General features: G+C 53.3%; 132 protein-coding genes (1 of these 132 running past the window's edge). 56 read left to right on the top strand and 76 right to left on the bottom strand.

Annotated features, from left to right (window positions below; all coding sequences use genetic code 11):
* Positions 1-343, bottom strand: partial view of a diacylglycerol kinase catalytic domain-containing protein gene (locus tag RBH33_RS12235; RefSeq protein ID WP_306732486.1) — the 5' end (the start) only. The gene continues 584 nt to the left of window position 1, outside the view; the window shows 343 of its 927 coding nt (coding positions 1-343); the start codon lies at positions 341-343; its stop codon lies off the left edge, out of view.
* Positions 343-1,362, bottom strand: a complete 1,020-nt coding sequence (locus tag RBH33_RS12230; RefSeq protein WP_306732485.1) for an SPFH domain-containing protein — start codon at positions 1,360-1,362, stop codon at positions 343-345. Before RBH33_RS12230 ends, RBH33_RS12235 begins: the two co-directional genes overlap by 1 nt.
* A gap of 162 nt (positions 1,363-1,524) precedes the next feature.
* Here RBH33_RS12230 and RBH33_RS12225 point away from each other — a divergent pair, with 162 nt between their 5' ends.
* The 4 genes from RBH33_RS12225 (at position 1,525) to RBH33_RS12210 (ending at position 3,671) form a co-directional block, all read left to right on the top strand.
* On the top strand, positions 1,525-1,740 hold the full coding sequence (locus tag RBH33_RS12225) for a hypothetical protein (protein WP_306732484.1): 216 nt from the start codon (positions 1,525-1,527) through the stop codon (positions 1,738-1,740).
* A gap of 230 nt (positions 1,741-1,970) precedes the next feature.
* Positions 1,971-2,660: a hypothetical protein gene (locus RBH33_RS12220; RefSeq protein WP_306732483.1), complete on the top strand. Its 690-nt coding sequence runs from the start codon at positions 1,971-1,973 to the stop codon at positions 2,658-2,660.
* Positions 2,661-2,664: 4 nt separating this feature from the next.
* A complete protein-coding gene (locus RBH33_RS12215) occupies positions 2,665-2,916 on the top strand; it encodes a hypothetical protein (RefSeq protein ID WP_306732482.1) in 252 nt (83 codons plus the stop codon).
* Positions 2,917-3,461: 545 nt separating this feature from the next.
* Positions 3,462-3,671 (top strand): hypothetical protein, encoded by a 210-nt coding sequence (locus tag RBH33_RS12210; RefSeq protein ID WP_306732481.1) that lies wholly within the window; start codon positions 3,462-3,464, stop codon positions 3,669-3,671.
* Positions 3,672-3,686: 15 nt separating this feature from the next.
* On the opposite strand, the gene RBH33_RS12205 is transcribed toward RBH33_RS12210, so the two are convergent.
* The 12 genes from RBH33_RS12205 to RBH33_RS12150 form a co-directional block, all read right to left on the bottom strand.
* Positions 3,687-4,106: a hypothetical protein gene (locus tag RBH33_RS12205; RefSeq protein ID WP_306732480.1), complete on the bottom strand. Its 420-nt coding sequence runs from the start codon at positions 4,104-4,106 to the stop codon at positions 3,687-3,689.
* Between the two features lie 2 nt (positions 4,107-4,108).
* On the bottom strand, positions 4,109-6,802 hold the full coding sequence (locus tag RBH33_RS12200) for a hypothetical protein (RefSeq protein ID WP_306732479.1): 2,694 nt from the start codon (positions 6,800-6,802) through the stop codon (positions 4,109-4,111).
* Positions 6,795-8,513, bottom strand: coding sequence for a hypothetical protein (locus RBH33_RS12195; protein ID WP_306732478.1), 1,719 nt, complete (start codon positions 8,511-8,513; stop codon positions 6,795-6,797). The genes RBH33_RS12200 and RBH33_RS12195 overlap by 8 nt, the downstream gene beginning before the upstream one ends.
* Positions 8,503-9,726 (bottom strand): site-specific integrase, encoded by a 1,224-nt coding sequence (locus tag RBH33_RS12190; RefSeq protein ID WP_306732477.1) that lies wholly within the window; start codon positions 9,724-9,726, stop codon positions 8,503-8,505. Before RBH33_RS12190 ends, RBH33_RS12195 begins: the two co-directional genes overlap by 11 nt.
* Positions 9,727-9,964: 238 nt before the next feature.
* Entirely contained in the window at positions 9,965-11,212 is a 1,248-nt protein-coding gene (locus tag RBH33_RS12185; RefSeq protein ID WP_306732476.1) for a ribonucleotide-diphosphate reductase subunit beta, read from the bottom strand.
* Positions 11,213-11,521: 309 nt separating this feature from the next.
* A complete protein-coding gene (locus RBH33_RS12180) occupies positions 11,522-11,767 on the bottom strand; it encodes a hypothetical protein (RefSeq protein ID WP_306732475.1) in 246 nt (81 codons plus the stop codon).
* 56 nt (positions 11,768-11,823) lie between these two features.
* Positions 11,824-12,021: a hypothetical protein gene (locus tag RBH33_RS12175; RefSeq protein WP_306732474.1), complete on the bottom strand. Its 198-nt coding sequence runs from the start codon at positions 12,019-12,021 to the stop codon at positions 11,824-11,826.
* 53 nt (positions 12,022-12,074) lie between these two features.
* On the bottom strand, positions 12,075-12,845 hold the full coding sequence (locus RBH33_RS12170; RefSeq protein WP_306732473.1) for a hypothetical protein: 771 nt from the start codon (positions 12,843-12,845) through the stop codon (positions 12,075-12,077).
* Positions 12,846-12,897: 52 nt separating this feature from the next.
* Positions 12,898-13,371: a hypothetical protein gene (locus RBH33_RS12165; protein WP_306732472.1), complete on the bottom strand. Its 474-nt coding sequence runs from the start codon at positions 13,369-13,371 to the stop codon at positions 12,898-12,900.
* A gap of 101 nt (positions 13,372-13,472) precedes the next feature.
* Entirely contained in the window at positions 13,473-13,709 is a 237-nt protein-coding gene (locus tag RBH33_RS12160) for a hypothetical protein (protein ID WP_306732471.1), read from the bottom strand.
* A gap of 175 nt (positions 13,710-13,884) precedes the next feature.
* Entirely contained in the window at positions 13,885-14,403 is a 519-nt protein-coding gene (locus tag RBH33_RS12155) for a hypothetical protein (protein WP_306732470.1), read from the bottom strand.
* 103 nt (positions 14,404-14,506) lie between these two features.
* Entirely contained in the window at positions 14,507-14,944 is a 438-nt protein-coding gene (locus tag RBH33_RS12150) for a restriction endonuclease (RefSeq protein ID WP_306732469.1), read from the bottom strand.
* 530 nt (positions 14,945-15,474) lie between these two features.
* Here RBH33_RS12150 and RBH33_RS12145 point away from each other — a divergent pair.
* Positions 15,475-15,951 carry a hypothetical protein gene (locus RBH33_RS12145; protein ID WP_306732468.1) on the top strand — a complete coding sequence of 159 codons (477 nt, stop codon included), beginning with the start codon at positions 15,475-15,477 and terminating at the stop codon, positions 15,949-15,951.
* A 180-nt stretch (positions 15,952-16,131) separates the two neighbouring features.
* Here the strand turns inward: RBH33_RS12145 and RBH33_RS12140 are convergent, their stop codons facing one another.
* The 22 genes from RBH33_RS12140 to RBH33_RS12035 form a co-directional block, all read right to left on the bottom strand.
* Positions 16,132-16,452, bottom strand: coding sequence for a hypothetical protein (locus RBH33_RS12140; RefSeq protein WP_306732467.1), 321 nt, complete (start codon positions 16,450-16,452; stop codon positions 16,132-16,134).
* Positions 16,453-16,465: 13 nt separating this feature from the next.
* Positions 16,466-16,837 (bottom strand): hypothetical protein, encoded by a 372-nt coding sequence (locus RBH33_RS12135; RefSeq protein ID WP_306732466.1) that lies wholly within the window; start codon positions 16,835-16,837, stop codon positions 16,466-16,468.
* 149 nt (positions 16,838-16,986) lie between these two features.
* Entirely contained in the window at positions 16,987-17,250 is a 264-nt protein-coding gene (locus RBH33_RS12130) for a hypothetical protein (protein WP_306732465.1), read from the bottom strand.
* Between the two features lie 49 nt (positions 17,251-17,299).
* Positions 17,300-17,494, bottom strand: coding sequence for a hypothetical protein (locus tag RBH33_RS12125; protein ID WP_306732464.1), 195 nt, complete (start codon positions 17,492-17,494; stop codon positions 17,300-17,302).
* A gap of 2 nt (positions 17,495-17,496) precedes the next feature.
* Positions 17,497-17,676, bottom strand: a complete 180-nt coding sequence (locus tag RBH33_RS12120; RefSeq protein ID WP_306732463.1) for a hypothetical protein — start codon at positions 17,674-17,676, stop codon at positions 17,497-17,499.
* Between the two features lie 136 nt (positions 17,677-17,812).
* Entirely contained in the window at positions 17,813-18,616 is an 804-nt protein-coding gene (locus tag RBH33_RS12115; protein ID WP_306732462.1) for a hypothetical protein, read from the bottom strand.
* Between the two features lie 112 nt (positions 18,617-18,728).
* The gene (locus RBH33_RS12110; RefSeq protein ID WP_306732461.1) at positions 18,729-20,066 is read right to left on the bottom strand and encodes a type II toxin-antitoxin system HipA family toxin; all 1,338 of its coding nucleotides are present in this window, start codon (positions 20,064-20,066) and stop codon (positions 18,729-18,731) included.
* Between the two features lie 16 nt (positions 20,067-20,082).
* Positions 20,083-20,367 (bottom strand): helix-turn-helix domain-containing protein, encoded by a 285-nt coding sequence (locus tag RBH33_RS12105; protein ID WP_306732460.1) that lies wholly within the window; start codon positions 20,365-20,367, stop codon positions 20,083-20,085.
* 161 nt (positions 20,368-20,528) lie between these two features.
* Positions 20,529-21,059 carry a hypothetical protein gene (locus RBH33_RS12100; RefSeq protein ID WP_306732459.1) on the bottom strand — a complete coding sequence of 177 codons (531 nt, stop codon included), beginning with the start codon at positions 21,057-21,059 and terminating at the stop codon, positions 20,529-20,531.
* A 185-nt stretch (positions 21,060-21,244) separates the two neighbouring features.
* A complete protein-coding gene (locus RBH33_RS12095) occupies positions 21,245-21,844 on the bottom strand; it encodes a hypothetical protein (RefSeq protein WP_306732458.1) in 600 nt (199 codons plus the stop codon).
* A gap of 86 nt (positions 21,845-21,930) precedes the next feature.
* The gene (locus RBH33_RS12090) at positions 21,931-22,263 is read right to left on the bottom strand and encodes a hypothetical protein (RefSeq protein WP_306732457.1); all 333 of its coding nucleotides are present in this window, start codon (positions 22,261-22,263) and stop codon (positions 21,931-21,933) included.
* 12 nt (positions 22,264-22,275) lie between these two features.
* Positions 22,276-22,671 carry a hypothetical protein gene (locus RBH33_RS12085; protein ID WP_306732456.1) on the bottom strand — a complete coding sequence of 132 codons (396 nt, stop codon included), beginning with the start codon at positions 22,669-22,671 and terminating at the stop codon, positions 22,276-22,278.
* Between the two features lie 78 nt (positions 22,672-22,749).
* Entirely contained in the window at positions 22,750-23,223 is a 474-nt protein-coding gene (locus RBH33_RS12080; RefSeq protein WP_306732455.1) for a DUF987 family protein, read from the bottom strand.
* Between the two features lie 84 nt (positions 23,224-23,307).
* Positions 23,308-23,718, bottom strand: a complete 411-nt coding sequence (locus RBH33_RS12075) for a hypothetical protein (RefSeq protein ID WP_306732454.1) — start codon at positions 23,716-23,718, stop codon at positions 23,308-23,310.
* Between the two features lie 117 nt (positions 23,719-23,835).
* Positions 23,836-24,249, bottom strand: coding sequence for a hypothetical protein (locus RBH33_RS12070; RefSeq protein WP_306732453.1), 414 nt, complete (start codon positions 24,247-24,249; stop codon positions 23,836-23,838).
* A gap of 244 nt (positions 24,250-24,493) precedes the next feature.
* Entirely contained in the window at positions 24,494-24,661 is a 168-nt protein-coding gene (locus RBH33_RS12065) for a hypothetical protein (RefSeq protein ID WP_306732452.1), read from the bottom strand.
* Positions 24,662-24,697: 36 nt separating this feature from the next.
* Positions 24,698-25,831 carry a hypothetical protein gene (locus RBH33_RS12060; RefSeq protein ID WP_306732451.1) on the bottom strand — a complete coding sequence of 378 codons (1,134 nt, stop codon included), beginning with the start codon at positions 25,829-25,831 and terminating at the stop codon, positions 24,698-24,700.
* A gap of 118 nt (positions 25,832-25,949) precedes the next feature.
* On the bottom strand, positions 25,950-26,204 hold the full coding sequence (locus RBH33_RS12055; RefSeq protein ID WP_306732450.1) for a hypothetical protein: 255 nt from the start codon (positions 26,202-26,204) through the stop codon (positions 25,950-25,952).
* 8 nt (positions 26,205-26,212) lie between these two features.
* A complete protein-coding gene (locus tag RBH33_RS12050) occupies positions 26,213-26,644 on the bottom strand; it encodes a hypothetical protein (protein ID WP_306732449.1) in 432 nt (143 codons plus the stop codon).
* A gap of 446 nt (positions 26,645-27,090) precedes the next feature.
* Positions 27,091-27,459: a hypothetical protein gene (locus tag RBH33_RS12045; protein WP_306732448.1), complete on the bottom strand. Its 369-nt coding sequence runs from the start codon at positions 27,457-27,459 to the stop codon at positions 27,091-27,093.
* 171 nt (positions 27,460-27,630) lie between these two features.
* Positions 27,631-28,113, bottom strand: coding sequence for a VRR-NUC domain-containing protein (locus tag RBH33_RS12040; protein WP_306732447.1), 483 nt, complete (start codon positions 28,111-28,113; stop codon positions 27,631-27,633).
* A gap of 61 nt (positions 28,114-28,174) precedes the next feature.
* Positions 28,175-29,572 carry a DNA cytosine methyltransferase gene (locus RBH33_RS12035; RefSeq protein WP_306732446.1) on the bottom strand — a complete coding sequence of 466 codons (1,398 nt, stop codon included), beginning with the start codon at positions 29,570-29,572 and terminating at the stop codon, positions 28,175-28,177.
* Between the two features lie 185 nt (positions 29,573-29,757).
* Here RBH33_RS12035 and RBH33_RS12030 point away from each other — a divergent pair, with 185 nt between their 5' ends.
* Complete coding sequence (locus RBH33_RS12030) at positions 29,758-30,072, top strand: type II toxin-antitoxin system HigB family toxin (RefSeq protein ID WP_306732445.1); 315 nt, start codon at positions 29,758-29,760, stop codon at positions 30,070-30,072.
* Positions 30,073-30,074: 2 nt separating this feature from the next.
* Complete coding sequence (locus RBH33_RS12025; RefSeq protein WP_306732444.1) at positions 30,075-30,500, top strand: helix-turn-helix domain-containing protein; 426 nt, start codon at positions 30,075-30,077, stop codon at positions 30,498-30,500.
* A 33-nt stretch (positions 30,501-30,533) separates the two neighbouring features.
* Here RBH33_RS12025 and RBH33_RS12020 read toward each other — a convergent pair whose 3' ends face one another.
* The 23 genes from RBH33_RS12020 to RBH33_RS11910 form a co-directional block, all read right to left on the bottom strand.
* Positions 30,534-31,001 (bottom strand): hypothetical protein, encoded by a 468-nt coding sequence (locus RBH33_RS12020; protein WP_306732443.1) that lies wholly within the window; start codon positions 30,999-31,001, stop codon positions 30,534-30,536.
* A 14-nt stretch (positions 31,002-31,015) separates the two neighbouring features.
* Complete coding sequence (locus RBH33_RS12015) at positions 31,016-31,402, bottom strand: hypothetical protein (RefSeq protein WP_306732442.1); 387 nt, start codon at positions 31,400-31,402, stop codon at positions 31,016-31,018.
* Positions 31,403-31,522: 120 nt separating this feature from the next.
* Positions 31,523-32,089 carry a hypothetical protein gene (locus RBH33_RS12010; protein WP_306732441.1) on the bottom strand — a complete coding sequence of 189 codons (567 nt, stop codon included), beginning with the start codon at positions 32,087-32,089 and terminating at the stop codon, positions 31,523-31,525.
* A 27-nt stretch (positions 32,090-32,116) separates the two neighbouring features.
* The gene (locus tag RBH33_RS12005) at positions 32,117-33,103 is read right to left on the bottom strand and encodes a HipA domain-containing protein (protein ID WP_306732440.1); all 987 of its coding nucleotides are present in this window, start codon (positions 33,101-33,103) and stop codon (positions 32,117-32,119) included.
* Complete coding sequence (locus RBH33_RS12000; RefSeq protein WP_306732439.1) at positions 33,096-33,437, bottom strand: HipA N-terminal domain-containing protein; 342 nt, start codon at positions 33,435-33,437, stop codon at positions 33,096-33,098. Before RBH33_RS12000 ends, RBH33_RS12005 begins: the two co-directional genes overlap by 8 nt.
* Complete coding sequence (locus RBH33_RS11995; RefSeq protein WP_306732438.1) at positions 33,434-33,733, bottom strand: helix-turn-helix domain-containing protein; 300 nt, start codon at positions 33,731-33,733, stop codon at positions 33,434-33,436. Before RBH33_RS11995 ends, RBH33_RS12000 begins: the two co-directional genes overlap by 4 nt.
* Positions 33,734-33,877: 144 nt before the next feature.
* On the bottom strand, positions 33,878-34,837 hold the full coding sequence (locus RBH33_RS11990) for an AcrVA2 family anti-CRISPR protein (protein ID WP_306732437.1): 960 nt from the start codon (positions 34,835-34,837) through the stop codon (positions 33,878-33,880).
* Positions 34,830-35,195: a hypothetical protein gene (locus RBH33_RS11985; RefSeq protein WP_306732436.1), complete on the bottom strand. Its 366-nt coding sequence runs from the start codon at positions 35,193-35,195 to the stop codon at positions 34,830-34,832. Before RBH33_RS11985 ends, RBH33_RS11990 begins: the two co-directional genes overlap by 8 nt.
* A 139-nt stretch (positions 35,196-35,334) precedes the next feature.
* Complete coding sequence (locus RBH33_RS11980; RefSeq protein ID WP_306732435.1) at positions 35,335-35,898, bottom strand: hypothetical protein; 564 nt, start codon at positions 35,896-35,898, stop codon at positions 35,335-35,337.
* A gap of 116 nt (positions 35,899-36,014) precedes the next feature.
* A complete protein-coding gene (locus RBH33_RS11975) occupies positions 36,015-36,299 on the bottom strand; it encodes a hypothetical protein (protein WP_306732434.1) in 285 nt (94 codons plus the stop codon).
* A 148-nt stretch (positions 36,300-36,447) separates the two neighbouring features.
* Complete coding sequence (locus RBH33_RS11970) at positions 36,448-37,452, bottom strand: hypothetical protein (protein WP_306732433.1); 1,005 nt, start codon at positions 37,450-37,452, stop codon at positions 36,448-36,450.
* Positions 37,453-37,566: 114 nt separating this feature from the next.
* Positions 37,567-37,917, bottom strand: a complete 351-nt coding sequence (locus RBH33_RS11965; RefSeq protein WP_306732432.1) for a hypothetical protein — start codon at positions 37,915-37,917, stop codon at positions 37,567-37,569.
* Positions 37,918-38,008: 91 nt separating this feature from the next.
* A complete protein-coding gene (locus RBH33_RS11960; RefSeq protein WP_306732431.1) occupies positions 38,009-38,746 on the bottom strand; it encodes a hypothetical protein in 738 nt (245 codons plus the stop codon).
* Positions 38,747-38,869: 123 nt separating this feature from the next.
* Entirely contained in the window at positions 38,870-39,577 is a 708-nt protein-coding gene (locus RBH33_RS11955) for a hypothetical protein (RefSeq protein ID WP_306732430.1), read from the bottom strand.
* Positions 39,567-40,007 carry a hypothetical protein gene (locus tag RBH33_RS11950; RefSeq protein ID WP_306732429.1) on the bottom strand — a complete coding sequence of 147 codons (441 nt, stop codon included), beginning with the start codon at positions 40,005-40,007 and terminating at the stop codon, positions 39,567-39,569. The genes RBH33_RS11955 and RBH33_RS11950 overlap by 11 nt, the downstream gene beginning before the upstream one ends.
* Positions 40,008-40,098: 91 nt before the next feature.
* The gene (locus RBH33_RS11945; RefSeq protein ID WP_306732428.1) at positions 40,099-40,308 is read right to left on the bottom strand and encodes a hypothetical protein; all 210 of its coding nucleotides are present in this window, start codon (positions 40,306-40,308) and stop codon (positions 40,099-40,101) included.
* Between the two features lie 103 nt (positions 40,309-40,411).
* Entirely contained in the window at positions 40,412-41,134 is a 723-nt protein-coding gene (locus RBH33_RS11940) for a hypothetical protein (RefSeq protein WP_306732427.1), read from the bottom strand.
* A gap of 193 nt (positions 41,135-41,327) precedes the next feature.
* Entirely contained in the window at positions 41,328-42,173 is an 846-nt protein-coding gene (locus RBH33_RS11935; RefSeq protein ID WP_306732426.1) for a winged helix-turn-helix transcriptional regulator, read from the bottom strand.
* A gap of 134 nt (positions 42,174-42,307) precedes the next feature.
* On the bottom strand, positions 42,308-42,652 hold the full coding sequence (locus RBH33_RS11930) for a hypothetical protein (protein ID WP_306732425.1): 345 nt from the start codon (positions 42,650-42,652) through the stop codon (positions 42,308-42,310).
* Between the two features lie 150 nt (positions 42,653-42,802).
* Positions 42,803-43,351, bottom strand: coding sequence for a thermonuclease family protein (locus tag RBH33_RS11925; protein WP_306732424.1), 549 nt, complete (start codon positions 43,349-43,351; stop codon positions 42,803-42,805).
* A 141-nt stretch (positions 43,352-43,492) separates the two neighbouring features.
* A complete protein-coding gene (locus tag RBH33_RS11920; protein ID WP_306732423.1) occupies positions 43,493-44,704 on the bottom strand; it encodes a hypothetical protein in 1,212 nt (403 codons plus the stop codon).
* A 992-nt stretch (positions 44,705-45,696) separates the two neighbouring features.
* Entirely contained in the window at positions 45,697-47,235 is a 1,539-nt protein-coding gene (locus RBH33_RS11915; RefSeq protein WP_306732422.1) for a replication initiator protein RctB domain-containing protein, read from the bottom strand.
* A gap of 76 nt (positions 47,236-47,311) precedes the next feature.
* Entirely contained in the window at positions 47,312-48,262 is a 951-nt protein-coding gene (locus tag RBH33_RS11910) for an endonuclease (RefSeq protein ID WP_306732421.1), read from the bottom strand.
* Between the two features lie 644 nt (positions 48,263-48,906).
* Between RBH33_RS11910 and RBH33_RS17765 the strand changes: the two genes are divergently transcribed.
* The 3 genes from RBH33_RS17765 to RBH33_RS11900 all read left to right on the top strand — a co-directional run bounded on the left by RBH33_RS17765 (position 48,907) and on the right by RBH33_RS11900 (position 52,406).
* Positions 48,907-49,260 (top strand): helix-turn-helix domain-containing protein, encoded by a 354-nt coding sequence (locus tag RBH33_RS17765; RefSeq protein ID WP_373568264.1) that lies wholly within the window; start codon positions 48,907-48,909, stop codon positions 49,258-49,260.
* Positions 49,250-50,617, top strand: coding sequence for a type II toxin-antitoxin system HipA family toxin (locus RBH33_RS11905; RefSeq protein WP_306732420.1), 1,368 nt, complete (start codon positions 49,250-49,252; stop codon positions 50,615-50,617). The genes RBH33_RS17765 and RBH33_RS11905 overlap by 11 nt, the downstream gene beginning before the upstream one ends.
* Before the next feature lie 754 nt (positions 50,618-51,371).
* On the top strand, positions 51,372-52,406 hold the full coding sequence (locus RBH33_RS11900) for a hypothetical protein (protein WP_306732419.1): 1,035 nt from the start codon (positions 51,372-51,374) through the stop codon (positions 52,404-52,406).
* Between the two features lie 376 nt (positions 52,407-52,782).
* On the opposite strand, the gene RBH33_RS11895 is transcribed toward RBH33_RS11900, so the two are convergent.
* Positions 52,783-53,223, bottom strand: a complete 441-nt coding sequence (locus RBH33_RS11895; RefSeq protein WP_306732418.1) for a hypothetical protein — start codon at positions 53,221-53,223, stop codon at positions 52,783-52,785.
* A gap of 113 nt (positions 53,224-53,336) precedes the next feature.
* Between RBH33_RS11895 and RBH33_RS11890 the strand changes: the two genes are divergently transcribed.
* Genes RBH33_RS11890 through RBH33_RS11880 form a run of 3 tightly spaced genes read left to right on the top strand, consistent with a single transcriptional unit; the run spans position 53,337 to position 55,868 of the window.
* The gene (locus tag RBH33_RS11890; protein ID WP_306732417.1) at positions 53,337-54,161 is read left to right on the top strand and encodes a ParA family protein; all 825 of its coding nucleotides are present in this window, start codon (positions 53,337-53,339) and stop codon (positions 54,159-54,161) included.
* 47 nt (positions 54,162-54,208) lie between these two features.
* Complete coding sequence (locus RBH33_RS11885; protein ID WP_306732416.1) at positions 54,209-55,456, top strand: hypothetical protein; 1,248 nt, start codon at positions 54,209-54,211, stop codon at positions 55,454-55,456.
* 1 nt (position 55,457) lies between these two features.
* Positions 55,458-55,868, top strand: a complete 411-nt coding sequence (locus RBH33_RS11880) for a hypothetical protein (protein WP_306732415.1) — start codon at positions 55,458-55,460, stop codon at positions 55,866-55,868.
* A gap of 71 nt (positions 55,869-55,939) precedes the next feature.
* Here the strand turns inward: RBH33_RS11880 and rdgC are convergent, their stop codons facing one another.
* Positions 55,940-56,881, bottom strand: a complete 942-nt coding sequence (gene rdgC / locus RBH33_RS11875; protein ID WP_306732414.1) for a recombination-associated protein RdgC — start codon at positions 56,879-56,881, stop codon at positions 55,940-55,942.
* Between the two features lie 74 nt (positions 56,882-56,955).
* Here rdgC and dnaG point away from each other — a divergent pair, with 74 nt between their 5' ends.
* Genes dnaG through RBH33_RS11855 form a run of 4 tightly spaced genes read left to right on the top strand, consistent with a single transcriptional unit; the run spans position 56,956 to position 60,411 of the window.
* Positions 56,956-58,935 carry a DNA primase gene (dnaG, locus tag RBH33_RS11870; protein WP_306732413.1) on the top strand — a complete coding sequence of 660 codons (1,980 nt, stop codon included), beginning with the start codon at positions 56,956-56,958 and terminating at the stop codon, positions 58,933-58,935.
* A complete protein-coding gene (locus RBH33_RS11865) occupies positions 58,932-59,672 on the top strand; it encodes an ADP-ribosyltransferase-containing protein (protein WP_306732412.1) in 741 nt (246 codons plus the stop codon). The genes dnaG and RBH33_RS11865 overlap by 4 nt, the downstream gene beginning before the upstream one ends.
* A 2-nt stretch (positions 59,673-59,674) precedes the next feature.
* Positions 59,675-60,025: a hypothetical protein gene (locus tag RBH33_RS11860; protein WP_306732411.1), complete on the top strand. Its 351-nt coding sequence runs from the start codon at positions 59,675-59,677 to the stop codon at positions 60,023-60,025.
* On the top strand, positions 60,022-60,411 hold the full coding sequence (locus RBH33_RS11855; RefSeq protein WP_306732410.1) for a hypothetical protein: 390 nt from the start codon (positions 60,022-60,024) through the stop codon (positions 60,409-60,411). The genes RBH33_RS11860 and RBH33_RS11855 overlap by 4 nt, the downstream gene beginning before the upstream one ends.
* 521 nt (positions 60,412-60,932) lie before the next feature.
* Here RBH33_RS11855 and RBH33_RS11850 read toward each other — a convergent pair.
* Positions 60,933-61,883 carry a hypothetical protein gene (locus RBH33_RS11850; protein WP_306732409.1) on the bottom strand — a complete coding sequence of 317 codons (951 nt, stop codon included), beginning with the start codon at positions 61,881-61,883 and terminating at the stop codon, positions 60,933-60,935.
* A 111-nt stretch (positions 61,884-61,994) separates the two neighbouring features.
* Here RBH33_RS11850 and RBH33_RS11845 point away from each other — a divergent pair, with 111 nt between their 5' ends.
* The 20 genes from RBH33_RS11845 (at position 61,995) to RBH33_RS11755 (ending at position 86,770) form a co-directional block, all read left to right on the top strand.
* Positions 61,995-62,732 carry a DotI/IcmL/TraM family protein gene (locus RBH33_RS11845; RefSeq protein WP_306732408.1) on the top strand — a complete coding sequence of 246 codons (738 nt, stop codon included), beginning with the start codon at positions 61,995-61,997 and terminating at the stop codon, positions 62,730-62,732.
* 2 nt (positions 62,733-62,734) lie between these two features.
* A complete protein-coding gene (locus RBH33_RS11840) occupies positions 62,735-63,724 on the top strand; it encodes a DotH/IcmK family type IV secretion protein (RefSeq protein WP_306732407.1) in 990 nt (329 codons plus the stop codon).
* Complete coding sequence (locus RBH33_RS11835) at positions 63,714-66,740, top strand: TraB/TrbI/VirB10 family type IV secretion system protein (RefSeq protein ID WP_306732406.1); 3,027 nt, start codon at positions 63,714-63,716, stop codon at positions 66,738-66,740. The genes RBH33_RS11840 and RBH33_RS11835 overlap by 11 nt, the downstream gene beginning before the upstream one ends.
* Positions 66,741-66,752: 12 nt before the next feature.
* Positions 66,753-69,752: a hypothetical protein gene (locus RBH33_RS11830; RefSeq protein ID WP_306732405.1), complete on the top strand. Its 3,000-nt coding sequence runs from the start codon at positions 66,753-66,755 to the stop codon at positions 69,750-69,752.
* Positions 69,753-69,762: 10 nt separating this feature from the next.
* Positions 69,763-70,350: a hypothetical protein gene (locus tag RBH33_RS11825; RefSeq protein ID WP_306732404.1), complete on the top strand. Its 588-nt coding sequence runs from the start codon at positions 69,763-69,765 to the stop codon at positions 70,348-70,350.
* A gap of 27 nt (positions 70,351-70,377) precedes the next feature.
* Positions 70,378-70,851 carry a hypothetical protein gene (locus RBH33_RS11820; protein ID WP_306732403.1) on the top strand — a complete coding sequence of 158 codons (474 nt, stop codon included), beginning with the start codon at positions 70,378-70,380 and terminating at the stop codon, positions 70,849-70,851.
* Positions 70,851-71,513 (top strand): HNH endonuclease signature motif containing protein, encoded by a 663-nt coding sequence (locus RBH33_RS11815; protein WP_306732402.1) that lies wholly within the window; start codon positions 70,851-70,853, stop codon positions 71,511-71,513. The genes RBH33_RS11820 and RBH33_RS11815 overlap by 1 nt, the downstream gene beginning before the upstream one ends.
* Entirely contained in the window at positions 71,510-72,607 is a 1,098-nt protein-coding gene (locus RBH33_RS11810) for a hypothetical protein (protein ID WP_306732401.1), read from the top strand. Before RBH33_RS11815 ends, RBH33_RS11810 begins: the two co-directional genes overlap by 4 nt.
* Entirely contained in the window at positions 72,607-75,693 is a 3,087-nt protein-coding gene (locus tag RBH33_RS11805; RefSeq protein ID WP_306732400.1) for a hypothetical protein, read from the top strand. Before RBH33_RS11810 ends, RBH33_RS11805 begins: the two co-directional genes overlap by 1 nt.
* A 14-nt stretch (positions 75,694-75,707) precedes the next feature.
* Positions 75,708-76,001, top strand: coding sequence for a hypothetical protein (locus tag RBH33_RS11800; protein WP_306732399.1), 294 nt, complete (start codon positions 75,708-75,710; stop codon positions 75,999-76,001).
* Positions 75,998-76,825, top strand: coding sequence for a hypothetical protein (locus RBH33_RS11795; protein WP_306732398.1), 828 nt, complete (start codon positions 75,998-76,000; stop codon positions 76,823-76,825). The genes RBH33_RS11800 and RBH33_RS11795 overlap by 4 nt, the downstream gene beginning before the upstream one ends.
* Positions 76,826-76,838: 13 nt before the next feature.
* A complete protein-coding gene (locus tag RBH33_RS11790; RefSeq protein ID WP_306732397.1) occupies positions 76,839-78,341 on the top strand; it encodes a type II secretion system protein GspD in 1,503 nt (500 codons plus the stop codon).
* A 2-nt stretch (positions 78,342-78,343) separates the two neighbouring features.
* Positions 78,344-79,690, top strand: coding sequence for a hypothetical protein (locus tag RBH33_RS11785; RefSeq protein WP_306732396.1), 1,347 nt, complete (start codon positions 78,344-78,346; stop codon positions 79,688-79,690).
* Between the two features lie 12 nt (positions 79,691-79,702).
* Positions 79,703-80,572, top strand: coding sequence for a hypothetical protein (locus tag RBH33_RS11780; RefSeq protein WP_306732395.1), 870 nt, complete (start codon positions 79,703-79,705; stop codon positions 80,570-80,572).
* A gap of 34 nt (positions 80,573-80,606) precedes the next feature.
* Positions 80,607-82,382 carry a GspE/PulE family protein gene (locus tag RBH33_RS11775; protein ID WP_306732394.1) on the top strand — a complete coding sequence of 592 codons (1,776 nt, stop codon included), beginning with the start codon at positions 80,607-80,609 and terminating at the stop codon, positions 82,380-82,382.
* 1 nt (position 82,383) lies between these two features.
* A complete protein-coding gene (locus tag RBH33_RS11770) occupies positions 82,384-83,469 on the top strand; it encodes a type II secretion system F family protein (protein ID WP_306732393.1) in 1,086 nt (361 codons plus the stop codon).
* Between the two features lie 62 nt (positions 83,470-83,531).
* Complete coding sequence (locus tag RBH33_RS11765) at positions 83,532-83,987, top strand: prepilin-type N-terminal cleavage/methylation domain-containing protein (RefSeq protein WP_306732392.1); 456 nt, start codon at positions 83,532-83,534, stop codon at positions 83,985-83,987.
* 5 nt (positions 83,988-83,992) lie between these two features.
* On the top strand, positions 83,993-84,526 hold the full coding sequence (locus tag RBH33_RS11760) for a type II secretion system protein (RefSeq protein WP_306732391.1): 534 nt from the start codon (positions 83,993-83,995) through the stop codon (positions 84,524-84,526).
* Positions 84,517-86,106: a prepilin-type N-terminal cleavage/methylation domain-containing protein gene (locus RBH33_RS17760; protein WP_373568263.1), complete on the top strand. Its 1,590-nt coding sequence runs from the start codon at positions 84,517-84,519 to the stop codon at positions 86,104-86,106. Before RBH33_RS11760 ends, RBH33_RS17760 begins: the two co-directional genes overlap by 10 nt.
* A gap of 34 nt (positions 86,107-86,140) precedes the next feature.
* The gene (locus tag RBH33_RS11755) at positions 86,141-86,770 is read left to right on the top strand and encodes an outer membrane beta-barrel protein (RefSeq protein WP_306732390.1); all 630 of its coding nucleotides are present in this window, start codon (positions 86,141-86,143) and stop codon (positions 86,768-86,770) included.
* Positions 86,771-86,847: 77 nt separating this feature from the next.
* Here the strand turns inward: RBH33_RS11755 and RBH33_RS11750 are convergent, their stop codons facing one another.
* Both RBH33_RS11750 and RBH33_RS11745 read right to left on the bottom strand, forming a co-directional pair.
* A complete protein-coding gene (locus RBH33_RS11750) occupies positions 86,848-87,678 on the bottom strand; it encodes a DNA-binding protein (RefSeq protein WP_306732389.1) in 831 nt (276 codons plus the stop codon).
* A gap of 26 nt (positions 87,679-87,704) precedes the next feature.
* Complete coding sequence (locus RBH33_RS11745) at positions 87,705-87,947, bottom strand: hypothetical protein (RefSeq protein ID WP_306732388.1); 243 nt, start codon at positions 87,945-87,947, stop codon at positions 87,705-87,707.
* A gap of 623 nt (positions 87,948-88,570) precedes the next feature.
* Between RBH33_RS11745 and RBH33_RS11740 the strand changes: the two genes are divergently transcribed.
* The 10 genes from RBH33_RS11740 to RBH33_RS11695 all read left to right on the top strand — a co-directional run bounded on the left by RBH33_RS11740 (position 88,571) and on the right by RBH33_RS11695 (position 94,729).
* Positions 88,571-89,122 (top strand): hypothetical protein, encoded by a 552-nt coding sequence (locus RBH33_RS11740; RefSeq protein ID WP_306732387.1) that lies wholly within the window; start codon positions 88,571-88,573, stop codon positions 89,120-89,122.
* 58 nt (positions 89,123-89,180) lie between these two features.
* Complete coding sequence (locus RBH33_RS11735; protein WP_306732386.1) at positions 89,181-90,116, top strand: hypothetical protein; 936 nt, start codon at positions 89,181-89,183, stop codon at positions 90,114-90,116.
* Positions 90,117-90,149: 33 nt separating this feature from the next.
* Positions 90,150-90,650, top strand: coding sequence for a hypothetical protein (locus RBH33_RS11730; RefSeq protein WP_306732385.1), 501 nt, complete (start codon positions 90,150-90,152; stop codon positions 90,648-90,650).
* Between the two features lie 54 nt (positions 90,651-90,704).
* Positions 90,705-91,178: a hypothetical protein gene (locus RBH33_RS11725; protein WP_306732384.1), complete on the top strand. Its 474-nt coding sequence runs from the start codon at positions 90,705-90,707 to the stop codon at positions 91,176-91,178.
* A gap of 57 nt (positions 91,179-91,235) precedes the next feature.
* Entirely contained in the window at positions 91,236-91,673 is a 438-nt protein-coding gene (locus tag RBH33_RS11720) for a hypothetical protein (RefSeq protein ID WP_306732383.1), read from the top strand.
* Positions 91,663-91,920: a hypothetical protein gene (locus RBH33_RS11715; protein WP_306732382.1), complete on the top strand. Its 258-nt coding sequence runs from the start codon at positions 91,663-91,665 to the stop codon at positions 91,918-91,920. Before RBH33_RS11720 ends, RBH33_RS11715 begins: the two co-directional genes overlap by 11 nt.
* Positions 91,921-92,009: 89 nt before the next feature.
* Entirely contained in the window at positions 92,010-92,264 is a 255-nt protein-coding gene (locus tag RBH33_RS11710) for a hypothetical protein (protein ID WP_306732381.1), read from the top strand.
* Positions 92,265-92,278: 14 nt separating this feature from the next.
* Positions 92,279-93,259 carry a tyrosine-type recombinase/integrase gene (locus tag RBH33_RS11705; protein WP_306732380.1) on the top strand — a complete coding sequence of 327 codons (981 nt, stop codon included), beginning with the start codon at positions 92,279-92,281 and terminating at the stop codon, positions 93,257-93,259.
* Positions 93,260-93,547: 288 nt separating this feature from the next.
* The gene (locus RBH33_RS11700) at positions 93,548-94,111 is read left to right on the top strand and encodes a hypothetical protein (protein WP_306732379.1); all 564 of its coding nucleotides are present in this window, start codon (positions 93,548-93,550) and stop codon (positions 94,109-94,111) included.
* Positions 94,112-94,165: 54 nt separating this feature from the next.
* Entirely contained in the window at positions 94,166-94,729 is a 564-nt protein-coding gene (locus RBH33_RS11695; RefSeq protein ID WP_306732378.1) for a hypothetical protein, read from the top strand.
* A 35-nt stretch (positions 94,730-94,764) separates the two neighbouring features.
* On the opposite strand, the gene RBH33_RS11690 is transcribed toward RBH33_RS11695, so the two are convergent.
* From RBH33_RS11690 to RBH33_RS11680, 3 genes are all read right to left on the bottom strand, one after another.
* Positions 94,765-95,115, bottom strand: a complete 351-nt coding sequence (locus RBH33_RS11690) for a hypothetical protein (RefSeq protein ID WP_306732377.1) — start codon at positions 95,113-95,115, stop codon at positions 94,765-94,767.
* 100 nt (positions 95,116-95,215) lie between these two features.
* Complete coding sequence (locus RBH33_RS11685; RefSeq protein ID WP_306732376.1) at positions 95,216-95,572, bottom strand: hypothetical protein; 357 nt, start codon at positions 95,570-95,572, stop codon at positions 95,216-95,218.
* Between the two features lie 26 nt (positions 95,573-95,598).
* Positions 95,599-96,306 carry a hypothetical protein gene (locus RBH33_RS11680; RefSeq protein ID WP_306732375.1) on the bottom strand — a complete coding sequence of 236 codons (708 nt, stop codon included), beginning with the start codon at positions 96,304-96,306 and terminating at the stop codon, positions 95,599-95,601.
* A 279-nt stretch (positions 96,307-96,585) separates the two neighbouring features.
* On the opposite strand from RBH33_RS11680, the gene RBH33_RS11675 reads away from it, so the two are divergent.
* On the top strand, positions 96,586-96,909 hold the full coding sequence (locus tag RBH33_RS11675; protein ID WP_306732374.1) for a hypothetical protein: 324 nt from the start codon (positions 96,586-96,588) through the stop codon (positions 96,907-96,909).
* 12 nt (positions 96,910-96,921) lie between these two features.
* Here RBH33_RS11675 and RBH33_RS11670 read toward each other — a convergent pair whose 3' ends face one another.
* Together RBH33_RS11670 and RBH33_RS11665 are read right to left on the bottom strand one after the other, a co-directional pair.
* Positions 96,922-98,223, bottom strand: a complete 1,302-nt coding sequence (locus tag RBH33_RS11670; RefSeq protein WP_306732373.1) for a type II toxin-antitoxin system HipA family toxin — start codon at positions 98,221-98,223, stop codon at positions 96,922-96,924.
* On the bottom strand, positions 98,217-98,582 hold the full coding sequence (locus RBH33_RS11665) for a helix-turn-helix transcriptional regulator (RefSeq protein WP_306732372.1): 366 nt from the start codon (positions 98,580-98,582) through the stop codon (positions 98,217-98,219). The genes RBH33_RS11670 and RBH33_RS11665 overlap by 7 nt, the downstream gene beginning before the upstream one ends.
* A gap of 268 nt (positions 98,583-98,850) precedes the next feature.
* On the opposite strand from RBH33_RS11665, the gene RBH33_RS11660 reads away from it, so the two are divergent.
* A complete protein-coding gene (locus RBH33_RS11660) occupies positions 98,851-99,525 on the top strand; it encodes a hypothetical protein (RefSeq protein ID WP_306732371.1) in 675 nt (224 codons plus the stop codon).
* 31 nt (positions 99,526-99,556) lie between these two features.
* Here RBH33_RS11660 and RBH33_RS11655 read toward each other — a convergent pair whose 3' ends face one another.
* The 6 genes from RBH33_RS11655 to parS form a co-directional block, all read right to left on the bottom strand.
* The gene (locus RBH33_RS11655; RefSeq protein ID WP_306732370.1) at positions 99,557-100,624 is read right to left on the bottom strand and encodes a hypothetical protein; all 1,068 of its coding nucleotides are present in this window, start codon (positions 100,622-100,624) and stop codon (positions 99,557-99,559) included.
* Between the two features lie 192 nt (positions 100,625-100,816).
* Complete coding sequence (locus RBH33_RS11650; RefSeq protein ID WP_306732369.1) at positions 100,817-104,299, bottom strand: class I SAM-dependent DNA methyltransferase; 3,483 nt, start codon at positions 104,297-104,299, stop codon at positions 100,817-100,819.
* Positions 104,300-105,562: 1,263 nt separating this feature from the next.
* On the bottom strand, positions 105,563-106,615 hold the full coding sequence (locus RBH33_RS11645; RefSeq protein ID WP_306732368.1) for a plasmid replication protein: 1,053 nt from the start codon (positions 106,613-106,615) through the stop codon (positions 105,563-105,565).
* 142 nt (positions 106,616-106,757) lie between these two features.
* Complete coding sequence (locus RBH33_RS11640) at positions 106,758-107,327, bottom strand: winged helix-turn-helix domain-containing protein (protein ID WP_306732367.1); 570 nt, start codon at positions 107,325-107,327, stop codon at positions 106,758-106,760.
* Between the two features lie 153 nt (positions 107,328-107,480).
* Positions 107,481-107,951: an RES family NAD+ phosphorylase gene (locus tag RBH33_RS11635; RefSeq protein WP_306732366.1), complete on the bottom strand. Its 471-nt coding sequence runs from the start codon at positions 107,949-107,951 to the stop codon at positions 107,481-107,483.
* Entirely contained in the window at positions 107,951-108,487 is a 537-nt protein-coding gene (parS, locus tag RBH33_RS11630) for a type II RES/Xre toxin-antitoxin system antitoxin (protein WP_306732365.1), read from the bottom strand. Before parS ends, RBH33_RS11635 begins: the two co-directional genes overlap by 1 nt.
* 189 nt (positions 108,488-108,676) lie before the next feature.
* Between parS and RBH33_RS11625 the strand changes: the two genes are divergently transcribed.
* The 6 genes from RBH33_RS11625 (at position 108,677) to RBH33_RS11600 (ending at position 111,625) form a co-directional block, all read left to right on the top strand.
* Positions 108,677-109,435, top strand: a complete 759-nt coding sequence (locus RBH33_RS11625) for a tyrosine-type recombinase/integrase (protein WP_306732364.1) — start codon at positions 108,677-108,679, stop codon at positions 109,433-109,435.
* Positions 109,432-109,767, top strand: a complete 336-nt coding sequence (locus RBH33_RS11620) for a type II toxin-antitoxin system RelE/ParE family toxin (RefSeq protein ID WP_306732363.1) — start codon at positions 109,432-109,434, stop codon at positions 109,765-109,767. Before RBH33_RS11625 ends, RBH33_RS11620 begins: the two co-directional genes overlap by 4 nt.
* 71 nt (positions 109,768-109,838) lie before the next feature.
* Positions 109,839-110,144, top strand: a complete 306-nt coding sequence (locus RBH33_RS11615; protein ID WP_306732362.1) for a helix-turn-helix domain-containing protein — start codon at positions 109,839-109,841, stop codon at positions 110,142-110,144.
* An 11-nt stretch (positions 110,145-110,155) separates the two neighbouring features.
* Positions 110,156-110,608 carry a hypothetical protein gene (locus tag RBH33_RS11610; protein WP_306732361.1) on the top strand — a complete coding sequence of 151 codons (453 nt, stop codon included), beginning with the start codon at positions 110,156-110,158 and terminating at the stop codon, positions 110,606-110,608.
* Positions 110,609-110,641: 33 nt separating this feature from the next.
* Positions 110,642-111,118, top strand: coding sequence for a hypothetical protein (locus RBH33_RS11605; protein WP_306732360.1), 477 nt, complete (start codon positions 110,642-110,644; stop codon positions 111,116-111,118).
* Between the two features lie 234 nt (positions 111,119-111,352).
* The gene (locus RBH33_RS11600) at positions 111,353-111,625 is read left to right on the top strand and encodes a hypothetical protein (RefSeq protein WP_306732359.1); all 273 of its coding nucleotides are present in this window, start codon (positions 111,353-111,355) and stop codon (positions 111,623-111,625) included.
* 10 nt (positions 111,626-111,635) lie between these two features.
* Here the strand turns inward: RBH33_RS11600 and RBH33_RS11595 are convergent, their stop codons facing one another.
* On the bottom strand, positions 111,636-111,833 hold the full coding sequence (locus tag RBH33_RS11595; RefSeq protein ID WP_306732358.1) for a hypothetical protein: 198 nt from the start codon (positions 111,831-111,833) through the stop codon (positions 111,636-111,638).
* 132 nt (positions 111,834-111,965) lie between these two features.
* Here RBH33_RS11595 and RBH33_RS11590 point away from each other — a divergent pair, with 132 nt between their 5' ends.
* Entirely contained in the window at positions 111,966-112,163 is a 198-nt protein-coding gene (locus tag RBH33_RS11590; RefSeq protein ID WP_306732357.1) for a hypothetical protein, read from the top strand.
* Positions 112,164-112,205 lie beyond the last annotated feature (42 nt).

The raw sequence follows: 112,205 nt of genomic DNA, 5'->3' as shown, positions 1-112,205 counted from the left end.
CCGGGTTAATGGCAATAACGCGCTGTCCCTTGAGGTATTTTAAGGTATTGGCCACCAGTCCATCCTGTCCAATCACCACAACGATGTCGTCGGGGCTGAACTGGTAGTTAGGCAACAAGCCTCTCTCTAGCCACTGGAAGCGCCCTCGTTCCTTTAGACACCGCTCAACCTCTGAAAGTCGCTGCTGGTAAACGTCGTGCTCGTCGAGATAGTCCTGCACGTCCACGTGATTGTGCTCCAGGTAGAACCTCGCCTGGGGCCAGGTGTTGAATCGCTGTACCAGCTCTTGCATACGCGACTTGCGGTGGACTACGACAAACCGTTGTTGGCTGCGCTGGCTCATTAGCGCACCGCCTTTTTCATCATGCTGGAAAACATTTCCGGGCCAATATTCAACTCACCGATTTTGCCCGCGTTTTGCGCCATTGTCTCTAAGGCCATCGCCATCATTTGCTCAGGCTGCATATTGGCCAAGGCCATTGCTTTGAGGTTCTCGACGGGCAATTCGCTGAATGCTTTCATCCGGGCCGCGATCGCGTAAGCCTCAGAGTCTGCTTCTTGTTTGTTGTTTTCTACATTGAGCAATACCAAGTCCTTCCGCTGATTCTCGGCTTCAATCTCGGTCTTGATCCGCTCTTGTTCGGTTTGGGCGTTACCCCGCATGATGGCTCGCTCGTTGTTAATGCGAGACTCGGCGATTTCTTGCTCCTTCTGCTGAATGGCCAGTTCAGTTTGAAGCTCGGCATCCTTGATGGTGCGCTCTTGTTCTACCGCCGATTTACGACGAGCGTAGATCGCATCATCCGCCTCTTTCAATATGGATTCCCGAGCCGGCGCTTCCAGAGCTTTGCTGGCCTCGGGGGAGGGCGTAATCGCTGCAACCGATGTATCCACCAAGGCTATACCCAGCTCCTCTAACACCGGCTGCGCGGCAAGTTCCGTTTTGATCAAATGAACCAGCGGTTGGCTCAATGCCAATGAATCCCTCAAGGTTACAGATTGCACCTTATTTTGCACTATGGACTGTGCGGCTCTGACCACGCGATCGGTCAACTTCAGAGGGTCTTCAGAGGCGTAAGATTGGCCATCCGCCTTTAGGTTAAAGTTCAAGACGTCGGCGATTTTCTCAGGGTCGACGATGCGAAAGCTGATTTGCCCCTGAATTCGGACCGCCTGGTAATCAGCCGTTTGTAGGTTAAAGATAAAGGGAGCCTCCTGAACGCTCACCGGGATGGCTGCAATAGAGCTGGTTGCCTGCATATAGAAAAAGCTCAGGCCTTTGCCCCTTTTGCGAGTCTTCCCGCCCGCCGTCTTGATCACATAAGTTGCCGAATCCGCTTTGTAGTATCGAAAACCGAACATACCATTTCCCCTTGCGATAGTGTCTTTAGGTCACTTACCTGCCGAATAATGTCCTAAGGACGCAAAGGTGTCAAGGCTATTTTGTGTCTTTAGGACAAAAAGTTTGTCTGAAGGCGGTTGTCGGCGTAGAATAAGGGTCAAATAGACACTAAGGGGGACGCTATGAACGAAAAAGAGTATTTGCTGTTTATGGCTTTTGGGCCGCCCCTGCTAAGCGTAGATACGGTCATATTCATCTTCCGCTGGGCTTATTCCGGGGGTCCGTTAAAGGTTAAAAAGACCGAGAGCAAAATCATTAGCCCGGATCTGATTGAAGCCAATAAGAAGGCCAGAAAGCGACTTTCCGGCTCCCCAGAAAAAGGCGTGATGTCCTGTTAGCAGATCAAGACGGAAAAATCGTAATCGAGTCCTCTGAAAGTGCTGCCTGTGGGGTCAAACTACCACTCTCGGAAGCAGACGTGCTCACCGGCATTGATGCCGGAGAGTCCATGCGGATGAACTTGCCCAGCCCGCATCGCCACGCCGGCACCATCCAGGTTGGCACCCTCAACCTCCGCTGGCCTATAATGGCGGCAGCGGATTTTTACTCAAACCAAAGGGATGTTCCAATGATGACTATTAAAAACGCTCTGCTCCTGCTATGTGTCGCCCTTATCGCCTCTGGCTGCGCGCACAAGAGGACGGCCAGCCCAGCTGACCCAGGCGGGTCTTGGGGTTTTCTCAGCAGAGACACCATGGAGCGCCTTAATGCTGGGGAAATTGAGCGATACCAAGCGTCAGCCGAATATCAGCAAGTAAACGCCCACTGCACCATTGAGTCTCAAAAAATCCCGGTCCCCTCTCCATCTTGCGTTCAGCCTCCCAGAAATGATTGCTCTCAGATGAGCGGCTTTGCCCTGGGCCTATGCCAAGGCTACACCCCCGCCCCCAGCTGCGACTATACGGCCACAAATGAGGCTCGGGCAGCCAAAGACCGAGTTTACGAAAGCTGTATGCAAGCGGCCGGATGGGAAATGTTTTGGGTGCCAGACGGACAGAATCTGCTAACGATAGCGCAGGCTTCGTGGGCTGAGCGAGAGCCCCGTGCCGAAACTCCCGGCGAGCCCACGCAAGCCGAAATGCAAAAGGTCATTGAATCAATCCCTGAGCTTTACGAGTGGCAACAAAACGATCCGGCCAGATGGGAACTGGCTGTGGCTATAGATGAGCATTTGGTGCAGCAGCCCGAGTATGCTGATATTCCGCCTCGGGCTCGCTTCCTGAAAGTTGTCGAGCGAGTCAAACTGGTGACCGAGTGATCGCATGCCCCTAATCTATCGCTGGAGAATTTGGCTTGAAAACACCTTCCCCTACTGGGCTGTTGGCCCGGTGGTCATTGCCGTGTCAGTCGCCTTCTTATGGCTGATATTTCCGGTATTTGATCGCCTGATGATGGTGGTGCATTGGCTGGATGACACGCTGGGCACCTTCTTCCCTTACGAGGCCGTTTTTTGGGCGGTCATACTGACCCAGGTCAATGAACGAAGTGGAGGGCGAACTGCCAGATCGCAATGACCCTTAACCCAGTAGTGAGCACTTTGTTTCGACATTATTGAGGCTTGCGCATGGTTCTATGGATGATAACCGGCTTAGTCTTCTCATTCTCGTCTGGAATCCGCCCAGATGCCAACGCGCGACCCGGCAGTGAACGCTTTGCGCACCGCCCCTCGGTCTAGAAAGTCACCGCTAAATTCCCTCAAACTTTATCTGGTCAGGACGAAAGGTCGAACTTGCACCCTAAAACCCAGTAGTGAACACTTTGTTATCCACGTAGTTGAGGTATGTGCACCCAAAAACCCGGTAGTGAGTACTTTGCTATCCACATTGTTGAGGTTCGTGCACACTAAAACCCAATAGTGGGGACTTCGTTACCTACGCTATTGAGGCTCGTGCACCCAGTGGCAGTAAGCGGTCAGAAAAAGTGTTGCTCGGAACACACGTTCAGAGCAATATCGTAACCCCGAGCGTTGCGCTCTGCTCAAGCTCACCTCCATAAGAATCTGCAAGGATCAGCTGGTGGGCCAGCGTGATCTAGTGGGTGCGGCCCGGCCGGTGGGGAAGTGCTGGAGCCCTTGAGCCGACAAACCCACTTGACCGCCAGTGCGGTGCAACGCCACTTGGAGGCCTGGCAGCAGGCTCGGGATCGGGGGCGAGAAGCCGATACCGACACGGCGCCTAGTACCGAAAACCGGATGCCTGCTTCTGCGGTACAAGCCTATGCCCGGGTTGGCCGCTCCACTGGCCAGAAGGTGACCCATGAGTCGGCTTGAAGAGAACCGAACAAATCAAGAGACAAACTTCATTGTAATAGCGGAACTCAGAGGCGTCTTGTCCAAAAACTCCAAAGGATCTATGTCTTTCTTGCGGGCGACCAGAGTCGCATAAACTAAACGTTCACGCTCTCGATTCAGTTGTTTCTCAAGATCATTGATCGTCTCGTTTAGTGTATCTATCTTGTGCTCTAGCTCACCCTTTTCGATACGCTCCTGGTTCAATCCGCGCGCTTCTTTCTTGTGCTTGGACACTATGGTTCTAACAAGCGCATAGGTTTCCCTGATGCTGTCATTTCGATAAAGGGTGGTGCGGTTAACGCCCACTTCGTTAGCGATATAGTTCCAGCCAAAATCCTTCGGTGGAAGGTCTTTTGTCTTAAAGCGGCGCAGGATTGTTAAAGCGAATTCTTTCTGGTCTTTTCTCATTGCCATAGTTACTCACCACACTCAAAAGGGCAGTCACTCGGGTCGCTTCCATCAATTCGGAAGGGACGGATCTCGGTTTCCAGCATTTCACTCTTTACTTTATGTGCCTGCAACACAATTTTGGCATTCTTAAGTGCTGGTACTTTAGCGTCTAAATGCATCTGTGCGCCTGCATAACCTTTTTCTCTTAAGCTCTCTAGGCGGGTTACTTCACGTTGCTCTTGATCAAGCCATGCTGTCAGACGCTCTACCTGACCAATATCTGCAAGATCAAACATGAAGTTCTTGCAGCCTTTTCCATCTTTTCCGTTTAAGCAGCGCATTGTGATGTCGCAAGGCTTAATGGCAAGTTCGCGTGTGCACATGCCAGTTGGACTGTGTTGAACAACATGAATCTCGGAATCTAGGTAGTCATCAATTAGATCTTCTTGCGCATCATGCTCTTCCAGTTGTCGCAACTTGGAAGCGATGTGACCTACAAATCGATGTGAGTCATTTTTCATTGCTTCTTTGATTTTCTTCGCTCTATCATGATCTGTGTTGTGATCATATTGCGATCCTTGAGAAGGGTCGCGGCCCATCCACAGATTAACTACTTCACCCGAAGCTCCTGATCGGAATAAGCTAGTTGTTTTCCAGTGACGACCTTTATGTGTCTGGAATTCTTTAGTTAGGGACACATCATTGGAAACGTCATAGCGCTGGAATAAACCATCTATATTTGATCTTCCTCCGCCCTTGAATGAGTAGTGGATGCTACTGTAAGAAATGATGCTAGGAATAAGTTTTTGCCCACCGTTATTGTTCTTTAGGCCTGCCAGCATTAAGTAATCAGAAACCTTCTGTTTGATACGAAAGCTTTCTGAGTCAATAACAACTGCAAGCTCAGCGTTGCGCGATTCATCAAGATCCAAAGGTTCCGAATGGATTTCTTGCTCGATATTAAGGTTAATTCTTTTGAAGCGAGCAAGGATAAAATTGTGAATGGATTCTTGTTCGATCAAATAACCTCTACATTTCATGTAGCGCCAGATTCCGGACCTGTCTTTGCTTGTTTTCGACCAGTAATCCACCTTTCGATCTGTAATAACCAAGCCTTCTGGAATTCGGCCTCTGTTGTTTGGCCCCGCCATGATGGCCAAAGATCCAGCTGTATAAAAATCGTCATCAAACATTCGAGCGAAGGTTGGGATGTCTATCCATTTAGATGTGTCAAATCCGCCGCCGCAAGTAAGTTCAATGATTTCGATGGCGCTTTTCTTTGTTAATGTTGCGCGATTACATCCCCTTTTATTAAAGTTGGTTGCCCCTCTCATTGTAAAGGTTCTGAAGCTCCCTCCTGAGGACCCCTTTATAAGCCGCTTAGAAAGTTCTGAATTTTCTTTTGACTCCCAGGTGAATTTGCGCTCGTGGATAATTTCTAACATCTCCAGGTCGATTAGGTTTGTTGATCGAAAGGCTATATGCTGAGTTATACAATCCTGAATTGCGGATCCTTTTATTCGGTATCTTGTCCATCGCGAGGTGTCGGTAGGGTCTTCTTGAAAGGTCAAACCGGCTGATTCAAAACAACGCTTTGCTAATCGGTTGGCGTAAGAATCCGACGTTACCTGGATAGGCATCAGGTCTCTTGTTTCGCTAACTGAATAGTATCGATCTGGATCGATTACGTCGCGCATGTTCGTTGACCAATCAACCTCCGCTTGTCGTCGCTTTTCAGTAAGGAGCTCTTCAAGTTTGGCCAATTTACGTTCTTTGTCCCTCTGCTTTTCATCATGAAAATCCTTGAGACGTTTCTCCACCTCAGATAATCGACCGAAATCCTCAAGTTCTTTTGCACGTTTTCGGTATGGTTCTGTAATGCGCTTAATCTCGCTGATCGTGTGTTCAAATACTTCACGCCACTCAGTGGGAACGTATCGTGCGAGAGGTGCGGTGCCCTTCTCGGTCCAGGCGACAAAGTACATCTTTCCGTCAGCGTATTTAATTGGATCGGAGGGTAGGCGTAACACCTCACCAATGCGCAATCCTAAACCGTATTGAAGCGACTGTGCCAACACGGAAATCATGTCGTACTCCCAAAACATGGAATCATTTTCCGTTTCTGCTACCTTCCATTTAGCATCTAGGATGGCTTGCACCAAGTCGCGTGAAGGCATTTTTTCCCTGATCGCAGGCAATTGTGATAGCGATGGTGGTCGTGCTAGATCTATAAGCGTTGTAAGTAGATCGCGCTCTTGAAGCCAGCGGATAACTGCGTTAGCACTTGTTATAGCTCCAGCCTGCGAGCGCGTTGCGATGTGATCCATGCTGCTCAAAAAGGCGTTGTATACATCCTGATTTAAGTCATTGAGTGTTTTAATTCCTGTTCGCTGAATTATTACCCTGAAACCATAAGCATGGTTTGATATTGTTGGTAGCGAGCCTTTAAGGCGACGATCAAAAATGTAGTAAGTGAGGTACGTTTTCAATGAACTGATCAATTCAGGGGCATCACGTTCCTTATCTGACTTGCATAGAGCGATACTTGCACCTCCGTTCGCTTGGTAGTACCAGCTTTCATCCTCCCATTCAGTATCGTTGCGAAATAACTTGAATTTCTTTAGTTCTTCAAACCGATCAATCGCATGATAGATGTACTCCTCAACTCTCGATCCTGCTGCGAGCTCTCGGGCTTTTGGGAATTGGATTAGCTCATTCATCAGAGTGCCCCAGCTCTAAGGTTGGAATAATTGAACCAATTTTTATGTCCTTAGGTTTACAGTCATAGATACCTACGACATCCCCTGCCTTTTCTACATGAATAATTGCTGCCTCTACGCCAACCAGTGCGTCATCAAAGATATGCTGAATCTCGCCTACTGATGATTGAGATTGTGAGCGTGAGCGCGCCTCTATAATCACGCTTTTAGCTCTTTTGTGACCTTCTAAGTTTTCATTTGGTTTGAACTCCGAGCAGCTATAACATGCAACAGCAGGCTCTAAATGACAGGCAGACCCCTTGTGGCACTTGCCGACTGAAGTGAATGTGGTTCGCTCTGTAATATCCACACTGTAGATATTTTTACCTTCCGGTTCTTTGGTCATAAATTTCGCCACGAAGTGACCTTGCTCCATCCGTGAGGTGGTGGCTTCCTGAATTACTTCCCACAGTTCTTCAGTGTTTTTGAAGTAGTGTTTGACTGTCGTCGTTCCTGAGTGATCGAGACGCTCTGCCACTTCCTCAGCAGTCATGCCTTGAGTCACAGACGCCGTTCCGAGCGTATAGCGGAAACGGTAGGCGGTAATGTTGAAGGGATTGCCTGTGCGAGGTGAAAGTGGAAGATACGCTTCTAGCTCATGCATTCGACGATTGACGGTGAACGTGTTGACATGAAAGCTAAAGCTGTCTTTTTCTGTACCGTATTTAGGTCGGTGTGGATTTAAAACATTTGTGTCATTTACCTTGATTAATCCATTGTCTTCGTTAAGGTAGCGGGAAAATCGACGTTGAAACAATGGCATGTCGTTTACGCCGTAATAAGTTTTAATCCAAGCGTTCCCGTCGATCATCTGTTGAATTAACTGCCCGAGACGATTGCTGAGTAGCCGCTTTTTAAACTGACTTCTTCGGTTTCGATGCTTCTGTTTGACTCGTGGTACATTCAACCAATAGATGTCGCTCTGAGGATTGTAATGAAAGTCGTCTTCCTTGAGTAAGCTGATTTGAATAGGTCGAAGGCCCCACTCAAAACACAACTGACTTATGACGCGACATTCTAGAGGCATGGCTAAATCATCGTCATCCAAGGCTGCTTGGATAACACCCATCTCCTCGCGGGTAAATGGACCGTAGGAATCATCCATTAAGAATAGTTTTGCGTAGTTGTTTTGAGGGTCCCCAACCCTAGCTCCGGCTAATTCTTGTGCGCGGTCAATTTCCAAGTTTGGGTGCTCATAAGCTACAAGGTAGCCGACAAGGTGCTTCATGACAGTGACCGAACGGCGGATAGTCAGTTGGTTCGCGTAATGGCCAGAGGCTGCCTTCGTAAGTACGTTTTCGATTGTCTTATCAACGCTTTCATCGGCATTGTTAAATTCTTTAACAAAGATATTCAGAGCCAACAAGTAGTCTTTTACAGTCGTTGGCAAATAGACAAATAAGGCTCGATTGATCATCGAGGTCAACACATAGTTTAGGTCCTCGTCTTTTGTGGCTAGATCAGCTAGCCCATGAATGTGTGTCGCTGACCCGTTGTCGTCAACAATAGTGATTCGATCTAGCCATTCGCCACGCTCATTTTTGACCTCGATCTTGTAGCCTAAGCGATTAATGATATAACGGTCGTGTTCGGGAGTAACGGGTGTTACTTGGCCACTTTCATTAACAATTAGCTCGTCATTTTGGTGGATGCCCGCTACGTTATTCTCCATTTTCTAGCTCACCTAACGCGTCCTTCTGTAAAGCAACAGTGCGATCCCATACCTTTCTCTCAATTGATCCTGCAGGGTATTGATCTGTCATCTTGCTGCCCGGTGACCAACCACCTGCATATTCTTGTAAGCGTTTCTTCATTGCTTGTTTCATCATGGGAGATAAATCGGCCTGCTCCGGTGAGTTATCCAATGAGTCATATAATAGATCATGGTAGGTATTACGCAATCTGTGAGGGGAGAGTGCGTCCTTAAACGCTGGATAAGCCTCTATGATCTTCTCAGTCATTCTGTTTACAGCTTGAAGGGATAAAGGCTTTCCTCCTCTGGTCGATAGAAACAGGAAGTCACTCTTGAGATGCCCTTTAAATTTCTTCCTCTCTTTCGTGATGTAGTGTCTGAATATGTCAGCTATATCTTCTGATAGGGCAACTTTTCGCCCCTTTGTTTTTACGGAAGGGTTAATTTTATGGCCAGTCTTCGCAGCAACTTTTTTTGGGTCTTTAACGACTTCAAAGAATTTCTCTCTGCCGGTAGTCTGAACGTCTTGGATGCGTAATAAGGTCGATTCTCCGCGACGGTTTCCACCTAATCCAAGCGTTATAAACACCACATAATTTCGCCACTTCGTAGGCTCATACTTAAAAGGATTTAGTGTGCTGTACGGGTTAATGATCTCCCAGAAGAGCGCGCGTAATTCTGGCTCTAAGCCAATGTGTGTCTTACTTGCTGAGTGCCAAGGCACATTCAACTCTAGTGCAAATGAATTTACCATGACCTCACGCTTATCTTTGGCGTGCCTTAATTTATTAGCGTCATTGGATGCTCTACTTTGGTAAGTATCCCACCAGTAAAAGATGAAGGCTTTGATGGCGATGATTCTGGCTTTGTATGTCTGCTCCTCGACGAGCTCACCAGTATCTTGTTTGGCTTTTAAGTATGCAGACAACGCTTCAATTTGACCGATTTTAAAGTTGGTCAGGCTCATCATCATTTTCGGAAAGTCGATTTTCTCTGCTTCGCAGAAACGGTAGAACATCACAATTCCAAATGCCTTCAGTCGAATCGTGCCAAGAGATAAGTTTTTATTGAGCAAACCTATCAAGTATGGCGCACTGATCATATCAACTTCATCGTTGATAACGATCAACGGGAAATTGTAGCTGTTCAGCCACGAAAACTCGGTCTCAACGACCCGAAATTTATCTGACATTACTGCAACACCAAGAAGTTATAGAGATAATATTATGCCTCTATACTAGATCTTTTGGGTAAAAGTGCAACACGAAATGTTCGGAAAGGAAATTATTAGACCTTCCATATTCTGCAACAAAACTGCTGCAGAATATGGAAGGTCTAACTTTCAAGGAAGGTGTTGTATTACGGGGGCTCTATCGAATATATATCTTAGTTTGCAACAAATATCCTACTTCGGCACTATGTCCCCTGTTCTACTCCCAGCTAAGAGCCCCCCCTGACTGGTATTCGATCACGCGGGTTTCAAAGAAGTTCTTTTCCTTGCGCAAGTCCATAATCTCACTCATCCAGGGGAACGGGTTTTGTGCTCCCTCGTACACCTGAGCCAAGCCTAGCTGCGACAAGCGACGATTGGCAATGAACTGCAAGTACTCTTCCATCATCTTGGCATTCATGCCCAGCACACCGCGCGGCATACTATCGCGAGCGTACGCTATCTCCAGCTCTGCTCCCTCAACAATCATTTGGGTCACTTCCTGCTGGAACTCAGGCGTCCACAAGTGTGGGTTCTCCAGCTTGATCTGATTAATGACATCGATCCCAAAATTCAGGTGCATCGACTCATCGCGCAAAATGTATTGGAACTGCTCAGCCACACCGGTCATCTTGTTACGGCGTCCCATGGACAGAATCTGACTGAAGCCGCAGTAAAAGAATATCCCCTCGGTTACCGCATAGAAGGCAATCAGATTGCGCAGTAGCTCCTGATCCGTCTCAGGGGTGCCCGTGGTAAAGGTGGGGTCTTCCAGGGTCTTGGTGTGCTTAATGCTCCAGGCGGCTTTGTTGGCCACGCTCGGTAGCTCCCGGTACATATTGAATACTTCTGTCTCATCCATGCCCAGGGATTCAATACAGTACTGGTACGCATGGGTATGAATAGCCTCTTCAAAGGCTTGACGCAGAATGTATTGACGGCACTCAGGGTTGGTAATCAATCGATAAATCGCCAGCACCAGGTTATTGGCCACCAGAGAGTCGGCGGTAGAGAAGTAACCCAGGCTGCGTTTTACAATTCGGCGCTCGTCTTCACTGAGACCATCGGCGCTTTTCCACATAGCGATATCCGCGGTCATGTTCACCTCTTGCGGCATCCAGTGGTTCGCACACCCGTCCAGGTACTTCTGCCAAGCCCAATCGTATTTGAAGGGCACCAGCTGGTTCAGGTCTGCCCGGCAGTTGATCATGCGCTTATCGTCCACCTCAATGCGCGCTGCGCCCATTTCAAGCTCTTCCAGACCAGGTGTAGGGTCTAAGCCTTCCAGCGACTCACGGGCGGCTTTAACGGCCTCTGAAGGCTCCACTGGGGTTGCTTGGCTTGGGGCTGGAGCACTGACTTCTGGTTGAGCCGGTGCTACGGGCTGCTCTGGCTGTTTGGGTTGGGGGTGCTGCTCGGCTTTCTCTTCCGGCGCATTGTCTTCTTCGTAATCATCCCAGCTCAACATAAATCACCTCGTTCGTTCGTCTTTGTCTCCCGGTTCCGCCGGGTCGGTTTTCCTTAGTTGGTATGCCTATACTACCACACTGAACAGTATTTAAGCAAGTTTGTTAAAATTTCAATGCTTTTCGATCACCCCCAACACCTCGCCGCAAGCACAACCATCCTGGCACTTCGCTTTTACTCCTTGCTGAGAGTGATTACATAAACCTAGCACAAAATCGCCTCACGCTCTTCTACTCGGCGCAAAGGGGTTACCCACAAAAAAGGGGCCATTGGCCCCTGCTGAACAGATTCACTGCAAAACTGGTTACGGTTACCGGCTCGGTCCCTTGGTCTTGGTGTTTGTGGTGTCCAGGGGCAGATCACTCAGATTCAGCGCGCCTAAACCTTCACCTGGGGTTGATCCCTCATGTTCATCGATGAGTGTTCTTAAATCCGCATCTGGGGTTTCATCAAGTGTATCGCTGAGGTCATACCATAGCTCGGTTGGGCAACACGTCTTCGCTCGCCGCTCAAGCTCTTCGCGATCCAATAGCCCGTCATTTGCTGCATTCACCATAGTTATAGTCCTGAGTGTGTCCGTCGCAATGAAGATAAAGCCTACCAGAGATTTTGCTAGTCGCGAATCATTACGTAGTATTCTTGCAAGTCGGTGCCAATCGCCTTTGGACTCTCTACTAGGCAGATATCATCGTCTGGGTGAAAGTGACTTTCTATTTCAGACTCGCGAAGGTTGATCCGAATGCCCTTGCCCTCGTAACCCTCTGCCTTCCTATCTGGTGCGGTACCGAAACCACTGATTTTAACGGCCATAGCGTTATACCCCTTTATCGTTCCCGGTTCCGCCGGGTCGGGTTCGCAATTTGCTAGTTATCGCAAGTCTTCTCGACGTATTTCTCCATCAGCTCCAGATCGCTCCAGAACCTACGGACTGCAACAATGGTTGATTCGTCAATATTGTACGCCATCTGGTATTTTGGCCCCCGAAGCGTGTTACTGCGCCTGGAGATAGCTCTGCCCGATGCCTTACATGTCAGGTAATCGCTCCGTCCATGAAACCAACTGAATTTATCGTTTTCAGCTTTTGCTGGTGCCCCGTTGTACTGGGTTTCCGTCACCAGGATATCACTACCTTCTAGTTGTTTTTGTTCTGCTTCACCTGGAGCTACGTCTATCACTTTATCGAGGAGTATTTTCTGGGCTCCATCCTCGATATCGAGGTGGTCAAACCATAGTTGCGCATCGCCTTCCTGTGCCTGCTGGGTTTCGGCTGCTTCTGGACTGTCGATGTAGATATCTATGGTTTTGGCGACACCTTCCCATGAGGGCGCCATCCCGCCACGCTCTACATCGTCGCGAATATCTTTGACTAGATTCCTGAGTACGTGCTGGTATATTCCATGTACTCGCTCGATCTCACCCAGCGCCTGCAGCGATTGCCATTGAATTGCCTTACGCCAGATCAACCAGTCTTGATGATACCGGCCTGCTATAGAGCTGTATTTCGGTAAGGCGTCATACTTCTCCGCCGACTCATTCCAAGACACGTGCTCTGGTTTCGAATTTTGCTGCTCAAAAACCTCTCGCATAGATTCGTCAGTCATTGATATAGCCCTTTCTTTTAATGTCGTGGTCACAATAGGCTCTCCGCGAATAGAAGCCTCTGGTAGAAAACTCACACAATGATCTCTACAACCCGTGCCTGCCTCCAGTGATATGGCAAGCGCCTTGGTCGATCTCCTCGGCGATCCTTTCAGAAATCTCTTGATTTCCCATCTCTAACTCGCTCGTCCATAGCCAGCCAAGAGACGGCCAGATGGCTTGCCACTGTGAGGGTTCTCCGCCGATGGGGGTGTCCCGATACAGGTACGCGACACCGGATTGTCCCTCGTCTGGCTCGCGAATTAGCATACGGCCTTCAACCACCAAAGGAATGTATTCCCCCCGACCCTTCTCATCATTCACCTCTGCAAAGGGGAGAAGTTCTCGGGCCATACTGCCAAAAATCGCGAACTGTTGGCTTCCGCGCTCCACGATTCGGTCAGACCATGCGAAGTACAAAAATCCATTTAAGGTGTTTTTACGACTAGCGACGGCCTCCTCAACGGCCTTCTGCTGCTCCTGATTGTAAACCGGGCCTAGTTCAATGGGTTTAACGATCATGCGCCGTTCCTCGCGTTTCCTGCTGTGTATTTTACTGGACATTATTCTATCTCCCGCAGTGGCCGCCTCATAGTGCTGCCGGGTATTGACGTTGACTGGGATTAGGCTGGTAATGGAGTGCCCTCGATAAACACTGGCACAGCCGGGCTAAGGGGATTGTTCGCCACCTGGGCGCGGTAGTCGCCGTTGCTCAGCTCGTAAAGACAAATCGGAGCCTGGCCCACGGTTTCGATAAACTTGCGAAGGGTAACGGTTTTGCCTGCCAGATTGGCCACCGCAGCATCAGCGCTATGCACGGACAGGGTTATCGTATCCAGGAAAAACGGGACTGCTATCATGTGGGTATTCCTCTATCTGCCCCGGTTCCGCCGGGTCGGCGCTGGCCTTTAACCAACGTGCCTATAGTACCACGGAAAACAGATACAAAGCAATTCCGAAGCGGCGAAGCTACACCGGCGCGAAGCGCTTGAGTAGCCTCGGTGGGAACCACCCCCACCAAGGCTGCAAGGGTCTCTAAGCGGCTTGGCTGACTGTATCAGTGAAGTACTGCTTCCAGTACGACATGGACAATATCCCCTCCACAACCGGCACTGAGATATCATAATGCCGCTCCAGGCTGGCAAGGATAGACGGCAGTTCTGACGCGTAGCGCTCGGCATAGACAAAGTAAATCTCTGCGATACATTGCGCATCGCGCTCGTCAAACTCCGAACCACGTAATTGCTCCAGCCAGGGAGCTAGGCCGCTGTGGACGATTCGCGCAAAATAGTCATTGGGGGACGCCGGTTCTGACGTGTGGGCGCATTTAAGATGCTTTAGCGTCTTGGCCATTTTCGCCTCAACCCAGGCTGTAAGGCTTTCTAAAACCGGGGAATCAGCAACAGGCATGGGAACAAGGTTCCGGCCAGCGCTACTGCAAAGCTCGCGCACCTGTACAGCAGTAAAAATACGGGCGAGGTTGCGATCCGTAGCGAATCCGCCAAGAATTAGAAACGCTTGCTGTTCAGGCGACCAAAGAATCCAATCACGCATGGGGGTGTTCCTCTTTCTCTGTCCCGGTTCCGCCGGGTCGGTATTGGCTTCTTTCCAATATGCCTATTGTAACACTTTTAGGGGCGCGGAAGCAAAGACGAAGTCAACTAGCCTTTAGGGCGGCTACATTATTTCCTTTGGTGCCCATTGGGTAGAACTCAGACCCGGTGAGTAGGTTTAGCATTCTCTGGCCACTGACGATATCAACGCTTGGCACTGATCTACCAATTTCGTTTGCCAGCTTCCCGGTTCGCCCCGTATGGACAAATATGCCTTTAAGTTGGTGTCGGTGACACACCTCGGCGAACTCTTTTACATCGGCAGCGCGGATATGGTGTCGGTAGCGTTTGGCCTGGATTAACACCTCTTGGCCAGCCAACTGAAAGCGGCCGTCAATGCCGCCATCGCCGGTGTAGCGTTGATTGTGGGTGATGGCAAAGCCTGCCTCTTCCAGTGCAGCGAGAATCATTTCCTCGAAAATGAAATGGTTCACCTTGCGCAGATAGCCGAACTGTCGAGCCGGGGTTTCGAGCTTTCGCAATTTTAGAAGCCGACGTTTTGCGGCCAAGCGTTTGCGGGCATGACGTGCGCGTCTTATAGCCTTGGACCTTCGTCTTTTCCTGCCGCCGAGATAGTGCGACACAAACACGAAGAGCACCATTGCCCCAGCCGCAATCAACCAGTACTCTTCTGCAATCGCTAATATCTCGCTCAGCGGCATCAGTCACCCTCGCAGTAAAACCGTTTAAACAAGGATAGCGTCTTTTTGCCCATTTTGAGATAGGCACCTCACCCCCATGACCGGGGCAATCCTTCCAGGCACAAAAAAGGGCCGAAGCCCTTGTTGAAAAATTAGACATCAGCGGTGATAATCTGCCTCAAATACAGTTCCTGCACCGCCGTTTTGGCCGCCGGGCCAACTGGCAAGGATCCTGGTCTCGGGGCGAGCTGGAGTATCGCCTAAAACAAATGAAAAGCCGTCCAACCTTCTGGGCTCTGGCGCACAGAAGGTTGGACGGCTCGGGGCTTTGGCCCCGAGTATTTCACCTTGGTATCATGCGAGGCATAAAAATGACAGAAAGAGTGATCGATACAACCTACCGTCTTGAAGAAAATAGTGGTAAATGGTTTGTTACTTTAATGGCGCACCTGCCTCCAATACTGTGGGCAGGCAAAGAATTTGATTCGAGAGAAGCCGCCGTTCATTGGTGTGGTGAGGCGTTAAAAAATTCCGGGAAAAAAACGGGATACTGGGTGTTGCACCGGCCTTCTGAGAGCGACAATCTGGCAAAGGCAGCGAGCGCGATAGCCATAGGGAATCCCGATGTTATTGTAATAGGCGGCACTTCTGAAGTTCCGCTGGCGTTCCATGATCTAATGGATGCTGGTCATACGGTGACACCCTCATCAAGGGGAGTGTTGGCTAAGGATCTGGAAAGAATTGCGGATCTTACCGGGTGGAGCGTTGCTGGCATTAACGTGACGGCACAGCCCGCTGAAGCGAATGAAGGAAGTCCAGTGCAGCAAGAATCATTTCCTCGAATATGAAATGGTTCAGCAATCCCTGTTATCTCGCTCAGCGACATCAGTCCCCCTCACAGTAAAACCCTTTAAACAAGGAATCTGGGTTGGGAAAATTAAAGGCCGCTCGATAACCCAACTCATGCCCCAGGCCGGTCATCGGGACTAGACGCTCCGCGTCTGCAGAGCGCCAAGTCCATCACTTGATCAAAACGGTTCCAGCAAAACCCCTTCCCGGTTCTTCGCCTCAATCAACCAACCGGGAACAAGCCAAAACTCCTGGCCCCGGGTGTCGTTGTAAAAGTCGTCGGTAATCAGCTTGCACTGACTTTTAGGCAGATAAACGGTCGCCTCGTAATCATACCCTGCCTGATTCGTTTTGCGGCCCTGTACCAGAAAGGCTTTTTCGGTTTCCTTGCCCGGTACCGGGCGAAACGGGCGAAATGGCGTATCCAGGCCGCCTTGAGCAACCCATTCTGACATCGAACTTGGAAAGGCTGGGGCTTTGCGCTTGCGAACTGCACTCATGGGGGTGCTCCTCTTAGCCGTTACTCGGGGTAAGCATAAAACTTGCAGACACACTCATATCTATATGAATTCGCGGGTCATTGATGATCCTCAAGTGGGCTGGATCTTCGAAAAGTGTGTTCTCGACAAAGCTGTTAATGGCCGCACCACCATTAGGTGCGAACAACAGATCCACCGAATCGGTATCATCACCACTCGTGCGGCCCTGTACCAAATAGATATCCTCGCCGGGCTTGGCTTCTTTGAACAGCTCCTGGCACGCTCGGCTCAGCTGCGCCAGCTCGTCCAGAAAATCGGCGGGTGACTGGTCCTGCGCTTCGAGCGCTTCAATGCGTTTGGTCAGAGCAATTAGGGTGCCGAACGTAGTGGGATTATTGGCTGACATCAGGGTGATCCTCTTTCTTAGCTCCGGTTCCGCCGGATCGGTATTGGCTGCTCTCCAATATGCCTATTGTAGCACAGTTAAGAAGCAAAAGAGAAGCGCGCACAAAAAAAGGGGCCGACGCCCCTTGGTGAGGTACGTTGCTGGAGTTGTTAGCCAGCTGGACGCGTTAGTCGCCGTTGGAATGCCATCATGGAGGATTGCCTTTGCATCAGTGCGCTGGCGCCCGAGCGCTCCGGCTCCACCATGTACTCCAAAAGATGTTCAGCACCTTCGCCGGTAACTTCGTCTAACACCGCCTGCTGAGTAATTGCGTAGTGCTTGGCGATGGAATTTAAAATAAGCTCTTTCGCCTCGGCCGTTATGGTGTCCAGAAACTTGCGGTTAATTTCATGCTGGGGGATTGTCTGAGCCATTTGTGTCGCTCCGTTTTTGCGTTTCCGGTTCCGCCGGATCGGTGGCTGATCACTCAGCCGAGTTCACTGCTCTGTCGGGACCGCATTCGTGCTCGATGATAAGCATCTTCATCTGGACACCTATCTGTCCAGGGACTTCAGCCACCAAGCGGTGCGCGAGGTTGTACTTACAGCGCAGCATGGCCCGTTTGGCCAGCTCGGCGCAGCGCAGTATTCTTTGAGGGTTGGGGTAGGCCGCTGACATAATCAATGCTCCGTTGATCCGTTGCGGGTGATATCAATATTTAACTCGTCAATTTCTTCCGTTTTGTAATTCACCTGCACGTAAAGGCGAGCATCGTCGAACGATGGGCGTGTGGCAACTGTGTGTTGGTTGTAAAGATAGGCGTTTTCTACGACTTCCCAGGATTCTGCTTGAGTGCTCATGGGGGTGTTCCTCTTTCTCAATCCCGGTTCCGCCGGGTCGGCATTGGCTTCTTTCCAATATGCCTATTGTAGCACGACGGAAACAGAAAAGCACCCCCATCGCTGGCAAGTGCTTATCGTTGATCGATCGATAGTGTTACGCAGCTGAAAGTATCTGGTCGGCTAGATCCCAGTAGTCGCTGCGCTCGGCGCGCTTAATCGACTTAATCTCGCCTTTCATTGCGGTACGGTGATAGATATGACCATCCTGAATCATTCGCACCAAAAGCCCCTGCTCCACCAGACGAGATATCAGTTTATTCAGGTAGGACTCCGCAACCGAGTGAAGAGCCTCAAATGAGCCGTTTCCAGCTACAAAATGCAATCCTGGCAAACGCTGCGCGATAGACATGGCGTGATGTGGTGACAACATCACAAACCGGTTTCGGCGCTGTGTTCTGGCTGTGGCCAACAACTGTTCAACGATCTGAGGCTCATAGTACGTTAATCGGCGCTCAATCTCCTCGTCGTCCAGCGTCTCAGGTAGTTGGTACACGTCCATCCAGCGAAGGGATGAGCCTTCAGCGCCCTCAATCGCCCGTAGCACTGCTTGAATGCTCTCCAGCGCAACAAACCCGCTCAGATCATCAGGGTGCAAGTACAGGCGCTCCTGCGGACTGTTACCACGAATGGCATAACACGTTTCGTCGCTCTCACGAAAACCGGCGTACTTAGCCAGGGCTGCGTGGATACGGTCGCGAAACAGGAGCCCGTCTTCACCTGACTGAAAGCCGGGGTAGCCGTTATGGCGATAACTTGCCGTGTCCATGCGGTAATGCACCTTTACGTAGGTTTCCCCTGGAGTGAAATGCTCTGGCAGCGGCATCTTTGCGCTGCGATGAAACTCACAATTCTCCAGTGTACGAAGGGCATTAGCTGTGCTGATTGGGGTGCTAATCATGGGGGTGATTCCTCGCTCTCAATCCCGGTTCCGCCGGGTCGGCATTGGCTTTTCTCCAATATGCCTATTGTAGCACACCGAAAGTCGGGAAAGCTAGTTCTGTGTCAGGGAGCTAGCGCGTAGAGCTGCGTTTAGGTGCCGGATTGGGCGCTACTCCTACATCGTCCAGGCGGTAACCGGATAGCCCGCAATCAACGCTGGCCGTTGCCGTCATGGCCTTATCCAGGCCTTCCAGCCGTGGCTCAATCACCGTTCGCAGCAATGCCACGTTCGTATGCGAAACACCGTGATCGGCAAACACGGTAGACCAGTTCGCCAGCACCGATAGCTGCGCCCTGCCCGCCGCATGCGCCTCGCGATCACTGAGCCCGAATGATCGGTGGCAACTCAGTAGATTCTCCCAGCTTGGTTCGCGGCCGTGCGTGCCGAGGGATAAGGCCTGCTTCTGCCCTGTCGCGCCGACGATAGGCAGTACATCAAACACGGGCGCTAGCGACCAGTGGCGATTGCACAAGTCGTAGCGAAGCCCAAAATTGCGGGCATGGTCATCCGTATTCCCGAGCGCGATATTGGTAAAGGCGCGCAAAAACAACTGGCGGGTATCCTTGGCCGATTCATGGCTGTGCGAGCGAATATGTTTGGCGAGCGCCACATAACCTGCCGGGTCTTTTCGCCCGTCGGGCAACTCTCGATGCCGGGCGATGTTAAATAAAGCATGGGCGGATACATAGTGGTGGCTTTTTCGGTCTCCGGCCATATCGAAGCGCTCTATCAAATAAGCGCTACGGCCCCGCCCTACCGGCTCCACTCGAACCAAGGGCACGTCTAGTTCTGTGCGCGCCAACAGGCGCATGGTGGCGAACTCCACCCTGGGCACATCAACCAGGTCGGTTTGTTTGGAGAACTTCGCCAGGTAGTGCTGCCCATTATCCTCGATAGACGCTTTCGGACGCGCCCCACCCATGGATGAACCGGGTTCCATCAAGCGAAGCGCCTCCTCATCCGCCACTCCCTGGCCGTCCAAGGCCTCTGCGGCCCGATAAAGGCGTGTCAGTAGGCTGATATCCTGCGATTGTGAAACAGCCTTTGGGCGGCTCTGAGAGAGCGAGAACTGTAGCGAGCCCACCCCTCGGCCACTGGTGAGCAGCAATCGTTCGACTTCGCTGTTCGGTTGGGCCTTGTGGCGCATCAACAGAATACGGGTACCCCACGCATCGGGCGCCGCATCGGAGAATACCGGGAATACCCCTTGGTTGTGGTCACATTGAAACTTGGTGGCCTTCAGGGGCAGGTTGACCGGATCGAGCGAGTAGCGCGCTGGATGCGATAGCCAGCTTTGCGCATAGACGAACGTGCCTCTTACCCGACCAACATTAATTTTCCCGGCCAGCACGGGACTGCCGGAGGGAAGCATGGCAAAAACGTAGGCGGAGCGATGGGGTTTAGGCACGATTTTTCTCCTACGGCTACAAGTGGCGCCGCACAATCGGATCATGGTGTGAGGCGCCGACACTGGAGACTCCCTGCGCGATACCCATAACATCCAGGGCGCTCAAATACGCTCCTATGCTCGTTTTCGGGTCTCCAGCCTCAACGCTCTGCAGAGTCGATACGCTCATCAGGAAGCGACTCGCCGCCTCCTTGCGAGACCATCCCCGAGCCCGGCGGGCCAAGCGAATATTCTCCCCAAGGATCTCCAACTGATCGAGCGCGTCGGCACTGAGTGCGTCCACAAAATTAGCGGTGGCCATAGATCACCTTTAGCAACTGGTATACCGGTCATTATAGGCGTTTTTGAGCAGTAAAGCAGTTATATTGGTGGTTGGGTCGGTTTCACCCCCATATTCTCCACCTTCTGGCACAAAAAAGGGGCCAAAAGCCCCTTGGTACGAATCAGTGTGTGGTGCACCCATTAAAACAACGGGCTCGTGATCTGCCGCTCGATCTCCTCGTACTGTGCGTGCCAAGCCTTCCACACATCGAGCCCTTCGCCTTCAATGATTCGCTCCAGAAGGTCATCATCATCCAGCGCCCTTTTGATCAAGCCGTGAATCACCTCCCCACCATCCCCCATTTCAACACAGGTATCAAAGTCGCGCTCCGTAATGTTTGTCAGTTCACCAAAGCGAAGATCCCCAAGCAAGCCACATCCATACACGGTCACCAGAAACTCGATCCGCTCGCTCAGGGCGCCTTGCTGCCCGATACGTTTCTTCAGTTTTTCAAGCTTGGCCTCACCACGGTAAGGATCGTTGCTCGACTCGCCCGCTTGATTAACGGCGCGCTCAATTAATTCGATTTCACTGCGGGTGAGAACGGCTTCATTTCTGCTCGAACAGCTTTGATACTGCACCACCTTAGAAAGCAACTTCCGGGCTTCGTCAGTTTTACCGTTTCGTACCGCTTTGTAGATTGATTCTCTCGTTTCTGTAGTCGCATTCACGGGGGTGATCCTCTCTCTTGGCTCCGGTTCCGCCGGATCGGTGGCTTTAAAGTTAAGCTATGCCTATATTAGCACACCTAAAAACCTTACAGCAAGCGCAGCTATCGGCTTCACCCCCATATTCTCCACCTTCTGGCACAAAAAAGGGGCCAAAAGCCCCTCTGTTATTCATCTTCGATAAACGGTTACGCCGCAATCCGCGCGCGATTGCCACGCAATACCTCTAAAGCGCCCAAACGCTCTTCGGCCTCCAGTCGCGCCGCCGCCGTTGCACCTTTTCCTGAATCGTATACCGGCGCCTGGTCCAAAACCGTACCTTCTTCAGTGACCACCCAAAAGCCCACGCGTCCTGCACCAAGCTGACGAGAAGGCACTTTCTCAACCCGGAGCGCGCCCTTGGCGCCAGACTCCAACCACTGAGCAATCCGTGGTTCTTTGCCCTGGGCCAGCCGGCGCGTATACATATCGGCGATCTCAGCATGAATATCATGCGTTTGGTTTCGGCTCTCGACCGGATTTACCGATTCATTGTTCTTTGGGACGGCGCCACCATTGGCGTAGAAGGCGCGAATTGATTGGGGCGATAGCGAGCCTGAGAATCGATCCAAATGCCAGCCACCCAGCCGCACGGGGCCGTCTTCAGTCACTTTGCTAATCAGTACATGAATGCCATCCTCGCACACCATCAAGCGCGCGCGCTGACCGTTGACGGTCGCGTAGTAGTCCTTGCCAGATTTAACGCAGCTCACATCAGTAACGCTAACTGTGGAAGTGGGATTACTCATGGGTAGTGTTCCTCTCGTCGTTTCCGGTTCCGCCGGGTCGGCATTGGCTTCTCTCCAATATGCCTATTGTAACACACTAAAGGCGATTAGGGAAAAGCCCTCTGGCACAACGGTAGCTGCTCAAAACAAGGGACGCCGTTGGGGGCCTCTGAGTCATAAAACAGACCGTCAATAAAAATGGCTGTATGGCCAATCATTCCAGCGCTAACAGCTTCCCTGAATTCCTTAGAAAACTCTCCCGGCACTTCGGAAATATCGCGTTCATCGTAGATGCCATGTATTTCTGAAAACGGGATTAAGTCGGCCAGAGCGTTTGCAAAATCGGCGCACAAGCCGTTATTGATATCCTGGACCGAACGAACATCATCATCGACCAGCCAGGATTCGGTAAGCTGGCGCACAGTCTCTGTAATGCCCACGTCATATCCTCGTTAGTATTCCGCGTCATACCATACTTTAGCAGTGGAGTCCCAGGCGGGAATGTCAAAATGGTCGGGGATAGGTGGCCTATCATCTGTAATAATCATTGGCTTGACCGGGCTCTGCTCATACCGACCCGCAGCCATCTGCTCATCTATCTCGTAAATCTCGCGTTTAAGTGCTGGTAACAGAGTGGATTCATTCACTGTGGCGACAGCCCGTCCCTCGGCACGAATTTCGATACAGCCATCGCGCACGGCAGCAATGGTTAAGCGGAATTTATGGGCCAGATGACAAATTAGTCGCGCGCAATTGTGCATTGGAATAACTGTGATCGATTGAATTGACGCTAGAGCTTCATCAGTAGCGTCTTCGGGAATCTGTGCGATTACGTTTCGTATGTCCATGGGGATGATCCTTATGTTTTAGATATGTTTTATTTGAAGTGTTTGACTGAGCGAAGCCGCCACGGGGGCGGCACGTTGCTAGACGGTAATGCACATCATTTTGGCATAAGGGCCGTGCGCGTCGGTACGCCGCTCGACGTAAATCGCCTTTACATTGTCACCCACATTTTCAATGGGCTGGCCAATGTAGTCTTTCGCAGTCCCGCTCCAACTGTATTTCCCTGTGCAATAGGGAAACCGGCGAGCGCCTGGAGTTTGACGTAAAATAGCGGAAGCGTTTGATCTGGTGGTCACTTGAAGAGTTTGCTGGGATTTGTTGACAGTAATGCACATCATTTCAGCGTATGGCCCACCATCATCAGAGCGATGTTCGACGTAAATCGCCTTAACCGCCTCACTCACGCTCTCAATGGCCTGACCAACAAACGCTTGTTCAGACCCGCGCCAGGTGTACCTACCTGTGCAGTAAGGGAGTCGGCAGGCGCCCGGGATGGATCGCAAAATGGCGTACGCTTTTTCTTTGGTGGTCACGGCTAGGGTTTTGTTGCTCACTGGGTCGCTCCTCGATTTGTCCCGGTTCCGCCGGGGCGGTGGCTGAGCCCTTGGGGGAGAACCACCCCCAAGGGCACACATAAGTTAGATGGCGTTGTAAACCACCTCCAAGTCCTCAGAATCTCCACACTCGCGCTGCTTAGTTATTCGAGTGACATTATTGGCGATACCGTTATCCACCAACAGGTTTTCTATTCTCGGGAACAGCTCTTGAGTAGCTGGATCGAACGGGAACCAGTGATCGCTCCCCTGCAAGTGGGTGCCGGTGAAATGGATTGCCTCGCGCTTCGAGTCATAGATCACGACAACAGTGGCTCGGGTGTCATCTTTGAAACAGTGATCGCCAGCTGCTTGCACCAGGCGCTTACCTTCGGCAATGTGTGCCTCCAGCTTGGCAATCTCTGCACTCGGCAGGGAGCCCCAAAGGTGATTCATGGTTGTGACGTGATTTGTCCAGGTGTCGATGAACTGGTGCTTAGTTTTAGCTGTGGTCATAAAAGTCTCGCTCTTTCTTCTGAGTCCCGGTTCCGCCGGGTCGGCATTGGCTTCTCTCCAATATGCCTATTGTACCACACCAATAATATGCACAGCAAACCCTACACACCACTACAACTAATTACTGATCCAAGGCTCCAGGCACGGCAACTGCTTCACGGTTCGGTACTTGCCTGGAAGCCAGGCTTTTAATCCGTCTCGGGTCCACAGCGCTACCACAAAGCCACCGCCCTGCTCTGAGTCAGGAATGAGGCGATCGCACTGCTCCACCCCCAAGCGTATAGCGTAGGGATTATCCGTATTATCTTCAAACAATAGCTCCAGCCCTTCCCTGTCCCTCCAAGGGCCGCGCGAAATAATCACGCATTGCGCACTGAGCATATCGTTGAGTGACGACTCGTGCGCCTGCGGTATCAGCAAACGGCCAGCCCTAGCGTTCCAGCTCAAAAAGAAAAACCCGGCCTGCGCCAGATCAGAATCCCAATAATTCGTTCGGACAATTAGCTGCCCTTCGTTCTCCATCGTAATCACCAATGCCCTCCAGATAGACACCGTTCATCCTAAAAAGACGATTATGCACGCCATCGGGCAAAAAAACATTAGGGCGCCATTGAGCGCCCGATGGTTCGAGCACAATTATCGCCGCGTGGGTTTGTGGAGTCGGTAAATTGTTAGCAGGAAAATCCGGTTCGCCTGAGCGCGATCGGAAGGGGAAGGAAACGATTGGGGGTGTTGCGGGGGGAGCGGTAGCGGCTCGTAAAGCCGCCACCTGTAATTACCAAGCGATAATTTGGGGCTGGTTCCGTACATCGGAAAGGCGCTTGTTGGCGCGCTCGCTCGCCTCAATCAATCCCGGACTGATAACCTTACTCTCGGTCTTCCTGACCTTCAGCAAGCGGCCGGTATAGCCCCAGCGGTTCGGCGTATGTTTGGCTGTCTTCATGGTTGCCTCCGTGGTGGTGCCCATCAGGGCGCCCCCTTAGTATGAGTTAAAATCCACATCATTTTCAAGGCCGCTGGCCAGTAAAATGCCCAACTCGTCCCGAAAAGGCGCTACCAAATGACTGTACTGCTCACTCGCCTCCGTTGACCCAAACATTCCGCTCTCGTCACAAAAGATGTTCACCACACCAATATACGGGCAGCTCGTCTCGGTCCAAGGCTTGGCTTTAGCACCACGTCCCACCAGTAGAGGCATAGATAGTAATGATCTAGCAAGTCCGTCCCGGTCATAGTAATCCTCTATTTCAGAGTGCAAAGGGCCAAAATAGGCACCATTGAGCATATTAACCATGGCGGAGGTATTGGCGATGTACTGCGGTAGACCATCGTACAGGCAGCTAGGCGCTCCCGGCATGATGCGCTGGGGATTGGGCATGTTTTCAAGCTTCGGGGTCACCCCGAGAATTAGAGGCTGGATGGTCCGATCAATGGAGCGCGGTTTAACGGTCGTAGACGTATTCAGAGCCACGGCGGTGCGCGCATACCATGGAAAATGTTTAAATCCCTGCTCTTGGGCCAAGGCATTGCGATCAGCAAAGCGAATCTCCCGCAAAAGCGCCTGTCTGGCCTTGGGTGATTCAAAGTTAGACGCTTGTACCACCAGCATGACGGTAGCCCGGTAAGTCGCTTCAGACCCGTCCTCTAGGTGTGTGTCCCAGTACTGGGCGATTCGCAGCATATTGTTAAGAATGGCGCGAATGGCAAACGTCAGGTCTTGATCGTCCACATCTTCCTTAGCTTCGAGCCACGCAAGAGTGTCCTGAACCTGCACATACCGAAAATTTACGAAGCGCAGCAACTGCTTTGGGGGTGCGGTGCGCACCAGCGCTCGGGTTTCCTCCAGAAGCTCCTCTGTCTCAAGCTGACGCCGTACCTGCGACTTGATCTGCACAATCACCACCAAGGCAAGAATCAACACAGCCACATAGAAAAGCCCTGCTTCTGCTGAAAAAGTCATACAGGGCGAGGCGTCGCCAATACAGGAAAAAGGGAAAGCCGAATTAAGCTTTTCCGCTCGTACCGATGCGTAAATACCAATCGCCACAACAATGAGAATGCTTAGGATGGGAGAAAGAATCGCCGTTGCCTTTGCTTTGAATGTCGTATCCATTTTTACACGTCCTCACTAACCTCCGGTTCCGCCGGGTCGGTGGCCGATCGCTTGGCCTATGTGCCTATAGTACCACACTTTGCGGTCCATTTTAAAGTGCAGACATAGGCAATCTCTGTTAACTCAGTTTGGCCGTTGGTTCAGCTACCTCTGGATTTTCGGCGCACTCTTGCAGCGATTGTTCCGCTAACACAGCACCAATAAAGAACTCCATCGCTCTGGACATTGTGAACGTGCGTTGTGGTAGCCGTACCGGCATTAAACTGGATTCGTCTGACCAGACCACCCAGTCCGCGCCGCTATCGTTATACGCTTTGACGGTGATTCCGGTCATTGTACGCTTATGGATTCGCGGACCCTTGGTTCTGGTCATAAAAGCCCCTAGCGATCCGAAACCACAATATTCACCTCATCACCCCCAAGATCGACGAAAGGTATTTGCGGGGTAAAGACTTTAGATTCATCGCCGCAGTTTTTGGGGACACCTGTAAGACTGAACGCATTTGCGCTCACTACCACCTCTGTCACAACCATGCGCCATGGATTCTCAGCAAAAAGCTGCTCCAGCTCCTCGCCACTCATACCCAAGTCCTCTAGCGAATCGCCATCGACAATGGCGCCGCTCCAAAGCTTGGCAGAAAAGAACTGGGTGATTTCGTTCGCTGACAACTCCACCACCGCCGCCGCCAACGTGCGTAAAGTATTAATATTCTCGGAAGTAAGCTCAAATACCACCGAGTGCGGTCGGTCAGAATTATAGTCCGGGGTAACACGCTGAAGTGGTGCGAAAATGCGCTTTACAAGCTTATTCATGGACGTGACTCCTCTACGTTCCTCCCGGTTCCGCCGGGTCGGTGGTCGATCGCTCGGCCTATATGCCTATACTACCACGCTATACCTGTAGATTAAAGTGAAATACATAAACGATTTCGCCGAAAAAAAGCCCCTATAACGGGGCCAAAAGCGTGACTATATTTCATACTGCTTGGACGTTGGTTCAAACTGCTAGCGCCTGCATTTGCTCGGTATGGGATGCTAAACACTTTTTGTGGCCAAATTTACCCGCATAGGGGAAGCACACACTTTCTGTGCCGCACGGGCGAACGTATCTGAGCATAGGTGTCAGTATATACATGGTATCCGCTTGCTCGCCGCACACCTCACACGCACCATACTTATCAGACCCGCCTTTGCATCGGCTCAAACGAAACGCTAACGGTGCTGGGGTAACTGCTGTTTGGGTTAAGTTCATTCTGCACCTACCCTTCACTGACGCCATGGGTTTGCATCAGCGTTGCCAGTTCGGCCAATGCCTTTTGTCCATTGAATAGGGCGTAATAGACGTGCCAATCCCCGTCATCGGACACCATTTCCATAAAGTCGTCGAGTTCTTCTTCGGACATTTCCCCGGCATTCCCTTTCTCCAACAGCGATTGGAATTGCTTCTCGTCGGCGTTGGGCTTCTTAACCCAGTTGTAATTGTTAAAGAAATCAAGGCAGTCTTTTGCTTCGTCTTCCGTAGACGCTAATGGACTGCTGACGATTTGCCCTAATGAATCGCAGATGTTATTCAGTGTCTCTGCAAGAGCGGACGTATTGGCGTTTTGTAGCAAAAAGGAAAGGCTCATAAGCAAGTTGTCCTATCAGTAGCTCCGGTTCCGCCGGATCGGTATTGGCTCCAGTCCAATATGCCTATATTAGCACACCTAAAACTTTACAGGCAAACTATTTCCGAAAGCTATGCCTCACCCCCAATAGTGGACCATCAGCAATACCGTGGAGCACAGCTCCTCGTAAAACTACCCTCTCAAAACCTGCGTCGGCGCCATGCTCATATAGCGCTTCAATTCATCCACGGCGGCCTCAATCCCCATTTGTACGCTCGCCCGGTATCCCTGGGCTTGCATCAGCGCTACCCATTGTTTTTGCGAGTCGGTCACAGCGGCGTTAAACGGCGGCTGCGCTTTGTATTCGATCCACAAGCCAAAATAGCCACCTCGTGCCACAGGTAACAACAAATCGCTGACACCGGAGCGTACCCCCTGGCGCTTGAGCCGCCAGCCCTCGAACGCGTTCTTACGCGATCCACCATTGGGAATGTGAATCAGCAACTCACCCACGTCGGGAAAGTCATACCGAAAGCGCTCGACGAGACAAGCCTGCTCCTCGCCCTCGATCTCCCCACGCTTGAGGGGCAACGCCTTTTTTGTCTTAGGCGCTGGTGGGACATCCTCGGGCGATACCCAACCGCGCTTTATCGCCTCTTCTCGGGAAATTCTCATTAACGCTACCTACCGAGTCCTGAACAAAAGGTGGTGGCCGTAGCCACCACCGCCCTCCGCGCTAGGCGGCATACGCTCCTGCAGACTCACGTCGCCGGGAAACGGCTGCGCGTGCCCAGAACCTCAGTTGAGTCCCTAACCACAGGCCAAGCGCCTCAAAAGCGGCAAAGATAACGCCCTGCCCTAGCACTTGGTGCGCTACGGTATCCGACAGACCGTTGACCACCTCGGGGGGAACGGTTTTAACTGCAGCGTTTTCCGTTTTGGTGAACAATCGCGATAGAGCCGGATTGGTGGGGTGGCGAATGAACGGCTCGGTCGAGCGGGCCTTGGAATATCCGCGACCACTCGTGCCACAAAAACTCTCCTCGCCGGTAAGCAACCGCCGGGTGAAGTTCTTTCCAGCCGCTACGTCTCGGGCTTCCTTTTCGGCCAAGTAAGTAAAAGGCTTCCAGCGTTCATCATCCAGCGCGATCGGTTCAAGCACATCACTCAAGCGGGCTTCCTTCTCGCGCACGGGCATGATGTCCTCCACGCTGCCGATGGGTATACCCTTGGATACCGCGACCACGGCCAAGCGCTTGCGCACCTCCAAAGCTCCAAACGCATTACCCTCTAAAACACGCTCCTGCAATCGGTAACCGAGTGAATCAAGCACAGAGCGTATGACCTCCATGCTGGCCGTGAACGCGTAAGGTGTGACGTTTTCTATGATGATAATGGACGGGTTCAAGCTCTGGGCGAATTGTAGGAAAGAGAAAAACATGGCGCCTGCCGCGCTGTGCGACTCAGCGAATTGCAGCTTGTTCTTTGCCCGACCGGACTTGGACGCGCCTGTGCAGGGGATGCCCGCCACCAACACATCAACCTCACGGTCAATATCGAGCAGATCCACATCCTGAACAGGTGATTCAAACACTTGAGATCGATCATCCCATAGCTCGGGATTATTGCGCAGGCTGCTTTCGAGATACTGAGACTCCAGCTCTACCGCCACGGCTACACGGGATTTTATGTGGGCGCGCTTGAGACCGGCATGGAGCGATTTATCCATGACCCCCCCTCCGTGGAATAACGAGCAAATATCCAGCGGGCGGCCCAAGGCCAGCTTGGTGGCCAAACGGCGTTCGCGGGCGGCGGCGTTGGTCGAATGCTGGTGCGCTGTAATGACAATCGTTTTTGCCTTAACGGCCACGCGCACCATTTCGACACCCTCGAACAGCTCGGCAATCTCCGCCGCGCAGCAATCGATTACCGGCACCAGATCACCCCCAACGGTGCGCCGAGAGACGGTGTACTTGCCTTGCTCGGCTATCTCCAGGCACAGCGCCTCGTCTTTAGAGACAACATTGTAGCGCTGGCCGGGGCGCAACCCTTGGCGGCCCAGTTTACGGCCGTCGAGGTATATGCGACGGCGGCCTCTGTGAATTCCGATTTTGCGGTTAATGATGGTAGTCACGCTGGTAATCCTCTCTTCTTCCCGGTTCCGCCGGGTCGGTGGCTGATCGCTCAGCCGATGTACCTATAGTAACACACTAACACCCATGAAAGGAAGCCTCCTACTGCCTAACACTCTGCTGTCTCCGGGTTTCCATATAGGAAACTGCATGCTATAGTTGCCTATATGGAAACTATGGAGTCCTTGTGCACGTTATCTCAAGAAAGCCATTCAACGACGCGGAGCGAAAATACCCCAATGACAAGGATGCACTGAGGCAAACGTACATTACCCTGCGCTCGGGGAGATTTAACACCCCAGAGGAGTTGCGGCGAATATTCCCTTCGCTGGACAACTTTAAGCACAGAGATAAGTGGTGGGTTCTCGATATAGGAGGGAATAATCTAAGACTGATCGCATTTATAGAATTTCGCGATAACCGAATGTATGTCAAACATATTGTTAGCCACGCTGACTATGACAAACTGACGGACAAATACCGCAAATCCCGGGGGACATAGCTATGTTGCCAGAACCATGCCTTAAAATTCGCGACGCGCTGAGTCAAGTGCCGATTCTTACCAACATCAGCAACCAGGATGACTATGAGAAAGCCCTGGCAATGATGGACGAATTGATCGAGGATTACGACGCCAATAAGGCGTTGGTCGATATCCTCTCTTTAAGCATTGAGCGCTGGGAAGAACAATCGGATGAATTCGCTGATTTCAATGCGGGATTAGCTAAGCTTGATAGCGGAATCGCCGTATTGCGAACGCTTATGGCACAACACAACCTGGGCGTTGCAGATCTGCCAGAGCTAGGTGCAAAAGCCAACGTCAGCAAAATTCTAAACCAGACCGGTGGAAGGCAGCTTACAAGCAAGCATATTGCTGCGCTAAGTCAACGGTTTGGTATATCACCAGCGCTATTTTTCAAAAAGCTTTAGCTGTCTCCTGCTCTCCCTTCTAAGAGCAATAAGCTAACCCCAGTAAATTCCGCGATTCCGGTCAATCGCGAATTTTAGCAATCGCACAAACTCTTCAGCTCGCCGGGCAACGCTTTCAGCAGTGCTGCCAAAGGTGATCATGTTTCCGCTTTTAGTGGCGGGAGTAGACGCCTTTGCTTGACGCTGTGAGCTGTTGAGAAGGCGCAAGGCACGCGCAAGCACGGCTCGGAGCGCGCCCGCCTCCAAGCTACCCGTACCGTCGCTGGACGCAAGGCCTAGCGACTCGGAAAAAGCTCCCCATTGGATGCAACCGAATTCCATACAGGGAAACGGTTCGTCGTAAACCCGCTCGTTCACGTAGTGCCGACCGTCGTCATCCACGGGGTAGCCTGAGCTGGCAAAGTCCGCCTCGGTCAAATTCGGGTACCTGTCACACTGGTATACCTTCTCTTCTCGGTATGCCTGCTGATGCCAACCCTCAACGTACACTGTCACGCCCATGCCCGTTCTCCGAATTAACCGTTTACGTTCGGTGCAATTAACTCGTTCCCCATGGCCGCCACACGCTCGGCCCAGACTTCAGTCTCAACGGTCGCACACCAGTGCTCCTCGCCGGTCGATAACTCGAATCGATACACGGTCCAGACATCGCCAGAGGCTCGATAGCGGTACACCGGCTCGCAGTTCTCGATCAGCGAGCACAGTGAAGAGCGCAATGGATCATCGACTTCACCTTGCTCGATCACGCTCTGAATGCTCGCGGCCAGGGCGGGATAGAAACTGGCTTGCTCCAGAGCGTCACGCGCCGCTGCAACCAGAGAATGCGTAGTAGTACGAGTACTGGAAAGCGCCTGGTACAGCTCCACGATACGAAACGGTTTTACTTGATGGGTCGTTCTCACGTTGAATCCCTCTTGCTGGGTTTCCGGTTCCGCCGGATCGGTGGCTCTATGCCCAAACAGTGCCTATAGTAGCACAGTAAAATATTATAAAGCAACCGGGTGAGCGTCTAATGTGGCGTTTTATTCAGGTTCTTGAACGGCTCCCAACACATCATCGATCGGATCCACTGACAACGTGTAATGAAACGGCCAGCGACCGGCTAAAACCCGATACTCTTCACCGACTTTGACGAAAGCACTCATCCTGTCGATGTTGGCCGACTGGTGACTTAAACCGCAAAGTACGCTGGGCTCCAACGCTGAGTCGATGTGAATGGTCAGTGGTTTGTTATCGAGCCTTGAGACGTGCGAACACCCTCCCCTATCATCGGCCGCGACCAGCCTTAAAAGAAAACTGCTTCCCATCATTCCCGCTCTATCCGCATCGCTCGCCGCCAAGAACGACTGCTCTACCGCCCTTTGGGCCGCAAACATGCACACAAACCCAAAGACGAGCGCCCACCACAAGGCTATTGCCAGCGACAAAAAACGACGGCTGATAGAAAGCTGGATGACTTGCTCGCCGGGCTGGGCGTTACTGAGCATGGCCTTTACGTGCGAAGCGCCCACCACCAGGGAGAAAACAGAGATACCCCCCGCAAGAACGGCTCCGGTGATCATAAAGGCGAGCGTGGAGGAGCTAATCATTTTTTACGGTTCCTTATTACTGTCACGTTATTGTACAAGCCCTTTTCCCACCCCCCCCAACCGCTCGCGGAGGACGGTGAGCGCTTTATTCTGCATCATCACTGGCATAAAGCTGTTCCTTACAATGGTCTCGACCTTCGGCATCGCCTTGTAAAGACTCGCGTAGGCGCGCTGGATCGCCTGCGGCGGTAACGACAAGCGTTTACCCAACTCGGCGAAGGAATGCCCCGTGGGGTACCCATAAACACCGAACTCTGGTGTTTCTCCATCGTCCAGTAAATCCAAGGCAAGAAAGTGCTCACTACCGCCTTCCTCGAAGCTGCTAACAAACAGCACATCGTAGTTCGGTGCCAGCGCGTCAAAGTAGCGGGTGGTGTTATCCAGTGTGCGCGTCAAGCTGATATTTTTTGCGTGCAGATCATCATTGCCCATGACATAAGCGAGCATAACGCGAGTGAAAAAATCCAGCACCAAGGCGCGCTTACCGGCGCTCGCCTCCAGGATCGTTTTCCCCAGCGCTTCATAACTGGTCTCATATTTCGCCTCGGCGCCCAAACCGGCCACAGAGGCCAGCTCTTCTTGCACCAGTGCGCGACCGGCCTCGTCGCGATCGAATCGGCGAGTGAGGTACGCCAGCTCCCCGTCACTGAACACCACTAGGCCACAGCGGGCCGTTTTGATGCCACACGCGCGACTCGCCAGCATGGCGGCATGCTCGTTCTCGGCGGCGTGGGCGTATCCCTGGGGGCTGGGCTTGAGTATGTAGCGTCCGCCCCGTGCCACGGGCACCAACTCGCCCTGCTCCAGCGCCAGGGACAGCTTCGCCTGCACACCGGAAATGGACATGCCTCGGGTTGCCTGGGCGCCATGGCGAAAGAACTCAGCGGAGGTGTACGTCAAACGCGGGTTCACCTGAACGGTACCGAACAGCTCGCGCAAACCCTGGGGGCTATACCCGGTTGTGCGCTCACTGCCGTCCAGGGGCCGAAGGGTAATCTTGCAGCGCTTATTCATCGTCTTTCGCTTTTTCAACGGTAATGGCGCCGGTTAAGTCGGCGCCGTTGTTCAAGAGCAGGCCGAACCGGTCGGTTTCACTGATTTTCTGTGTTACGGAATGCGTGTGCCGCATCCAGCCCTCGGAAACCAAGTTATCAAACAACGGCGGGAAACGCGTAAACTCAAAACTCACCCGGTCGGTGGGAAACAGGTACCCGATGGGGGTGCCAGTTTTCCGGTAGGTGTCGGCGTAAGTGAACCGATAGCCAGTATCGATCTCCTCCAGATCGCCCGCGTACACTCCGGCAAGGTACACGCGGCCGCGCCGGTGGCCTTTCTTTGCGGCACTCATCGCTGCCCACCGACGTACAACGTCAATCCCAGCGCTTCGAGTACTCGCAACACGCTATCGAGATGAGGTGTGCGCCCCTGGGTTTCCAGGCCCACAATGGTTGCCTGGCTAACTCCGGACAGATCGGCCAGTGCGCGCTGGGATAACTTCTGGCGCTTGCGGGCCTGCTTCACCGTTTCAGCCAAGTCCTCTATCGGTTGCAGCGGGGCGCTGTACTGGCGGCGAACCTCGGCCAGCTCCGCCTCTATGGCCTGGGCGCGCTCGGCTAGCGCGCTTAGTTGGGAACTCAACGTCATGGTGATGCACCTAAAGATTCAATATCGTGGTGGTGTTAGCAAATGCTAACGCCTGTTATAGCAAACAGTATAGGAAAAGGCATAAACAATAGCAATAGCGGTAGATAAAGCATATATGCTATAGCTGGCTGTAGCGTGGAGGGGTTATTTCGACGATACCGGTATTGGCGGGAGCCACTTATAGGAGAAATGCCTCTGACCATCGCGCGGGCCTCTCCAGAATCCGTGCCAATGCGCTTTTCGTAGATGCGCGTCGACGCCCCGCCCTGTTAGCTCGCCGGGCCCAGAGCGCAAACGCTCTCCCAACGTCTCGCCCACGGTCCACACCCTGGGCCGCTTTGCCGGGAACAGGCGCCACCCTTTTTTGGTCCGCTTTGGCCGCGATTGAGCTGGGAAGGCTCCCGGCTCGCGCTTATCGTCGATCTCCGGCTCTTCGCAGCAAACGTAGAGCAGTAGGGACACCAGCCCGTACAATTCCCGCGCTGCCGCTTCGGCGTCGGGCTCGGCTTTGAGGATCGAGTCGGACAATCCCGTCAGGTGCCACTGTTTTCGGGACTCGGCATAGGCTCGATCGACCGCCTCGGTAACGGTCCACTTGCCAAGATGCATCGGTACCGGCACTAAGAACGTCTGCGTATCCAGCAGCAGGCGCAACTCGTGCCGCTCGGTATTCACATCCCACTCCAGGTGCGCCCAAAACCCGTGTAAGTCTTCCCCCAAGTACTGAAGGCCAGGGGTCTCGATATAAACGCTCCATTCCGGCAATCGATAAAGCACTTCGGAGGGCATTTCTCCACTTGGAACGGTGTCGGCAATCGCCTGCAGTGCGTCTTCATCAAAACGGTAAATGCCCTGGCTGTATCGCCAAGCGCCGATCGCCGCTAAACGCGATGCGTTAAACAGGTCGTTTAAACCAGGTGTCTGGCCACCAGAGGCGATCGCAAGCCAAGCGGCCATTGGCATAAAGCACCAGTCGGGCCACTGAGGTAGCCCTTTGCCTCGGTCTGCGCGAAACATATCAACATTAGCCCACGCACCAGGGCGATCGCGAGACAACTCGTTTAGGTGATCGACGGGTCGATTAACGGATTTGCGATCATTCATCAGGCGTTTCCTGGGGTCTACAAAGGTATTTTACGATGCGTATTTGTGCTTGCGGCACATGGACTTTGTGACCGAGCGCGGTTTCAAAAACCCGCGCAAACGCTACTTGTGCTGCGGTATGGCCAGCGTAAGGGCCAATTTGTGCAAACGCAAATTCCTCCGCCCCCGACTTCTCTGGAAAATCACCCAATTCATACTCTTTGGGCAGCGCAAAATGGCCTGCGGATACTACCCATTGGGTCTTCCATCCCTTTGCCACCAAAGCAGCCTCTTCGCGCCGCCTCGCTTTACGCTCAGCAAAACTCAATTGTTGGTTTCGGTTAGTTTCGTTCGTAACGCTTTCGATACGCTGAGACATAATTTCGCTCCCTCCTGGATGAGACTTAGCCCCACTTGTCCCGGTTCCGCCGGGTCGGGTTGTAGCGTTTGTAATCCCACCCCCATCATTGTTGAAGGCAGGTTTTATCTCTTCTGAACAGCCGAGCGCGACTTCGATGCTACTGCCAACACTTGGCTACAATCGTTTCACGAATATCCTTAGCCCATTCAACAGTCCCAGTGGGCTGGGTAGACGCTACTGAACAACCAGCGTTTTCCCATTGCTCTACTACCGCTTTCACCCGTTCGACATGAACGGGCTTCATGGTTGCCTTTGGTTGAAGGGAGTAATGTTGCAGCGTCTCCAATAAAGAGATAAATGCCTCAGAACGCTGATTGGATTCAGCTATAGCGCGAACAGAGTCCGAACTGATATACGCACCGATTCCGACCGAGGCGACAAGAACAACGAGCATCGTCCTAACACTGCTACCTTTAAGGTGTGTTCGTATAAAGCGCGAAAGGCAAAATATACCAAAGAGCAGCACCGAAAAGGTAATCAATAGGCCGATTACATAAACCCCCATTAAACCGATCGACGGGGACGACAAAGCAATTGAGACGCCGTATTCTACGGTTGCACGCATTAATAAAAATGCAATCACTGTAGCCCCAACGGCGCACACAAGCCTTCTTGGTGTTCCCAGGCTCTCTATCCACTGCATCAGTCTAGTCATCATCATAAGCGCTCTCCACAAGCTGTTAGGTTAACCATAGCTCTCTTGCATATCGGTAAATCCTCAAAACTACGTGTAAACCTACCCGGATGCGCCGGGTAGGAAGCCAGTCCCAGCGCTTGTCAATGCTTTAGAAATCCAGACACTGCTTTAAATACGCCCCGTGCGTTCGCCTTCAGGTCGTCAACACTTAACGCATCATTACCGCTATGAATTTTATCGCGCTGGTGCATAGCGCGCCCAATCATACCCAACACTGTAACGAACATGAGCAGGGCGAACGGAGCGATGTTCCAGCCCAATAGAATGCTGGCAACGAGTAGGGTTGCGGAAATAATGACTAGGACGAATCCTGCAAAGAGTAAGGCATCGGAAAAAATCGCGCCTATGGTGTTTTTGTTTTTCATGCGGCCCTCGCTATATTGCTTGTATATGTGCCTATACTAGCACATTAAACACAGCAGGGGCAATTAATACCGCAGGCGCGAAAGGGGCCGAGGCCCCTTGGATGCTTGGATGCTTGGATGCTTGGATGCTTGGTGAACGGTGTCCGACTTACTCGACGATTACACCGATGGCGCCACTACAATTCTCGTTCGAGTCGGTCCAGGTAAAACTGCCTTCAAACTGCGATTGATCTGTGAGGGCCACAGCCAGCGACAATTGCCCGGTATAGTTCTGTGTAGCGAATTCAGTGTTAAAACTCGGGTATAGATGGCGGCTTTGATTCATCTGGGAAGGTAGCATCTTCACAACTGTGCCAAGATCCTCTCGCCACACGTCAATGCTTTTTATGTATAAGCTACCGGAGCGATCTTGCCCACCGCTTGCATACCCAACATTGATCGAGACCTCCCCATTCACTGGGCAGGAATCGTCCTGCGGGAGCGCCGCCTGGGGGTAAGTTCCCGCGCGCGGGGCCAGACTCAATTCGGACAAAAACCGCAGCATATCCATATTTCCCGGCAGGTTTCCCTGGCCAGATAACAGGTCTTCGGCAATTACGGCTTCGTCGCGTCGGCCAATGATGATCCGCTTATCCGGTGTGCTCAGCGTATCGATATTCGCTAGGTCCAAAAACGCGAGTACCTGCATCGTCCGCTCTTCAAGGCCCTCTTCCGGGTACCAGGGCTCGCATTGAATCGGGACTGGGGTCGGTTCTGGTGCGGGTTCTTCGTTCTGCTGCCCCTCTTGGGGACATTCTATATCGCTAAGGTCCAACACCTCCGGCAAACTATAATCTAAGGCCACGACTGCCAGATCAAAGTGTGCGGGACTAACATAAGGGCGCGCCTCGATACTGCCGATCGGGAAGTCCCCGGCAAAAAACGTCACCGTGTCGCCTTGAGCGTAACGGTACACACCCCATCGGCCCGTTCGGCCCTCGAACAACACGCCGTTGGGCGCAACGCTGGTGTAGCGCAACCCCTCAACATCGTGTGAGAACTGACCGGTTCGATCTTTGCCTAAGTCTTCTGCAACATCACCCCCACCACTTCCTCCTCCACACCCAACCAAGGCTGCGGCGGTCATAACGGTAAATATATGCTTCTTGAGCATGACTAGCTCCTACGTTGTCAATAACGAGTTGACTCCAAGCGCGCATGCTCGCTCGTAACTGACAGCCCAGCAATAATAGCCTGCCAAGGCGGCACTGTCACGAGCGAGGCGAGCCTACCTTTGTTCCCTTTCTGGACTGTCGGTAAGCCTTATACGGCCACCCGAGGCTTCCAGAAGGCCCAGGGACGGGTCTCTACGCATCCGCTCACACGCCCGTGCGAGGCCTTTTTTTGTACCAGGGAAGTCCGCCACGATCCGCTCCGCTCTACCGCAGCCATAGGGATACAGGCGAAGCGATCGCCCCAATAGGGCCAACAACAACACTGACACAAGCAACAGGGCACCCAGCCACCCAAAATCCAAAATCTCGAACTCATACCCGCGATCGTGCAAGTGCAACAAGTAGCCAATTTCAATAACCGTCAAAACCACCAAAGCGAGCATCACTAATGTACGAAAACGCATTCCAACACCTCTCATTATTACCGGTTCCGCCGGGTCGGGGCCGGTAACACGGCCATATTAATGATTATGGGGGTAATCCACCCCCAAGGAATCAGCGTTGAAGCGGGAAATAGCACCGATCACTGGCCAGGGCCGAGAATGGAATCTTTGCTGTGCTCACCCGAGCATTGTCCTCGTCGTGTTTTCGACGAGACACAAAGATGATGCCGGTGTGAGTGACGTACATACTCGTAGGAGCGGTCGCTAGGCGGTCATTGCCTTGCCAGGTGGGTAGAGAATCGACCAAATATTGGGGGTGTACGTCCTTCTCTGTCAGCTCCAACTCCTCCAAGTCCAGCCAATCAGCTTCGTCTACGAACTCCACTATGGAGCCACATTCAAGGTTCTGACGGGCCTCTCTGAGCTGGTGGATACGCGCTTGAAGCTCCTCGGTTAAGACAAGTACTACGTGGGTAGGGGTAAGCTCCGCAAAAGTGTCGGCACAGCGACACTCGCACAATATGGGTCGAGGCGCGGCGCTCGGTTGCGGCTTCACTTCGGCCAAGTTGGCCAGTGCTGCCGGTACTGAAAACGAATGCAAAACGATCGTGACCGGCTCACCATCAACATTGGTAGTCGTGATGCTACCGGTGGTGGCATCCACAATGCTCTGCTCCAAAGCGGATAAAGATACTGTCTCCGAAAACTCTCCGTCGTTCTCCAACCACGTAAATGTGACGGTTCGCTCGTCTTCATCAAGGTCGAACTCTCCCAACAGCGGCCCACCATCGATCTGATAGGCAGAGGCCAAATTCAACGCAGTCAGAATTGCAGAATCAACGATTGTCATACCTTGCTCCTTTCATGTCCCGGTTCCGCCGGATCGGTGGCTGCGTGTTCAGCCTATATGCCTATCGTAACACACTTAAACAAGTAAACACAACAGCATTCCCCCCTGGGAAAACACCCACACTTAATGCACTCGACCATGGGTGTACTGCTCTGCCCACAAGCGCGCCGTGAACGATTCTTGCTCAAGCTGAGAAATATCGCTCGGTGCATACCCTTCTTTAGCCAACGCTTGTGCGCCTTTGGCCAGCAGCGCCTCTATGTTATCGGCGGTCGCGGCCATAACTTCCGCAAAGCGCTTAGGGTTGCCCGGATTACGGATAAGCCGACCAGGTAGAGCCGTTGGTGATTCCGGCTCTTCCACATCTTCCACTTCAGGCATATCCGGCGCCTCAAGCACTAACATCATTGCGCTGCCCTCGGTACCGGGCGCGGCCTCAAACCCCGCGCTTTGCACGATCTGCTTTAACCAAGTGGTGGTCGGCTTTTCAGGAAAGAATTCCTCGTAAGCTTCGCGGTAGAGCCCGACCGTCACCAGATCGCCGCCAGCGCTTTGCGCATGCTCGATCACCTGCGCCATTAAAGCGACGCCCGTCGCCAAGCAATCCATTTCAATCTCAAAGACACAGTGCTCCTGGCGAACCCTTCGACCCTCAGCCTGCAGGCGTAAGATCAGGTCCGTGGAGTAGACTCCGCAACCATAGCCATGAAACACATTGCAGTGCCCCAGCGGACCCTTGTCGGATTCAGCGATAAACACTGAACCGACGCCGTTATCCAGTGGGCGGCGCATCACTACGACATGACGCCCCTCCCCGCGACTAGTCTTCATCGAACACCTCCGGCTGCTCCAGAACCGTTTCAGCTTCAACCCCGGATTCACCGGGAAAAATCAGGCACGTTTCCTCACTATGGTGGCCGGGTAAAGCGACAATCATTGTCATACCCGGAGCTAGGTGGGCAGCGGCGGTAAACGCTGAAAGTTCGCTCAGCGCTTCGACATGATGAGCCACAATCTGGCCAGAATCCTCATGGAATCCAATAACGGTGTAGTGGGAAGGTAAACAGGAGCCGTCCTCCTCGTAGGAATCTTGCACGTTTTCGCACCCTAACTTCCACTCGTTGTTAACGTGCATATCGCTCATGCGATTTAAAAGCCCCTTGGAAAGCATTGCGGGAGTAACATCCTTTGCTTCACTATCCAGAGAGCCGCTAACAGAAAACTGAAGTAAAAACGCGTGATTGTATGTGGCTTTGCCCATGGTCATATCCTCGATCTTTCCCGGTTCCGCCGGGTCGGTTATTGTTTAGAGTATCCGCCGCCCCAAAAGGCGGCAGATTGAACGTGGCTACTTAAAACCCTTCTTCTAGGGTAGTCACAAGACCGTCAAAATCTTCGCTTGGCCCCAGCGCCGACGCCAGCGCAAAAACGTCGTCCTTTGAGTGACCGTATTCCTCAGCCAAACACTCAAGGTATTCGCGACGGTTAGCGTAGCCTTGACGCTGATAAATGGTTGGCTCGGCTGATGCCGGGGTAACTGCAGGTGTGGACAAATTAGACATAGTGTTTTCCTTTCTAGTCCCGGTTCCGCCGGGGCGGTGGCTGATCACTCAGCCAGAGTGCCTATAATAGCACACCTATGACAAACAAAGCAATGATAGGCCTTTAAATCAGTGAAGCCTGGAGGCGGCTACCCAACAGCTCATCTGCCACATCACTGCGCCGGATCTGTTCGGCCAATTTGGCCTCATCCGCTAGACGAGTCCCCTTCGTCACTATGGGCGCTATTAAACGCCTAATCTGAGCCTTTTCGACTGACTTGTCGAATGCCCAGAAATTGTTAATCGGACACTCCAGCACCAAGCCAGCTAGCTCATGCAGCACAAACGCCACTTCTCCCGAGTGCCAGTCAGAAAGACGAATACTAAGGGCACCTTTATACACCCAGCTATCTCTCAGTACCGGCCAGCACTCTGCATCTGCAGGACCAACCAAAAAAGGCGCGGCTTGTGCTCGCTGGTACAACTGTTCAGGTGTTTCAGCGGTATTGCCTAGCAAGCTCCGGTATCCTGTATGCGAAGCCCAGCGCCCATAGACGCATAGCCCCGCCGACATATTATCATTACGAACGATTAGGTCGCCCGGCTCATACACGTCCTCTCCCACGACACCACCCAGCAAATAGGATTCTAGGGGGCCGTGTTCTAAAGACTTCGAAGCCGGCTCACTGTCTCTAAGCTCCTGGATGCGACACTCAACAGTTTCTGGCGTCCAAGTCTCCCCGAAAGCGCTAGGGCTAAACAAAGCGGGTACTGAGCACGTCTTACTGAACTGCTTCCGCTTGGATGCCGAGACTAAAGTTGAAAACTGGTCTTTACTGAAAGGCATTGATACTCACCTCAAACTATCCCGGTTCCGCCGGATCGGTGGCTGCGCGTTCAGCCTATATGCCTATGTTACACCATTAAAAACACATAAGCAATTTGCGGTTCTTGATCGTCAAACAATTCCGCTAACCCAAAATTGACGTTGTGTATGAGGGGGTTTTAGCGGTGACTTTCCTCTCTGCTGGTCTTAATGACTACGTTGCGGAAGTGGCTTTTCTGTCAGCCAAAATCGAGACCATTTCCTCAGTAAATCGCTGGCGACCAAACACAGTAACCACCGGAGTTACGTCGGTTTCCCCCCGCTCCTCCATACGCTTTAGCATTGCTGACACCCCCTGGCGAGTTATACCAAGCTCGGTGGCCACTTCACTGGTGGTTAGCAGCGCCTCCTCTTTCTCAATACGCTCGACCAAAGAGTCCACATCACTGCGGCTGAAGTACACTCCTGGGGCATCCTTGACGGGCGCCAAATGCCCGGCGTCCCTTAACGCCTCCAGGCGAGAAAGGCTACCAACCAAAGCAATGGTTTCGTCGCGACTATAGTGCTTTGACTCGGCCTTAACCACAGCCTTGTCTTTAGACGACAACGCCTTTTTAACCTTGCGCAGATCCGACTTGTTATACAGCGCCAACTGGGGGTTCTTCATCTTCCGCCGCACCTTTTCCTGATCGACCAGGCGGGCGACGTACATGCGGGATCGACCAAGAAACCGGGCCGCCTCACTGACCGGCACCCAGTCGTTATTGGCAACAATCAGCTCGCCGCTTTCTGCTCGTCTCTCTATCTCACTGCAAAAGGTAGCCCAATCGTCTGCCTGCATCTTAAAGGTGCCGGTTTCGATGGCGCGCCAGGTGCGAGGTGCCTTATCGATAATCGATGCTGATTCAGCCACGGTTAACCCAGCGGACAGTCGTGTTGACCGAACCTTAGTTTTGCTAGGCTGCTTTTGGGTAGCCATTTCCGGATCCTCAGTGCTTTGCTGATCAAACGCTGAGTCTGTATTCACCTCAGCAAAATTGACATATCCAATAGAGTGCATGGCATGCATCCTCCTATTCCTACATTCCGGTTCCGCCGGATCGGTGGCTCTATGGCCGAACTATACCTATAGTAACACACTGAAAGCGAGTAAAGCACGAATAACCCGAGACTATCCACAAAACTGAGCCCAAACTAGGTATTACCCGCTACCCTGGCGCTGTTGGCCTGGCCAATAGCGACGTTCAAGAAATCCACAAATTCCCTCGCCGTGGCCTCGTCAGTCTGCAGCGGGATGGAAAACTCGTTACCTTTTACAACCAGCTGGCCGCCTTTTGTCGATAGATAGAAACCCTCTCCGTCCAGAGCCGTTTGAGACGCTGAGATAAGGGTATTTAAGGCCCAGGAGTTGAATTTCACATTTGGGGTACGCTTTGAGGCCTCCAGGATCCGCCCCTTCACCGACCGGCGTACATCCAAGTCCAGCCGAATCTTGGACATGGGCTCGTTAAGTTCCTCTTCGATGTGTTGATCTGACATAACTGTCTCCAATGATCTGCCCCTGTTGCGGGCACAGTTTGAGAAAAATGAAGTGATTTTAGCGGAAGCGTTAAAAAGTTGCATAGGTCGAGTTCCTAAGATATTCCCGGTTCCGCCGGGTCGGTGGCCAATCTGACCGATAGTTGTTCTTTAGCGTGACTGCATTGCCCGGCGGTAGTGAGTGTCCATCGTGGGGTGCCGGCCGAAGCCGGTCTCGTAATCCGCGTAGCCTTGTTCTATCAAATGGGTACCCAGCTCGAACGATTCTGTCCATAGGGAGCATATCGGGCGTCCCCAGTAACCGATATCGTAGCACTCTACGGTGGCGGCTACGCCTTGCAAAAGCCCCTTAACGTACTCCCCGGCCTCCCGGCCAGCCTGGGTGTTGCGCGAGGAATCCGGGTGCTGGCTCTCTTCAGTGTCAATATTGGCCACTCGGACAAGAAAGCTGTTGTCACTCCAAAAACGATCGTTAACCCTTAAATCTCGTGCTGTCTGCCGGTCTTTCTGCCTGGCCACAACGCGTAAAGCCTCAAAAGCGGCAGGGTCATCAGCTTTAAAACGAAAGGTGTCCCCATCGGCAACCCATGTCACAACACCGGTTGATCGAACCGGTAGCGGCTGATCCGCTGCTCCAGCAATGGTGGAAGCGAAGAGTGCAAAGACAAGTGTGCTGAGACGAAAAAAGACATTAAACATAGCTATGTATCCTAATAATCGCGGTTCCGCCGCTGCGGTGCCCCTAAATTCGGGGGCGATTTAATGGTAAGTCTGTCGGTCGCTTAGTTAAAGATTAGGGCGCCGTAGCGCCCTATCTACATGGTTCTGTGTTATCAGACTTTAGTCGCACAAAAGCTCGGTCAACTCATCGAATGTCACATCGGTGGACGAAAGAACTACCTGCGGGTCCGAAGACTCGGATATCGCACCATCATCATCAAGAGTAAAGACAATAGGCGCTCTAGTATTGAGAGATCCGCTCCAGCTATTTTCTCCGAAAACCCCACCCGAACGGTAGTCGTGAGTCAATTCAATGACAAACTCAGGAGAAACGCACACTCCATCCTCGTCCTCATACTCTACGAAACCTACAAAAGCGTAAGAATCATCAACTTCAGCATCAATAGGGGAATGGAAGAAAACATTCGCCATTATCGACAAATCCATAAACGCAGCATAATCGAATGAAAGGCTTTCAACCTCACCTTCTTCATGACCTTCATACTCAACATCAAAACCGCCGAAGACCACCGGTGAAACAACCTCCGATGGGCAGAGGTTGTTAACCACATCCTCTGCGTAAATATCCTCTGCCGGCTCAAACGGTACCCGAATGGTGCTCTCTACACCGGCATCTTCCAGAGAATGCACCAAGGCTGGCTCTTCATTCGTAACTTCAGCAACTACATTTCCATCATTGTCGATCAGCTTTATTTCATGTATGAGGCCGTTGTTCCCTGGAATCCACTGCAACTGCCAGTTTTTGTCTCCATCCTCATCAGCTAGATATGTGTCTAGCAAATTTAGTCGCATCTCAAACGCGTCAGGATTATCCTCCTGCGGTGACAGTACCGCGCCATGAAGAGGACCATTTAGACTGTCTGCGGTAGGCCGAGAGTAGCACTCTCCAGAATCTGTCAAAGCGAAACCTGTAACTTCGCTGTCGTACGAATCGTTTGCGAAGTTAAATACCAAGTACTGACGAGACTCTACCCCATCCTCGTCGATCAATACAAACTCGTAGACATTACCTCGTGGATCGCGAAGATTGTAAGTGTCGAACACCCAATTATCATACTCTTCCTCCATCTCTACCGGGACGTTATCTGGGTCAATATCCTCTAAGCGAGGACGCTCGATAACAGTGCCATCTGGCAATGTCACTTCCTCACTTAACGAATCCTCTCCCGGTTCACTTGTACCAATATTCGTGGGATCCGTAGGATCAACACCCGGATTATTTACTGCCGGGTCTTCCTTAGAGCTTGAACTGCCGCAAGCAGTGAGCAGTACAGTTGCCAAACACAATCCGACTACTTTAATTATCTTCATCGTTACTTCCCTCTTTATAAAAATGGTCCATTGACCAGCTAAAAAACTAATGACACCGACCCGGTGAGGCAACGGATTGGGTAGATAAGGTCACCCAAGCGCGCTCCAACGAGTTGTACAACACCTGAAAGAAATCGTCGTTAGTGATATTGAGCCTCTGAGCCGCCGACCAGGCTACGTGCACATCATCCCACCCGAGACGTTCATCCGACGTTCGATAAGTAAAGGTAGGCGAAAGTGGGCGATTTACCATTGTTTGGCGAAAAGCGGTAAGAGTCGTTCTCACGAAAAGCCCATAGGTAATTGACTCAGGGGTTTCCCCTAAAGCACGACTCAATGAGATTAAGGGGGGTAAAATCGGGTCCTTGCTAAAAGCAGCATCTAGGATTGCCGTTACCATGTCCCCAAGATCACGAACAGGATGCTTCTGCGGTCGAAGCTCGGGATCGATAGCGCTTACTAGGCGATCTAGCGACTCATCACTACGGCGCAGGTATACGGAAAGCGTCTCCCTCCACAGCCAATACAAAGCGGCACCTTTATTCCTGGGAACAGCATCACCTGACACTGACATATCGGGCGCCCAACAAGGACGGGTACGCTCAAGTATGCGCCCACAATGAATAACGAACTCTTCCTGTCTCACGGGGTAGCTAAACCGCCACATCGGGCCAGCCATACGGTTATTCACATCGTCCACAAACCGTAACATTAAAGGTAGTGCTGTCGGATAATCCATTATGCCGCTCCCCGCTCCTTCGTCTCTATAGCCTCTATAGCCTGAGCTAGTTCGGGCAATCCTGGGATCTCGCCCTTTGCGAACGCCTCAATAGCCTCTAGCCCGGCTTCACTGCCCTGGCCGACATACACCTTCTCGGCCCGCTCTACTAGATCATGTAAGTCCATTGCTCTCGCTCGGTATGTTGAGATTATAGTCTTATCATACACCATACAAAGCGCACAAGCTATTAAAAAGTATCTAATATGATACTTTATTTATTGGGCGGTCTTAGGTCCAGAGTCCGCTGAGAAAGGCTCTTCTCCTCCAGGATTGAGCACCCCAACACTGGGTGGTTGGGATTAAACCAAAAGGTGAAGGTAAAGCCGAATTTATGATCGGGGGCAATTTTCACAAAGTACCCAAACAGCTCCAGCACATTAATCTTCTTCTCATCGAAGACTGTTCCCTGCCCGATTGCAAACTTCTTTAACTCATTAAACAGCGAGCGTCGCCAGTTATCGAACCGAGTGTGGGCCGGCATTGTTAAGCTCTGTACAGTCTCTATCGGATAGGATCGCACCAGTTCTCGGTCACGATGAATCATCCTCGCGGCAAAAAAGTAAAGGTGCGTTATCAAGCGCAGCCGGTTACGAACCAGCTCTGGGTCTACGACGAACGTGCTCCACACATCCTTATCCAGCAGCTGTTTGTGAATCATCGAGTGCAAAGAGATACGGTAGTAGCGAGGTCGCCGGGAACCCGCAATATCCGGATCTGACTCGCTAACAGCGTCCAGTGCGCTGAGAAAACGGAAGTTCAGATCATCGGGATGAAACTCTCGACCATCGCCCATGCTGGAGTACAAGCCGAAGTGCTGAGCAAACACAGAATCCTTGCTGCACTGAACATGCAAGTTAGAGTGGTACAACCGGTCCAACGACTTACGCAATGTGTTCCTATTGGCCCCGTTGGGATCCAGCCCACAGACCTCCGCCAATGCACAAATATCCAGGAAGTACTCATTCGGGATAGATGATAACGGTATGTTGTGGGTTGTTTTGGAGTAGTGCGTGTTAATCACCAAAGTAATGATGGCTAATACGGTATTTTGATCCTCCAGGCTAAACAAATCAGACTCACCCCCAGCGGTAGCGGTTATTTCTACCGTCTCGCCTTTAAAGGGGTAAAGTGTGACGATCTTTCTTCGGCGAGGATCACGAGAGGATAGTCGCCCGCAACCAAAAAACACGTTATTCAGAAGGCGTTCGGAGTGGGCGCGTTTCAGCTCTTTGGGAGATTCGAGGACTTGCACCTCTTGACTCGTTAAACTTTGGCGCGCTTTTCTCGTTGCCGCGTAATAGGTCTTGTCGCGCTTATTCGACGGCTCAAATTGTGGCTCATCCGAATCGACCTGAATCAAACCGGAGCGAACCAATGCCGTAGGAGATTGGAGAGTAAAGGCGTTACGGTACCCTCGCAATTGTGGCGTGTTAAGCCGTTCAGCAGAGAACAGTTCCATATCGCACAGGCGAGCTAATCGAGTCCGCAGTGAGGTCAAGCCAAGAGCCAATTTGGTGCCGCTTTTCTCAACCGCTACCTTCAGTTGGTCATAATCCAGGTAGAGGTGGCGATCAATCGGGTCAGAATGAGGTAGCACTACACCGTACTCAAGCGCGGCCGTTATCACGGAGAGCACAAACTCCCGGTCATTCGCCTTTTGCAAAAGCTTCATATAGGTCCGCAACTGGTCGTCAGCATTTTCTGGCACACAGAATATGGGACTGGTATAGGTAAACTCGGGTATGTCCATAGCGCTATATATTATTGTCCGGACGTTGTCAGAGAGAAAGAATAGCGGTTACTTTCCTCAAGCGCAACGTAGAAGGCTACGGGCAGTTTCCAGCTACACGGTAGCCCTTTGAGACAGCTTCCTCCTCACTGGCAAAAACGACCCGGTTAACTTCTCCTACACGGGAATAGCTAGGACAATTCGGACGATGAAAGATTCTTGAGCGACGGTTTCCGATAATAGGCGCTGTTTGCTGCTCTTCAAGTTCAAGCGGTTGGTTCTCTACTGAGGCGGTTATACGGGACAAATCTGCTAATGCCTCTGCTCGCGGCGTATAACCGGCCACCCATCTCCTCTGTCCGATAACGTAAGGATTGTGGCGCCCCATAACGGCCGCGATCCGAGCGTCCCTTTCCAGCTCCCAGGGCGTGACCGGGTGCTCCCTGTCCCACTGAATAAACAGCTCCTCCTGCTCCGGGGGTAGCGTCAGGCCGTAGTAATCGTGCATATAGAAATAAATCCGAGCAATCTTGCCGCGTATCTCCTCGCGAGGTTGTGCCAATCTGGATGAAAAGCTAACGCGAAAGGCGCATTCGCCGTGCTGGTAAGGATCGTCAGGCAGAAGGCCAAACGCGTAATTGGAGCGATCCCGGTTGATTTCACCGATAGCGGGGGTGAGATTGTGTAAGTCGGCTGCCATGGCGCGGTAGATTGGGTCTGTGCTCCTGCAATTAGAACGTCCCCCTTGAGACCAACAAGATAGCTCGGCACCTAATACGGAAGCGGGTACCACATGCTCCCATTCGACACGCCGAGCGGCCGTATCGGTTCTGTGCCTAACTTGGTAGCCACAGGCTTCCAAATCAACCGCACCCCCAACACCTGTTGACCATGTTATTGGGCAAGCGCAGTAGAATGTGATGGGTCGATCAGCATAGATGGCGCGAGCGGTTCTTTTCGCCTGGTCAAAATTAGCCGGAGGTTCAGATTGGGCAGCGGAGAACAGTACAGCGGCGAGGCTACCGATGATTAACTGTCTAAAAGACACTTAACACCTTCGCGGGAGCGTATTAATGATAAATAGGGCTAGGTTCATTGTTATTGTTCTTAATGAATTTTCTGCTCTCTTTTATATATTGAGGGTATAGATAGATATTAGTAGATTAAGTTTTAAATACGCCAATAAAAAAAACCCGCAAAAACAGAGGCTTACAGCCGTTTTAAAAGTGCTCACTACCGGGTTATAAGTGCTCGCTACCGGGTTGAAAGTCCTCACTACGGCTATTTAAGTGCTCACTACCGAGGATAACTAAGTCTCCACTACCGGGTTAAAAGTGCTCACTACTGGGTAAGGAAAGTCATCACTACCGGGTTGGCACGGTTAAACACACGATAGCCACAGATAAATAACAGGTTACTACCAGATGTGGTGTTTACCCGGTAGTGAAGACTTTTATTTGAATAAAAATTAACCTCAAAGTCAACACTACCGGGTTTTCATTCGTAGAGATTGAGGGAATTAGGCCGATGACTACCTGGGGAGTTACGCGAACGCTCAAAATGTGTGGATAACAAAGTCGACACTACCGGGTTGAGGCGAGGAGGCCGGAGAGATCACGACAAAAAGGAAGAAAGTGCTCACTACCGGGTTGCAGGCAAAATTGGTCGCTATAGTGTCTAATTTGCGCAAAAATGGATACTATAGCGACTATGCAAAGATCAAGAACTCTAGCCATTGACAATCTGACCGACGTTACGCGCGTTAAGATGAACCACTTAGGGGGTCGCTTGCGGGCTGCGAGGCAGCGCCGGGGCTGGTCGTATGAGAGATGTGCCGAATTTGCCAAGGTCTCTACGACGACGATCAAGGGGATAGAGCGTGGAGACCCTGCGATCGGCTTCGGTTTTTATGTCGCTGTTCTGCAGGCCTTTGGCATGGTCACGGAGCTGGATGGACTATGTTTGATCTGTAAGGACCATTTTCTGGGGCCTGGTGCGGCTGAATCAGGGATAACAAAAAAGGTGACTTTTGACGATGACCTCTAATAACAATCCACTACTGAGTAAACTCTACATTCACGTCGATGTTGGCGGTGGTGAGACGATGGTCGCGGGCCAGCTCATTGTCGATCGAGTACGGCGAACCGGAGCGTTTAAATATGCTCGCGGGTATTGCCGGGACGAGAGGGCTTATCCTTTAGATCCGATTAACCTCCCACTGGTGGAGGGAGCTATTTACGAAACCCCCATCACGAGAGACAACCTAGGCGTTGCTGGCGCCCTGCTCGATGCTGGCCCAGATGACTGGGGCCGCCGGGTGCTAATGGCTCTGCTAGATCCGCCACCATCAAATGACTTGGAGTTCTTGCTCTCTGGTTCAGGAAACGGTACTGGTACGATCTTCTTTACAGAGTCGCGCGGCGGCTGCGCAATGCAAGAAGTCCCGGTGAAAATGCTACCGAAGGAGTTTCAAAGCCTCGAAGACATCATGGAGACAGCGATTCGTCTCGATGAAGGCCTGCCAGTGGAGAAAGAAAAGGCCATGTTTTTTGAATACGGCTCGGGGCTTGGGGGCGTTCGCCCCAAGACGTTCGTCGATGAAGTGCAGTACAACAAGGAGCTGGGTGAGAAGCGAGTGGATCGCTGGATCGTTAAGTTTCCTCGAAAAACGGACCTGGTTGACCATTGCCTGTTGGAGCATGCGACCATGAAAATGGCGAAAGAGGCAGGCTGCGACGTGGTAGATACTAAGATCATGGAGACCGCTCGGGGCCCAGTGCTTCTGGTTAAACGGTTCGATGTAGAGACTGATGGCGAGCGGCACCATGTGGTTTCTGCTAAGTCGTTGATTGGCCCAATGCCTGAGAATGCCGGTGCCCGCGCTGAGCTTGAGAGCTACCCGAACATTGGCCGAATAATCGGGCAGGTATCAGAGTCATCCGAACAGGAAACCAGAGAGCTGTTCCGGCGAATGCTGTTTAACATTGCCGTGGGCAACGTCGATGATCACCCGAAGAATCATTCCTTTAGTAAGCCACCAGGGAAAAAGCAGATGCAGCTGACCCCGGCTTACGATGTATTGCCCACCGTTGGCATAGAGGGCAGTCCGCAGGCGATAAGCGTCGGGCCGTTCGGTGGGCACCAGAATCCGAAGGCTATTGCCTCGTGCGCTGAAGCCATGGGGATAGGTGAGGAGGAGGCGGAAGAGATAGCACAGGATGTGTTGGCCGCGACCAAGGATTGGGAGGAGAAAATGCTCGATGAGGGGCTAACCCCAAAAGAAGTGAATATTGTACGAAAATCGATGGCCAGCCGGGCGCATGTACAGGCGTATTTGGCCTCAATGGGAAGCGAAGAGCGTGAGCGCGAGAAGCGAACCAAAGGCATCAGCATGAGCCGTTAAACACATTCTTGCCCTACCCTCCTCAGAAAGTGTGGCACTGCCACACTTTTTTTTGCCTAATCGGTTGCGCGCCACCCTAGAAGCCCTGCCGCCAAGCGCTTGCTTAGGAGCTGTTTTGCAGGAGTGTGTCAGTGACACACATTGAATCTCCATTTAGATCGAAGATCGCCCTACTCCGCTGTTAAACAAAAGTGTGTCACTGCCACACTTCCACCCTGTCCCTAACGACTCGAAAGGTAGCAGCCTGTACCTCCCCAGCCATGAAAACCGTGTCAGTGACACACATCTGCCCAACACAAGGGCTTTGGGGGTTTGGGCTCCAACGAGTCGGATTGTCCCTGAAGAGTGCTCGGAACACAGTTTGTGAGCAGCCATCTGATCCTCCATCAAACAGGGACACCTTTCCTCCGCTCAACGCCATTCATCAGAAAGTGTGTCACTGACACGCTTTTAACGCCCTGAGATCGCCCTCCCCTATTCCGATGCTGAACGGCCAATCGCCTCGCAAGCTCTTGTATTGGTCCGTAGCGTTCAGTGTGTTCGTGGGCCAATCTAAACTGTGTCAGTGACACACGTTTTGGAGGGAGCGCTGTAACGACCGCTGAAGCACGAAGCGCGTGCAAGACTTGCCCAAATCTAACCGTGAATATATAGTGGTCGTGCCAGTGGCACGGTAGGGGGCCATTGAGGGGCAAATGAAACGCCATTATGGCATACATATAGCTGTTCGACTCTACATATAGAGGTGAAACCGATGCGTAAGCGTGCCAAGGGCACAAAGAAGCACAACGGGGAGGCGGTCGAGGTCGCTGTTGCGGCGTGCTGGTTAAGTGAAGACGTGGTGGTGCCCTACTCTACCGCAGAGCGACTACAAACGCTCTCCGAACTCCAAAGCGTAGGTCGACTTTTGGAACGCCCAATGGTCATGAGACCCAAAGATAAGGGCGGCTTCGAGGTGGTCTATGGTTGGGATATTGTATTAACCCATAAGGAGGCTGGGCTAGCCGCGGTACCAGCGATTCTTGTCGATGATACGATTCATAACCGTCTGCACTGGGGAATCGTCAAGCAGGCCGAAGTCCTGGGGCTTCCATGGACCTCAGTTGCATCAGCGCTTGTGAGGGCGAAAAAAAGCTATGGGCTATCCAACGAAAAGTGTGGCAGTGACACGCTTTTGGGTAGAACAACGGTTTCCCGTTACGTGAATATCCTCCACAAGCTGCACCCTGAATTCTTTGCCATGGCTGAGCGGGAGCGCTTGACCTACAGTGATTGCAGAGAGCTGATAACCCTGGCGATGTCCCGACAGCAGGAATTGGTAGCAGCCGCCAAAGAAAAGGGGCTGGATAACAAAGCCATTATGCGGCTGGCCTTTCTCAATAACTTTGGAGCGCGCCCCAAGCCGGGCGGAAAAGGAGGCGGAGCCGCCCCTGGCGAAATACACAAGTCGATGGACATTGAAAGGCTCGAAAGCGTCGTGAGCGAGCAAGTAGGGTATCCGGTGGAAATTCACCCCCGAGCACAGAAGTCGGTGGATGTGAAAAGGCTCGAAAATGATTTGAGTGAGAGAGTAGGGTACCCGATTGACATCCAGCCTTCCGCCGAGGGGGAGCATAAGGGCGAACTCAGCTGCCATTTCTTTGATCGACAAGGGATGATCGACGCTCTTTCTCAGGTCCGGCGTGGATTTACCTCCAGAGCGCAAGTGAAAGGACGATTCACATTGAGTTTTGAGTCGCTGGAGGAGTTTGACCATTTAACACGAAACCACCTGCAAGAGGGTGACTAAAGTGTGTCACTGACACGCTTTAGTCCTACTCGAAACGAATTAGTAGGTAGCGGCCTCTTCGGACCAACCCTCACCAAAAGCGTGTCAGTGACACACTTTCACTCCACACAAGACCACCACCCCACCACCCTATTCCGCAGTTGAATGGCACACCATAGCTCAACTGTTCACGGCGATGATCCCATAACCCCACCCAAGAGTGTGTCAGTGACACACTTCGGCCTCGCATATGGGTCTAGGAATCCGGGAGTAGGTTGCGCCAAAGGTGGTTGGGAACACAGCGTGCGGCTAGTCGCTAAATGAAAGTCACCAACAAAAGTGCCTCATTGCCAACCCGTCCACTTGGAAGGAAAGCGTGTCAGTGACACACTTTTCCCTAGGCGGCAGAGGACGAGCGATTCTTTGACGATTGATCAAACCTGTATTTCAGATACACCATGGCTTCTGAGGAGAATGGCTGATAGTGCGCGGTGTCGGGGGGGCGTAATGCGTTCCGAAGGCGGTTGGGGTTAACACCGAGCACTTTCGCCATGAAGTGCATGCCATTGAGTGATAGTTGGGCATTGCAGACATGGAACCAATGCAAGATCCTCTTGCGTTGCTCACCATGATAGTGACGGTGGTGCTTCAGATCTACTGGCTCCCACTCAGGGGAACCTGCCTCAGTCTCAACCAGATAAAACAGGCGATACTCCGATATCCCTTCCTCCTTCATGGTGGCATAAACCGTGGACAATTTACCCCCTAAAAGCCGCTCATTCATAGTGGTGGGGTGTACGGCCAGGTAGACGCCATGGGCGATTCGAGATACATCCATAAAAAGACCTTTTGCATGACATACGTTTTGTGTAATATATAACGCAAAACATATTACGAGTAGTAACCAAAGTGTTAGGATGATACAACAATATTAACAGTAGGACGAAGACTATGGCCCAAATCCCCTTGACGGTTTTAGCCGTCACGAATCAAAAAGGCGGTGTCGCAAAGACAACCACAGCCATCCAGGTCGGGGCCTACGCGGCCCAGGCGGGCAAGAAGACGCTCATTGTCGAATTGGATCCACAATGTAACGCCAGCGCGACCTTTCTGACGATGGGGCAGTCGCCCGATGGGCGAATCTCCACGGTCCCCCCAGAGCACCCTGAGGGCGGGGTACACATTTCCCGGGCGTTATTTACCAACGATCCGTGGCTCCCCTATCCCACAGCGACGCCAAACTTATTTGTACTGCCGGCCTCCGGCAGCATGTTCCAGATGGATTACAAGCCAAACGCCATTGAAATGGCCAAGAAAGCCTTTTTGGATCCCGAATTCCGCAAGGCGTTTGATTTGGTGATTATCGATACCCCGCCTGCGAAGAATCTTTACTCTGAAGCGGCCATCACGCTCGCCACCCACATACTGGTGCCCTGCACCATGGAAAAGAAGCCGTTTGAAGGCCTAATGGGGGTGCTACAGTTCATTCATGCGGTTAATGAACCCTTGCGCTCGGAGGAAGTGGCTAAAATTATCGGTGTCCTCCCCACCATCTACGATTCGCGCATGCGAATTAATAAGGATAATCTGAAACGGCTGAACAAGAACCTGGGCCGCTTGGCGCTCGATATCGTGGTCAAGCGCCGCCCGAGCTACCAAGAAGTGGACATGGTTGCCAAGGATTACCCGTATGAGGTGCCCAAAGCCTACCCGGAAGCTCGGAAGGAATGGAAACAACTGGGTGAGCGCATGCTGGTTGAGCTGGGGCTCAAATAATAAAAAAGTGTGTCACTGCCACACTTTCAGGAAAAAGGAGACAAAACATGGGTAACGCTAAGCCGTCGAGAAAGCAAATGCTAGAGGCGCGAGACCGTGAATCGGATAGCATGTTTAGCAACCTGGAACAGGTGCTAAGCTCTACGGTTCATCGGGACACCATCGTAACCGCGAAGCTCTCAAAGATCCGGCCAGACCCTGACAATGGTCGTCTCGGCCAAGGTGAGCTGGTAAACGCGCTGCCTAAGATCACCCAAAAGATTAAAGAGCAGGGCGCTGAGACGGTCCCAAGCTATGCCGATCTGGGCATAACGCTAAGCCCGGCGGCGCGCAGCTTATACGAGACCTGCGCTAACCTGGCGAACACGTACATCCCCAACGGCGGCTACGCCGATTCGCCACCCAAAGTACTCCCAGTCGATGCCCAAGGGGTTCATGAAACTAAGACGGGGCACCGGCGGTACATCGCGTATTGCCTGGCTGAGCCAATCACTGGCATCAGTGAGATAGATGTGATCCTGGATAAATCGAACCAGGCAGACGATGACCTGTATCGGACCATCGGCCGAATCACTGAAAATACCTCCAGGGTGAATAACACTCTGGCCGAAGAGCTAATGGAAGTCAGGCTGGTGGTTAATATGTTGACCGCTCGTGGCGAATCAATCAATAAGGCGAAACTCGCCCGCGCAACGGGCCTGGAGAGAACGCGCCTATCGCGCTTGGTGGATATGGTCAAAGCGGGAGCGGCGGATGATCAGGAGCGGTTACTGGCTATCCATACCGCGCAGATCGAAGATGTCGTGGCCCTTAGCGTTGTCTTTAAGGCGCCGCAAGAGCAGTGGGATACGCTGATCCGAGAGTTGGCCAAATCAGGTCCAACCGCTTTTCGATCCAAGTACATGGGCAGCAAAAAGCCTGCAGAGGCTCCGGTGGCACCGCAAGCGCCCGCAGACGACCAAAGTGTGTCACTGACACACTTTGACGCGCCACCAGCCACTAAAACCATCACTACCGAACCCGACGAACCCGGTAGTGAGCACTTTCCGCCGGAGCAGGGCGCTAAGCCCTCGGCACGTCCTCAAGTGCCCACAGATGAGGGGCGCGCTGCGAGCACCCCCAAGGCGCCACGGATAACCGAACTCAAGCTCAGTGAAGCCAGTCATGGTGTGGCCATAGGGAAGTTGTTCGAGCTGCTTGAAAAAGCGCAGCCGGGCATCACTCAACACGCCGTCGGGAATAGTGAGGCCGAGAGACTGGCCAGCCTCTTGGCGCAATTATCGCAGGAGATGTAACGTGGGTAAGACAAGAACCAGCGTAAAGCTGTTGGCAAACCAAAAGGCGATCGCTGATAAGCCGCTGCAAGAGCGCTCAAGGCTGATCGAAGAGGCGCTGACGAAGTTTCTTTCCTGGGAATGCTACGTGGATGAAGACTGGTCGATGGCCGGCTACCATAGCCCATCGGAGGATGGGCAGCCGTGGCTAGACTCTGTGGAGTTGGGGGTGGAGTACCGGACCCGCAGCCGTCTGCTCGCTCCGTGCGTGATTGAGATCCGAGACGAAACCAATGAGCACCTGGAGGTGGCCATCAAGCGGGTAGAATCCGCTCGGACACGGCTGGCAGGGAAGGGGATTAAATCGGGTATCATCCGGGCTGCACTCGCCCAGCAGCAATTGATCGATATGTATGGCCAGGAATCGGCGTAGCTGAATCCGTCAGTTCGGTGCGTCACCAGACGGGAAACTTGGGGACGCAGCCGATTGAGCGGGAGGGTTAATTAAAGCCCGCCTGAAGGCGTTTCAGGGATTTTGCAAACCGCATCCCACAACTCAAGAAACGCGTCATAGAACACCAGAAATAAGCCCTCCTGATAGACCCGGATATCATCGATGTTCTCATTTTCTCGCACGCTTTTTATGCTTTCCGAACAATACGATTTGAAGTCAATCTGGCTGATAACTTTCTTCGCGCTCAAACAGAACGAAACGGTCTCACCCCAGTAAAGCTCCACTTTCTCGACAAGCTTCTGATTCATCAGGTGAATATTGATCTCTTCACCCGGAGAGTGGTTGGCCAGTACCGCCGTGGAGTCGGCCGAGGTAAGCCGATAGTCGGTGCCCAGGGTAAAACGTAAATCCTCTGGAATGAGTTCGGGCCGATACGCCCAGGCGGTCAGGGTGCCCTCCAAGATAGCTTCTTGTCTACTCGCCTCCCACTCAACGCTCACACCTTGCGGATCTATCAGGCGGTTGAACTTCTCCACAACAAACTGCACACGGGAGCCGGTGGACTCCAAAACAACCAAAAGTCGACGCTCGCCATCGTAGATGGCCTGGAATTCAGATTCTTGGGGAGGCGTCTGGGCGATCAGCTTGGTTTCGCACGTCTTTCGCAGTTCGGCCCGCTCCTCTTTGGTCAGCTTGCGATCCTCCGCCTTCTCTTTCTCCCGGATCGCCTCGTTCCATTCGCGCGACAACCTCCGCTTGTTCGGTACCCGGCGATCCCGACGCAATGTAAACAGTAACGAGTGCTGGATCATAGGCACCAGGGGCCAGTTGTCGGTGTAATCCGGCGTGATGAACCCCCAGCTTTCCCCCTCAGAGACCTTACAGTCCCGAAAGCGCAGCTTCTCGGCCGCGTCCATGAGTTTGCGGGTATCAATAGGGTTGGGCACTGGGATGACAGTGGCTTTTCTAATTCCAGAGGATGATTTAAGCATGGCAATAACTTACAGCGTAATGGTATAGTTACAATGATACTATCATCCTAAACCATAAGCTCGGAATTTGACAGATGGCCTTTTCAGATGACTTTATCCAACGAGTACGCAATGCCGTAGATATTGTCGACGAAATTGGGCTGGTTGTGGATCTGAAAAAGCAGGGTAAGAACCACTTCGCGTGCTGCCCCTTCCATGAAGAAAAAACCCCATCGTTCTCCATTGATGCCAGCAAACAGCTGTATTTCTGCCATGGCGCCTGCGGAGACGGGGGGGATATCTTTAAATTCACAATGCAACAGCACAACGTGGAATTTCCAGAGGCCGTGGCGATGCTGGCCGAAAAGGCGGGCATTCCACTAGAGAATGAAAACGGACGCAGCAAGTCCCAGGATTCGTCGACCGGCCTATACGATACCTTGTCACAGGCCGAAGAATATTTCCAAACTCAGCTTACCGGCCACACGGATGTCCAGGCGCTGTTGCTCCAACGGGGAGTCACCGCTGAGACCGTCAACCGATTCGGCTTGGGGGCGGCGGGGAAGGGCTGGCGAGGAGTCATAGACCACATTGGCTCTGACAAACACTTTAAAGCCTTGGTCGATAGTGGGTTGGCGATCTACAAACCCAAGACTAGCGAAGAGAAAGGCCGGTTCTACGACCGGTTTCGTGATGCCCTGATATTTCCGATACGAGACGAACGCGGTCGCACCGTGTCGTTCGCGCGCCGGCGCCTGGAGGATGGGCCTGCAGAGGGAGCCAAAGCACCCCCAAAGTACATCAATGGGCCGGAAACCAGCGTTTTTAAAAAGTCGGCTGTGGCCTACGGCCTTTATGAGGCATTGCAGGCCGACAGAAGCCCCTCTCAGCTGGTTGTCACTGAGGGATACATGGATGTGGTGACTTCCCACCAGAACGGCCTGACGAACCACGTTGCGACCATGGGGGTGGCGATTAACGTGGATCTGGCGAAGCGGCTCTTCAAGCGCACGGAGAATCTGGTTTTCTGCTTCGATGGAGACAAGGCCGGTAGAACCGCCGCCGTTCGAGCGCTTCACGCCGTCCTGCCGTTGTTGGATGACAAACGCCGGGCGAGCTTCGTGTTGTTACCCGAGGGCGCCGATCCCGACTCAATGATTCGAGAGCAGGGGGTGGAGGCCTACACGCAGCACCTCAAGCTATCGACAATCCCAGCAAGTGATCTGATTTTGAGAACCGCCCAAGATGGAGTGGTGTCGTTGGATACCAGCGAGGGCAGGGGACAGATGTTCAGTAATGCCAAGGTAATGCTCGATCAGATGCCCCCAAGCGTTACTAAGTCACACGTACTCAAGCGCTTGGAGAGCGTCACCGCCATCAAACCCACCGAATACATGCCGTTTAGTTTTGAGATGCAAGAAGGGCATTGCCACGGCGTAGACCTACCAGCACTTGAGCAGGAGGTGAGAGAGTTTATCGCCAACAAAATCGGAGTAGGGAAGGCGGATGTGCGCGTTAACTGGTCCATGCCCGAGCTGGGGCCGCACCGAGCGCAGAGCACTCCGGACCTGAAGGGGCTGGATGTGCAAAGAGAGCTTGGGGTAAGGATGCGCGAAGTAGCGCGGACACTAATGCTGGAAACCCCCGTCACGCAAGGCTTAAATCTAAAGCAAGTTATGAATTCAGCCAGGAACAGTTCGGGTGAGCATAAGATGATGGCCCAGGCGTTGTTGAGTCGGTACTTTCGAGACACCCCGGCGTTTGAAACACAATGTCAACTAGCCAGTTATCACATGACTGTGATCAAAGATAACTTAAAGTTAGTGGCGCCAAATATGAATGAAGAGGCCTCGGCGCAGATGAAGCGCTGGTGCTCCTCCGTTAAAGGCAATGCTGACAACTTAGTTGCAGCACTCAGTGAGCTTGAGCCGACAACGGCCGCCCGTGTGGAGCGGTATATTGACTTGATAGGTGAGCAGGCCGAACAGACGAGCAACACCCTGGGCGGTATGACTGAGAGCCAGCAGATCGATCCTGCGCCGAGCGAGGCAAAGGGAGCTACACGCGAAGTATGAGTATTGCCACTACCGCTTGGGCCAAAGACCACTTTGGTGTTCGGGTGGCGCCGAACCAAAAGCCTGTATGGGAGAACTTCGTCAGCTGGTTCGGCGATAGCCAAGTCGTCGATGACGCCGGCCAGCCTCTCATGGCCTACCACGGGTCCGATAGCGCGATTAGCGCATTCACCCCCAGTGAAGAAGGCACCTTTGGGCCGGGCATTTATTTCGTCGATCAAGCACAGGATGCGACAGCGTACGGCGAGAAGGTGTACGCAGCGTATTTGAACCTGCAAAACCCTTGGGTAATAGACGCAGATCACGACTCGCCTGGTGCATTCACCGAGGACCACGACCACCCCGGCATAGAGGCCGTACTTGCGCTACCCAACGGGCGGAAACTACTTGATCACGCTAAAGACAATGAAAGCCTCCACTTCGGCCCTGAGCTGCTTAACGAGCTACAGAGCTTGGGCTATGACGGCGTAGTGGCCACCTATCCCGACGGATGCAAAGAGTATGTGGCTTTTGAGCCAGCGCAAGTTAAAAGCGCCACCCAAAACAGCGGTAATTTCGACCCCAACAGTATCGACCTAAATGATACTTACCGGTCTGTTTCTGAACAGGCCCGCCCAGCGACACCGACCCCACTAGATACGCTTAATTTCGACGGCATTGCCGAGTCCCTGCGCGAACGGGAAAGAGCAGACCAAACAAACGGGCAAGTCGCCTGGAACCCGAGGGCTACACGCTAAGTATGATGTTTAAAGTCAGTATAATCGTGCTGCTGGCACTGCTAGGAGCAGTGTTGGTATTAGAGCACCGAATGAGGGAGCGCATAAGCAAAAATGACGGAGTGGCCAGACAGCTGCGCGCGGCCCTGATGAAATCAGCAATTGAGCGTTTGCGTCAAAATTATATCCGCTACGCGTATGCTCAGGCTGTCAAGGATTCAGGTGATCACACGGTAGAAGTACAGCAAATTGAACAGCAAATCAGAGCTGATGAAGCGACGCTCAAAGAGCTGCTTGGAGGTGATCAGCCTAGTAATGCATTGGAGCCAATACGCGCTATCGCAGAGCAGGAGCAAAAGAGGATTAGTCTGTGATTGTGATCCTGATTGCCTTGATCGTGGCCTCTATTTGTGTCCAGGTTCCCAACTTGCTGGGGGTGCACGCGGCGACGGATCCACAAGGACTCTCACTGTACCGAGCGTCGGTGATAGCGGCATTCTCGTTGCCGGCCGGGTATCTGGCCAGCGTAGCCTACATCCTGTTTTACGGCAGGGGTTCTCTTTACCTGTCTTATCCTCTACTGGCCCTTAGTGCGATGACCGCGATCATGGCCATTGCGCTCGTCGTACAGTACGTCATGATGCCGTCACGGGGAGTGAGCCTGATTGAAGCGTTCGGCCTCGCGATCGCTGTTTCGGGCATCCTTGTCGCAATCTTCCATGAACGAATAAGTACGGCGTTTTTCCACAGTGCGCCATAGGATCTATCCAAGAATCTTACAGAGGCCTCAAAAATGAAAGTTGGCGTTCACTGAGTTCAACATGGTTCATGCTCTCTATGTTTAAGAGGAAATGTTTTGGCTAAGTCCGCAAGCTTGCGCCAGTCCCCAACCGTGGTACCAGCGGGAACGCACTCATTCCGATCAAGGAAGCTTTGCATGTCAGCGGGCCGCTCGCGATCGATCGCCGGTTTATGACACTCCCGCACCGCTTCAAACGCATCGACAAACGGTGCGATTAACTGGCGCACTTCTGTAAGTATTCGTATCAGTTCTGCTATCGGCCATCGAGCGCTTGGATTAACAACCCACCCCCGGTCATACCGGGCATAAACTATACACCCGCCAGCAGCGTCAGAATCCAGATATACCCGATACTCATGTGCGATAGCGTCAACGAGCCGCTGGTCAGCACCCACGAGATCAGAAGGCGCGAGAACCAGTACGGGGGATCCTCGCTCTCGCTCGACATCCTCAATGCATTCAATATTGCTCATTTGAATCTACTCCAAATTAAGCGCTTCAGTTAATTGAGGGATATGGTCGGGGTGATAGCCAAAATGGTGTCGATATCTACCCTCGGCGTCAACATAAAAGGTTTGCGGGGTACCGCCTGGAACATCCGGGGACTGCAAGCCCCGAATCATCGCCAGTAAACCGGTAGTGCTCTGAAGAATGCTTTCAGCACCGGAACGATCAACTATTTCCCCTCTGTACGCCCCACGATTAGAGGTTATCTCTTTCATCCGTTCGAGCCGCACCTCGTTGGACGCTCCAGGGTCCGCCATCGCCAGCAGGGCCGTGTAGGGGGAGGCGGAAACGGCCGCCACCGGAACCCAATGAACCGTCAATTGCCCAGAGGTGATCTTAGAGCGAAGCCCGTGGTAGCTACGCATACAGTGCGGACAGGCCGGATCGAACATCACGTAGACAATGTTATCGGGATGACTGCCCTCAATGACCGCAGGCGCATCCCGAAGTAACTGAAAGTACACCTTGGGCGCATCCTCAACTTCCTCAAACAATGAGACGGCGACGGTGCTGAATGAAGCGGGCCGGAGATACCCGTCTGGCCGGTAGGACGCCGGGCGAGGCGCGTTTTGCGAGCGTTGAGTTTGGGCTGGTTGCGATTGAGGAAAGTCACCGCTCTTTCGTTGGGCGGAATTATCGTCATTGCGATGCTGGGCCAAAGGTCCGGCGATAAAGTGCTTGCCGTCGGGTAGCATCAGCAACGTCTGCGGCCGACCCAGGGTATCCAAGTAGCGCACACGGGTGGCTTTAGACAGCCCGGGAACGTCCTCCACGCGGTCTATAGCCACGATTTCGGAGTTTTCCCCACCGGCATAAACGGCCAGCTCCGTCGCCCTATTCACTACGTGCTCAGGCACCGCCGCGTGCGTCAAAGTGGATATTACTGCCAGGGCAGTCGCAAGAGTGAGGGTTTGAAGGCGCATATTATTAGGTGCTCCGAGGCTTATAAGGGTGGAAAATTGTTTATAATGATAGCATAATCCTAACCTTTGAAACCCCCAGTGGACGTTATAGCGACCAGTAGGCGCCCCCTAATGACGCAAAAAACACCTAAAAATTCCAAAAAAACCACCGAAGGTCACGATGAAGGCGTGAGCGCAGAGGAGGCCGCCCGGGAGTTACAGCAGCTGCTCAGGGATGACCCACTGATCGCGTTTCGGGGGATTTTGACGGAAAACGAGACACTGCGAAAACTCGCTGAGTCCAATAACCAGAAATTTCTGGTCACGTTCCTATTTCTGGTTATTACCGTTGTGGCGGCGTGGGCCGGTTGGGCGCGAGACGTGCAATTTCGCTACTTCTATATCAATCAAGAAGGGCACGTCTACGAAACACACGGCCTGGAATACCCCACACACACAACCGCCGCCGTTAATAACTTTGCGCGGGATATCGCAGTGCAGATGCACACATGGACATACAACAATTATATGGACGTGTTCACTGATTTGATGAGCGTGTGCCAGCCGAGCGTGATTAACAACTACTACGAAACTCTGCGCCAAGGCGGCGTCTTCAACGCGGCGCTGAACTTTAACCAACGCTATGAAGGTGCGCTGGTTCACTCCCGAGTAGATAATGAGTGGGTGCTGGATTCTACTGGTCGCAAAGGTTGGCGAATCAACGCGGTGATCAGCGAGAAAATCCTCGGCACAAGCCGACCCGTCAACCGAGAATACGATGTCGTCATCGATGTCGAGCAAGTGCCTTTATCTGTGAGCCCGAGAGGCCTGCAGTGCATCCGCATCGACGAAAACTACCGGGAGCGATAAGTATGTGGATCCGGTGGAGCATCGTCGTGTTTACGTTTGCCTTGGCTGGCACTGCCAGTGCTGAGCAAAGGACCAGTCCGGAGGACTTCGATCCAACCCCACGGCCCGAAGTCCGAGAGGGGGTAGAGCGCCAGCGTGGCGGCGGTCCGGACTTGTTTCGTCAAACCTATGAAGCAAATAGAGAATACGATCGTTACCGTCAGTACGACCCCAAGATACAACGTAAGTCGGAATCCGTGACGCTAACGCGCAATGAGTTGACCCTGCCTTTTGAGCTGGAAGTCTCACAGGGCTACATCACCACGCTGACGTTTCTGGATGCCAATGGTAACCCCTACCCGACAAGGATTTCCCGCGTCGGGGATAACACCACGTTCGTGGTCTGTACCGGGATCAGCGATAACTGCCAGGCCGGCGAAGAGGATCTGGATATTGCCCACATTCTCACCGTCGGCACAACGCGTTTAGCGGGACGATCAAACCTGAGAGTGTTTTTCCGGGGGCTGGACCGGGCTGTACAAATTCCCCTGGTTGGTCGAAAAGGCAGCTACCACGACGAGGTGATTGTCATGCTGCCGGTAACCAACCCCGATGCGCCAAGTCCGGCTCAACTTCAGGATACGCGCCTCACGATCCCCGAGACCGACGATTACGTGGCGCGGGCGTTGATCGACGGCGTGCCCGCCACGCGCTTAGGCGATGGCGTGGATTTACAAGTGGAGGTGCGCACCCGCACGCGCCAACGCCTACCCACAGGGCAGTACGCTGCCATTTACGTCAACGGAAAAACCTACTTGCGCACGGACATTACGTTGCCAAACCCAGGGGCCGAAGCCATTACCCCTGGCCCAATGAATCAAGTGGTTTACCGGTTTAATGGGCGCCCGAGATTCGTTAGTGGGTTCAATCGGCACGGGCAAATCGTAAAGATTGAATTGAAAGCACCTGAGAACGTGCTTGGTTACAGGGAGTATCGCCGCGATGGCCGATGACGATAACGATAACGATAACGATAACGAAAACGAAAACGTAGAGCCCGAAAACACCCCAGAGGAGTCTTTCGAGCTTCCTGACTACGATCCGGTAATCCCCCCGAAGCCGCCTTTGCATAAGCGTCTTTGGGGCGGATTGGTTGACCCATTGGTCGATCCGGGCCAGAAAACACAGTTCCGTGCGCTTCTGCTTGTCGCGGCTGTGATTATTGCGATTGGCTTGCTCACACTCAACCGCTCAACCGATACCACTGAGCGACTGAACATCGATGACCGCTGGGCCGGTGATTTCGGTGTACCGGAAGAAGGCCGCGTTACGCGCGAGCAAGAAGCGCAAATTATCAGCGAGAACGAACAGCGACGCTTACAGGCTCGCAGTCGTCAGCAGAACTTCACCCCCAACCGACTCGCCATCGTGAACTTCCTCGAACCCGATGCGGCGCTCAGTGCCGAGCGTCAGGCGGTTAACGCGTGCAGCGCCGCGATCGAAGAAGGTCTCAACAGCGGAATGGAGCCGGAGGATGTCGTTCGTTTCGCCGCCGAAGCTACCCGCGAGATTGCAATGGCGCGGGGAATGGAAGACGAGGAAGTGCTGCGCATGGTGCAGTACTGCACTCAATTTGCGGGCATGGAGCTGGGGCTGGATGCGGAGCAGCTGGCCCGTTTGGCCGGAGAGAATGCACGCGCGGCGGCCGCCGCCCTCGGAATGAGCGAGGAAGATCAAGTTCGACTCGCCGCCGCCGCCGCCCAACAAATGGCCGCCGATATGGGGCTGGATGAACAGGCGCAGATACGGTTAGCCGCCGAAGCCGCCCAAGACGCGGCCCGATCCTTAGACTGGAGCGAAGAGCGTCAAGTGCAAGCGGCCGCCGCCGCTGCCCGTCAAGCGGCGGCCGATGCGGGGCTATCGGCGGAAGAACAAATTGCGGCGGCCGCCGCTGCTGCCCAACAAGCGGCGCAGAACCTCGGCTGGAGTGAAGAGCGGCAGGTGCAAGCGGCCGCCGCTGCCGCCCGACAAGCCGCTGCCGATGCTGGTCTATCGGCTCAGGCGCAAGTAGAGGCCGCCGCCCGAGCCGCACAGCAAGCGGCCGCCGATTTGGGCTGGAGCGCTGAAGAGCAAGCCATGGCCGCTGCTGCCGCCGCCCGACAAGCCGCTGCAGCGGCTGGTATGAGTGAAGAAGAACAAGTGGAGGCCGCCGCCCGAGCGGCCCGAGCGGCCGCCGAGGCCGCCGGCCTGTCCAAAGAAGAGCAAATAGCGTTAGCCGCTAGAGCCGCCCGGGAAGCTGGGGAGTCACTGGGTTGGGATGATGCAAAAATCGTCGATGCAGCCGCTCGTGCGGCGCGCGCCGCTGCGGCTGACGCCGGGTTGTCCGAAGCCGAACAAATTGCCGCTGCCGCTGCCGCCGCCCAACAAGCCGCCGCCGAACTGGGTTGGAGTGAGGAGCGCCAGGTCCAAGCGGCCGCCGCTGCCGCCCGGCAAGCGGCCGAAGATCTCGGTATGAGCGCGGCTCAACAAAGGGCGCATGCGGCACAAGCGGCGCAAAAAGCGGCGCAAGAACTGGAGTGGAGCGAAGAGCGCCAGGTTCAAGCGGCCGCCGAAGCCGCGCGTCAAGCCGCGCGGGCCCAGGGTCTCTCTGCCCAGGATCAAGCCCGAGCGGCGGCTCAGGCCGCCCAACAAGCCGCAGCCAATCTTGACTGGGATGCTAAGCGCCAAGCGATGGCCGCCGCCGAGGCCGCCGCCGAAGCGGCGAGACGGGCGGGGCTTTCCAGTGAAGAGGTGGTTGACCTAGCCGCTGAAGCCGCGGCAAACGCCGCTCGTCTGGCCGGTCTGTCAGAACAAGACGCCATCGACTTGGCGGCAATGGCCGCTAGAGCCGCCGCCGCCTACGCTCGATGGAACGCTGAGCAACAAGCCATGGCCGCTGCCAAAGCGGCGTATGAAGTAGCCCGAGAAGGCGGGATGCCACGAGAGTTGGCGGCCATCAACGCGGCCAGAGCTGCGCAAGAAGCGGCAGCGGAGGCCGGTCGTTCCGCCGAGCAACAGGTAGCGGCCGCGATCAGTGCGGCTGAAACGGTGGGCCGGCTTGAACGGCTGGGCCGGGACGAAATGAACCGCGTTATGGCGCAGGTCGAAGATGCGGCGCGATCGGCTACCGGTGCTATTGCACCGATGGCCGACACGGCCTCTACCCCAGAGCCATCCCGAGCAACCGAAGGATTTAATCGAGCGGATGTTAACTACGTTGCCGCAATGGTGGCCGAGGAACTTCAGCAGGAACCGGGTCGAGCAGAAATCCCGCCAGAGCGACTGCGCGCTGTTGCCACAACGACCGTTTGGCCTGTCGGCGAACCCCAGAATAATGGAGGAGCTGCGCCAGGGCAGGGCGGTGCAGTGGATCAGGAAGTTGCTGCCAACGAAGAGGGCGACAATCCAGACCCGAGCAGGCTCGCCATCCCGGCGGGAAAGTTTTTGTTCGGGGTCATGGTCACTCGCGTCAATACGGATAACGCCCCAAACGAAGTCGTGGCGACACTAATTGGCGGCCCGTTTGACGGCGCGGAAATTATTGGTCGCTGGCAACGAAACAGCGATTGGGCCGAGACGATCGGCTTGCGCTTTAACCGCATGATTTGGCGTGGGCAGGAAATCGACGGCGTTGATCTGGTGGCCTTCCACCCCGATAGCGGTTTGCCCGGCTTTGCCACCGAGGTTAACCGTCACTGGTTGCAGCGTTTTGTCGGCGTCTCGATGCGAGCGGTCGCCGCCGGTGGCACCGCCGCTATGGAAGCGCGTCGCAACGTCCAGCAAATTACCAACCAGGAAGGAACCCCAGTAGGCACGACGATATCGCCGCTTGATAGCAGCGAAGCGCGCCGATTGGGCCTGTCCGAAGCGCTGGGGGTGCTCGGCGAAGAGGGCGAGAGGTATAAAGCCCGACCGATCACCATCGATGCGTATAACGAAACGATGCGATTGCTGGCCATTAACACACTTTACTACCCAGAACCGAACTGACGGATTATCGATATGGAAAAGCGAAACATATACCTGCTCGACCGCACCAGTGCTGAAGAGGAATCGATAGAGGATACCGAGTCTGATCTTGGTCTGGAGCAACGCCCCACTGAGCCAAAGCCTGAGCCCAAGGCGGAGCCAGCCGGCGAGGATATGTCCTGGCCGATTGACGACACTGAGCAAGAGCCCGCGAAAGCAGTGGAAGCCTCGGAGCCATCCAGCACACAGAAAAGCGCGAGTTCACCACCGGCAAGTGCGCACCGTTTACGGCGAACCGCCTGGATTGCCGGCGGCAGTATTACCGCGCTCGCGGTGGTAGTGGTGCTCGGATCGACCTACTTTTTTTCGAGCCAGGACAGAGAGCTGCCCGGGTTTGCGACAAACATGATGGATCGGGTCAGTGAAGGCGCGAGTGCGCCGCGAGCCGATCGCGCCCCTGCCACCGAGTCGAGCCAATCGCCCGCCATGATGGATGCCGTCTCTGAGGTGCGACGGCTCGGCAATCTGTCCCCGCTGGAGCAAATTGGGTATGTGGTGCATAGCCAACAGGTAGAGCGGCTTATTCTCGGTGATCCGAGACTACAAGGGTCTATATTAACCTCCGTGATAGAGCGCTCCGGCCAACAGCTTGGTCTTGGGTCTGCACAGATAGAAGACTACATCCATCTGAAGCAGTCGGTAGAGCGCAGCATTGGCTCAGTGGTGGCCCAGTTGCAAAGAAGTGCGGCTCCGGGTGATGAAAGAATCAACACGGTCTTGGACGCGTCCATTGATACCGGGTTTGCCTTGGGCACCATTCTTTCGGCCATCGAAATAGAAGCGATAGCGAAGGAAACCGCTCTGCAGATCGGCGTAGAAGTGGGTGTCGCTGAGAGAGTCGCCAATCAGCGAAATGATGAGTTGAATCTGTTATCGAATGCAATCGAACAAGCACAGGGTCACGAAGCCCCCGAACGCGGTTTGGTGCAAGCGTTCGAGCAAATAGCCGCCGGGCGCCAAGCGCCGGTTTCTTTGGATGAAAAAGGTGGTTGGTTAAATTTTGCGGCGCAGGCGGCGGGGCTGAATGCGTCCACTCGGGAGGTGACGGCCGCTGCTCTTCAGGCATCGCACCAGGCGCAAGCGCTCGGCATGAACGAGCAGGCTAAGCGGATCCATGTCGATGTAGCGGCGGCGAGAGTGCGCGCGAACCAGGCAGGACTGGACGATTACCAAACAGTGCTGTTTGTGGTGCAAAGCACCGGGCACAAGCAAGCACTGGATACTCTGGTCGCTGAGCGCAGTCTTGGCGCCGATGTGGCCGCTGCGTTGGCTGCGCACATTGTGCTGAACGCCAGCGTTGCGCCGAATCAGGGCGACCCTGTTGAAATGATTGGCTACGTCGCCGCCTCGGTGGCCGGAGCGGCGAGAAGCGAGGGCGCAAACGAGCAGCGCCAGATCGAGCTAGCCAACGCGGCTATTAGCTACGAAGCGAATCGACGCAACGTATCGACGCTAGATATCAATGCCGAACGCGCCCGGATTGCCGCCATGGTTCAGGCACAAGAGACTGGCCTGAGTGAGTTGGAAATCATGGCTCTGGGGGAGCGCGCAGCGGTCATCGCTGGCAGCACTAGCCTAAGCGATTCCCAAGCCGCAGCGGCGGGGGATGAGGCGCTGCAGGAAGTCATTCGCTCGGCCGGGTTCGGTGAAAGCACCACGCAAGAAATGATTGCCCGCACATCGGCATACGCCGGTACCGTTACGACGGGTAGTGAAACCGAGAGCCCCGATCGTTATGCACAAGTGCTCTCCGAAGCTCGCAACGAAGCGGACAGCCAGGGTATGAGCGAGATGGCACGAGTAGCCCATCTGGCTAAAGTGTTAACCGAAGCGCAGATGAGAGATGTCGGTTACTCAGGGCAGATCGTGGAAGTCGCTGTAGTGGAAGCTCAAGCTAAGGCCCGCGCTGAAGTCATGGGTATGAGCGATAGCCGCCAGCGTGAAGTGGCCTTACGAGCGGCCCAGGGGTATATGCAATCGTTAGGGCTCGGTTCTCGCGACCAGGCGGTAATTCTCAGTGACATCGATGCCGCCAGAGAGGCCATCGCCGCTTTGCCTGCCCAGGTCCAAGCCACCGTGCAAGCCACCCCCATCGCGCCATTGTCCGAAAACGGACAGAACTCTTTTAACACCGCTGCGGCACCATCGCCCAGCGCTCAAGCGGAAGCGCCACCGTCGGCAGCACTGACCGAACAGCTCGCGTCACTGGAGCAGAGAATGGCGGCGCTGAGCGAGCGGATGACCGAGACCGTGGATCTTGCTCAGCGTACGGCCGAGGCTCAAAACGGCGCGTTCACTGAAATGCGCGAGGCCATTTCGTCACTTGAGCAAAGCGTGCAGTCGCAGCTTGCGCAGATGCAGACCAGCGTCGAATCTGTCGATTCAGAGGCAAGCCGTTTAACCGCCAATTTTGGCTGGATGAACAACCGGATGTGTGAAGCCGAGGCAGCAACCGGTGCCTTCAGCAATCCCCGTGCGTGTGAGGCCATATACGCCGAGGCTCGCCGTACCGCCAGTACGAGAGCGCCAGCACAACCGCAACTGACTCCAGCGCGCGCTGACGTGCCGACCACCCGCATCGCGTCAGTACCGGCTGTAGAACAAAGACAGGTTGAGCAAAGACGCACCGCACAGGCACAACCGGCTAACCAGCGCACCATGGCCGCATTACCGGCAACCCAACAAGCGGGCGCCCCGGTAGAGCAGGAGCGCGTATTTGCAGCGCTACCCCAAACCCAGCCCCGTCAGGAGCAAACACGAACACACGTCTCGGGCGCCGCATGTGACAACGCCGTGGAAGGCTATCGCTATCTGGCGATTACCGAGCACAACGCACTGATCGCAAACCAGTGGGGAGCCACCCAACGAATCGTGCGCGATAGCTATGTACCGGAACTGGGAGCGGTTATCCACATACAAGCACGCCACCAACCGCGTTTCGTGATGTTTGAGAACGGCATTGTTTGCCGCTAAAGGGTAGTTCGTGGACGCAACCGACTTTGTAGTGCAGTTCAGCTCGAATTATCCGGCCATCGTTCGGTTTACGATGCTGATTGCGGCGTTTATCGGCGCGGTCGGGACGGCGACGGCGATCATACTGCTCTACAAAGTCGAAGTCTCACAGATGCTCGATCGGCGTCAGTTCGGCTTGGGTAAGTTTATCGGTCTGATGGTGTTCAGCTCGCTGACCTTATCCATTGCGTGGACGCTCGATATCGTGGGTAACAGTGCATTTAATTACGGCGGCTATATTTTGACAGCCGTTGAAGGATCCGATGAATGGCGCGTGCGAGAGGGCGTGGATCAGGCTCGTGCGATGAAAGAGTTTTTCATTATGACCAGCCGAGTGTTCGGCTTATTGATCGGTTTATGGGGAGCGATTATCTGCATGATGTCCATGACCCCCAACGCTGAACAAAAACTCATGGGCGGGGTAATACGGTTGGTACTCGGCGCGGCGTTTATTGACCCGGTAACTTTCCTAAACTTTTTTGGCGGTGCAGGTGATAAGTACCTGGCCATAACGTGGGCACCCACAGCAATCCAGGGGAGCATCCCCTTTTTAACGTAAGTAACTATGTGACACAGGAGTCATACCATGAAAAACCTCAGTACAAAAATAAAATCACTGGCCCCCGCTGCGGGGATATTGCTGCTTGTTGTGGCCGATGTGGCACTTGCCCAGCAAGGCGGTAATCGATTGAGTACGCATTTGGATGGCCACGCAAGCGAAGAAGTATCAGCGGGGTTCAGGTTCTTTATTTTGCTTATGGCCTTCGTCGGCGTGCTTCTCATAGGCGTTTGTGCCTTGATGACCTACTACTTATTGAATGAAAAAGGCCCCCAGCAGATTCAGCAAATCGGTTGGAAAGGACCGATTGGGGCGTTTGTAGTAGGCGGCTTTCTGGTGTCGTTGCCTTGGTTAGTGGATACCGGCGCTGGTACCGCTACCGGAACAGACGGTGGCGATGGTTGGCAACGGCTACAACAGGGCGCGGTTGAATATGACGCTCCCATTTACGCGAATGCGGCCCCGGTACTGTTCGTGATCGACCAAGGCGAACAAGCCTAATGACCATGGCGCTTATCGGGGGATGGGGAGAGCCGTTATCGGCCACTCGCTATCGGGAAGTCATTGCACAGACGGTCAAGCGTTTTGACTGTTGCTGTGGTTTCTGCGGCGTGCGCATGCCGCAAACGGCCAATCAGCCGTTTGCGGGTCTGCAGGCGTGCCCCATAGAAGATGGATTGTCGCCGGAGCTGGCAAATCTTGTCCCGCTCTGCCCCGTATGCGTCAGGTTTAATAATCTGGAAAAACTCAAAGGCTGCGGCCAGTTTGTCGAGCTGCCCTGGCTCTCCCAGGGACAGCTGACCAACTTGCTAAGATTTTTTTACTGTGCGCAGGCCAGTACGGATGCGAACGTGCGAAAAAGTCGGATATATCTGGCCTCAAACAGTGTGCTTCAGGAGTTGGCTCGCACCCCCAGCAGCTGGGGTGAATTTCACTTCGACGGTTCAGTCGAGCGAGTGATGGATGCCGTCAAGGGGCATACAGGCTATATCGAGGGTAAAGCGGACAAGCCACTGTACATCGACCGACTGCGTTTTCTGTGGCGACCAGAGCCGTTCAAAGAGGCGATCACCTTCTGGTCACCCACCATAGAAACTCAACTGCTTAATGCAGAATACCGAGATGCCGGTTACGAACCGTTGGAAGAGGTGAGCGAATCATGAGTGCCATGAATATGCTCCCTATTCACAACGGCGCCTTGTCGTTAGCGCCGCTTGATGCGACACAAGTACTCACGCAGTACCCCGGCATAGGCCGTGTCAAACCGGCCACCTATTTTGGTGAGGATATCCGATGTGCCTCAGCGCGCTTCGGCCTCACCGACCCCGATCAGAAAAGCGCTTGGTACAACCGCGTGTACCTTGCCTACGGCCATTATTGGAAAGAGACACTGGGAAGACTGCATTGCTGGGAGCCGAACGACCAAAGCCCCTTGAAGCACAAAGCGGCGTTAGTCAAAAGCATCGTAACGCCCGTAGTACCCGAGGCGTATATCGCCGGCTCAGAGGCATCCTCTCAACACGGGATACACCTGGGCTTTGAAATACCGCCGGTGGAGCTGCTGCGTCGTGCCAATGCGTTGCCGTCAATGGTCGGAACGCTGCAAATCGCGCAAAGCGCTCCGAAGAACGTGGAGCCTTTGTTTTATCGCGTGGACGCGCACAGCGTGAGCAGCGCTGAGCAACGCGCCCACGGTTTGCATGTCCGCGCCGATGTTCACGGTCAGGCGTGGCTATCAGCCAATGAAAGAGCATTAATGGATCTGCCGGCCGAGGCCGTTTCCTCGGTGGCCTACAGCCGACAAGCCCAACCAGCGCCGTTGGTTAACCGCTACGTCGCCTCACCCTGGGAAGAGTTGTCGGTAAGCGTGGGGGCCGCCCATCTTGGCCGGCTTGCAGGCATAACCGGCGCCTGGAGCGCCAAGCCCACCTTGCGCGGGCTGGCCGTGGCCGGCGCCGTAAGAGCGATGATGGCCGAGCGTATGGGTCCAGTGCTGAACCTGCTACCACCAGCCACACCCGTCGGGCATGGCCTCGGCCGGGTGTACTTCACCATCGATTCGAGCGTGTTAAGTGAAGTACTACGCACAGCGCGCCAGCAGCGATTGTTGCCGCTAGCGCCAGCGCCTGAATCCATCGCCCACCACGTTGGCGATGAATCGGCATTTGAGATTTTATTCGGGGTGTTGCTAAACGCCCGCTACACCGATGTCCACACCATTGACGATCGTGCTCTACAAAAAGGGGGCATCCTGTAATGTTTGCAAAACTGACTAGCACGCTCTTTGGCATCAGTGAGGCATGGGCACAGCGCCGGGCCGAGTTCGATCACCCAGGCGCGCTGTGCGATCTGAATACACCGCTGGGTAACAGCGCCTACTGTATGACAGATCAGGGCTCGATGTTGACCGTATTAGAGTTAGCCGGTAGCCGGGAGTACGTCATGCTCGACGGTCACCGCGATCGGGTCGAGACACTGGTCGGTGATCTTGAGCCTTTCATCATGAGCGGCACGACGGATTTTGCGTGGCTTCATAACCACCTAGACGAGCCGGAGGCGAACCGACGAGCCCTGGAAAAGGCGCTGGCGTCCGTGCGCTCGGTGTCGCGTATGCAGGGCTACGAGAATGAGGTGTTCATTAACGAGACGATCGACGTGATGACACCCAGGATCCAGAACGAGTCTAGCTACCTGTGTATCTGGACCTTATCTAAAGAAGGTGCAAGAGCTAAATCCGACATTCCAATTCTGAAAGCGCCAGGACATCAGGACACTCAGAAACTCATTACCGCTGAACGGCTACTGGCCTCGCATCAAGCGAAGATATCGCGGATCGAAGAAACCATCAAAGAAATGGGCATGCATGTACGCCGGTTACTCAACAGTGAAGTCGGAGAGATGCTGGCGATCGGGATTGATCCGGAGGCCAACGCCACGTTCACCCCCAAGTTGCTTGGAGACATAAAAAAAGGGAAGCATGAAAACGAACCCGGCTCCCAGCGAACAATCTTCCATGTGAGTACGCCGGAAAATCTCAATAAGGGTCTGAAGGGTAAGGACTACAGCATTATCTTTCCACCGAAGGTGGGCTTCCAGTTGTGGCGCCAACAGCCCGAATACGCACCACGCTCGGTGACAGTTGGCCGTCGGTCCTATGCCAGTATCATGATTACCATGGGACCGGATAAAGAAGTGGCTTTGGAGAAGCTGATCTCCACGCTCAAGCGTGACCGTGTGCCGTTTCGGTTCGCGATGTACAACCGCGGCAACAGCGCCAGGGTCATATCAGTGAAATTTGGTATGGCATCGATGCTCAAGAAGCTACCGGGCCATAGCAACAACAATTTGCTCGCTAAAGCGACTTCACAAATAAAGGCGTTCAATCGGGCAAACAATGCCGTCATTAGCATGCAGATGATGCTAACGGTCTGGGCACCGAAAGATGACAAAACGCTGCTGGATAATCGAATAGAGCAGGCGATAAAGGCCATTGGTGCCTGGGGTAACGCTCACGGCCAACTGATGCGCGATGACAGTCTGCTCGGACTCGTAGCCTCGATGCCGCCGTATCGTTCAAGGTGTCCGGCCCCGGCGGCCGTAGGGCCAGCCGAAGAGGTCTTGGGGCGCGCTCCACTCACCCGACCGGCACTGCCCTGGAAAGAGGGTGGGATGTTGGTGCGCAGTGTGACCGGCAAGCTCATGCCCATCCAGCCACTATCGGATGTTTTGAGCCACCAGGTGATACTCGTGTGTGGTGAGCCTGGGTTCGGTAAGTCACTGTGGTGCGCGATCTTTATGATCGCCATTGCCGAAACCCATGATGTACTGCCCTATATCGCGATGACTGATGTGGGGGTGAGTTCGCTCGGTACGATCCGTTACCTACAGTCCATCCTTCCGGTCCAAAAGAAGCACATGGTCACCTACTGTGCCATGCGAAACAGCGAAGAGATGTCGATCAATCGATTCGATACCCCGCTCGGTGTGCGCATACCGATCGCGGATGACTTGGACGGCATGATTCAGTGGTTAACGCTCGGGCTGGCTGACAGCCAAACCGGCAAACTACAGAACGGCATAGACACCCTCATCTCGGACATCATAACGCTGTCGTTCGATCGCGCAGCCGACGAAGGCCCCAAGGCTGAGCCTAAGCGCCACGATGAAGCCAATGAGTTCGATCCGCTGTGGCGCCAGCATATCGCGCCGGTACTGGAGCGGCATAACCTGACGCTGACCCGCGATTCGGTCTACTGGCGCCTGGTCGATAAACTGTTTGATCTCGGCGAGACCCACGCGGCCGGGCTTGTTCAGCGATTTGCGGTGCCATTGCTGGAGGATATGATTAGCGCGTGCAACGCCAGAGAGATACGCGACGCCCATGCTCAGGAACTCTCGCCCGGCTATACGCTGGCCGACTACGCGCATCAGCGCTTAGTGTCGCTACGCAATGAGCTTCTGGTTACCCATCGCGTCACCCAGTTCGATCTAAGCGACGTGCGGGTCAGTTCCTTTGATCTTGAAGCAGTAGTGCAGAACAGCAACACCTTCAGCGCCAAGCGCCGTGGTGGCCTGTTCTTCGGTCTAACGTCAGGGCTGCAGGTAGAGCCCTTTTTCTGGGATAAGACGCGGGTGCAGGATATGCCCGTGAAATACCGGGAGTACCACCAGCTTCGCCTGGATGAGGTCTCGCGCACCAAAAACCTCTACTTCGCCGATGAACAGCACTACTTTACGGGCATCGACATTGCGAACCGGATCCCCGACAACATCGCGGCGCTGGGGCGTAAGCGCGGCATCGGCGTGATGCTCGCCACTCAGCTACCCCGACACTTCACGCCGCTCATGAGAGAGCTTTCCAAGATGCGGGTTTACGTGGGTTTTGAGAGGTCGTCAATTCAAAGCGTCGTTGACGATATGAAGCTCAATGATGACGAGGCCTGGCTGCTCAGCCGGCACATCCGCAAACCCAATCGCGACGGCTCCCACTTCCTCATCCAGCTGGAGGCGGAAGATGGCTATTACTCGCAGGTCTGCAACCTGGTGGTGGGTATACGCAAATTGTGGGGCCTTTCGACCAAAAGCACCTCCACAACGATTCGCGAAGAGGTGATTAAAGCCTTTGGGTACCAAAACGGGATTGAAGTACTCGCCCGGTTGTTCCCAAAAGGGGAGGCGGAATCTGAATACGAGCGCTTGCGGGTACAGATGGCGCAGGGCTTCGGTAACGATACCGGGCTTGAACAGCGTACCGCCGGGGTCCAAACCAACAGTATTTTGCAGGGCATGATTGACGAAACCATCGAGCGGGGCCGATCAATATTGGCCGAGCTGACGAACTAACTAGGAGAAACACTATGTCCGATGACGACGTACAAGTACTCGAAGAGAGAGCTGAGTCCCTACTGATAAGGATTGAGGCACAAAGTGAATCGGCCGCTATTGAGCAAGCAGAGCGCTGGGCGAAGCTCGAAGGCTTAGAAGTGGCTGATATAGCGCGGGTTTTAGGCAAAGGGCCTCAATCAGCCACTGAAGGTGCCATGGGGGGTTCACCGCCAAAAGGTTTAGGATTATACTATGATCTTAAAATAATTATGGCCGCTGGGGACTATAGCCCCAAAACCATCAAGCTTGATCAGGTGACCCAATGAAGCCCTTTAAATACGCCGTTCCAGCCCTAGCGGTAGCCGCACTGCTGATCAGTGGTTGCCAATCGCAGCCTCAGAGTCAAGACGGCCCCAGGGGGCCAAATAGCGAGCGCACAGCCCAGCGCTACGAAGTCATGGCGCCCGCCAGAACGGTGAACTCAGAAGAGGCGGTGAATTTCATCCGGGCACAGAGCGAGCTGGATCGTACCCGTCAGTATACGGGCGGCACCGAATTTATGGACGGCCCTAACAATCATCCCGCCTTCGTCGGTGGGGGTGGGCAGACGTTTACCGCACTGACCATCCGCGAGCGTGAGACCTTGCTGTCTGTGGCCAACCGGGTCATGAACATGGCCAGCTTCACCCGATTGATTTACGACCTTTCAGATGAGGCGCCGAGCCCTGACATGGTTCAGGCCCGCATGCGAGTCGCCACCATCGGTGGGCCCACGTTGTTCGGAGAGATAGCCGCGACGTATGTTGACCAATTCCCGGGGTTGCAGTTGTTTGCGGCCCAAGACGGGGATGGACACGCCTTGGTGATCAGCGATAAAGGCTATCCCCGCTGGTCAAGACTGGTCATTCACGATGTTCAGCCGGGGCTGTTAAAAGATAATGTGGCCGGGCTTGCTCGCAGCCTCGGATGGTCTATGCCAGATCACCTATGGACCACCGATGATTTCAAAATTTCAAGCGGCTACCCGGTGGTTATCGAGCCTGACAATCCCCGCCAAGCCATTACAAGCCTGATGAGTCGTTACCCGGCCCAAGCCCAGCTCAACCCCAACACCCGAACCATTACCGTAGTGCCGAGACTGCGGCCATAAGAAGGATAAGCGCATGACTTTTCGATCTACTATTGCCGTATTGTGCGCTCTGGCTGTGGCCGGTTGCACAATGGGCGCCTACGACCGCAGCCGAGAGGGAAGGGAAGCGGCGCAGGAGCAAATTCAGTCGGCGCCGGACTGGCAACGTGAGGCAGCCGTATACACTACCCAGCCCCCCGCTAATCTTGAGCCCGTTCGGCCACCCGAAGGGCCAGAGTGGACCCACGAAAACGTGCAGGTCCGATTCGCAGACATGCCCTTCGATATGGCTGTTGAGGAAGTGTTGGCGGGCACAGGCATAGTGGCAAGGTTCGATCACGACATTGATCCAGGCCTCCGGGTTTCACTCAACCACAGCGGTACGATCAAAGGCGCGCTGGAAAAGCTCGCGGCTAGAACCAACTACGGCTATGAATCGAAGGTTCACACCATAGATTGGCGAGCCTACATGACCAGAACCTGGACGCTGCCCATCGCCGGTGGAGATTACTCCTACATGATCGGTAAAGCCGACACAGGGGGCGGTGCCGGAGGAAACCTGGGTGGGGGTGGCGGTGGAGCTGGAATGCAAAACACTCTGGACACAAGCGCGTTTGATGTCGATCTGCAGCAGTACTCGAATACACAGGCCGAGGCTTTAAATTACTTCACTGACGCTGAACAGGCAGTCCTACAAATGGTGGGCAACTATGGAGTCGTCGTTCCCTCGCGATCCTCCAGCACAATCATGGTGCGCACCACGCCCGATCGTATGCGCAACGTCGAGGCGTACATGGACAACGTGCTCATCGAACTGCTGAGTCAGGTTTTGTTGGAGGTGCGGGTTGTTCAGGTGACTACAACCTCTGGAGCCGATGTGGGGGTGAACTGGTCAGCGGTTAGGGAGCGAACACGCTCTCAGTTGCAGTTTCTAGGTGAGGCTCCCGGCAGCATGTTTACCGGCGGGGTGCCTATTGCGTTCGCAGGCACAAGGCAAACCGGTTCGGGATCGATAGATGCATTGGTTAGAGCGCTTGAAGAGCAGGGCGATGTTTCCTTTGTGACAGACCAGCGCGTATTAACGCGAAGCGGTAAGTTGGCGGAGCTTGAGCTTGCGGATATTCAAGGCTATCTCGCCCGTAGCAGCGTCACCCACACAACCGACATAGGATCGACTCAGGAGCTGGTGCCTGGGATCATCCAAAGCGGCTATACCCTGTACACCTACAACAAAATCTTTGGTGATCGCGTCGCGATGGTCGTGTCTAGTCGATCATCGGATCTAGCGCCGTTTGAACAAGTAGGAAGCGAAGACAACTTTATTCAGCTTCCGAACATGCAGAGCAACCGCTTAAACGTGCATCAGATCGTGCGCGACGGAACGACTGTGGTGGCAGCAGCGGTGCGGCGCGAAGAAACTACGTCTCGCTCCAACTCGCCGGTGAGCTCCCGCTTTCTGCCAAGCTATCGTGGCTCGGACCATAAGGTCATGGACATTTACGTTCTAATCACTCCGCGGATAATTCGGGATCTTTAACCATGAGCGAGTATGAGCAGGATTCGCCTGAAGAGGGTATGGAGCCAGAAGAGCCGGCATTGAGCGAGTCTGCAGAAGCGGGGCAGGATGCTTCCTCAGTGATCGTTCGAGACGACGGTCGGCAGTTTGTCGTGGGGGCTATACGCGAATCACTCCCAGCGGCTCTGCCAAAACGCTCCAAGATCTCGCGCGTCACCACCTTGCGGGATACTCACGAAACGATATGCCTGGCAGGTTACAGCGCAGGGGCACAGTCCCATTACATCTTCGCTAATGCGCAAGGGTATGCACTGGGAGAGCACGCCAGAGACCACTTCAAGCCTAAAGGGCAGCGGTTGTGGATAGAGCCGGTTGATGAGAACCAAACCCTAGTTGTCGTCATGAATTCTGAAGAGGTCGTCACCGACTGCTTAATTCAGAATGATGAGGAAGAGCTGCCGCTTCAGTTGAAGGTCGCATTGATGGCCGCTGGGGAGGAGGTTGGCGCGAACGAAGAGCTGGTAATGTCTCACTACGGAGACGCACCAGCGAACATCCTGGCGATGCTGTACGGCCAAGAGATCAATTGTGTTCTCGATGAACTTGACGAGAAACTGCTTCCCAAGATTCGGCCTGACAAGCGGTACCGACTGACACCCTTCTCGGACAGCTTGCGATCACTCACCACCAGCAAAGGTCCGGGACTTCCGACTAAGTTGGTGGGTGTTGCGGTAGTTATCGCGTTGCTCGCTAGTTTGTTCTTTGTGTTCAAGGGGGAAGAAACAGTGGTGAGAGTCATCGACCGCTACTCCAGCTACCGGTCCCATTTGTCACAACCAACGGCTAGCAGCATACTGGAGGAGCTATTTGTTGTAATGCAAGCGGCCCAATCGAGCGATCAGTGGCTGTTCGAGGGCTGCGAATATGACGGTGGGAATCAGCTTCTATGTGAACTCTCCAGCCGACCGGGAGCAAGGGCGTCGTCCCTCGAACTGCTGCCCAAGATCATTGGGCGAGAGGTTAGCACCACGCTGATAGAAAACGCGGCGATAGCCACTATCCACCTCAATACCCAGCCGCGTCAGGGCGACTACATAATCACCAATCGCCAAAGCGCGGTAACAGCCGTAAGAGACCGGCTAAACGTAGCATCGCACCCCACCAGTATTTCGATTCAGTCGCCCGCGGTTTCAGACAATTGGAGCCGTCAAGCGATCATGCTGCAATACCCAGAAACCGGGTTGCACACATTGCTCCAGATGAGCACGGCCACCCGCCGTTTTCCGGCCCACCTCACCTCTGCGAGGATGGACTGGAATAACGGTGAATACGACATTGAAGCGGTTATCTCCGTTTTCGGAGCACGATAAGAGAGCATTTGTATGAGCAAAACAATGGATCGGCGAAAGGTAATTCTCTATGTTTTTGGGGCATTGGTGGTGGGCGGCTACGCCTTCTATGAATTCGTACTCTACGATGACGGCTATGGCGCACCAACAAACCAGTTAGGTTTGCAAGAGCAGCAACAAAGAGAGGACTTTATACCCGCCCCGCGAGAAGCAACCTTGCCCGAATTTCGCGAGGCAACAGAAGATCCGGAACTCGTAGACCCTCATTCACGCAGCGTACTCGAAAACTTGTACCACCGCCGCACGGTTGCCCAGATTGAAGCGGATATAGCGACCTTCGAGCGGCAAAAAGAGCAAGCCGTTATCGAAGCTGAGCGGGGTAGGGCTGAAATCGAAGAACTGCGGGCGCGCGTTGAGCGAGAAAATCGCTTGACGCAGATCCAGGAGCATCAGGCCCGGGAAAGCCGAAGCACGCCTGAGCCTGTGCATGTTTTCCAAGAAGCCTCGGCCGGTGATGGCGGCTCCGCTGTGAATGCTCGAATCGATCAGCTAGATGCTGAAATCGAGCGCCGCTTGCGTCAAGCCACACCAAAACCAGAGCAGTCCGCCACGTTACACCAGGTCAATGGTCAGACAGCGCTTGTTACTGTAGATGGCAGCATGCGTCGCCTAACTGTCGGACAAGCAGCCGGCGGCGTAAGGCTAGTCAGCACAGATGCCGACCAAGGCGCTGCCGTCCTACAGGGCGTCGCCTCCGGAGAGCGAGCCAGCTTGGCGATAAATGACAATACCAGCCGAAGGTTTGGGGTCGTTCAGCCTATCGGAAACCAGCAAGGTGGAGGTGGCTCTCTGCAGAGCAGCACCGATATAACCTACGACCCCTACGCCGACTCAGAAGACTAGCGACTCCAAGGAGAACTCTAAACAAGGTGACGCCATGAACAGTGCATACAAAAGTGTGGAGGACGCCGCAATCTTGGCCGAGCAGGCGAAGGGCCTGAAGACCACTGCGGTCCAAACTATCACAGATGTAGAAGCAGAACGGATCGATAACAAAGCGCTGATGCAATACATCAGCGACTTAAAGTTTGGATGGATTGTTCCGCTGAGCAATGGCGACATTCTCTTTAACAATGAAAGTAAGGCGGCCGCATACAACGCCTTGATGAAACTTCTACCCCAGTTAAAAAAGGCGCTAAACGGCAAGCCGGCCAGATTGCGCCCAGCGGCCGTTAGTGTGATCGAGTTCCTAAGCGGGGAACTCCAAAGCAATGAGTCAACCGACCGGCGCCGGCGCAAACGTACCGCTAACCTAGAGGTTAAAGGCGAGGATACTCGGAGCCCTGTGCAACGGCGCCTGGACACATTAGTGGCCGCCGCTCGCGAGAAGGGAGTCACGGATATACACATTGAGACCGACAAAGAATCTAATAGGGCTGTAATCAAGTTCCGAAACGATGGCGATCTTATTGTTCAACAGAGCGGGTTTCTTATCTGGAAGGAGACTGAGGCGCGGGAGATGGGCGCCATGATCATCGATCATGAGGCCCAGATGGGATCGGGAACCGCGAAAGAGTCCTTTGACGAGAACAAACCGAATGATGGCTCCTTTGAGGTGACGGTTGATGGGCTTACGACAAAGCTACGTTACTCCCATCAGCCACAATCCTCTCCGCGCGGGCTGAGCATTGTTATGCGTCTGGTCACGGGTGATGGTGAGGGCAAAATCCCCGGTTTCGAAGATCTTGGATACGAGAGAGACGAAATTGCACTGCTGCAGCGTGCTTTTCGCTTCCCACATGGGGTTGTACTGTTCACGGGCCCAACAGGCTCGGGTAAATCATCTGCCATGGCCGCGGGCATCATAACGCTGCCCAGCACGCTCAAGATACTTTCCTACGAGGATCCAGTGGAAGTGAACCTGCCAAACGTGGTTCAGGTCCAGGTCGGCTCACAAAAGGAAACGAGCTTCGCAGGTTACGCCCGTACGGCTCTACGGCAGGATCCTGATGTGATCATATACGGTGAGATACGAGATACTGAAGTGGCGGAATACTCGGGTCACCAAGCGAACACAGGGCACCTTGTGATTTCGACGTTGCACACCAACAGTGCGCCGGAGGCTATACCGAGACTGGCCGACCTAGGCTTTGAGTGGAATGAGCTTGGCGGACCTTCCTTGGTGCGAGCCATAACCGCACAAAGACTCGTACGGAAGCTTTGCCAGCACTGCGCGGTACCGCTGCACACCATTGGCACGAGCGGTTGGAGCAATGAAGACTTAGTACGGGTTAAGGATCACTTTGAGGAGATGCACCCAGAGAGCTTTGCATCAATCAAAACCATCAATCGAAGTGCCAACAATCAATGTACTCACTGCGGGGGATCTGGAGAGAAAGGCCGCCTGCCCATTGCTGAAATCATCCTTTTGGACGAGCGCGGACGGCATTTTATCAAGGAACGAGACCTAGAAGGGTGGATCAAATACCTCAAGGGCCAAGGCTGGGAAAGTATGTCTGACAAGGCAACACGCAGAGTTTTGCGCGGGGAACTCTGCCCAGTGTCCGTCGAGCGCGTTCTCGAATCCCCTTACGGTATTAGATCCGATGCTTTTGACTACGGAGAATTCAAAAGCAAGGTTGAGAAGCTGCAGAAGGCCCGGTTGGAGATGACTCGGGCGGCACAGGCGCGGTTGTCGAGAGAGGGCGCATAGGATGCTTGAGAACACTTTCGAAAACCTACAGACGAATATTGCACAACTGTATCAAAGTACGGTACGACGCCTCTCTTTCAACAAAAAGCAGCAAGCACAACTGCTTGGCACCATGACTAAGCCTCTGCGGGTAGGGCGCCCCCCTGTAGAGGTCGCACGGCATCTAGCGCAGTTTGGGAGCAAGCAGGAAAAAATAATCGCCGGAGACATCCTAGACAATCTGCGCTCTGGGCGCGGGATAGTCGATGCCCTTGAGGGCTGGTATGACGATGTAACATTATCGGCGTTACGTGCTGCTGAGCATGCTGGCCCGAATACATTTGTCGAGGCGATCGAGTATCTCTCAAAGAACATGCTCAAGTCGAGCAAAGCTAAAAGCGCTGTTTTGAGCAAGTGGGCGTATCCTGGGGTGTTCGTACTGGCATCATCATTCATGATTTTCTGGCTTAGCGGGTTTCTTCTTCCAACGCTAGTCGCGATGAACCAAGGCCAAATACCCGAAGGTGCACAGCACTTTGTCAGCGTCGCAAACTTCTATAAGTATTGGTTTCCGTGGATCGTTGTACTCTTAGTGGCTGGGTTGTTCTATGCTCGCTGGTGGCTTGCCAATCACGTAGGCCCCATCAGAGACACGTTCGATCACATACCCCTATTTTCAGGCTACCGACTTTCGATTGGCGCCAATGTCGTAGCGACATTCGCGCTCTTGAAGCGATTCGACATGAAACCGTTTCACATCATCCGTTTGCTGGGAGACACGGGAAGTCCATACCAGCAAAGCCATGTCTACAATATGAAAGAAGCACTACGCGGTGTAGGCAAGGAGACGCAAGAAGGAACCAAGGGGATCGTTAATGCGCTGGATATCGGCTTGCTAGACGATGAATACGTGTCGTTGGTGAAACTATACGCTGAAGCGGATGATGCCTATATCATTGAAGCGCTTGAACAAGCCGCTGAGGATATCGGCGAACGGGTAATGGCTAGGCTTTCAAAGATCGCAATGATCGGAACATTCTTTCTGTGGGGCTGGGTATTGTATAACGTCATTGCGGTTGTATCGGTAGTAATGGGAGCTCGACCCTGAAGAATTTACAAACGGTGTTTTCAGATAGGGAGACACCAAATTTAATCTAGGAGAAATTGAAAATGACTAAGCGAACTAAGTTTAAGAATCAGAAAGGACTTGCACTTGCCGAACTACTTGTTGCACTCGGGGTCCTGGCGGTATTGGGTTTAGCTGTCTGGAATCAGATCAGCCGAACAAATGCAGCATCGAGCGAAACTCGACTCTTGAATGAGATTGGGGAGCTTCGCGTTGCGGCGAATAACTTTAGAGGGAACCGACCGAACTATACTGGTTTGACCTGTGAAGCGCTTGTTTCAGACGACTACGTAGAGTTTCCGTGGGCAAACTGCTCGGGCGTAAATCCGCTGGGCGGGAACTATACGATCGGGCCCCACAGCTCGAACAACAGCAATATTACAGCGACCGCTACGGGTCTGGGGGAGTCGCTTTGTAATCGTGTTGCACGCTCGTTTGAACCTAACGCCATGGGGGCAGCCTGTTCAGGTGGTACGCTGACAGTGCACTTCCGAGGCTAAATGCCATGCATAAACGCCGACAAAAAGGCATTGCGTTGACTGAAACGTTGGTCGCATTGGCTATCGGAGCAGTCATGGTGGCACTCACCGCGAACGCGGTGAGTGCACTAATGCGGAACAGTCAGGCGGAACAGATAAAAAACAACGTAAAAATCCTGCTAACAGCAGGGCAAGGATTTTATGAGGCGTACTGCCAGGTCATTCCTGTGTCAGCGCGGCCTAGCCCGAGTATTAACAGGCTGGTCAACGAAGGATTTTTGCCCAATGCGAATGCCGCAAATAATCCCTGGGGTGACGATATGTGGGTAAGCATTATCTGGGGAAACGCGAGTGAAAGAACAAGGGTACGGGTGTTGGCGCCTATGGACAGCCAGTATTCTGTCCATTACCTCTATCGAGTGCTTGGCTCCGACAGGATCTCAGCAACCCACCGGGCAATATGGGAGGCATCGCCGGAAGTATTTAGTCGTCCGGGAGGGGCATCGCTAATAGGGCACTTACGCTTACATTATGAGGACGATACCGAGGTATGCCGATGAGACGAAAGACCTCAGCAGGTATGACGTTAATGGAGATAATGGTTGTGCTAGCAATCATGTCTGTTATAACAGTTATAGCCTCGAATACCATGCAAACGCAGGTAGTGACTCGACAGGTTGACGCATTGGGTGAACGAGCCATGCGTGTTTCCGAAGCGGTCAAATACTTTCGCCAAGAAACCAATGATTGGCCCAGCAGCATTGCCGAGCTAGTCAGTGGTGGGTTTTTGAGAGAGCATCCTGATGCCAATATGCCTCGATACGCTGATCAGTTCACACTGACAAACATTGGTGGCAACTGGATCATCGTTCGGTACCAAACTGGCGATGAGAGGTATGCTCGACGGCTCGCAGGGGTCCTTCCCAACGGCCAGCGTTTCGGGACTGAGGTTCGGTACCAGGTTGATCGCCCTGGATTTGAGGCAAGCTTGCAGGCCGTTCTGGATTCATATTACCGACTGGATGGGTCAACCCCTCTGGAAGGGAATATGAACGCAGATGGGCACGACATTACCAACGTCGGTGACGTGCAGGCTGACCGGTTGGTATCCCGTAGCGACAGTAACTATTCCGTAAACCCAAGCGGCTCCTCAAGACTCCGTAGTGCAGTCATAGATCAGGAAGTCCGCGCCGGGCGTCTCCGCACCGATGAGATAAGAAGTGCTGGCAACCAGGGTGGCTTTAACATTACCAATAACCGGGTCACCTCGCGGACGGATCTGGAGGTGGCGGGAGACGCGTACGCAAACGCCCTCATAGGGCGACCGTCCAGTGGCACCGCTGGAGTGATAAGGCCCAACGGTACAAGTGACTTTCGGGGTAGGGTTAACGTGCATGGGACATTTAACACGTACGGTGACGAAAGCTCCTCTAATATTCAAAACCGCCTGAGAGGTCGCACCCAAATTGATGGCAGGCTGGGTGTTCTTGGTAGATTCGACACTTTTGGAGACACGTCCTCTACTAGCGTTCAGAACCAGCTCCGCGGTAGGACCCGCATTGACGGGAGAACAGATATTTATGGCTACACCGAAGTGCATGGACATCTGCGCGCCCAAGAAACGATGGCAGCTCCCTATTACAGAATACTAGGAAGTGTTAGCGAAGGGTCGTCCTGCGACCATCGTGGATCGATAAATCGAACGAATTCGGATGAGCTGGTGCAATGCCGAAGCGGGCGCTGGAGAAAAGTAAGCGCGGAATATCAACATCGGACCACGAGAGTTGGCGGACGACCCATTAACAGGCCTGGAGGCTCATCATGGTCGGCTCTGGGGACCACACCGACATTGCCCGCAGGAACATATAAAGTGGACTTTGTCGTCCACTGCCATCATAACTCTGGGCACCGCGTAGCGATTAATACGCCCAAGCAGTTCGGTGTGAACACGGACAGAATGGTTATTCTACAGATGCAGGGCTCTGGACACTTATCACACCCATTTTCGGTTTACTACTCTACACCTAGAACCTCTGCAGGCAGCTCCTCTATAAATGTCTACATGGGCCAGAACGCCTGTACAGGCTCGGAAGGATTGCGAGTCGATATGGTTAGAGCCCATAGGTTGGAAGAAGTATAACGAGCCCCACAAACAATTAGAGAGATCCCTTTTTATGAATAAAACACAAAGCATTCTTGCCAGCGCTCTCTTGTGTGCATGCCACACCGTCGCTGCCAGCAACTTCAGCTACACCGAAGCCGGTGTACAGGCCGGCGCCTACAGCCTGGACAATGAGGCAGAAACCCTGCTCATTGATAGTGGTTCAAGCTATCGTGCATTCGGTAGCATCCAAGCTACAGACAATCTAGCTTTTCGCCTATCCGGAAGTGTGGACCGGGGCAGCGATCGTACAGAAGAACACCAGACCGCGAAACACCAACAGATCTCGCTCACGGCTGAAATGCCGTTGGGGGTCAGCCGTCGTATAGACCTGGTGCCGTTTGCTGGGTTTGCCCGGTTCGACAACGAATTCTGCGTTGATGATGAGTGCGTAAAGGGAGATGCCAAAGGGGCTGTCTACGGGGTCGAAGCCAGAACGTGGATTCCTAGCGGCGTCCTGTCCGATTTCCTGAATTTCTTCGAATTTAATGTTCGCTACACAGACTACAACATAGCTGAGACGGATAGTACCATCCGATTCGGCTTTGCCACATGGTTTCAGACTAAGCACAAAATTGAAATTCGTGCAGAGGACTATCAGGCAGGCTATACGCTCACAGCGGGTTACACGTTTACCTGGTAAACCCAACATAGACCTAAAGGCTACGGTAACGCGGCGTTTTGGAAATTTACTGGCGGCGTTACCAAGGCTATCCAAAACTAACAAGAGTCTGAAATGTGCAGTTCAAGCGCCTCAGCATGAGCAGAGAGTTGCTGGTTGCGGCGAAGCAGGGCGGTTACTTCTTCCCTCAAGGCAGAGATTTCCGCCTGGTGTTTGCGCTCCACAGTGGCGTTTCCTTTTCGCAAGGCATCCAGCTCGGCCGTCATAGCGATAGCCTCCTGCTCGTGCCGACGCGCCTCATCGATCGAAGACTGCCGCGAGACCTCAGCAGCGGAGCGGTCCTGCACGGCGCGGGATAGCTCCTCCCCGAGGGCCGTTATTTTTCCATGCAGTGTCCGGTTCTCTGCGGCCAAGTTCGTAGCCTGGTCATGGTGTGACTTGGCCTGGTCTTTCCAGGTTGCAACATCATCTTCGAGAGAAGCGAAGCGCCCGAACAGTCGGGTCCGCTCCTCGGTGGCCGCCTCCAGTTTGGCTTGGATGACCTCAACTTCCTGGGCCGCCTGAGCCCGGGCGTCGGCCAATTGAGCTTGGGCCTGGATCACAGCGCTTTCGGCCTCCACCGCGCGCTTTTCGCCGGCCGCCACGCCCTCCGCTGCTATTTCCGCTGCACCGGCGCAAGCGCGCTCATGTATCGATAAGACCAGTGCCATTAACGGATCCGGCAGAGGTGAACCGGCCCCCGCTTCAGATCCTGTTGCGGCAATGGTTGAGGCGTGCTCTTCCTCCCAAGCCTTCATAAACTTTTGGATAGTACCGCGCGAACCCCCACCCCCAAGCGCTTCGTGTACTTCGCTTCGAGTCGGTTTCCTTTGGAGCTCTTTAAGAAGACGAAAACTGGCGGTGTAGACACCGTATTTTGTTATAGCCACATTGTAACCCTTTCGAAAATAACGACCTATTCACTGATGAGGCGGCCGGCCTCATCTCTATTGTCATTCCAAAATTGCACCCAAGTGCAGATGGCCTGGGGTGCGCCGGAGCCAGCATTACAGCCCCAATCTATCCCGTAAGGGGTGCTTCCCCAATACATTCCATCTACAGCCGGCAGCGAGAGCCAGCAGCCATTGTGAAACTCAAACACTGAGGCGGTTTCATTGCGAATTTCGCCAAGAACAAGGGCGAGCACGGGGTCACTCATCGGTGGCTTCTCTCCTCAATACGTTACGTTATCGCTGTGCGCACGTCGGTTACGCGCGCTCACTATGACACCATAGATTGGCCACAAGGCGCGCACAAGGCTGTGCCGGGGAAAACCACGCGTCGCGTCATTTCTGTACCGTACTGTACTGTACCATAATGATGTTGCATTAGGCGTATTATATTGGTATATTTAATACATATTAAATGCACCAACGGGAAAAGACCGCATGTGCTTTGCTCGAAAACCTGGATTGGGCCGTTACAACGCCAACCGTGAACAATGGCGCGCTGCATATCGGTGGGCAAGAATTAGAGCGCGCGATCCCGACCTTCAGCCAGACCATCGGTGCTGTGGCGTCGATTGGGCCGCGCAGTTGATTGTCTGGCGCTTGAGCCAGGTAGCACCGAGCCCCACTCCCTCGCTGAGGCGGCGACTGGAGGGAATTAAGGCAGCGAACGAAATCATAGATGAAATTCTAGGGGTAGAGGCTGAATGTGGGTTTGAGTGCTAAAGTGCCCCATTGTGCAGCCAGACGAAAATGACGCGACACTTAAAACGCACTGGCCCGAATATAGAGCTGTTCTGTAGCTATAACTGCCATCACCAAAAGGAACCATACAATGATAGACAAGAAGAAGGTAATAGCGGAATTGACGGAGGGCGGCACTCCGGTCTGGGTTGTCACCATTGTTTTGTCGCTGACAGTTTTCACGGTCCTTGCCGTAGCTATGGTGGGGCGGGGGTACCTGGACACTCACCCCCAGCCGTATCTGGAGCTGCCAAACACCATAGTTACCGAGGAGCTGATTGATCGTCTGGATGCGCTGAAACCGCAAACCCGAAGCGACACAACGGCGCCGGCGGTCGAGGTTCGGTTCCTCTCGGCGGGCCATCATGGACACACCGCCGAGATACGCGTTTTCCCTGAAAACGGGCATCTATTCAAGACCCACTCCAGCCTTAAACGCCCAAATAGTCTAAATATCGCCAAGCTTCTTCAGATCAACGTATATCGAGACGATGATCGGTGGTCCATTAAAATTGTTGACGACGGGCACGCAAGAGATATGGCACCGGAGACTTACGTAAATGCGCTTGAAGAAGTCCTGTCCGACAGTGCCATAAAGCGCTTGAATGCAATGGCTCAAAACAGAGCGGCGTGGGACGATTGATCCGGGAGAATCGCGATCACCCTCCCCTGAATCATAATTAGACACAAGGAAACGAGGCATGAAAGACGCACAGACCGATCCCAATATTCACACACCAAGCGTACTCCTGCTTAGCGGAAGGACGTTTCTAGCCCTGGCTTTGGTGAACATACTTACCTTTATGGTGCTACTTAACACAAGTGCTTCGGCCAGCGTTGTATATGCGGCGAAACTTGCAGCGGTCGTATGCTGTTGGCTAGGCCTTGGCGCTATACCCTCTACGCGAGGTTTGGACTGTCGGCTGTTTCTAACCGTAGCGCTAATGACTACCCTCGCCTTCATGGTCCCGCTTAGCTCAGGCGCACCGACAGGTTTCGTGTATGCGGTGGGCGCCATGGCAACAATAGCCCTATGGGTGGGCTTGGGCGCTATGCCCTTCTCGCAAAGAGCCGAAGAGGACATTAGCCGCCCAAAACGATGGGTGGAAAGGACGCTGCTGGTTTTACCGATCGTAGCCGTCGTGTCCTTTGGGACTATGGAGGCTGTCAACATGAGCAGCGCACCCAGAAGTGCTGTGGAGCACACCTCGCTAGAGCCGTCGGAAATGCAAAGTGGGCCGAGAGTACAAAGTATTTCAACGTCAGAGATTACGGACAAAATGAGCCAAGACGAGAAGGAGGTTTTGAGCAGGCAGCTTAACGCGATATCCCGACATATTGTAGATCTTAGAGGCCCGTCGTCGAGTGGCCACCCACTGGGGTCTATAGAGGTGATGCCGGGAGGCGGTGTAACTACCTTTACTGGATGGGTACCGTACGCTAATCGTGTGGTCAACCGGCGTGAGGGGGCTGAGAACGCTAAACATCGGGAAGCCATGAGTCAGCTCAGAATTTCGGAGGACGGAAGTCATTTTATCTCCGAAGTGGCCGGCCCAATATTCGCAGAAAGCACGGGTGAATGGGAATATGAGATCCACGCACCTGAAGTAAAACTCCACATTATGTATCGATATTAAGTCGAACTGCACTCTGGCTGGAGCAGGGACACAATGAAAAATTTCGGTGATATCACCATCTACGAAAGCGAAGCTGAGGCAGAAAGCGAAAAGGCCCGCGCGACACGAAAGGCCTTTATAGTAAGCCTCCTCCTGTGGGTTACATTTTTAGCAATGCTTGGCGCCGCATTTATAGCAATGTTCGCTACCGAGGAACCGGCGGCCTGGGGGGACAACACTGACGTTGTAGCTTGGGCTGTTGCAGCACTACTTCTGTCGACCTGGGCTGGCCTGTTTATTTATGGAGAAAGCCTACGTAATAGTGACCATGCGGCCTCCCGGGTCGATGATGCCTACCTTCTGGATAGACTGGCTTTGTCTGAAGGGACGGCAGACGCTGAAGAAGCTCTTCGGGAAATTAAACGGCAGAATCGTCTTCCGAGGTACAGCGAAGCCAAAGCCATTCTTGAGGCCAACAAAAATACGGATCTAGCGAAAGCCAAGGCACGCTTTCTTGGCAAACCAGGTGCCCGCCCAGCCAATGGAGACAGTTAGCGCCAAAGGCCCCTTAAAGTAACATCAACTGCTGCGAAAAATAAAGGTGAAAACATGAAGACTATTTCTGGTATAGAGCTGTTCGAGAGTGATGAGGAAGCAGAGAGCGCAAGGCGTCGCTCAGCGAGACGGGCAAATGTGACTATCTGTCTTCTTCCTTTACCAGTCATTGGGATTCTAATTCCTTTAGTCATGTTCGGCCTTACCCCGCAACTTTCTTCGTTCGTGGTCCTTTCTGTACTACCGCTACTATTGCTGAACTTTGTTTTGTGTAAACAAGGAAGCAAGTTCGCGGTACAAGCTCAAGAACTGAAAATCGTTGTTGAAAGTGAACTTCTCGACAAGTTGGAGGAGGCAAAGGGTATTCCTGAAGCAGAAGTGGCCGTGGAGGAGCTTAAAAAACAGCGGCGTATTCCCAGGTACATTGAGGCCGCCGCGATCCTCGAACTCATCAATACAGAGTTACGTCAGCGATCCAGAGAGCGCTTTGTGGGCGAGTCGAGCGGTAGCCGAAGCAAGGCCCGCTAATCAATTGCCCTTTGCCCCCTGGTTGGCACTGGTACCCGACCCAAACAGGATGATTGAATGAAGCCAGCGAATATAAAGGAGCGTCGAGAGCGGCTGCGCATAACCCAGGCCGCGCTCGCCGAGGAGGTTGCACGTCTTAGCGGACGCACATTCTCCCAGCAGTCGCTGCATAAGATCGAAGCCAACCCAATGGCGTCGTCACGTTTTATGCATCACATCTTGGCGATTCTGGATGAGCGAGAATCGGCGGGCGCTGATCCCTCTGAAGAGAAGACGATCGAGTATGAGCAGGTAATGACCCTCGGAAATTGCGGGGAAATAATCGACGATCCGGAGCGACCGGAAAGCCTTGTTGGTCTTCCGAAACCGGCCCCAATTCCTCAGCCTGCAGGCGCAGGATGGACACTGGTGTCGGCCGTCCCGTACAAGAGCCAGTTCATTCAATACATCTGGCAACGAAAGGCCAGTAGGCAAGGAGCGAATCATGATATTTAATACCGCAGTAATTTTATTCTACGTGTATTTGGTAAAAGAGGCGATGTCCGGCCAGCAAAAGCTTTTTGCGCGAGCGGCCATAATTGTTCTGGGTATGAACGCCCTGACCTTTAACATAGGTCTGATCGGGCAGTCGTTCGCAAATTGGTTATCAATGGCCGGCCTAGCGATCGTGCTGTGCATGCTGGCGCTACGGTTACAGCACTTTCTCCGGACACGAAACCATAGACCGCCCACAGGGGAATGACAGCCTTTTGTAGCAGTAATACGGGAGCAGGTCAGGAGATCGAACATAAACCGGATTCTGGCAACGCCAAGCATGAGGAGGTACGCGCCATGACAATTGAATTAATTGCTCTAGTTTGTTTTCTGTGGCTAATAAACGAGGTGCTGAACGGTCCGCAGAAATTCTGGGCAAAAACCGCCATGGCCTTTCACGTCGGCAATGTCGTTGCATTCCGGATCGGGCTATTCGGTATTGAACTACATCACCTGCTTATATGGGTCTACCTTGCGCTCGCTGGCAGCATGATAATGGTTCGGGTCTGGTACACCCTGAACACCAAAAAAGACGGGAACCACACGAATTGACACAGGCTGAAATTGTGAGCAGAGATCTGATTGTAAACGACACCGTAAAAACTCTGGGCTCAGTCTCCGAGCAACAGACCGGCGTGCGCAACCCCGCCCTGCTCTACTTAATGTCCAGTGAGAGTCAGGCCACCAAGCAGGTCAGGCGATCGAACATCAATCGAATTGTGGCGTATCTCAAGGCGCCGGATATGTATACCTGCAATTGGACGGCTCTGCGCCGGGAGCATGTATTTGCGATCCTGGCGGCCGCCCGGGAGGATGGCCTGAGCGCCCATAGCCTACGGGGCTACTTATCCACCCTGAAAGGCATCGCGAGAGAGGCATGGTTGTCTCGCCTGATTGGCGATGGGGAATACGCTCGAATCAAAGACATCAAGAGCCCAAAGATGACTCGTATACCCAAAGGTCGTGTTATCACCGGTGATGAGATTCGGCGCCTCATCCAGGCCGCGCTAACCAACACTGGCCCGAAAGGCGTCCGAGACGCGGCTATGATCGCCCTAATGCGCGGCGCTGGCCCCCGACGTAACGAGGTGCTGTTGCTAACCCTGAAGGACTACGCGCCTGATGCCGCTACAATCCGGGTGATAGGCAAAGGCAATAAGCAGCGAGAGCTGCCTCTGGCGGCCCTGGTGAAAGACTATTTGAACGTGTGGCTGAGGCACAGAGGATTGGAGCCCGGCGCCCTATTCTGCGGAGTGATCAAAAGCGGCCGTTTGCGTAGGGATGACGAAGGAAACCTGCGTTCTTTGAGTACTAGCGCCATTGGTAAAATGGTTGAGAGTCTGGCGCTCAAGGCTGGGATCTTCGAGAAAACCACGCCCCACGATTTTCGTAAAACCTTTGCGACAACCCTGCTCGATGATGAGGTTGATATAAGCTCCGTGCAGGAGGCGTTGGGTCACACCAGTATTGATACGACCCGGCTTTATGATTTAAGTCGTCAAAAGCGAATGATGGCCATCGGTGAGAAGGTCGATATATTTCGGTAGATGTACGAGATCCATGTTTAAACCACAACCGCAAAAAGAGGTGAAGACCGATGCTAACGGAAGAGTATGTGGAGGAAAAGATTGAGGCATACAACGTGGCCATAGAGGCGTTACGTCATCACGAACCCGCGTCCGATGGAAACCACAGGCTGGCGAAAAAGCTGAGGCATCGCTTAGCGGATAAGCTTGAAAGAGAGATTACCAAATGGGTACTAAACTTTTAGTGTGACTAAGTTCAAAGGCAGAATGAGAGAAAAGGTATCGCAATCGTAGAGGGTAGAAGAAAACGTGAGAGCCTATCCAAAGATTACAGATGAGTTGTTCGGCATTACTTGGATTGAGAGATCGAAAACCTACCGGGTATTGCTTGGAAACGAACCGAATGAGGATGACCCCTTTTTTCGCAGCCACTTCGGTGTCAAAAAGCATGGGTCAAAGGAAGCCGCGTTGCTCGCGGCAAAGGCAGAGCGCGATCGCCAACTGAAAAAACCGGAGTTTAAGGCCTACTTCCGGCACCAGGTGAACGGAAGGCGAGTAAAACGCCCCCGGCAATCAGCCTCTGCCGGCGTGTCTGGGGTCATCTTTTCGAAAGGGGTGCGAGATCGAGGCACAATCACCGTAAGCCCTACACTGATCGTGTACGCTGGTGGCGAGGTCGTTGAGCCCTTCGCGTTGAAGTCATTGAGCGCGCAAAGGGCGTATCACTGTGCCGTTAAAACACGGTTCGCGCAGGATGGCCGTCGATACCGGGTTAAGGAAGCGGAGGCGCTGTTTCAGACATGGATCAGCAAGCCAGAGGTAAAGCAATTTCTGGAACAATACTCGATCCCGATTTATCCGGCGGATCTGTAAAAAACAACGTAGACGCGGATGGCAAAGAGGTGGCAGTAGTAAGCGGGAGGAGAAGTGGGTAACAATTATAAGGTGACTGATAGCCGCTTCGGCATCTCCTGGATCGAAAGCGCCAAAACCTATCGGCTCGCACTTGGGAACCGAAACAACGAAAGTGATCCTTTCTTCCAAAAATACTACAGTGTTAGAAAACACGGTACGAAAACGGCGGCCTTACAGTCTGCAAAGGCAGATCGAGAGCGTCAGCTCAAGACCCCAGAGTTCAAGGCCTATTTTCGCCACCAGGTGAACGGAAAGAGAGTCAAGCGTCCCCGAAACCCATCCACTGTTGGCGTGACTGGTGTGGTCTTTTCCCGAGGGGTGCGAGATCTTCCATCAACAAGCGTTAACCCTCAGCTGATGGCGTTTTCCTGTGGGGAGCTTCTTGCGCACTACCCGATGAGGATGCTGAGTGCCCAGAAAGCGTACCACTACGCTGTAAAAACACGGTATGCGGTGGAAAGGCGTCGCTACCGGGTTAAGGAGGTAGAAGCGCTGTTTCAGACATGGATCAGCAAGCCAGAGGTAAAGCAATTTCTGGAACAATACTCGATCCCCGTTTACCCGGAGGATCTATGACGGCGCAGAGTAGGTTTCCGATGCGCCGCTTTTGATCAGTCAAGCTCGATAGACGTTACGGCCGGATCGGTAAACAGTGCTTCTACTTGCGGCCAGGTCATATCCCCGCGCATGTTCGCCTTGCCGTCGCAGTAGGAAATGGTGACGTACTGCGATGTCGTTTTGTCTCCAGATAAGTGGCGGAAAAAATCGAGCCATAAAACCGCTTCATAGCTCGACGCCAGAGCAGCCTTTTCCATAGCCAGCCTTTTCAGTTTTTGCCGGGCGCGGAAGCGGCGAGCACGCTCGGCGGTATCTGAGCGACGCTTTTCAGCGTTGGAGGTACGAGGGCGGCCACGAGCACGTTTGGATGCGTTGGCGGTTGGCTTGTCGTTAGCGTTCCTCATCGTGCAATACCCTTATCGCGTTGCGTAACGCAATAATAGCACAGAAGATTGGGGTTGGCGATAGTATCGCGTTACGCAACGCAATAAAGGTTGGGTAAATTTACTGAGCCCTTATGCCAGCCTCACGGCAGGATTTGTCGCGGTGGATCATATCAAGTTCGTTCCCAGTTCGGCGGTATTCAGCGATCCAGTAGTGGCACGTACTTCTGAGCTGGTCCTGTGCGCTACGGTCCTTGTTTGCTTGTTGTCGTTGCTGCCTACGGCGCTCCTCCGTCGCCGCCCTACGAGCTTCTTGCTCCCTTCGGGCTTTTTCCAGGCTTGCCGCGCTTTGCTGGCTCATCCTTGTTGCTTCCGCATTGAGCGCGTGCGCGGCAATGCGTAACTGGATATAGGAGCTTGCCAGGTTGCCAGCAGTGACCCCCAGCGTGATCACCACAAATAAGAGAATCCACTTCACTTTATATTCCTCCGCAAGGGCACCCGTCAGACTACCCGAAGATCTTCCAAGCTATGACTGTCAGATTCCTTTAAATACCGAGTAAAACTGGCCGGCATATGCCCATCCCCTTGCCACTGCTCCCCGTTGTACTCATAAACACCGGAGGGCACCTCGCCCTTCGCCGCGGTGGTTGTGGTTCTCGACAGGCGCTCTATCCACGACTCCACCTCTTCGTTGGGGGCTTTCATTGAAACACCGGATTTACGCGCAGACAAAATGGCTTCAGCGATCTTGCGGTTCGCTTCAGAGACTACCCGCTGCTCTCGGGCCACCTCCTCCTCGGCTTCTGCAACGTACTCAAGGCCGGTGGTCAGCGCATCTTTAACTTTTTCCAGCCCGTGCTGCTTTACCGCTAATTTGATCATTGCTCTAAAGCGGCCCAAATTGTTGAATTTTTCAATCAACGGGTGATCTAGCTGGGGCTTATCGGTATCGGAGCCAGTAGAACCAGTACGTTTTTGAAGATGATCTTTCAGTGCCTGGAGGCTTGGGATCTCAGGCGTTACCTCATAGGTTTCGCCAAGTTCGCGAGCAGCTTCAACAGCGGCTTCATAAGCCTCCTCTTCATTTCGCTTTTTACCAACGGAAAAGGTACAAGTTTTTATGGCTCGTCCACGTTCCAGTGCCTTGGCGTGCATTATCCGATAATCTTCTTTATTCGAGTAGGAAACCTTAACAACGATGTTGCTCATGAATTGCCTCGTAAACTTTCAATACAAAGAGAAAAACGCTATACCCACAAAACGATGATGTTCGTCGCGCTATATGTTGCCACTGGCAACTTCCCGGGATGGCCAGGCAGCGTTGAATACCGGAAATATAATGACGATATATCAGAGTGTAATTCAATCTGGGCCATTACATGAATCAATTCTTTGGTGTTCATACATAAACACCATATCCATAATGGTAAGAAAAATATAGCACATATATACTGGTGCCACGATGCAATAGTAAAAGCGGGCATGCCCATGAATAGCAATTATTTCGATCTTCTGTTGGCGAGCCAGACCATTAGCCAGGTCCATGCCCTCGCGGTTTACAGCAGTGAGGAGGGAGAGTATCAGCTCACGGCCACACTGAAGGTGCATAACGATTACCGCTGGGTTTATGTCGGTGATCTCGTAAACAGCGTTTTGGAGGCGCGCTCCACGCTAACCGCGCTGATAGATTGCCATCTGAACCAGCACCAGGAAGACACCGACCGCATGGTTGCATGGAAAGCTATTTTCGACCAAACGGATTTATACAAAACGCCGGAGGGAATCTCGGTCAGTTTCGCCGACGAATTCTAAGCGAAAGCGGCGTTAGCGTAGGGAAAGTCGCAGGTTACGCTGTATTTCGCTCTCAAGGCCACTGGGGACACCGACATTCCGCGCAAACGTCGGCCACATCGCAACAGCATCGCACACCTGGTCAATTATCTGTTTCGCCCCTGTTTCAAACTCACTGATCTGCCGAGCCACCGCCAATAGATCCGCCCGCGTAAACTCGTCACGCTTCCCATTAAGCGATAGCTGGTGATTGTTGACCCAGGAGGAGTCCGGCCGGTAGCTGTATGCAACGTCAAACGCCGGCGCCAGTCGCCATTTCGCCTCAGCGTTATCGAGCAAAAACCCAAAATTTTTGGTGTGATCATCGTGATTGCGCGCTACCACATTAAAGACCATGCGCCGGTACAGCTCTATCGCCTCTTTGCGGGTTAAGCGTAAGCGTCGGGCGGTGGTGAACAACTCTTCGTAACTATAGTGCCCGGGCTTTTTGTAGTCTGCGTGATCGATCGCGCACAGAGATTGGTAGTGACGCTTGTGGTTCCCGTCTCGATCGAACCGACGGGTTAGAAAATGCGCGCGGCCGCCCTCTTCCAGCAGCTCGCTGGGCTCCATGGTTATGCCAGCTTCTACGGCCATTCGGTAGTAGGCGTACTCCATGCGACCAAAGCCTTGCGGATCACCAAAGGTTTGCTTGTCTGTGCGGTGCTCCACCACACCGTCGAACTTGAGCAGATAATGGGTGAACCCCGCCGGGGCGCTCACTTGCCCCGAACGGATCTGAGTGCGATCGGCATTGACTGCCACAACCGCCTTTGGCCTTGCGCCGCCAGCGGAGGTGCCCACCTGAAGAATGCTTTGCAGCGCCCCATTGTCATTGAGGTCCACATCGAGGTTCGCCCGCTGATCCAAGATCTGTTGGGCGGTTTGAAGTAAGGACTCGACCTGGATGTCCATGGAAGCGCCATCAGGCAGTTTGCGTGCGGGGTGATACTCCAAGGCCCCCATACCCCTGTTGCCGGTGTACAGAAGCCGGTCCAGCGTCCCGAAATCCTCAACCGGGATGCCCTGCCGAGCCAGCCAGGCGTTGATCACGGCGTTACCGAAATCATCGGGCAAGGTGTCCGCAAACGCTCCCGGCAAGCCCTTAAAGGTGTCCGGGCTCAGATTCGTGAAGCGGTGAATCCCTGGCTGGGACGGCAGCTTGAGGGGGGATATCTCCGTCCCTGTACTGATCCAGTCAGGTTCATACTCAAAAGCAATTGTCTCATCGGGTTGGGCGGCGAGCGCCCCAACCCGCTGCCCCCACATAGTGACCTCAGCGATCGTTGCTACCATTCCAGTTTCTCGTCCGCAGATTTAGTGGGGGTGGAGCCTTTGGGTGTTACACGCTTTCTCGCCCGCCGGGGGGGCCGTATTGCCGTTTGCTTCATCTGCTGAAGTGGGCTTATCAGCTGGCCTTCTGGTAACCACTGTTCCAACAACTCCAGCTGGTTTAAATGGCGAAGTACGGCAATGACGGTCGATAGTTTGCCGGCGCCAGAGTGCTCCAGCCGACCGATACGACCGCGGTCCACCTCCATGGCGTCGGCCAACTCATCCTGGGTGATGTTGGCATTGATCCGCAGCTGCGCAAGCCGTTGCCCGAGTTCTTGGGCAATCGCATCGTCGGTCATTGCATACCTGATCGTAGCCATGGTTGTCTCCGGGGCAATATTGCAGCAATAAGGCTGATACAGCTGATAATGATGTAAATATACGGCAAATACAATGGAATCTAAAGACTTGATGCGCATAATGGTGTATAAATACAACCGTAGGAGCGAATAAACGGGACAGTGCGGTATAAATGCAGCGTAAAATGCGGTTCTCTACCCCTCTCAGAAGGGGAGTGTTGGAGAGCTGCGCAAAAGCCCCTCGCAGCCTAGAATCCAGTAAAATCCAGGAGGGAGGAGTTTTATGCCCATGGTGTATTCCATTCAAGTTCGAGGGCTTTCGCAAAAGCATATCCATGGAAACTGTCGCCAGCTCAGAGACGCAATGGAGAGCGTTGATGTACGGCTCTCGGTGAGCGGTCGAGCGGCCACCAATCGCTCAACGGCGGCGTGGCTCAACTCCCGCGAACTGGCCGAGGCTTTTTTGGCCTATTGGGAGCCCCGGCTCAAATCGCGCTGGGCGGAGGCAGAGTTCGAGATCATTGAAGAGATCGCCGGTGGATGGCAAAAGCGGTGGATGGCGGAGGCGTCGATCAAGGCGGTGGATATGATCAGCGATAGCGAGGTGTGGCCTGCGCTAAGAAGGCGATTGTCGGTAACCACCCCCATTGCTACATACTTGATTGGCGTTGCCTCCGGCGAAAAGCAGTTCCTGTATTACTGCGGGAAAATCCAGGGTAAAGCCAAGCTCGGTGAGGGAAAGATTCGCGCCGAACGGTACGTCACGGCGCCCGAGTGCGAACAAGTTATGGCCGGGCTCAATGAGCAACTATCCGCCTCCATGACCATCGTGCGGATCAGTGAAGAAGAAGCGCTGGAGCTGCAGGAAAAGACTGACCAAGACAAAGCCGCAAGAGCCAAACGTATCGGACGGTCAGTTGCTCAAATGCTGAAACCGGCCCCCCTGCCGGACGTTACTGAATAGGCCCGGTCCCATAGCGGCCTGTTCCCGTCGATTACAGCCGGCCTATCGGTGTGGACTCATCAATGTCGTAACGATCGATTTGGGGGATTGAGTAGCATCGCAGCTTCAGAGCCACGGGCACCTCAAAAATCCAGTGTTCAAAAATCCGTGGGGGCTGGTAGAGATCGATCGTCCCATAGATTTCGCATACATTTATTTCGAAGCGCTTCTCCGGGCTAATCATGGTACGAAAGTGACACAGCGCTTCGCTCGGAGAGGCGAAAAAGAGATGTTCCGGCTGATCTTCAAACCGGTATACCGATACGGCCATAGGATGTATGGATCCTGTACTAGAAGTTCTCTCCAACGCAATCAACCGATTCCAGCTGTCGAAGTTAAAGAAGGCGGCAGTTAACTCTTGCGCGTGGCCCATGGATATTTCGATACTTAGAACGCGAAACGCCTTTTTGATGGATCGGGCCAAACTGCCCAGCGAGGTACACACCGCGTAGTCGTAAGAATGCATCGGTGCCCCTGGGTCATCAAGGTCATAATTGGCTGTGACCCCGAAGAATGCGGCGAACAGCTCAAACAACTCTTTCTCAGATTTGCCCGATGAAGCGTTTCGCAACAGCTGCTGTGCTTTTTTCATGCCGGTATCGGGAGGCGTGGCGAATTCCATTTCCGATATCGTCGCAAGAATTTCTCCGTCGTCAGTCGTGTAGACAATACCACTGTCATTAACTGTTGTAGAGAAATCAACTATCCCCTGTTCGGCAATGAGCCCCAGGACGTGAGCAGTTGCCGCTTCCTTTGAGCGCAAGGCTTCCAGGTCATCCACTCGATCCAAGATGCAGTCGAGGGGGTATTGAATGCAGTGCCATTGAGGAGGGTTTATCCGCCGGTCGAACAACCTAAACACGTACCGGATGTTCTGGTCCTCAATATGGTCCATAACAGCATGAGCGAGCTTTGTCTTGTAGATCCTAGCGTGTTGGTAAACAAGCTCGCCCGGCAGTACCCGGTCTAAGCTCCAGATATCATGGGGGAGGGTAACGCCAAGTTGTGTGGCCTTTTTAACGAGGCGGAAGATGCCGACGCAGTAGATTTTGTTAGACATGAAATGGCTCCAAATTCCAGCTATAGCGAAATTGAAGGTCCAGTGCGTTACCTACGTTATAGCGAAAAATGGAAACTCAGAGAGGGTGAAGCAGACCGACTTTACCATCCCGTCAAAGACGGGGCACTGTAGCTGGCGCGGGAGGCCAGTCGAGATATTAGCCGTCAAACGGGACGCTTTGCAACCGCCGAATCAGACTTTACTCCATAGCCCGTCTGTTTGCCGTGCCAGCCCCATAGCCTCAAGAGCGGCAAGTACCTGCGAAACCCCCTTCTCGGGCTTACGTTTAAATCGAGCCACGATATTTTCCTCTGATTGTGGACCAACGGCCAACGCATCACAGACGGCCTGTACTTGCTCGGGCATGGACTTGGGCCAAGGTGGGAGCTTTTGTGGTTCGGTAGTGCTGGCAACAACCAGGTCATGGGTAAGATTCACAGAGGCCTGACTGGCCTCGGGAGCCTGATACTCAGGGCGAAGCCACCGGACGTTGCCCAGGGCCTCCTCGCCGGCACGCTCGGCGTTTAGAGCCACTAGGCGGGTCAGCAGCTCCTCTTCAGCTTCAGCTTGATCGGCAGGCTTGTCAGGCAGTGGTGTGGTGGCCCCGGGGCGGCCAACGAGTATATCAGCCAGATCGCCCCAGCCGTAGGCCTCGAATACGGCCCGATCGAGGTCGTCGTGCAGCTCTTTTAATACCGAGATCAAGCCCTTCTGGTTTATCCCTTGCTCTTTCGTACTGAGCTGTTCACCGGCGCGAAGCTTTTCCAGCACGTTGTACATACCTGTGAGCGTAAGGTCTGAATGGCTTTGTAGTTGGTGTTTTCTGTGCGAATCCAGTTTTTCTGCCAGAAGGGATAAGCGCTCTGAAACCTTCGGGGCCAACACTGGGAATGGAAACGTCTCAAAGCAGCGCGATTTCGCGTATACCGAGTCATTCCCCACCCCCAACCAGCTGCCGCATCGCATAGACCAAACTATGTGCAACCGACTACTCAATATCCCCAAAGTATCGCCAGCTTCGAGCGCGACATTGATAAGCTTGTTGTCTGGCAAAATTGAAGCATCCAAGAATTGAAATGCTCGATGCTTGGCTGTTTCTACCGTCGTAACGTACCGTCTAAGGCTTCGTAGTTGATGTCGTAGCTTCGGGTTGGTTTCCCCAAAGAGCCACCAGTTCTTTCTGCGAACAGCGCGTTTATTATTGTCGCGCTCTGGCTTAACTCTTTCCAATACCCATTGATAGACGGCTGGGTATTTACCCTTTACCTCATCCACGCCCAGTCCGTACAGATCAACAACCATAACGTCCCGGGAGGACTGAGTTAGATCCCTGCCATTTCTGTAATGACGGATATGTTGCTCTAACCCAGGGCACACCCCCAAGCCTAGGGATTTAGCCTCTGATTGAGACACAATGAAACCACTACCAAATAAGCATACCCCCCGGTTGCTGATGTCAGAATTCGACTTCAGTGGATTCGCCTCTGCCACATTCGCTCCAACCGATAAGTCAGCATATACCTTGCCGTGGCGCAGGCTAAGTTGAACGGCCTTAGCATCCTCACTAACCCCCTGCTCCGCCGTCACCTGGCGCAGCACGCCGGACTGCTCACCCGCGCCCCCTACCGTCATCGCGATTCTTACGGACGCGCCATCGTTGGCCTCCACCCAGGGGTGATCAGGGATGGCGAATAGCAGTGACAGAGGTTTTTTCTTGTCACTGAGGTGTGGCTCAAGGACTCGGCGATTAAAGGTCTGCCGAATACTGTTCGTGGTAATAAAGCCAAACTGTCGGGCCTCGCCCTGGCGAGCCTTCTCGGCGGCGATATGCCACCAATACATGACAAAATCCGCTGAATCGGGCACCACACCTTTAAACACGGCGCGTACGGCATCAACGTAGCCATCGCCGAGGGAGCGCCGCATTGTGGAGGCGCCGATAAACGGCGGGTTACCGACAATGAACTCTGCCTCTGGCCACGTCGCCTGGCGTGGGTTCGAGTAACGGTACACGGGTATGCGCTGGGTTTCGTCCGGGATCAGCTCACCTGTGATTGGGCTATTTTTATAGCTGATGCCATCCCAAATCGTAACATCGTTGCCCTGCTCGTCCTGCACGGGCTCACGATCGTCGAATTCGATCAAAGCGTCTCGGTTTTCAATGTTGTTGAAGTTGCGCAATATGGGCTCAGGCAAATCGAGCGTGTTGTTGATACGGTGGTGCCACTGCAGGTAGCCGATCCACAGCACCATTTCCGCGATCGCGGCCGCACGAGGGTTTAGCTCCAAGCCCAAGAACTGGTGCGGATCGACGGTTAGCCCGGCCGTATCAAGGCTGCTCTGGCCATCCGAGAGATCACGCAGTACGTTTTGTACCTCCCCCTCCAACCGCTTGAAATGCTCTAACGCCACATACAAAAAATTGGCTGAACCGCAGGCGGGATCCAGCACCCGGATTTGGCACAGGCGGTGGTGGAATCGCTGCACCTCTTCGCGCGCCTTCTTTTCCTTGCCCTGCTGTAGCCAAGCCTCGGTGGCCACTTGAACCGTACTCCATTCGGAGCGCAATGGCTCGATGACCGTGGGCATCACGAGCCGTTCTACGTAAGCGCGCGGAGTGTAATGCGCACCCAGCTTGTGGCGCTCGCGTGGATCCAGGGCGCGCTCCAACAAAGTGCCAAATATGGCGGGCTCAACATAACGCCAGTCGGCCTTGGCAGCGTTTATGAGCAAACCAATCTGATCGGCATTCAGAGGGATAGGATCGATGTCTTTGAACAGACCGCCATTGAAGCACTGGATTCTCTGCATGAGCTGGCCTTCATACCCGCCCGTGTTCATCGTCTCCCATAGCGAACGCATCGCATCCGGGAAATGCTGGGGGGAAGCCTGCAGGCGTTCAAGCAACTGGGTGAAGCTTCCCTTGTCCAGCAGCTCCACGTCTTCAGCGAACATGGTGAAAAGGCAGCGCTTGAGGAAGTGGGCCACACGCTCGACCGCGTAGTCGCCTTCTAAGGACTTTGCGAGTTCGGCCAGCTGCGCGCTGACCGCCTGGGTAACCCGGGCAGCGTATTTGCTGGTATCGAGCTTATCCGGATCCAGCCACAGCTGGCGCAGGCGGTATTGGATCTCAGGTTCACGTAGCTCTTCCAGGCGTATGCGGTGACAAGACGGATCCGGGTACGGCACATAGGTGCCACCAGAGCGGGTGAATTCGGAGTACAGTTCTAGGCTACGCCCCACATCCGTAACAACGATAAAGGGCGGGCGGCCTTCATTGCCAGGCAACGCTCGAACGTACTGATCCGCTTGGTTCTGAGCGGCAAGCATTGCCTTGTCCCAGCCGCTTGTATCCAGGCCCCGGCCGGTCTGCTTCGCCTCAAGTACAAAGGAGCCGCGGCGGTAGAGATCAATGTAGCCCCGGTTCTCGCTTCCGTCGGGGTGCCGTATGGTCACGCGGCGCTCAAAGACGTACCCATTGTCGGCGTTGTTCTCGGTGGCCGGATCGGGAAGCGGCAGGCCCAGCAGCTCACACAGTCCCGTTAGAAAGAGTTGGTAATTGGCCCGCTCGGTGCCGCCGGCGCCGTGCCAGCGATGAATGAATTGCTCGACCGCTTCTGGGTCAACCAATGACTGGGGTTTGGTTTCTAAGCTATCGGGAACTTCGGTGTACATACGAATGGGGCCATTGGGCGCATAATTTTTCTGTACTCTACAGGACCGATGGGGCCAGACCAAGCGATTGGCCACAGCCAGGTGGGTTGTTGGGGGTGTCGAAGTTAGGATGCGCGCCGGTCATTGGGTGCCAATTACACATTCCGTATGCAGTTATGACAGCTTGCTTATTGTTAGTATTATTATGGATACATAAGGGATATAGGGTAGAAAAGGGATAAGAAAGGGATAGGGCGACGAAAACCCGTGTAACCGCTTGTTGTAGTTCATCTTATTGGCGCCAACCGGCTCCTCAGACCTACCGAAACCAGCTCCTCACACCTACCGAAACTGGCTCCACAAACCTACCTAGGGGGAAGATTGGCGCACAGGTTAACAACAGGATGCGTACAGGTTGTTAACAGTTCGCGCCTGTTCGTCACGAGATTATGACAGATCGCTGCATGTTTTGCACAACCTGGCTCCACAAACCTACCGGTCGAGGAGCACTTGTTCACAACCTGGCTCCAAAAACCTACCGAAATCGCGAACATATTTTAGCCAGCTCCAAGAACCTACCGAAACTGGCTCCACAAACCTACCTAGGGCCGCCCTTGAAATCGCCATAAAATTGATCGATTCGAGCCCGAATTGCTCTGTGACCGCCTGTTTAGGTCTATCAACCGCCCGCACTGGCCCCAAAATCCTACCGAGGAAGCAACCGGCTCCATAAACCTACCTATACCGGAGGGGTAACCGGCTCCAAAAACCTACCGGTAGGTGGAGCTGGCTCCGCAGTCCTACTGACAACTGGCTCCACAAACCTACCCATGAATCAGGCCTCGATTTGGTGTAAAAATGATCGTTATGGCGACAGATTGTACTGTCAACGCCTGTCTACCTTTGTCAGCGGCGCTAACTGGCTCCATAAACCTACCGCTTTCATCAGCCGGCTCCATAAACCTACCTATCAGAGCGTGGTTACTGGCTCCACAAACCTACCGACAATCGGAAACCGGCTCCACAAACCTACCGGCATTTGGCTCCAGGTGCGATCAGACCCCCGGCTCCATAAGCCTGTGGGAGCATTCTCTCCGGAAACCGGCTCCATAAACCTACCTATTTTTCTGGGGGACGGCGCACCGGGGACAGATTCTTTTGGAGATCGGCTCCAATATCCTACAGATTCGCGAAAAGGGAACGATAGTGACTGGTGAACTGGCTCCACAAACCTACCGGGCGCTGGAGCCGGATGAGAGGAACGAATATAGAGTGGAGCGACAGCTAGGTTATGGTTTTCTCGTGCTTTAGCTCCAGCAATTCGAGCTGGTTCTTTGCTCTCTTGTTCGACTTGATCACGTCTTTTACAAAGTTAGGGTGAGCCCAAATATCATACTTAGCGTCGATGACCTTCTGTTTGCCTTCCATGACTTTGTTCTCGTCGTAACGGGATAGCACCTCATGTTTTACCAGCACATCGAGTGCGCGGCGCATCGCTTTTAGGTTGTTCTTCATTAGCGGTGAAATTTCTTTAGGGCTTTGGCTTAGAAAAGACATCAAACCAAACGTGTAGGGCGAGGTTTCGTCAGCTTGGAGCCAGTATTGGGCAAGTCGCTTAAAGAAAAACCGAGCCAGCGAGGAGCGTATCTCCATGCCCAATTGGTAGTTGTACTGGCGGTACGTCATATTGAGGATGGATTCGGTAACCAGAGGATTGAACTGCACGTAGCACTTCGCGCCACGGCCATTTTGGGCTAGATCCTCACGGGTGGACAACGTAGAGAAGCCGAACAGGGTTGAATTGACCACGCCCTTTCCGTCGTGGGTGGAGCATTTAATGTGTGTGGCGGTGGACACCTCAATGGCTTCTTTAATTTCGTTCAGGCTGAAGGTATGCCCCATCCTCGACAGCTCTTTTCTCAGCTCGTAAAGCGTGAACGCTACTCCAGCTCCACCGCCAATGAATACTCCGTTACCGCCGACCGCAAGCCGTCTCAGGGCATCTTCTACCAATTCCTCCCGAGCTCCGGGGTAAAGCTGAACCTCCTTGCCGTTTCGCTCAACGATCGCCGGTTGCATTCGCATACTGATAGTCTGGCCGCGAATTTTGCACTCGCGCGTCAGCGATCGCATGTCTGAGTAATCAGCTTGCTTCCAGACGTATTTTGGCAGGGCATCGTAGATTTCAATCGTATTACTGTAACGATCTTCCTCTCGGCGGCTGGCATCCAGGACACCGAACAGCTCCATTTGGCGGTTTGTCTTGACGGTTCCGGAGCGCGAGTCCGTGGTGTCGGCGCTTACGATACCGTGTTCCAAGTCGGTTGTGCGGTTCATGGTCTTTACTCAGGCGTTCTAATTGTGCGCTAGGGCGTCCCCTGGCCGATGTTCGTACTAATGCCTTCTTAGGACGGCTATGTCAACAGGCCAGGATGAGTGTAATGGGGCGTGGCGGAACCGGTTGGAATACTTTTCACGCTCACCCTAAGTCCCCCTTATCATCAGCCAAGACCAGTAGGCTGGTGAGCATATCTTTTGCCTCGCCCTGCTCCCGGAAACTACCAAGCCTCATGACATCCAGCAGCGCCAGGATCATGTACGCATGCCTATTCGCTAGCGCTAGCCTTATGGCACACGGGTGTATGGGGGTGATTTGCTCGCCACGGGCACCACCGGAGGAGCCCGCCCACACGTAGGGGGTTTCTGGGGCAACCATACTGGACTTTCCCTTTAAGGGTTTTGCGGACCAGCCGCTCGCCATGCCTGGGCCGACGCCCACGACCTCCGGTTGACTGTAGTACTTCACGCCATGGATGAAGAACTCTCGCATGGCACTGGTATTCGCTCTATTGGAAGTGTTCTTTGTCCTAACCCAGCCGAGCGTGCGCAGCCGTTTGTACGACTGTGACACAGCGCCCAGGGAAAGCCCGAGCCTCGCCGAAATGGCGCGGGCAGAGAGATTGCCGTCCTTTAGGGACGCAAACGGTGGGGGTGCCTCAGCGGTTGCCAAGTCAATCGCCACCACAATGTCTTGAGGTTTAAGCTCCATGAAAAAGTGTCCTGAAGTTGTTCATGTGTTCACTATACATGAACAGTAAACGATATAGAACGTCCAGAGCGAGTTTGTCAACAGGCGCCTTTACCAAGGGCCCACTCGAAAGAAGCTCAGCCCAATCAAATGGTGGGCGCGCAGACGTGCGTGCTATTTCAGCACTCGTGGGTCGAAACTGTGAGGCATGATGTCGCTGACCGTCACCTGGTCGATATCAGGGTGGCTGGGATTGAGGAGGTAGTTATATTCGCCGTTGATAGCGGCGCTCGGAACCTGCAAAATGAGTGAGCTTTGGTCTTCCACCCAGGCATCCCCGACCGCTTGCACAGAGGAAGCCATTGTGTCGTCAGCCCAGTCATCGGGTAGGTCGTCGATAGCAATGTGTTGTAGATGTTCCTCGCCAAAGGTGACTTCCATTTTTACATAGCCCTTCAGCACGTTTGCCCGGCTGAGGTGCACCAGCAATTCCATTGACGCTTGTGCCAAGCTCGTTCCGAGGTACACCACTCTCACACCTTTGCTGTTCCAGCGACCGCCGTACAAAAGCGAGCCCTCGCCTGAGAGCATTTCCTCGACGCTGGTGGCAAAATCTGGGGCCGCTACTCGCCAGCCAGAGGGCATCAGCTAAAGACTCCGTGGCGCAAGCGCCCAATCAGATCCTCAACCTCCCGAGCGCCCCACTCTGTGGTGGCGTGCTCCAAGGGTGTCTCATCTCCCAGTATCGCCAGCGGGGTGCGAAGCCAAGCCAACGCCGCACCCTCATCGCCTTGCATTAAAAGCAAGGCGTTGTCTTTCAAGGACGCAAAACGCACCACTCGATCAGACTCATCGGTATGAAGCCGCCCCTCTCCTCTCCTACGGTTGAGCGTCGAAGTGGGTATCGATAGCAGCTGGGAGATCTCCTTCTGTGAAGCGCCCAACGCCTTGCTCAGCTGCTCAATGGAGCCGAACTTCACGCCCCGGCGGATCATCTTGATCATTATTCGCCGGTCACCAGAACGTACGCCAACAACTTGCTGTGCCACGCCGATCTTGGGAGATACGAAATTTGTGGAAATTCTGGCCTTGTTGAGCGCGGCCACGGTCTCGTGCTTCGCCCCTCGTCCAGCGGCGCTGCCCTTCTTGGGGGTGGCAATAGGCTTGTCTACGATTGCCATATGGGAACTCCTAAGTGGTCATACGGTTATTATAGGCCTCGCGGCTACAGGGTCAAGCACCGCCATAACCTCAACTCTGCGCCAGCAGGAAGATTCCAATGAAGGCCCAGAAGGCGGTTCCTTTCTTGATTTACCAGGATTCATGTGACAATGTTGGAATTTGGCACCTTTTGAGCGAGTTTTGTCCCCATGGTATCGAAAAGCCGGCCGGTTAAGCGGCTAAGTGATGTATACAGCCCCGGTGAAGGAAAAGCTCAGGTCATAGAGCGTCCGAGCCAACTTACTGACGTGCTATGGAGAGCGTCTAGGGGTGAATTAGGCCGCAGGAACGTCGCTATAACCTGGATGCTCTTTGGTTCCGGGATGAGAATAAATGAAGTGGCGCAACTAAAGGTCAAGGACGTTTACCGTCCCGGTGGCGAAATGAAAAAGACCTTTGTTATCCCGGCTACGTACACCAAAACGAACAAATCGCGAGTGGCTTATATTGTTGCCCCACAGCACCGCCAGGCGATTGCAAGCTGGACGGCACAAAGGGTTGCAGAGCGCGCTATGCTATCCGACGATGGGGCCTACGGCGGCTTAAATGGTGAAAGCCCCCTGTTTCTCTCAAAGAAAGGCACATGGCGCAAGTTCGCATTCAACACAAAGCGTTACAAAACGAGTGAGGGCATCAAAGAGATACTGGTCTGCAGCTCTCTCGAAAACATGATGCGCGATATTCTTAAAGGCTCAGGGATACAAGGCGGTTCCAGCCATAGTGGACGGCGCACGCTGGCCACCTGGCTCGACCGTAAAGGGTGCGACCTGGAGCTGATTCGCTATATCCTGAACCATGAAGATCCAGAAATGACCATTGAATATATTGATCCCTCCTTAAAGAGAATAGAGGAAGCGTGTAAAGCGCTTATGAGCGGTGTAAAAATGCCGGAGGCACTGAAATCGTGAAGGAATACCGATTTATCAGCAAGCAAGCCTTAAAAGAGTTTAAGGGTCTGCCTGATCACACTCAGCGCCGGTTTGCACTCGATCTGCACGCCGTATGCCAGGGTAAAGAGCCATTCTCAAAGTTCAAGTACCTAACGGAGAGTGTTGGCATTGGGGCGATTGAATTGATTGAGAATGGCCGCCCAGCATACCGGACAATCTATGTAGCTAAGTTTGAGGAAGCGGTCTATATCCTGCACTCGTTCACCAAGACGACAAATGGGGTTGACCGAAGGGCGATGGATACAGCGAAAAAACGGTATAAAGCGATGCTTTCTGAGATTAATAAATAATATATCAGCACTTGTATAATCGGCTCAGGATGATAATATACCAGGACTGGTATAAATATGAGGTGCCTACCATGTCTTCCGTGAAGTTTGAAAACATCTTTGATGCTGTCGCTGGTAGCAAGGACGAATCTAGCGAGCTGCAAACTCGCGCTGACTTGATGATTGCTATCAGAGATATCGTCATTGACAAGGGCTGGAAGCAAGCAGAGGCGGCGGAAAAGCTCGGGCTTACGCAACCGAGAGTCAGCGATTTGCTCAATGGAAAAATTGATAGGTTTTCGATTGATCTGTTGATGACCTGTCTTTATCGGCTCGGCTACCGCTTTAAGCCAGAGTACAAAGACCACACACTTACAATGACCGTCCAGGCGGCATAAAGGATTGGGCTATGAAAATAGATACCACTGGTATTACCGTTAAAAATGAAAAAGATATCAAGGCTATAGCGGAACAGGATCGCTTCTATTCAGCTGCCATATCGCCTCTAACAATATTTATCGTGGTTTATGCAGTTTCGTCTGCGATGGTCTTCTATATGAATGGGGATCTACTGGGAGTCATCTTTGCTGCTGCTCCAGCCGGGCTAGCTATGGTATTTGCCTTTGCAATCCATCATTTGCTGTTCTGGTCTCGTTTTGGTCCAAATTGGAAGCTATATTTTACTTGCGCACTTAACGGTAAGAAGTATTACATTGTAAAGGACGGCGCTCGTCGTTACCGGGTTTATACCGCCGATAATAGATGGGCCAATGGCATTTCTACCGACGATATTTATGACTCTACATTCGTTGACTGGCTCAAAAATGAGCAACCTCTTCATGGGGAACTCGCTACATCGTAACCACCGTTTCGAGTCAAGCAAGGAAATAGGAATATGACAGAAGTGAACATAACTATCAGCCCAAGTATAAGCTGTTCGAAATTCCACCGTCTGAGCCTGCGCCCGCTGACTGGCCAAGCCTGCAAGATTGTTCTCACCAGCGGTAAATCCATTTACGGGATCTTTATCGAAATCGCTGATGACCATTGTATGTATATGGATCTTCAGGGATTTGTAATCACCATACCCGAAGTGAATAGTATTGAGAAAATTGTAAAGGGGTTACGTCTGTGGGTCGCCACGCAAGAAGACATGATCGTCTACGCTATTGTAGTTCCAGATCACCTACTTTTGGGAGGTATTGATTTTCATAGCGGAATATCAACCAACGAACTGAATATGTCTTTCGAGACGATTGTTGACCAGCACGCTCCACTTCAAACGAAAGTCTCTCTCGATACCGATCCGCCAATGATATCTCTAGGATGTGATTCGCCGGCGCCTAACAAGAAATACAATAAATTGAAATAAATGAGAGTCATTGGATTATGGCAATCACCATTCAGCTTAAAGGCATAAAACGCCAGGTCCCAAACGACGTAGCCGTCGGGCTTTTCGCGACCTCGGCGAAGAGTGAAGGGAACTGGCGAACCAGTTGGGTAATCAAGCTTCGCAGAAAGCCTGGTGGCTTTTACAAGATGCCACGAGGATTTATCCGTATGCTGGCGAAACCCACAATAGAGCACCAGTGAGGCCTTGAATACTATGATTGAATATACAACAGATGAAAAGACGTACGTTTTACTAACATTCCTACTGATCTTCGTCGTCGGCTTTGCGGGCATCTTTGTGACGGTAGCACTTCACGAACGACGTGAGCGGCGTGTCGTAAATGGCATGAAGGACGAAGACAGGCTCTACCAAAAGGGATTGGAGCACGGCCTGCGAGGATATCGCCCGAATCAAGAAGGAAGAGAAGCTTATCAGGATGGGTACTCTGATGGTCGGCTCCGCCGCGCCGAACAAGCAAAAGGGTAGTAGGTAAACGCTACTTCAAGGACTTAATTTCACGAATCAGTGCGGTAGCAATTTTGTTGTTAATAGTAATCCCGGTCTGCTGAGAAAACTGATGGAGCGACTGCTTGGACACCTCAAGTTCGCGCATCAAGGACGCATTGGTCTCGTGCCCAAGCAGGATTTTGAGCTGATCAACGATCTCTTGGTTTGTGAAAACTGTTTTCGACATAGGGTATATATCATATTGACCTTTGTGCAAGGTCCATATAGTATAGACCTTCAAGGTTGAAAGCAACGTGTTTGAGGATTGGTAAATGCCAGATAAGACAAACTCATTTGTAATGACAGTACGGTGACAAATATGGCTGAACTAAAAGACGGGGAATTCTACATTTTGGATGCGCCCGGTATTAACGGCATGGGCTCAAACAGCATTCAGCGCATGAAGGATCATGCTAAACGTGGAGGCGCGTTTGTTCATAAAATGTTGCCGGACGAAAACGGCGTTCCGCAGCTTTCTGATCAAAGCGGAGATACAGGCCGAATGCCCAAGGCTTAGTATTCCCCCCCGGCACATTCGGAACAATAGAGGACATTGGAG

Origin of the sequence: Marinimicrobium hydrolyticum, assembly GCF_030848505.1 — a bacterium.
Classification (GTDB): Bacteria; Pseudomonadota; Gammaproteobacteria; order Pseudomonadales; family Cellvibrionaceae; genus JAVDDU01.
The sequence above is the reverse complement of the archived record's forward strand: the minus strand, read 5'-3'. Positions and strand labels throughout refer to the sequence as shown.

Coding starts and splice junctions, on each gene's coding strand:
- RBH33_RS12230 (WP_306732485.1), bottom strand. CDS start 1,362: ATGTTCGGTTTTCGATACTACAAAGCGGATTCGGCAACTTATGTGATC.
- RBH33_RS12225 (WP_306732484.1), top strand. CDS start 1,525: ATGAACGAAAAAGAGTATTTGCTGTTTATGGCTTTTGGGCCGCCCCTG.
- RBH33_RS12220 (WP_306732483.1), top strand. CDS start 1,971: ATGATGACTATTAAAAACGCTCTGCTCCTGCTATGTGTCGCCCTTATC.
- RBH33_RS12215 (WP_306732482.1), top strand. CDS start 2,665: ATGCCCCTAATCTATCGCTGGAGAATTTGGCTTGAAAACACCTTCCCC.
- RBH33_RS12205 (WP_306732480.1), bottom strand. CDS start 4,106: ATGGCAATGAGAAAAGACCAGAAAGAATTCGCTTTAACAATCCTGCGC.
- RBH33_RS12200 (WP_306732479.1), bottom strand. CDS start 6,802: ATGAATGAGCTAATCCAATTCCCAAAAGCCCGAGAGCTCGCAGCAGGA.
- RBH33_RS12195 (WP_306732478.1), bottom strand. CDS start 8,513: ATGGAGAATAACGTAGCGGGCATCCACCAAAATGACGAGCTAATTGTT.
- RBH33_RS12190 (WP_306732477.1), bottom strand. CDS start 9,726: ATGTCAGATAAATTTCGGGTCGTTGAGACCGAGTTTTCGTGGCTGAAC.
- RBH33_RS12185 (WP_306732476.1), bottom strand. CDS start 11,212: ATGTTGAGCTGGGATGATTACGAAGAAGACAATGCGCCGGAAGAGAAA.
- RBH33_RS12180 (WP_306732475.1), bottom strand. CDS start 11,767: ATGGTGAATGCAGCAAATGACGGGCTATTGGATCGCGAAGAGCTTGAG.
- RBH33_RS12175 (WP_306732474.1), bottom strand. CDS start 12,021: ATGGCCGTTAAAATCAGTGGTTTCGGTACCGCACCAGATAGGAAGGCA.
- RBH33_RS12165 (WP_306732472.1), bottom strand. CDS start 13,371: ATGATCGTTAAACCCATTGAACTAGGCCCGGTTTACAATCAGGAGCAG.
- RBH33_RS12160 (WP_306732471.1), bottom strand. CDS start 13,709: ATGATAGCAGTCCCGTTTTTCCTGGATACGATAACCCTGTCCGTGCAT.
- RBH33_RS12155 (WP_306732470.1), bottom strand. CDS start 14,403: ATGCGTGATTGGATTCTTTGGTCGCCTGAACAGCAAGCGTTTCTAATT.
- RBH33_RS12145 (WP_306732468.1), top strand. CDS start 15,475: ATGACAGAAAGAGTGATCGATACAACCTACCGTCTTGAAGAAAATAGT.
- RBH33_RS12140 (WP_306732467.1), bottom strand. CDS start 16,452: ATGAGTGCAGTTCGCAAGCGCAAAGCCCCAGCCTTTCCAAGTTCGATG.
- RBH33_RS12135 (WP_306732466.1), bottom strand. CDS start 16,837: ATGTCAGCCAATAATCCCACTACGTTCGGCACCCTAATTGCTCTGACC.
- RBH33_RS12130 (WP_306732465.1), bottom strand. CDS start 17,250: ATGGCTCAGACAATCCCCCAGCATGAAATTAACCGCAAGTTTCTGGAC.
- RBH33_RS12125 (WP_306732464.1), bottom strand. CDS start 17,494: ATGTCAGCGGCCTACCCCAACCCTCAAAGAATACTGCGCTGCGCCGAG.
- RBH33_RS12120 (WP_306732463.1), bottom strand. CDS start 17,676: ATGAGCACTCAAGCAGAATCCTGGGAAGTCGTAGAAAACGCCTATCTT.
- RBH33_RS12115 (WP_306732462.1), bottom strand. CDS start 18,616: ATGATTAGCACCCCAATCAGCACAGCTAATGCCCTTCGTACACTGGAG.
- RBH33_RS12105 (WP_306732460.1), bottom strand. CDS start 20,367: ATGGCCACCGCTAATTTTGTGGACGCACTCAGTGCCGACGCGCTCGAT.
- RBH33_RS12095 (WP_306732458.1), bottom strand. CDS start 21,844: ATGAGTAATCCCACTTCCACAGTTAGCGTTACTGATGTGAGCTGCGTT.
- RBH33_RS12085 (WP_306732456.1), bottom strand. CDS start 22,671: ATGGACATACGAAACGTAATCGCACAGATTCCCGAAGACGCTACTGAT.
- RBH33_RS12075 (WP_306732454.1), bottom strand. CDS start 23,718: ATGACCACAGCTAAAACTAAGCACCAGTTCATCGACACCTGGACAAAT.
- RBH33_RS12065 (WP_306732452.1), bottom strand. CDS start 24,661: ATGAAGACAGCCAAACATACGCCGAACCGCTGGGGCTATACCGGCCGC.
- RBH33_RS12060 (WP_306732451.1), bottom strand. CDS start 25,831: ATGGATACGACATTCAAAGCAAAGGCAACGGCGATTCTTTCTCCCATC.
- RBH33_RS12055 (WP_306732450.1), bottom strand. CDS start 26,204: ATGACCAGAACCAAGGGTCCGCGAATCCATAAGCGTACAATGACCGGA.
- RBH33_RS12050 (WP_306732449.1), bottom strand. CDS start 26,644: ATGAATAAGCTTGTAAAGCGCATTTTCGCACCACTTCAGCGTGTTACC.
- RBH33_RS12045 (WP_306732448.1), bottom strand. CDS start 27,459: ATGAGCCTTTCCTTTTTGCTACAAAACGCCAATACGTCCGCTCTTGCA.
- RBH33_RS12040 (WP_306732447.1), bottom strand. CDS start 28,113: ATGAGAATTTCCCGAGAAGAGGCGATAAAGCGCGGTTGGGTATCGCCC.
- RBH33_RS12025 (WP_306732444.1), top strand. CDS start 30,075: ATGTTGCCAGAACCATGCCTTAAAATTCGCGACGCGCTGAGTCAAGTG.
- RBH33_RS12020 (WP_306732443.1), bottom strand. CDS start 31,001: ATGGGCGTGACAGTGTACGTTGAGGGTTGGCATCAGCAGGCATACCGA.
- RBH33_RS12010 (WP_306732441.1), bottom strand. CDS start 32,089: ATGATTAGCTCCTCCACGCTCGCCTTTATGATCACCGGAGCCGTTCTT.
- RBH33_RS12005 (WP_306732440.1), bottom strand. CDS start 33,103: ATGAATAAGCGCTGCAAGATTACCCTTCGGCCCCTGGACGGCAGTGAG.
- RBH33_RS12000 (WP_306732439.1), bottom strand. CDS start 33,437: ATGAGTGCCGCAAAGAAAGGCCACCGGCGCGGCCGCGTGTACCTTGCC.
- RBH33_RS11995 (WP_306732438.1), bottom strand. CDS start 33,733: ATGACGTTGAGTTCCCAACTAAGCGCGCTAGCCGAGCGCGCCCAGGCC.
- RBH33_RS11990 (WP_306732437.1), bottom strand. CDS start 34,837: ATGAATGATCGCAAATCCGTTAATCGACCCGTCGATCACCTAAACGAG.
- RBH33_RS11985 (WP_306732436.1), bottom strand. CDS start 35,195: ATGTCTCAGCGTATCGAAAGCGTTACGAACGAAACTAACCGAAACCAA.
- RBH33_RS11980 (WP_306732435.1), bottom strand. CDS start 35,898: ATGATGATGACTAGACTGATGCAGTGGATAGAGAGCCTGGGAACACCA.
- RBH33_RS11975 (WP_306732434.1), bottom strand. CDS start 36,299: ATGAAAAACAAAAACACCATAGGCGCGATTTTTTCCGATGCCTTACTC.
- RBH33_RS11970 (WP_306732433.1), bottom strand. CDS start 37,452: ATGCTCAAGAAGCATATATTTACCGTTATGACCGCCGCAGCCTTGGTT.
- RBH33_RS11965 (WP_306732432.1), bottom strand. CDS start 37,917: ATGCGTTTTCGTACATTAGTGATGCTCGCTTTGGTGGTTTTGACGGTT.
- RBH33_RS11960 (WP_306732431.1), bottom strand. CDS start 38,746: ATGACAATCGTTGATTCTGCAATTCTGACTGCGTTGAATTTGGCCTCT.
- RBH33_RS11955 (WP_306732430.1), bottom strand. CDS start 39,577: ATGAAGACTAGTCGCGGGGAGGGGCGTCATGTCGTAGTGATGCGCCGC.
- RBH33_RS11950 (WP_306732429.1), bottom strand. CDS start 40,007: ATGGGCAAAGCCACATACAATCACGCGTTTTTACTTCAGTTTTCTGTT.
- RBH33_RS11945 (WP_306732428.1), bottom strand. CDS start 40,308: ATGTCTAATTTGTCCACACCTGCAGTTACCCCGGCATCAGCCGAGCCA.
- RBH33_RS11940 (WP_306732427.1), bottom strand. CDS start 41,134: ATGCCTTTCAGTAAAGACCAGTTTTCAACTTTAGTCTCGGCATCCAAG.
- RBH33_RS11935 (WP_306732426.1), bottom strand. CDS start 42,173: ATGCACTCTATTGGATATGTCAATTTTGCTGAGGTGAATACAGACTCA.
- RBH33_RS11930 (WP_306732425.1), bottom strand. CDS start 42,652: ATGTCAGATCAACACATCGAAGAGGAACTTAACGAGCCCATGTCCAAG.
- RBH33_RS11925 (WP_306732424.1), bottom strand. CDS start 43,351: ATGTTTAATGTCTTTTTTCGTCTCAGCACACTTGTCTTTGCACTCTTC.
- RBH33_RS11920 (WP_306732423.1), bottom strand. CDS start 44,704: ATGAAGATAATTAAAGTAGTCGGATTGTGTTTGGCAACTGTACTGCTC.
- RBH33_RS11915 (WP_306732422.1), bottom strand. CDS start 47,235: ATGGACATACCCGAGTTTACCTATACCAGTCCCATATTCTGTGTGCCA.
- RBH33_RS17765 (WP_373568264.1), top strand. CDS start 48,907: ATGGATACTATAGCGACTATGCAAAGATCAAGAACTCTAGCCATTGAC.
- RBH33_RS11905 (WP_306732420.1), top strand. CDS start 49,250: ATGACCTCTAATAACAATCCACTACTGAGTAAACTCTACATTCACGTC.
- RBH33_RS11900 (WP_306732419.1), top strand. CDS start 51,372: ATGCGTAAGCGTGCCAAGGGCACAAAGAAGCACAACGGGGAGGCGGTC.
- RBH33_RS11895 (WP_306732418.1), bottom strand. CDS start 53,223: ATGGATGTATCTCGAATCGCCCATGGCGTCTACCTGGCCGTACACCCC.
- RBH33_RS11890 (WP_306732417.1), top strand. CDS start 53,337: ATGGCCCAAATCCCCTTGACGGTTTTAGCCGTCACGAATCAAAAAGGC.
- RBH33_RS11885 (WP_306732416.1), top strand. CDS start 54,209: ATGGGTAACGCTAAGCCGTCGAGAAAGCAAATGCTAGAGGCGCGAGAC.
- rdgC (WP_306732414.1), bottom strand. CDS start 56,881: ATGCTTAAATCATCCTCTGGAATTAGAAAAGCCACTGTCATCCCAGTG.
- dnaG (WP_306732413.1), top strand. CDS start 56,956: ATGGCCTTTTCAGATGACTTTATCCAACGAGTACGCAATGCCGTAGAT.
- RBH33_RS11865 (WP_306732412.1), top strand. CDS start 58,932: ATGAGTATTGCCACTACCGCTTGGGCCAAAGACCACTTTGGTGTTCGG.
- RBH33_RS11860 (WP_306732411.1), top strand. CDS start 59,675: ATGATGTTTAAAGTCAGTATAATCGTGCTGCTGGCACTGCTAGGAGCA.
- RBH33_RS11850 (WP_306732409.1), bottom strand. CDS start 61,883: ATGCGCCTTCAAACCCTCACTCTTGCGACTGCCCTGGCAGTAATATCC.
- RBH33_RS11845 (WP_306732408.1), top strand. CDS start 61,995: ATGACGCAAAAAACACCTAAAAATTCCAAAAAAACCACCGAAGGTCAC.
- RBH33_RS11840 (WP_306732407.1), top strand. CDS start 62,735: ATGTGGATCCGGTGGAGCATCGTCGTGTTTACGTTTGCCTTGGCTGGC.
- RBH33_RS11835 (WP_306732406.1), top strand. CDS start 63,714: ATGGCCGATGACGATAACGATAACGATAACGATAACGAAAACGAAAAC.
- RBH33_RS11830 (WP_306732405.1), top strand. CDS start 66,753: ATGGAAAAGCGAAACATATACCTGCTCGACCGCACCAGTGCTGAAGAG.
- RBH33_RS11820 (WP_306732403.1), top strand. CDS start 70,378: ATGAAAAACCTCAGTACAAAAATAAAATCACTGGCCCCCGCTGCGGGG.
- RBH33_RS11815 (WP_306732402.1), top strand. CDS start 70,851: ATGACCATGGCGCTTATCGGGGGATGGGGAGAGCCGTTATCGGCCACT.
- RBH33_RS11810 (WP_306732401.1), top strand. CDS start 71,510: ATGAGTGCCATGAATATGCTCCCTATTCACAACGGCGCCTTGTCGTTA.
- RBH33_RS11805 (WP_306732400.1), top strand. CDS start 72,607: ATGTTTGCAAAACTGACTAGCACGCTCTTTGGCATCAGTGAGGCATGG.
- RBH33_RS11800 (WP_306732399.1), top strand. CDS start 75,708: ATGTCCGATGACGACGTACAAGTACTCGAAGAGAGAGCTGAGTCCCTA.
- RBH33_RS11795 (WP_306732398.1), top strand. CDS start 75,998: ATGAAGCCCTTTAAATACGCCGTTCCAGCCCTAGCGGTAGCCGCACTG.
- RBH33_RS11790 (WP_306732397.1), top strand. CDS start 76,839: ATGACTTTTCGATCTACTATTGCCGTATTGTGCGCTCTGGCTGTGGCC.
- RBH33_RS11785 (WP_306732396.1), top strand. CDS start 78,344: ATGAGCGAGTATGAGCAGGATTCGCCTGAAGAGGGTATGGAGCCAGAA.
- RBH33_RS11780 (WP_306732395.1), top strand. CDS start 79,703: ATGAGCAAAACAATGGATCGGCGAAAGGTAATTCTCTATGTTTTTGGG.
- RBH33_RS11775 (WP_306732394.1), top strand. CDS start 80,607: ATGAACAGTGCATACAAAAGTGTGGAGGACGCCGCAATCTTGGCCGAG.
- RBH33_RS11770 (WP_306732393.1), top strand. CDS start 82,384: ATGCTTGAGAACACTTTCGAAAACCTACAGACGAATATTGCACAACTG.
- RBH33_RS11765 (WP_306732392.1), top strand. CDS start 83,532: ATGACTAAGCGAACTAAGTTTAAGAATCAGAAAGGACTTGCACTTGCC.
- RBH33_RS11760 (WP_306732391.1), top strand. CDS start 83,993: ATGCATAAACGCCGACAAAAAGGCATTGCGTTGACTGAAACGTTGGTC.
- RBH33_RS17760 (WP_373568263.1), top strand. CDS start 84,517: ATGCCGATGAGACGAAAGACCTCAGCAGGTATGACGTTAATGGAGATA.
- RBH33_RS11755 (WP_306732390.1), top strand. CDS start 86,141: ATGAATAAAACACAAAGCATTCTTGCCAGCGCTCTCTTGTGTGCATGC.
- RBH33_RS11745 (WP_306732388.1), bottom strand. CDS start 87,947: ATGAGTGACCCCGTGCTCGCCCTTGTTCTTGGCGAAATTCGCAATGAA.
- RBH33_RS11740 (WP_306732387.1), top strand. CDS start 88,571: ATGATAGACAAGAAGAAGGTAATAGCGGAATTGACGGAGGGCGGCACT.
- RBH33_RS11735 (WP_306732386.1), top strand. CDS start 89,181: ATGAAAGACGCACAGACCGATCCCAATATTCACACACCAAGCGTACTC.
- RBH33_RS11730 (WP_306732385.1), top strand. CDS start 90,150: ATGAAAAATTTCGGTGATATCACCATCTACGAAAGCGAAGCTGAGGCA.
- RBH33_RS11725 (WP_306732384.1), top strand. CDS start 90,705: ATGAAGACTATTTCTGGTATAGAGCTGTTCGAGAGTGATGAGGAAGCA.
- RBH33_RS11720 (WP_306732383.1), top strand. CDS start 91,236: ATGAAGCCAGCGAATATAAAGGAGCGTCGAGAGCGGCTGCGCATAACC.
- RBH33_RS11715 (WP_306732382.1), top strand. CDS start 91,663: ATGATATTTAATACCGCAGTAATTTTATTCTACGTGTATTTGGTAAAA.
- RBH33_RS11710 (WP_306732381.1), top strand. CDS start 92,010: ATGACAATTGAATTAATTGCTCTAGTTTGTTTTCTGTGGCTAATAAAC.
- RBH33_RS11690 (WP_306732377.1), bottom strand. CDS start 95,115: ATGAGGAACGCTAACGACAAGCCAACCGCCAACGCATCCAAACGTGCT.
- RBH33_RS11680 (WP_306732375.1), bottom strand. CDS start 96,306: ATGAGCAACATCGTTGTTAAGGTTTCCTACTCGAATAAAGAAGATTAT.
- RBH33_RS11675 (WP_306732374.1), top strand. CDS start 96,586: ATGAATAGCAATTATTTCGATCTTCTGTTGGCGAGCCAGACCATTAGC.
- RBH33_RS11670 (WP_306732373.1), bottom strand. CDS start 98,223: ATGGTAGCAACGATCGCTGAGGTCACTATGTGGGGGCAGCGGGTTGGG.
- RBH33_RS11665 (WP_306732372.1), bottom strand. CDS start 98,582: ATGGCTACGATCAGGTATGCAATGACCGACGATGCGATTGCCCAAGAA.
- RBH33_RS11660 (WP_306732371.1), top strand. CDS start 98,851: ATGGTGTATTCCATTCAAGTTCGAGGGCTTTCGCAAAAGCATATCCAT.
- RBH33_RS11655 (WP_306732370.1), bottom strand. CDS start 100,624: ATGTCTAACAAAATCTACTGCGTCGGCATCTTCCGCCTCGTTAAAAAG.
- RBH33_RS11650 (WP_306732369.1), bottom strand. CDS start 104,299: ATGTACACCGAAGTTCCCGATAGCTTAGAAACCAAACCCCAGTCATTG.
- RBH33_RS11645 (WP_306732368.1), bottom strand. CDS start 106,615: ATGAACCGCACAACCGACTTGGAACACGGTATCGTAAGCGCCGACACC.
- RBH33_RS11640 (WP_306732367.1), bottom strand. CDS start 107,327: ATGGAGCTTAAACCTCAAGACATTGTGGTGGCGATTGACTTGGCAACC.
- RBH33_RS11635 (WP_306732366.1), bottom strand. CDS start 107,951: ATGCCCTCTGGCTGGCGAGTAGCGGCCCCAGATTTTGCCACCAGCGTC.
- parS (WP_306732365.1), bottom strand. CDS start 108,487: ATGGCAATCGTAGACAAGCCTATTGCCACCCCCAAGAAGGGCAGCGCC.
- RBH33_RS11625 (WP_306732364.1), top strand. CDS start 108,677: ATGGTATCGAAAAGCCGGCCGGTTAAGCGGCTAAGTGATGTATACAGC.
- RBH33_RS11615 (WP_306732362.1), top strand. CDS start 109,839: ATGTCTTCCGTGAAGTTTGAAAACATCTTTGATGCTGTCGCTGGTAGC.
- RBH33_RS11610 (WP_306732361.1), top strand. CDS start 110,156: ATGAAAATAGATACCACTGGTATTACCGTTAAAAATGAAAAAGATATC.
- RBH33_RS11605 (WP_306732360.1), top strand. CDS start 110,642: ATGACAGAAGTGAACATAACTATCAGCCCAAGTATAAGCTGTTCGAAA.
- RBH33_RS11600 (WP_306732359.1), top strand. CDS start 111,353: ATGATTGAATATACAACAGATGAAAAGACGTACGTTTTACTAACATTC.
- RBH33_RS11595 (WP_306732358.1), bottom strand. CDS start 111,833: ATGTCGAAAACAGTTTTCACAAACCAAGAGATCGTTGATCAGCTCAAA.
- RBH33_RS11590 (WP_306732357.1), top strand. CDS start 111,966: ATGGCTGAACTAAAAGACGGGGAATTCTACATTTTGGATGCGCCCGGT.